The following is an 85,300-nucleotide window of genomic DNA, read 5'->3' on the forward strand; positions in this document are numbered from 1 at the left end:
CGGAGCAGATCGTCGCGACCTGTCGGACGGCCATCGGCGACAGTCTCCGGTCGGTCACCTACTTCACGCGCGACGACTTCGAGCAGGTCTACCTGCGGGAGGACCTCGAACGCGACGCGGACCTCTCGACGTTCATCGGCCACGAGTGGCGCGGCTTCAAGACGACCCAGACCGCCTACGAGGGGTCGGAACTTGGCGGCTACGACTACACGATCCGGGTCTTCGAAAACGGGTTCCTCATCCGCGTGACGAACGACAGCGAGGGGGTCTTCGCCACCACGGACGGCCTCACGGTCAAGGACTTCGAAGAGGTCGCAACGGCGCTCGATACGTTCCTCAGCGAGCGCGAACTCGACTAATCCGCGCTCGAGTCGTCACTATCGGTATCGTCGGCCTCGGGCGGGTCGTCCGCGTCCGCATCCGCATCGGGGTCGGCATCCGCGCCGTCGCTATCGTCGCCGCCGATCGGCAGGCCGGAACCGCGGTCGCCGTCCGTCCCGAGGAGGCGAGCGAAGCGACGGCGATCGGCGGCGTGTCTATCGAGACTCATGCCGACGACAGATGGGGGAGTCCCTTGTAGTAATAGGGGCCGTTTGCGCTCGAAACGCCGTGCTTCCCGCGTGAAACGATCCCCGCGCTGTCGTGCGGTTTCGTTCGAAACGGTCGCTGACGTGTCGACCGCACCGCATCGAACAACGTAACACCCTTTTCCGCCACGCCCGTTGGTTCCCCAATGACCGACCTGCCCGATCCCGTCGCCACTGCACTCGAGTCCCACGACGCGTTTACGGCCCGCAGGGACGCCTACGACCTCGAGACGACCGTCTTCGAGACGACCGTCACGGCCGACGACGCGGAGGGGAAACGCGACGGCCGGTTTTCGATCACCGTCGTCCTGCCGACGCTTGACGCCGCCGTGGCGGGCGAGGTCGTCGCCGACCCAGTCGAGGACGGCTGGTTCGAAACGCTCGAGCGACGGCTCGCGGACGTCTTTACCGTCGCCCACACGAGTACCCACGAGGAGCCGGCCGTCGAACGCGACGCCGACGAAGTTCGAGTCCGCCTCGAGTACACTGCCTGGGACGCCGCCGAGGGCGTCGACGACGCCAAGGCCCTCATCGAGTTCGTCGAAGGCACGTTCGCACAGGGGATCATTCCAGGCTACGACTATCGCGGTGAAGCGGCGACGCTGCTCGAGAACGCCCAGAACAGGGGCCAACAGGCCGCGGACGGCGACGGCAGCGGCGGAATGCCGATGTAAACCTAAATTTTGCCGAGGGCCGCCTACGGCGGCCCGCAGAGCAAAATTTAGTATAAAAGCCTCCTCGCTTCCGGTGGTCGCTCGTCGGCCCGAGCGCGCAGCGCTCGATGAACGGCGTCGCTCGGGTTCTCCGAACCGCTCACTCGCCGATATACTATTCGTGGAACGGTTCAGTGTAGTCTAGGGGCCGGGAGCGGGGCTCGAGCAGACGCGAGAGCCCCGCGACCCTACGGAAGAGCAAGCTCTTCCGAGCGGCGAGGGACCAAAGGTCCCTCAAGCAGTCGGCGCGAAGCGCCGACGACCTCGCGGAAGCAAAGCTTCCGCTCAGCGGGGGAGGGCAGGCCCTTCCCCATACTCACCGCGAGCGACCGCAGGGAGCGAGCGGGCCGACGACTGATGTGAGTGACTGAAAGGAACGAACGGAAGGAGGAGTGCTTTTCATCGAAGCTAAGCGGGAGCTTTGCTCCCGCGAGGTCCGAGAGAGCTCCGCTCTCTCGAACGACAGCGCAAAACTTCGTCTCTAGTCCATCGCGATGTACGTCTGCGTGTCCTCGACGCCCTCGATCGCCTGAACGTGGGTAGCGGCGATCTCCTTGACCTTCGCGGGCGTCTCGACGCTGGCTTTGGCGATGAGGTCGACGTCGCCGGCGACGATGTGGGCCGACTCCACGCCCGCGACCGATTCGATGCTGTCTCTGAGCCGATCCGCCTCGCCCGTGTTCGCCTTGATCATGACGAATGCTGTAACCATCAGTTGGCACCTCCGTCCGTATCGCCCTCGAGCAGTTCGGTCGCGGCCGAACTCGTGCCCGTGCCGGCGTTGGCGGTCGCCCGTTCGGCGGTCTCACCGACCAGCAGTTGACGGACCTCGCTCAACACGTCGAAGTCGGCGAGGACGACGAGTCGGTCGTCGTCCTCGAGCGAGAGGTCCTCGGTGGGGATCTCGAGGGGGCCGTCGCCCTTGCCGAACGCGAGGACGGTCGCGTCGGCGGGCAGGTGCAGTTCGCTGATCGTGTAGCCGTTGACGGGTGCGTCGGCGGTGAGCGTGAGTTCGACCACCTGCAGGTGGGGGGCAACGTCGGCGATGGCGCGGATCGTCCCGCCCAGCAGGGCGTTTTTCGCGCCGATCGCGCCGAGTCGTTCGGGGTAGATCACCTCGTCGACCTGGTCGGCGTACTTCCGGTAGATGCCCTCGCGGTAGGCCTCGTCGATCCGCATCACCGTCCGACAGCCGTGGTGGTTCCCGATCATGCAGGCGGTGAAGTTGACGTTCAGATCGCCGGTCAGCGCGCCGAGGGCGTCGGCGTCGGCGATTCCGGCCGCCTCGAGGACGTCCTCGCGGGAGCCGTCGCCGTCGACGACGGTGAACCCTTGCTCACGGGCGCGTCTGCGCGTCGGCTCGTCGCGCTCGACCATCGTCACCTCGTGGTCCTCGTCGCGCAGGACGCGCGCGGTGCGCAGCCCAACCCGTCCGGCCCCGATAATCACGAACCGCATGCAGGGGGATACGCCGGCCCCGGTCAATAAGCTTGCCCCGGATTACCATGGCATGCGTTCGGCCGGCGGGCTCGAGGGCACGATGTGCGGGCGGCGAGAAACGACGACTGGCCCACGAGACGAACGGCGCTCGAGCGACCCTACCCCATCGCGATGTACGTTTTCGTGTCGGTGACGCCGTCGAGGGCCTGCAGGTCCGAGGAGACGGTCTGGAGAACGTCGTAGACCTCCGGCGTATCGACCTCGGCGATGATGTCGTAGTTGCCCGCGACGATGTGGGCATCGGTGATCGACTCGAGATCGCCGATCTCCGCGAGCAGGCGCTCGGACTTCCCGGCGGCGGTCTTCACCATGATGAAGGCGTGGACCATCGGCGGTGTGGTACACTCTGCCACGACTAAAGCCTTTGCCCGAATCCCCAAAACGCGGTCGTGACCTACTCAGCGGTCGCTCGACCGCGCGGCCTCGAGCGCGTCGACGACGGTTTCGAGGACCGCAGCGGGCGACTGTGTTGCGTCGACCCGGACGAAGCGTTCGGGGTCGCGCTCGAGCAGGCGCTCGTAGTTCTCCCGGACCGTCTCGAGGTAGGCGGTGCGTTCGAACTTGTTGGTCGTCCCCGCCCGCTCGGCGGCGGTCTCGGGGTCGAGGTCCAGATAGATCGTCAGATCGGGCTCGATCGAGAACGGCCGGTGGAGATCGACGACGTACTCGAGCGGATCCGCAAAGTCGTAGGCCGGAGCGTCCGCGAGGGTCGCGCCCTGATAGGCAAAGCGGGAGTCCGAGTAGCGATCGGAGATCACGAGGTCGCCGGCCTCGAGGGCGGGGCGGATCACTCGCGAGAGGTGGGCCGCGTGGTCGGCGGTGTAGAGAAAGAGTTCCGCCAGGGGGTCGGCGTCGTCGTCCGCGATCGAGCGGTAGACGGCCTCGCCGTACCAGGAGTCGTCAGTGGGTTCACGCGTGACCGTCGCGTCCGGATAGCGCTCGCGTAAGGCCTCCCGGACCGTCGTCTTGCCGCTGCCGTCTAACCCCTCGAGCGTGACGAGCATGCCCGGACCTGGGCGTGACGGCTACTACAATCTGTCGAGACGGACGACCTCACTACGTAGCCGCCTAGCTATTTATCGTTGCGCCGGCACGTTCGTGTATGAAGATCCTCGTCGCCGGCGGCACCGGCTTCATCGGGACGAACCTGTGTGCGGAACTGGCCGAGCGCGGCCACGAGGTGACGGCGCTGTCGCGCTCGCCCGACGGCGGCGGCCTGCCCGACGGCGTCGAGGTCGCGATAGGCGACGTCAGCGCCTACGACTCGATCGTCGACACCGTCGCAGGCCACGACGCGGTCGTCAATCTCGTCGCGCTCTCGCCGCTGTTCAAGCCCCGCGGTGGGAAGAGCCACGAGACGGTCCACCTCGGCGGCACCGAGAACCTCGTGCGAGCCGCCGAGGCCGGTGACATCGACCGGTTCCTCCAGTTGAGCGCGCTCGGAGCGGACCCCGACGGCGCGACCGCTTACATCCGCACGAAAGGCAAGGCCGAAGCGGTCGTCCGGTCGTCCGCCCTCGAGTCGACGATCGTTCGCCCTTCCGTGGTCTTCGGGGACGGCGGCGAGTTCGTCGACTTCACGAAGGCGCTGACGACGCCGTACGTGACCGGGCTCCCCGGCGGCGGAAAGACGCGGTTCCAGCCGATCTGGGTCGGCGATCTCGTCCCGATGCTGGCCGACGCGCTCGAGGACGAGGCCCACACCGGCGAGACCTACGACCTCGCGGGGCCGGAGGTCCTGACCCTCGCGGACGTGACCGAGCTGGCCTACGCGGCTGAAGGCAAAGACATCACGATCGTCCCGATCCCGATGGGACTGGCCAAGGTCGGCCTCTCGGCGATCGGCCCGGTCCCGTTCCTGCCCTTCGGCCCGGATCAGGCACGCTCGCTGGCGTTCGACAACACCGTTACCGACAACGACGTGACCGCGTTCGATCGCGACCCGGCCGACCTGACGACGCTCGCCTCGTATCTCGGCCTCGCGGGACCCGGTCGCCCAGGGCGGCCGGCTGGAACTGCCTGATCGAGCGCCAGCCGGGCGGTCACCGTTCCGATCACCGGCGATACGAAACGTAATATAAAAAACACTATTGGAGAGGGTAAAAAGATATTTACTACTCGCGATATTGGCCGCTTCATTGTCTCTACGCGGCGCTCTCGAGCAATACTCTATTAATCGAGAAATTCAGATTAGCACAAGACTTATATCCTCTATCCCACTGTTACCAATCCAACGGAGCCCCCTGATAAACAATGAAGCTGGCGATGATCGGATTCGGACAGGCCGGTGGCAAAATCGTCGATCGGTTCCTCGATTACGACGATCGGACGGGAAGCGGAATCGTCCGGGCAGCGATCGCTGTCAACTCCGCGAAAGCGGACCTCATGGGCCTGGAGAATATTCCACAGGAGAATCGCGTACTCATCGGCCAGGCCCGCGTGAAGGGCCACGGCGTGGGTGCTGACAACGAACTCGGCGCGGAAGTCGCCGAGGAAGACATCGACGAGGTGCAAAACGCGATCGACGCGATCCCGACCCACGAGGTCGACGCCTTCCTCATCGTCGCCGGGATGGGCGGTGGCACCGGCTCGGGTGGCGCGCCGGTCCTCGCGAAACACCTCCAGCGGATCTACACGATCCCGGTCTACGGCCTCGGCGTCCTGCCGGGCACCGACGAGGGCGGAATCTACACGCTCAACGCGGCACGATCCTTCCAGACGTTCGTCCGCGAGGTCGACAACCTGCTCGTCTTCGACAACGACTCCTGGCGACAGACCGGCGAGTCCGTCGAGGGCGGCTACGACCAGATCAACGAGGAGATCGTCCGCCGCTTTGGCATCCTCTTTGGTGCCGGCGAGGTCGGCGACGGACAGGAGGTCGCCGAGAGCGTCGTCGACTCCTCGGAGATCATCAACACGCTTTCGGGCGGCGGCGTCTCGACCGTCGGCTTCGCGAGCGAGGAAGTCGAGATGAACACCGGCGGTGGCCTCCTCTCTCGCTTTACCGGCGAAGGCGGCAGCGAGGACGACTTAGACGCCGCAAACACGACCAACCGTATCACGAGCCTCGTCCGCAAGGCCGCGCTCGGCCGACTCACGCTCCCCTGTGAGATCGAGGGTACCGAGCGCGCGCTGCTCGTCCTCTCCGGTCCCTCCGAGTACCTCAATCGGAAAGGCATCGAACGCGGCCGCAAGTGGCTCGAGGAGGAAACGGGCAGCATGGAAGTCCGCGGTGGCGACTTCCCGCGAGAGGAGCCCGAGGTGGCCGCTGCCATCCTGCTTTCCGGCGTGACCAACGTCCCCCGGATCAAGCGACTGCAGCAGGTCGCCATCGAGGCACAGGACAACATCGACGACATCCAGCAGGAAAGCGAAGAGAACCTCGAGGAACTCGTCGAGGACGACGAGGACGAACTCGAGCCGCTGTTCTAGGCCGCCGTTCTTTCGACGATCGACGGGGCCAGCGGCCGCGCTCGCCGGGAGGGGGCAGTCGATCGCCAGCATTCTCGAGAGCCAGCAGTCACCGTCGGCCGCCCTCGATCTTCGCTCCGACGTACTTTTGGGGCCGCCCCGGCTACCGCAACTAGATTCACATGCGCGTCGTGGTTCCGTTCGCCGCCGAGACGCCGAAGACGCGGCTCGAGTCAGTTCTCTCGCCGGCCGAGCGCTCGCAGTTCGCCCGCGCCATGCTCGCGGACGTGCTTCGCGCGATCGTCCGCGCGGGCCACGAGCCCGCCGTCGTCTCGACCGCGCCGCTCGACCTCGGGGCCCTCGAGATGCCGGGCGAGGTCGCCGCGGCGACGTCGCTGACGGTCGACGACCGCCCGCTGACCGAGGCGGTCAACGCGCGGCTGCCGGCCGACGGCGGTGACGACCCCGTCGCCGTCGTCATGGCCGATCTCGCGCTCGCGACGCCCGACGCGCTCGCAGCCCTGCTGACTCCCTCGGCGGACGTCGCGATCGCGCCCGGCCGGGGCGGCGGCACCAACGCCCTCGTCGTCGATCACCCCGCGTTCCGCGTCGACTACCACGGGCTCTCCTATCTGGATCACCGCGGGATCGCCCGCGAAGTCGGCGCGAGCCTCGAGACGGTCGACTCCTTCCGGCTGGGGACCGACATCGACGAGCCCGCGGACCTCGTCGAGGTCCTCGTCCACGGCCGCGAGAGCGACCGCGCGCCGGCCGTCCTCCGCGAGTTCGGCTTCGAACTCGAGCGTCGCGACGGCCGGGTCGCCGCGGTCCGCGAGGGCGGGCCGACAGAGTGACGGCCCCGGCGGTTGCCGCGAAGTGAAGGCCTTATGTGCCGAGCCACGACAATCGGAGGTAATGGTTTCCGGGGCCAGCGAGTACGGCGTCGACATCGCGGTCGAGGAGGGGGCCGTCGACGACCTCCTCCAAGTCAGCCCGAGCGACGTCGACGCGCCGCCGGCGCTTACGTTCTCGCGGAACGTCTTCGTGCCGCTGACGACCGCCTGTCGCTACACCTGCACCTACTGTACGTACTTCGACCCGCCGGGTCAGGCCGAGCTGCTCTCGCTCGAGGAGGTCCGCGAGATCTGTCGGCGGGGGGCCGACGCCGGCTGTACTGAGGCACTGTTTACCTTCGGCGACGACCCCGACGACCGCTACACCGAGATCCACGCGCAACTCGAGGCGTGGGGCCACGACTCGATTCATACCTATCTGCGCGAGGCCTGTGAAGTGGCGCTCGAGGAAGGACTGCTCCCGCACGCGAATCCGGGTGACCAGACCCGCGAACAGATGGCAGTCGTCGCCGACGTCAACGCCAGCATGGGCGTGATGCTCGAGACGACCGCCGAGGTCGGGGCCCATGCCGGCCCGCGGCGCAAGGTGCCCGGCCAGCGCCTGCGCACCCTCGAGAACGCGGGCGAACTCGACGTGGCCTTCACGACCGGAATCCTGGTGGGGATCGGCGAAGACTGGCGGGACCGCGCCGAGAGCCTGCTGGCCATCCGGGAGCTCCACGAACGCTACGACCACATCCAGGAGGTGATCGTCCAGCCCGTCGTCGAGAACGAGCGCTGGTCCGGCGGCTCGCCCGATCTCGCGACGATGCGGCAGGTGACGGCGATGGCCCGCGCCGCCCTGCCCGAGGAGATTTCGGTGCAGGTCCCGCCAAATCTCGCCCCCGCCAAGGACCTGATCGACTGCGGCGTCGACGATCTGGGCGGCGTCTCGCCGGTCACCGACGACCACATCAACCCCGAGTACACGTGGCCCGCGCTCAGGGAACTCGAGGAAATCGCCGCGAGCGCGGGCGTGCCGCTTGGCGAGCGACTACCGGTCTACGAGCGGTTCCTGCCGGCCGAATTGCGGACCGACGGCTTCGACGGCGTCCTCGCCGACGGCGCGGACGGCGACCGGGAGTGGATCTCGGCAGCGATTCGGGCGGCGCTCGAGGCCGACGACGCGGCAGGTGGGCGGTACCGGTCGGTGCTTCGGGACGGAGAGACGGCCGCGTCACACTGAGATTGGCCAGCGGGACGCTACCAACGGTTGCAAGTGTGACTGGACGTGAATTATCCTGCCGCTCTTTCCCTTCTCTAGACGGTTAGCGACTGACTCTGATTATAATTCAGAGAGTGATCCCGAGAGGACCAGGTTATCTCAGAACGGAAAATAGACGCTCCATTACAACAGTACTACAGACGATACTGATCGTGAGGAACAGATAGGCAACAGGGACGCCGACCGCAAACCAGACGATGAAATCTCCGATCGAGGAAACGTTCCTGCTCGTTCCGTGAAATTCGACATAGTTCATTATTGCCGACAGAATCACTACCGATACCGCAATTACCGCCCGTCTAAAGCGAAGCATCTCGCTTGTCTCTATAGTGCCTCGGCTTCAATTATCAATCCTTTGATGATGGTCGGAATCGCGTACAATTCAGCGGTTCGTCAGGCGGGTCGCCGACAGTGTCGACGGCGACAACCGGGACTGAATCTTGAGCCCCGAGCTGGCTACTCCCGCTCGAGGCGGTCCGGCACGACGGAACAGCCACAGGGTGAGGCGGTCCCGTCGCGGGGTCCGCTGACGGTCACCACCCAGACGGGGCGGCCGCAATGGGGACAGTCGGGGAGCGACGACTCGAACGGGTCATTGTCAGGCATCGCGATCACCGGTTCTCGAGGACCGTAGCGGGGACTCGAGGGCCGTCGCTGATCGTCGGGGTTGATTCCACCGTCGTGCGGGACGTTTATATCCCGATAGTACGAAGCGAAGCATGGCTTCAAGCAGGTCGCTTGGAAGCCAGGTCTCGGGTGTGTCCGCACCCGGGGCGTTTCGATGCAGCCCCCTTGCTCCGTTCGGAGACCGGCTTCCAGTTGAATGTACCCTCATTATAACTTATAACTACTGGATGGTGTAGTGAGAACTAGTCGCTGTGACTCGAGCATCGGTAATTCACGGATTTGTGATCGAAAACAGGAGATTCGGCTACGGCGGTACTGACGGCGACGAGCGTCCTGCTATCGTGGCAACACGGAGTTGCCACGCCCTCCCCAGCCGATTCGCTCACTTCGTTCGCTCATCCCTCGCACGGCGTCGCGCCGCGGTTCACCGGCGGTTCACCGCGGCACAGCGCGCGCCACCGCGCGGTGGGTAGCAAGATCAGTTTTGGACTGGGAGGGAAGTTCGTCTCGCGGTCACTCGGAAAAGTAGTCCTCGTGGAGTTCCAGTCCCTCGTCCTCGAGGACCGGCCCGTCGACGCTGGTGTCGGCGTCCGCCCGCTCGAGGACCTCCGCGCAGGGAATCTCGATCACGCCATCGTCCCGGATCCCGGCAAGCGAGTCGACGGGAACGCTGTAGACGACCCGGTCCAGCCCCGCGTAGACGATCGCGCTCGCACACATCGGACACGGCTCGGTGCTGGTGTACATCGTACAGGCCGCCCGTTCGGCCGGCTCGAGTTCGCGCGCGGCCCACCGAGCGAGCTTGAACTCGGGGTGGGCCGACACGTCGTCGTCAGTTAGGGTGGTGTTCTCCGCGGTCCGGACGACTTCATCGTCGACGACGAGCAGGGAACCGAAGGGGGTGTTACCGTTCTCGACCGCCGATTCTGCGAGGTCGATCGCCCGCCGCACGTACGAGTCGTCAGTGGCCATAGCGGCCGTTCGGTCGCCGGTTCCGAAACGCTTCCCCTCGAGCTATGTACAGGAGAAGCCGCCGTCGACGACCAGTGCCTGCCCGGTGATCCAGTCGGCCTCGTCGCTGGCCAGAAACAGCATGGCGTTGGCGATGTCTTCCGGCTCGCCCAGCCGCTTGAGCGGGTAGTGTCGCGCCATTTCCTCTTTGGTCGCTTCCCACTCCTCCTCGGTGCGGTTCTGCCGGGGCATCGCCGTGTCGGTCACGCCCGGACAGACCGCGTTCGCGCGGACGCCGGCCGGTCCGACCTCCGCCGCGACGGTCCGCGTGAAGTTGACGACCGCCCCCTTCGACAGCGAGTAGGCACCCAGTTGCGGCGCGCCGATGACGCCCGCCAGCGACGCCGTGTTGACGATCGCGCCCGACCCCTGCTCCTTGAAGTGCGGGATCACGGCGTGGCAGCCGTTCCAGACGCCTTTGACGTTCACGTCCATGACCCGGTCGCGCTCGCCTTCGTCGATCTCCTCGACCGTCGCGCGCTCGTGGCTCACGCCCGCGTTGTTCAGCATGATGTCGAGGCCGAACTCCGAGACCGCCTCGTCGACGGCCGCGTGGACCGCGTCGGCGTCCCGGACGTCCAACTCGAGCGCGGTGCCTTCCCGCCCCGCGTCTTCGACGCGAGCGACCGTCTCCGCGGCGCTCTCGTGATCGATGTCGGCCGCGACGATCGTCGCGCCCTCCTCGGCGAACAGTTGCGCTGCTTCCCGCCCGAGGCCTGATCCCGCACCCGTGATAAACGCTGTCTTGCCTTCGAGTCGCATACCCACACGTTATCGGGATACCGTATAATGATTGTCACCGGTTCTGAAAATCGACCGTCGATCGGCTCGAGGTCCGGACAGCGTTATGCCCCGTCGCCGACAGCTATCCCGCATGCAGATCGATCTCACCCAGCCGATCGAAACGGGGATGCAGACCTACCCCGGCGACCCCCCGGTCGCCGTCCACCCCCACGCGACCCACGCGGACGACGGCGCTCGCGTCTCGAGCCTCAAGTGTGGCAGCCACACCGGAACCCACGTCGACGCGCCCGCCCACACCGAGCCCGACGGCCGAACGCTCGCTGCCTATCCGCTCGAGCGGTTCGTCTTCGACGCCGTCCGGGTCGACTGTCGCGACCTCGAGGCCCGCGAGCCGATCCCCGCGTCGCGAGTGCCTGACGGCGATACCGACCTCGCCGCGTTCTGGACCGGCTGGGACGCCCACTGGGGGACCGACCGCTACCTCGAGCATCCCTATCTCTCGCCGGCCGCGGCCGAAACCTGTGCCGAACGGGGACTGGACGTGGCCGTCGACACGCTCAACCCCGATCCGACGCCGACCGAGGGTGCTGGCGCGGATGAGCCCGACGGAGCCCCGGCCCACCACGCACTGCTCGGTGATGACCGGCTGATCCTCGAGAATCTGACCGGGCTCGAGGCGGTCGGCGAGCGGTTCGAACTCCGGGCGTATCCGCTCGCGCTCGCTGGCGATGGCGCGCCGGTGCGGGCCGTCGGCGTCCGCGGTGGGGACTAGGCCTCACGACCGCGAGTAATTACTGCGACCGCTAGTTCCGCTTGATCGTTATCGTGATAGCGTCGACGGTCGCACCGGTGTCCGATCGGACGACGACGAGTCTGTACGTCCGCTCGTCGCCGCGGTCCTGCGGCGGTGCCAGATCGTTCTTGTACGTCGGTTCGTGCCCCGTCAGCGAGGATATCTTGACGATTTCGTCCGTTCCGTTCGTCCGTTCGTACGTCTTGAGGGAGTAATTGGTCTCGTCGTCGAGACGATGGTCGAGTTCGTATCGCGCCCCGTCTAGCTCGTTGACGTCGTAGACGGAGACGTTCCGTATGACCGTCCCATTGGTCGGTTCGCCGACCGAGGTCGAGTAGTCCGCTTGGGTCAGACAGCCGCCGAGCGCTACCGTACTTACGATGAGAACGAGTCCCCAGTACCAGTCGCCCGTTCCCGTGAAACGAAGCCGTCATTATCGGGACAAAACACCGATGGCAGGAGTACGTTCAAGAGGTCTGTCACGAGACACGATCGTGAGTGGGACCGGGCCGCAGTTAAGTATTCATCTCACTGAAACAGGGACTGTAGTCACCGGGAGCGGTGGCAGTGTGCCGCCACCGTGGAACGACGGATGGAGACGGCCGGCACCGATCAGTCGTCGGCCGGCACCGCCCGCTCTTCGCGTTCCGCTCGAGTCAGCAGCGGCGTCCCGTCGGCCCTCGGCCCGAGTCGGGGACCAAAGGGCGGGTCGTCGGGGTCGATGACCCGGCGCTTCTCGTAGTCGGTCGAGCGCTCGACGGGCACGCGGCCGATCGAGGAGATCATCTCGACGTAGTCCTCGAACGAGCGGAACTCGCCGAAGCCGCCGCCGGCGCGTTTGGTGATCTCCTCCGAAAGGATCGTCCCCATGTAGTCGTCGGCCCCACACGAGAGCATCTTCAGCCCCTGCTCGTCGCCGTACTTGACCCACGAGGCCTGGATGTGATCGATGTTATCGAGAAACAGCCGCGAGACGGCGATCAGCAGTTCGTCCTCGTCGATGCTGGCCCCGCCAGAGACCACGTCGTGTTCGTACAGCGGCGTGTTCTGGTGGATAAAGGAAAGCGGGACGAACTCCGTGATGTTGCCCGTGCGGTCCTGTAGGTCCCGGATCCGTTTCAAGTGCAGTGCGCGGTGGGCTTCGTTCTCGACGTGGCCGTACATGATCGTCGCCGTCATCCCGAGGCCGACGTTCGCGGCGGCCTCCATGGCCTCGAGCCACCCCTCGGTACTGATCTTGCCGGGACAGATCACCTCGCGGACCTCCTCGACGAGGATCTCCGCTGCGGTCCCGGGGACGGTGTCGAGTCCCGCGTCCCGCAGTCGGCGGTAGACCTCCTCGTAGGACCAGTCGGTGCCCCGCCGGGCGTGGTAGGCCTCTTCGGGCGTCATCGAGTGGACGTGGACGCCGTCGACGCTCATCGCCGAGAGCTGGTCCGTGTAGGTACCGGGACTGGTGTCGTAGACCGCCGGCGGCTTGTAGTTGACTTCCTTCGGGTTCGGGTGGGCCTCGAGGATCTCCCGATGTTCCTCGTCGAGCGCGAACGCGGGGTGCAGTCCCGAGACGGACGTGACTTCGTAGATGCCCCGTTCGACGGCGTCGGCGACGATCTCGCGGGACTCGGCGGGCGTCTTCGTGAACCCCGCCGTCTCGATCTCCGTCTCGCTCTCGAAGGTGTGAGCTGCATCTTTGAAATTGCAGAACAGACAGCCCACGTTACAGGCCGTCGTGACGTTGTTGTTCAGGTTCGCGATGAAGGTGACCTCCTCACCGACCTGCTCGGCGCGCCGGCGATCGGCCGCCTCGAGGACGCGTTCCTTGCGCCGGCGATCGATGCCGTCGCTGTCGGTCCCAGTCGTGAGTAACTCGATGGCGTCGTCGACATCGAGTCGGTCGCCATCGCGCGCTTTCGCCAGTGCGTTCTCGAACGACTGGTCGGTCTCGGGAACGTGTTCGAACGCCAGGTCGGCCTCGGTCACCGGTCGCTCCATCGACGTAACGATGCTCGCACAGCGAGAAAAGGGTGATGGATCCGGACCCCGCCCCGTCAGAATCGGCCGCGTCGAGAGTTGCCGCTACCGATGACGCGAGGCAAGGCGGATCGCGGCCGCCACCGGCCGTCGAACCGAACCGGCGGTGGCGCTCGTCACTCCGCGTCTGGCTCCGGGCGTTCGGGCTCCCGACTACCGACCGAATATTGAAACCTTCTTACGCTCCGGCCACGGCAACTGGGATATGAGCGACGGGGGCGAACACGTCCTGAGGTGTCTCGCGTGACTGCACTCACAGCGCAACCGTTCGACCGGTCCAGGATCCACGTGGGGTGGATCCGATGACCAGCGTCAAGGAGTTCCGCATCGAGGAGGACGCGACCGACGACGATCTCGGCCGCGGCTCGTTCGTCTTTACCGACGACTACTCGGTGTTCGACTGGGGGAAGATGCCCGACCAGATCCCCCAGAAGGGCGCGAGCCTCTGTACCATGGGCGCGTTCAACTTCGAACTGCTCGAGTCCGAGGGCGTCCCCACCCATTACCGCGGCGTTGTCGAAAACGGCGATGTCGTCGCCCTCGCGGACGCGTCCCACCCGCCCTGGGAGATGGCCATCGATCTGACGCAGGTGCCCGACCTCCCCCACGAGGGCCGCGAGTACGACTACGACAGCTACCACGAGGCGGCCGGCGAGAACTACCTGATCCCGCTGGAGATCGTCTTCCGCAACCGGGTCCCGGTCGGCTCGAGCCTGCGCAGCCGAACCGACCCCGCGGACCACGGGCTCGCGTTCGACGAGTGGCCCGACGAGGCCGTCGACCTCGCGGAGCCGATCGTCGAGTTCTCCACGAAGTACGAGGAAGGCGACCGCTATCTCGAGCGGGCGGAGGCTGACGCCATCGCCGGCAAGGCGTCGATCGACGACCTCGAGTCGCTGGCCCGTGAGGTCAACCGGATCGTTACCGAGCAGGCCGACGCCGCCGGGTTGACCCACGAGGACGGCAAGATCGAGTGTCTCTACTATCAGGGCGAGATCCGGGTCGGCGACGTCGTCGGCACCTTCGACGAGAACCGCTTTAGCTACGAGGGGACCCAGCTCTCGAAGGAGGTCCTGCGCCAGTACCACAAGCGCACCCAGCCCGACTGGGTCCGGGCCGTCGACGACGCCAAGGCCGAGGCCAAAGCCGAGGACGTCGCCGACTGGAAATCGCTCTGCGAGGAAGCGCCCGAGCCCCTCGAGGAGTCGGTCCTCGAAACCGCGAGCGAACTGTATCGCAGCGGTGCGAACGCCTACACCGACCGCGAATTCTTCGACGCGCCGCCGCTCTCGAGCGCGATCGGCGCGGTCCGGCGGCTCTGACGGCGGCGAGTCCGGGCGGGAACGAACGCCGCTACCGGCTCGATCACGCGTCCATTGCTGTCATTTCTCACCCGGCACCGGACAAAGTAACCCTCATATGGCGGGAGTGGCGACGATCGAACGAACACGAATGAGTCTCATAGCCAGCACAGCGGGTATCGTCCTGTTCAGCTTCACGTCCGGTATCGCGATGGTCGCGACCGTCATGCTGAGCGTCTTCATGTTGGCCATCCTGTTTCTGACGTTCGCGCCGCTTCGCTCGAGCGATTGGGCGGGTCGGGAGGACGCGACCGCGGCGGCGAGTGCCGAACCGAGCGACGACTGAACACCTCGTCCGTCGCCCGTTCCGCTCGCGTCGTCTCCCTCGCCGCTCGAGCCATCGGTTCGTCTCGAGCGACGACTCCAGCGGATGCGGCTGCCTGGGGTTTCGCCTGCCTGTACTCACCGCCGAACGTGACGGAGTTCATGACAGTACGGAATCAGTACATTTTTGATGGATCGTGCGTATCTTCCCGGTGATTCGTTCTATGACCCGCCGGATCTCGGTTCGTCCGGTGTTCGACCCCCTCTCGCCCCCCGCCGCGTGACGGGCCCGATAGCCGCAGCACTCGGGTTCGTTTCGCTACCGCCGCGGTAGCCGCACTTTCTCTCGACCGAACACGCACATGCCGACATCCACCGAGCCACCGGTCACCGGCCGTGGCTCGCACGACCGCGTATCGATATTCGAATCACCGCCGACCCGATCGCTCGAACCGCCCGGAGCCGTGTCGCCGCTCCGCAGGGGTGGTCCGCGATGATCGCCGCCGGGCGCTTGCTGGGGCGAAACCGGGACTTTCGCCGCTTCGTCGCCGGTCAGTTCGCGACGAACGCCGGGGACAGTCTCTACACGGTCGCCGTACTCTGGCTCGCCTTCGAACTGACCGGGTCGACCCTCGTCACCGGCACATTGAACGCGATACTGCTGCTCCCGTGGCTGCTGCAGGTGTTCGCCGGCCCGCTCGTCGACCGGCTACCGCTCAGATCCGTCCTCGTCGGCTCACAGGTGGTCCAGGGCGTCGTCGTACTCGTCCTGCCGCTCGCAGCGGTGACCGGACGGCTCCGCGTCGGTCTCCTGTTCGTCGTCGCCCCAGTGCTGATGCTCGCGACGCTGGTGATGGGGCCGATGGAGACCGCGCTGCTCCCCCGGATCGTCGACGAGGACCGGCTCTCCGAGGCCAACTCCGCGCTGGCGACGGTGACGCTCGGGCTGGACATGGTGTTCGACGCGATCGGAGGCGGGGTCATCGCCGTCTTCGGCGCGACGACGCTGTTCCTCGCCGACTCGCTCACGTTCGCCGTCGCAGCGGTACTCTTCGCCGGAATCACGATCGGAACGCCCGCGAATTCGAACGAAAGCGGTGGGGCCGACGAGTCCGCACCGTCCGTCGGATCGATACTCCGGTCGTACGGTTCGGACCTCCGAGTGGGTATCGAAGTCCTCCGCGGGACCCTCTTCGTCGAACTGATTCTGCTGACTGCGGTGGCGAACTTCGCGACCGGGGTCGCGCTGGCGATTCTGCCGGCGTTCGGCGACGGACTGGGCGGTCCCGCGATCTACGGCCTGCTGCTGGGGGCCCTTGGCATCGGTCGGCTCGTCGGATCGATCCTCGGTCCGTACGTGGCCGGCGTCCCATACGGGACGGTACTGCTCTCGCACGGGCTCGGTGCGGGGTGTTGGGTCGCGGCGGTCGTCGCGCCGTCGCCGGCGCTTACGGTCGCACTGTTCGGCCTCGCGTGGGTGCCGATCGGCGCATCGGGCGTACTCACGGCGACGCTGAACCAGCGACTGTTTCCGGCCGACCTACTGGGCCGGATCTCGGCAACGAAGGGGACCGCTTCGGGGGCGACGCTCCCGCTTGGCTCGCTCGTCGGCGGGGTCGTCGCCGATACGCTGGGAACGACGACCACCATGGCGCTGGCCCCGGGCGGCTTCGGCTTCACGGCCGCCTACGTCCTCCTGCGGCCGCGGCTCCGCCGCCTCCCCGCGGCCGAGGCCGCGACTCCGGACGACTTCGATCTCCGGTTCGGGACGGAGCGGCCCGAACCGTAAGGGGCTCGCTTCGATCCCTACCGCGCGGAGTCGACCCTACAGCCCGTACTGGTCCCCACCAGACGGGCGACGGCGCGACGTCCTCGAAGCCGGCGCCCTCGAGCAACGGGCGGCGGTCGGTATATGTCGCCGGTCGTCCCAGTAGTCGGTATGGAGACCGAAGTCACGGTGTACGGCCCGCTCCGGAGCGCGACCGGCAACAAGACGGTGGTCCTCGAGTGGGCGGGCGGGACCGTCGCCGACGCGCTCGCGGCGCTCGTCGACGCCTATCCGCGCGCGGCGTCGCACCTCTACGACGGCGACGCGGTACGCGCGAGCGTCAGGGTCTCGCTCGAGGGCGATCGGGCCGGGCTCGACGAGTCAGTACCCGAGGGCGCGGCGCTGGCGGTAGTGCCGGCCGTGCAGGGCGGATCTCGTCACTGAGTGATGGACGGAGTCGAAAGAAACGGGAAGACGAACGAGTTCGCTGCTATCGTGGCTGCAGTGAGGACCACGCCCTCCCCAACCGATTTCTACTCACGGGCACGAAGTGCCCGTTCGTATGGTTCGCGGAACCGTCGGTTCCGCGCTAACGCTCGGTCACTCCGTTCGCTCGCTCATCCCTCGCGCGAGATCGTGCCACGGCTCACCAGTGGTTCGCCGTGTCCCAGCGCGCGCCACCGCAGGGGGAAAGCGGAGGGGGCTACGGCACGGGGCCGGCTACAGTCCGTACTGCTCGCGCACGAGGTGGTCCATCCCGCGGTCCTCGAGGATGTCCATCGGAGCTAGCATGTCCAGTTGGACGACGCCGGGGAGCCGGCCGATCTGGACGCCGCCGGTAAACGTACACCGCGAGCGGACCTCGCCCTCGCTCATCTCGAGCAACTTCCCGGCGCGATCGAAGGCGTTCTGCGTGGCGTCGTTGACCGTCGCGCCGGAGCCGACGACCTGGATCGGACCCATGTCCGTCTCGACGTCGACGTCGTGTTCCGCGCCGAGGTCGCGGCCCGCCTCGCGCTCCTCGTCGCTGTAGGGTTTGCTGATGAACGGCAGGTCCTCCTCCGGCGGGAGCAAGACGGGGCCGTCGATCTCGAGGTCGTCGATGACCTCGACGTCCATTCGGACGGTGCCGCTGACGTCGGTCGTGTGCAGGGAGAGTTCGCCGTCGCCCTGATTGGCGTGGAGGTCGCCAACGTAGACCCCGCCGCCGTCGACCTTGACGGGACAGATCAGCGTCGCGCCCTCGCGGACCTGCGGGATGTCCATGTGGCCGTCAGTGCGGGCCTCGAGGTCGGCCTCGCTGTCGACGCCGTAGTCGTGGTCGGCCCCGATGAGGAACTGGCCGAAGTCGCCAGCGTTGTGCGAGTCGGGCATCGTGACCGGTGGGGTCGTCCCGACGTTGCCGATGAACGGGCGCAGCCGACCCAGCGTTCCGGGCATCTCGCCGGGCTCGTACAGCAGGATCGGGTGCTGTCGGGAGTTGGCAGGGATGTCCATTACTTCCGCGGCGTCCTCGGCGAGTTCGTGGGCCGCGTCCTCGTCGAGGGTGATCCCGACGGTCCCGTCGTCGAAAGCGACGGTGTAGCCGTACTCGAAGCCGAACGAAGAGGCGTTCGCGCCGCACTCGGCGCACTTGATCGCGTCCTCGCCGGTCCCTTCGACGATCGAGTCGGGCCACTTCGTGCCACACTCCGGACAGCGGTGGTCGACGAACGGGTCGTCGCCGAAGGCGTCCTCGCGCTCGGCCATCGAGCCCGTACTCGTCGCCATGCTCGTGACCTCGATATCGCGGATGTGTAAGGCGATCGCGTCGCCGACCTCGGCCCCCGCGACGCGGATCGGCCGGGTCACCTCGTGGCCGCCGTGGAACTCCGGTGTTACCATCGGCCCCCAACAGCCCGGCGGGGTGTAGGTCTCGATCGTCCCGCCGTCCGCGACGGTCCCCGCCCACTCCTGATCGGGGCCGACGAGCCCGAGCGTGTACTGGTCGACGTGCAGCTCCCGGTGGATATCTTGTTGTGCCATACCAATCCATAGTTGGTCGCTGACGTCGATAAGGGTGCCGCTCACGGAACCGACGGTGAGCGCTCGTCCGCCCTCGGATGAACGGACGACGGGGCGAAACTATGTCGAGCGACGCCGATTCGACTCCCCGATCCGGTTTCGGTGGCGACCGGCGCTGGTTGCGGCTGTGTTCCCGACATCCACGACGACCACGCTCCGCTGTTCGAACGGGTCGCGATCGACCGGGAGAACGCCTGCCGGGGTCGGACGAACTCGTTCGGCTGGCCGTGGCCGAATCCGCCGCAATAGGTTCGTTCAAGTGGCTCTCGTGTCTTCTGTCAAGCGATGACTGACTCGACGGATGCGGATTCGCCCGAGTGTCGACAGTGTGGGAGCCCAGTGGGATCGTCTTCCGAACAGCGCGTCGTGACGACCGTCGAGGACGGCACCGCCGTCCACCGGCATTTCTGCAGCGACGACTGCCGCGATCAGTGGGAATCGTCGGACTCGGCCTGAGTATCGGGCTCGAGACGGGTCACTACGGTCCTCAAACGGAAGATAGCGGGAGAGACGAACGCCGCCGCGGCTATTGGTCCTTGGCGACCGCGCTGCCGATCCCGTCGACCGGCCGATCGGGCGTGAACTCGTCGATTTCGTCGGGGAGCCCGAGCTGGTATTTGGTGCCGTTTTCCCGGACCGAGGTCCGACCGCGGTGGACCGAAACGTCGCCGTTTAAGTGGAGCTGGACGGCCTCGAGCAAGGCGTCTGCCTCCAGTGGCTGGCCGCGGTGTTTCATGTCGTCTATATCGGCGTCGTCGGGGACGTCGAACGCGCGCTGGGTAATGATCGGCCCCTGATCGAGGTCGGTCGTGACGTAGTGGGCGGTGACGCCCGCGACGCGGACGCCTTCGTCCAGTGCCTGCCGGTAGGCCTCCGCGCCGGGGAAGGCCGGCAGCAGGGAGGGGTGGACGTTGATGATGCGGTCCTCGTAGCGAAAGACCACGTTCGGCGAGAGGATTCGCATGTACCGCGCGAGGACGATCAGGTCGACGTCGTACTCCGCGAGGAGTTCGAGCAGTTCGTCCTCGTTTTGCTGGCCGCCCTCGTCGCCGATGTCGTGGAACGGGACGTCGTAGTGTTCGGCCAGCGGCTGTAAGTCGTCGTGATTGCCGATGACGACCCCGATGTCGGCGCCGAGTTCGTCGTTGGCCCAGGCCTCGAACAGCGCCTCGAGGCAGTGGCTCTCCTTGGTGACGAGGACGGCGATCTGCTGGCTCTCGCGATCGGACGGGAACCGGACCTGGACGTCGAGTCCGAGGTCGTCCCCGAGGTCGTGGAGGTCTTCCCGGAGCGTCGACTCGGTACAGACCATCTCCGAGGTGTCGACGGCGAGATACATCCGGAAGACGCCGTCACGAACCGCCTGATCGAGGTCCTCGATGTTGATTCCGCGCTCGAACAGGAGGCTGGTTACGTTCGCGATCAGTCCCGTGTCGTCCTCTCCGATCACCGTGATCTCGGTTACGTCGGTCGTCAACGCTGCCACCTCCGCTCGAGCGATTCGCGATTCATCACGACGGATCCCAGTCCACGAGCGGCTAAAAGTCCTGCTTTCCGGCAGAGTGCGTGAGAATCGCCCGCATTCCGTTTCGGAGCGGTCCGTCGGGGCGAACCATGCCGTTCCGATGGCAGTGGCGTTCCTGCCGTGCCAGCAGCGAGACGGCTCCCTCGAGCGGATTCGCCGGACACGAGACGCTGTTTTCCCCACGGGTGACGGATCGGACCGCCGGACAGGTGTCGTTCCAGTCGGACGCCGATGCGGTGACCGTCCACGCCACCGGCGACTGGGGTGGCGGGACACGGGGCGATCCCCCGACTCGTATCGATATCCACGAACATGTATTACGGAGCCAAGGCGAAAGCGTTTTTGAGCACGGTTGCGGGGTATCAGGTGATGACCGCCTACACCGCGACGGTGACGGTTCGACTCAAACGTGGCGTCTTAGATCCGGAGGCCGAGACGACCGCACAGGCCTTGGAGCGGCTGGGCTTCGAACTCGAGGAGTTGCGCTCGGCCGACCGCTTCGAGGTCGACCTCGAGGCCGAAAGCGCCGAGGCTGCGCGCGAGCGCGCAGACGAGATGGCCGAACGGCTGCTGGCGAACCCGACCATCCACGACTACGACGTGGAGGTCGCCGAACGGTAGATGACGGTTTCTCTCACACCGATCGAAACCGTCGATCGCAACACCGCGGGGTGGCGACTGTGACGGTTTCGATCGTCCGCTTCGGCGGCTCGAACTGCGACCGCGACGCCGAGCGCGCCCTCGAGTACCTCGGCATCGACGCCGAGATCGTCTGGCACGAGGACGGACTTCCCGCGGACACGACGGGGATCGTCCTCCCCGGCGGGTTCTCCTACGGCGACTACCTGCGGGCCGGCGCGATGGCGGCCCGGTCGCCGATCATGGCCGAGGTCCGCGAGGCCGCCGCGGACGGCGTCCCCGTCCTCGGGGTCTGTAACGGCGCGCAGGTCGGCTGCGAAGCCGGACTTACGGAGGGTGCCTTTACCACCAACGAGAGCGCGCGCTTCCAGTGTGAACACGTCCATCTGCGTGTCGAGCGAGCGGACACCCCCTGGACCGCCGCCTACGAGGAAGGCGAGGTCATCGAGGTGCCGATCGCCCACGGCGAGGGCCGCTACGAGATCGCCGACGACCGACTGGCCGACCTCGAGGACGAAGGCCGGGTCCTCTTCCGATACTGCGACGCGGACGGCGAGACGAGCCCCGAGGCCAACCCCAACGGCTCGAAACACGCCGTCGCGGGCGTCCTCGGCGAACGCGACACCGTCGCGGTGTTGATGCCCCACCCCGAGCGCGCGACCCTCCCCGACATCGGCCCGACCGACGGGCAGGGTGTGTTGTGCGGGTTCGAACAGTAATTCGCAGCGTCACTGCCGCTCGGTCTATTTTACCCTCCTTCCGAAACGATAAGAACTACGACGCAGTTCGTGAACTGAGTGAAACAGTAATAGGGGGCTAGTTCGTTGAACACGACCGGACTATCGAGGCATGGATAGGATCATCGGTCCGGACACGCGAGCCGTCGTCATCGGTACCGACACCGGCGACGCCGAACGCGCCCTCGAGGAGCGCGGCGTCTCGGTCGCGTCGACTCGGTCGGTCGCCGAGTGTCTCGACCGACTCGGGACGGCCGACTGCATCGTGATCGCCGGCTCGGGTTCGGCCGTGAACCCGGTCGCGTGTTGTCGGCGACTCCGCGACCGGCGGGCCGACGTGCCGATCGTCGTCTTCCCCGATGGCGGCAGCGAACGGCTCGCAGGCGATGTCGTCGCGGCGGGGGCAGACGGCTACGTCCCCCGATCACAGGGAACGGAACCGCTCCTCGAGCGGCTTCGGAAACTGCTTGCGGACCGAGAGAACGGAAACCGTGACCCGTCGGACACCGAACACAAGCGTCCGTTCGAGGCCGTTCCGTCATCGACGGCCGATCCCTCGAGCCGACTCGAACTGCTCGTCGAACAGTCGCCGCTCGCGATCATCGAGTGGAACCTCGAGTTCGGGGTCCGAAACTGGAACCCGGCGGCGACGGAACTGTTCGGCTACACCGCCAACGAGGCGATGGGCCAGGTCGCGCCCGACTTCCTCGTTCCCGAGGGGGACCGCGAAGCGGTCCGGGAGTACTGGGAGCGACTCGTCGACGGCGACCCGGATGAGTTGCCCTCGCGACAGGTCAACCGCAACCGGTGCAAGGACGGGACGACGATAACCTGCGAGTGGTTCAATACGCCGATCGTCGAGGACGGCGAGATCGTCAGCGTCCTCTCGTTCGGGCAGGACATCACCGCGGACGTCAAGCGCGCGACCGCGCTCGAGGCGCTGCAGGAGACGACCCGTGAGCTGCTCCGGGCGGAATCGACCGACGAGATCGCCGACATCGTCATGGCGGCGACCGAGGACGTGATCGACCGGCCGCTGGGCTCGATCAGGTACTACGACGAGGAAACCGACCGCCTCGAACTCGCCGGCATCACGTCCGAACTCGACCGTCGTACCGGCGATATTTCGTCGGTCGGCGGCGAGTATACGAGCCTCTGGAACGCCTACACCGAGGGGGAATCGACCGTCGTCGAGGAGCCATCAACCGACCGGGTCCCCTACGATGTCACGATCGGCATGGGGAACGCGGTCCTCCAGCCGCTCGGCGATCACGGCATACTCTCGGTGGCGTCCCCCGCGACGAGCGAACTCGACGAGGCCGAACGCAACCTCCTCAACGTCCTCGCGACGACGGCCGAGGCGGCGCTCGATCGGGCCGCTCGGGAACGCGAACTCGAGCGAACGAAGACGGTCGTCGAGACGGTCGGCGACTGCGTCTATCAACTCGACCACGAGGGCCGGTTCGTGACCGTCAACGATACGATGGCGACGACGACGGGCTACGATCGCGACGACCTCCTCGGCGAACACGTCTCGACGATACTCACCGACGAAAGCGTCGCGCGCGGGCAACGCTACGTCGAGGAGTTGCTGGCCGACGACGACCGACGCGTCGCGACCTACGAGATCACGCTGACGAATACGGACGGGACGGAAACGCCCGCCGAGGTCAACATGGCGCTGTTGACGACCGACGGGGAACTCGAGGGAACGGTCGGCATCGCCCGCGACATCAGCGACCGCAAGCGCATGGAGCGACAGCTGGTTGATCGAAAGGCGAAGATTCAGGGGCTCCACGGCGTCGCCTCCCGGCTCGACGGCTGTGAGAGCCGCGCGGAGATCTACGACGTGGCCATCGAAGCCGCGGAGGATGTCCTTGACTTCGACGGCTGTGTCATCGACATGGTCAGCGGGGACGAACTCGTCACGGAAGCCGCGTCGTCGGCTCTCACGGCCGACCCCGAAGACAGGACCCCGATCGACGGCTGTCTCGCCGGCCGAACCTATCGCACCGGCCAGTTGTTCCGACTGGACGACGTGACGGGCGATCGAACGCCACGGATCGAGGGCTGCCGGTCGGTCCTGACGGCCCCGATCGGCGATCGGGCCGTGTTCCAGGCCGTCTCCCGGGAGCCGTCGGCGTTTTCCCCGACCGACGAGGAGTTGACGGAGCTGTTGCTCTCTCACGTCGCCGACGCGCTCGACCGGATCGCGTTCGAGGAGCGGCTACGAACCGAGCGCGACCGGTTCGCCGCCCTGTTCGAGAACGTCCCCGACGGCGTCGTCAGCGTCAGCAACCTCTCGGACGGGCCGATCGTCGAGGCAGTCAACCCGGCGTTCGAGCGACTCTTCGGCTACGAGGAGTCGACCCTCGTCGGCGAGTCGCTCGACGAGTTCGTCGTGCCGACCGACAGGACGGACGAGGCCGAGACGCTCAACCGACGCGGCAGCAGGGGCAAGGTCGGCGAGGCCGAGGTCAAACGACGGACCGTGAACGGCCTGCGCGATTTCCGGCTCCGGGTCGTCCCGATCGAGATGGACGGCTCGTCGGACCGCGCCTTCGGCCTGTACACCGACATCACCGAACGGAAACAGCGCCAGAAACGCCTCGAGATCCTCAACCGCGTGCTGCGACACGACCTGCGAAACGGGATGAACATCATCGAGGGCTGTGCCGAGATGCTCGCCGACGCCGTCGGCGAGGACGAGTACGTCGAAACCATTCGAAACCGGACGAACGAACTCGTCGGGCTCGCGGAGAAGACCCGCGCCGTCGAGCGCGTCCTCGACTGCGATCAGGCACCGACCGGCCCGCTCGACATCTCGGCGGCGATCGACCGCGCGATCGACCGCCTCGAGGACGCTGCGCCGGCGGTCGAGGTCACCCGAACGCTGCCGGACGGTGTCCAGGCGCGCGCCGACGAATACCTCGAGACGGCGATCTACCAGGTCCTCGAGAACGCCGTCGAACACAGCGATCGGGACCGGCCGGCCATCGACGTGACCCTTCGGGACTGCCCGGACGACGAACTGCTGACGCTCTCGATCGCCGACGACGGCCCCGGCATCCCCGACGAGGAGCGCGAACTGCTCGAGGGCGAACGGGAGATCACCCAACTGCGCCACGGCAGCGGACTCGGCCTCTGGCTCGTCAACTGGGTCGTCACCCAGACCGGCGGTCAGCTCTCCTTCGCCGACAACGACCCCCGCGGGACCGTCGTCACGCTCGAGGTCCCGCGCGCGGACGCGGAACCGATCCGCTCGGCGTCGGACGAGCCGGCTACCGGCGACTGAGACGGGTTGTTGTCACTGTATACCGGTGTCCCCGCAGGACCGTCGCAGGTACACCGGTGGTAACCGACAGTGAACCGTATGAGGCGGCGGCCGCGCTACCGACCCCACTCGTAGAACCACCAGCCAAGCCCCAGCAACAGCAGTCCTGCGCCGAACGCGGAGGTGGCAGGCTCGGGAAAGACGACGAGGAGAATACCAATGAGGATCAGGACGGTCGGCTCGAGTTCGTTGACGTATCGGGATGGGACGGGAAGCGCCATATCCGCCCGACCCGCGCCAGTGCCAAAACGGTTCGTCCTGCGACTGCCGCCGTTATCGGGTTAGCGGCTGGTTGAAGCTCCGCTCGCGCTCGATGACCGTCTCCCAGGTCAGTTCGCACTCACAGGAAACCTGCTCGAAGACCGATGGGTCCTGCCGCAGATCGAAGTCCTTGATCGCCTTCTGAACGCGGTCGTCACACTCCCCGCAGTTGTGCGGGCCGCGGTCGGAGCCGTGGCCGACCGGATCCGAGACGACGATCGCGTCGGCGTCCGCGGTCTCCTCGAGGACGTGGGCGACCGACCAGAGCCACGGCGGCCGGTAGCCGTCCTCGAAGTAGAGGTCGTCGACCATCGTGTAGCGCTGGACGTTACAGGGGTTCATCGAGACGGTATGGCAGCCGTCGACGTCGGCACAGCGCTCGACGGAGGAGATCATGTCCTCGGCGGCTTCGGACTCGGTGAGGAAAGGCGGCTTCATCAGCAGGTAGGCCTTGATGCCGGCCTCGACGTCGCCGTCCGCCTCAGCGTCAGCAGCGGCGGCCTCGGCGCAGGCGTCCTCGAAGTCCGCGAAGTCGAAGTACTTGTTCACGCAGTCGTGACGGACGCGGTCGGTCGCCGTCTCGAGGCCGATCGCGACGTCCGTATCGAGTCCGTGCTGGGTGAAGTCGCCGATCTTCTCGCGGTCGACGAAGTCGGGCAGCGACTCGACGACGATCCGGTCGCGGTCCGCGAAGGTGTCGGCGATCGCCCGGCGACTCTCCGCACCGACCTCGCGCTCGTCGAGGAACGAGCCGGAGGTGTAGATCTTGATGAGGTCGGCCGGCTCGTCAGCATTGTCCGCCTCGTGGGCCAGACAGACGTCGATCTGGTCCATCAGAGCGTCGTGGGAGACCGACCCACCGTCGACGCTTTCGGCGACGTAGCCACACATCGTACAGCCGCCGGCGCGGGCCCACCGGCAGCCGCCGGTGTTGAGGATAATCGTCAGGCTCGTCTTGACGCCGTCGGGCGTGTTGTCCTCATCGAGCCAGACGCGGGTCGGCTCGTGGGGGTCGTAGCTGGCCTCCTTTCGCGAGCGGATCTCCCGCATCGCCTGATTGTGGGCGTCCATGCCCTTGCCCTGCTCGTAGACCTCGGGGCTCGGTTTGCTCATTAGGAGACGCAAGCGGCCCGGAGCGTAAAGCGCCTTCGTCTATGCCGTTCCGAACGCCATCCCGTCGAGACATCGGTAGCCGGCGAAGGAGTTACGTTGTAAGGACTGTAAATATCACACGTAGCCGAACCCATGTCTAACGCAAGCAAGCGGATTCCGGTGACAGAAGAGCGATGGGAGGAACTGAACGAACTCAAGGGGGCCGGCGAAACGTACGACGATCTCCTCGCGGAGTTGATTCGGGAACACAAGCGGCGGGAACTTGCCGAACGGACGCGGGAGGTCCGGGATACCGATAGCGAGGCGTTGACGGCACTCGATGAGTTATAGGGTTCTGCTCGCGGACCAGCCACGCGAGTACGTCGCCGCTCTCGATGAAAAGAGTACGCGGATCGTCAGGGAAAACCTGCGGAAACTCGAGTCCGACCCGTATCCGCGACCCGATTCCGGGAGCGGTGATAAGGAGAAGCTTATCGTCGACGGCGAAGAACTCTATCGACTGCATATCGGCCGGACCCACACGGCGTTCTACGACGTCCTCGAGGACGAGCGAGAAGTTCGCGTCGTCGAGTTGCTGGATATCGATGACGCGCACAAACGCTATGGGTTCGACTGATCGAGAGAGGTCCCGTCGATCCGTCGCTCGAAAACCGTCACGACTTACGTCCGACGGGCCAACCCGAAGCCAATGCGCGAGTCCTTCGAGATCCGGGACACCGACGCCGGCGGCCGTATCGGGGAGCTAACGGTTCCCCGCGCCGGGACGACCGTCGAGACCCCGGCCCTGTTACCGGTCATCAACCCGAACTTAGACACGATCAGCCCCCGTCGGCTCGCCGACGAGTTCGGCGCCGAGATCCTCATCACGAACTCCTACATTATCCACGGCGACGACACGCTCCACGAGCGGGCCCTCGAGGAGGGGCTCCACGACTTGCTCGACTTTCCGGGCGCGATCATGACCGACTCCGGCTCGTTCCAGCTCTCGGAGTACGGCGAAATCGACGTCACCACCGAGGAGATCCTCGACTTCCAGCGCGAGATCGGCTCCGACATCGCCACGCCGGTCGACATCCCGACCCCGCCGGACGTCTCCCACGATCGGGCCGCGAGCGACCTCGAGACGACACAGGAACGCCTCGAGATCGCCGAGGACGTTGATACGGGCGAGATGCTCGTCAGCGCGCCGGTCCAAGGCTCGACCTACCCCGATCTTCGTGAGCAGGCCGGCCGCCACGCTGCGGGAACCGACCTCGACGTCTTTCCGGTCGGCGCGGTCGTCCCGCTGATGAACGACTACCGGTACGACGACATGATCGAGGTCGTCGCCGCCGCCAAGCGGGGACTGGGAGCCGACGCGCCGGTCCACCTCTTCGGGGCCGGCCATCCCATGATGTTCGCGCTGGCCGTCGCCGCGGGCTGTGACCTGTTCGACTCGGCGGCCTACGCGCTGTACGCCCGCGACGACCGCTACCTGACGGTCCGTGGCACCAGACATCTCGCGGATCTGGACTACCTCCCCTGTTCGTGTGCCGTCTGTACCGATCACTCGCCGGCCGAACTGCGCGCGCTGCCCGACGCCGAGCGCGAGTCCGAACTGGCCGCCCACAACCTCCACGTCACCTTCGCGGAAATCCGCCGGATCAAGCAGGCGATCCGGGCCGGAAACCTGCTCGAACTCGTCGAGCAACGCGCCCGCTCACATCCGGCGATGCTCGACGGCTACCGCACGCTGCTCGATCACGCCGCCCAACTCGAGCGATCCGATCCCGTCTCGAAGGGGTCGTTCTTCTACACCTCCCACGAGAGCGCCCGCCGGCCCGAAGTCGTCCGGCATCACCGACGGCTCGAGCGGCTCTCGGTGCCGGATTCGCTGTTGCTCACCGTCGACCGATCCGCGCCCGACGCGGGGTACGACGACGTCTGGCGGGTCCAACCGCCGTTCGGTCCCTTCCCGCGGGCGCTCTCGAAGACGTATCCGCTCACCGCCGAGACCCCCGAGCGGACCGATCGGGCCGCCCTCGAGGCCGCCGCCGACGGCGTCGCTCGCCTCGTCGAGACGAGCCCGGAGACCAGCGTCACGCTGGCCCATCGGGACTGGCCCGCCGACGTCCTCGAGCGACTCCCCGACGGGGTGGCCCTCGTCGATCTCGCTGACGAGGCGTGAGCCGGGGCGACTCGAGTAGGAAAACGAGGAATCGGCCGTCGCGGCCGGGTTCCGGCGGGAGCGAGGTTACGCGTTGGACTGGCGAACCGAGACCGACGGGGCGGCCGACGTACCGTCGATCGAGATCTCGACGTCGTCGGTACAGTCGACCGCGACCCGCTGCCCGTCGTAGTCGAACTCGAGGCGACCGTGCCGAGGGCCGCCGGTCCGCGTCGGCTCGAAGAGGGCGTCGATCGCGTCCGGATCGATCCACTCGTAGAGGGGTGGGAGATCGACCGGATCGACGTTCCGGTGGGTCGCGATCACGTTGACGACCGCGCTACTGACCGTCTCGTGGACTGCGTCGCCGCCGGTGCCGGTGGAGGAGTTTGTCACGACGTACTCAAGCGGCGTTGCGTATAAAACGATGACGGCGATTGTCTCGGGTAGAGCGCTATTTGTACGTCGAAATCAACCGTCTCACGTTCGCTGTGTCGCAATTCGGTTCCCACTCTGTTCGGAACGGCTGGCTGCCCTCGCGCGTCGCGGCGACCGGTCACTCGTCCGCACTGACGGAACGTTTCCGACCGACCGCAGCGGTGGGCTATCCGGATCGGAACACCGAAACCCTCGGCGCTTCCCGTTCCCGGTATGTTCGGACCAGCCGTACTCGGCGGCGGGCTGCTCGTTGCGTTCGTGATCGGAACGTGGCTGTTCAGACGGATTCGTGGCCGCGGGCGGTCGGCGGCCGCGCAGCGCTCCCGAAAGCGCCACGAGGAGGCACAGGACCGCGACCCACCGGTCGATATCGGCGACGTCGAGACCGTCGCCATTCGGGAGTTCACCGATCACCACTCCGGTGAGCGACGGGCCGTCGGCAAGGTGGAAGGGTTCGTCGTCTTCGTCGAGGACGTCCCCGCCGACTGCGAGCCGACCGACGCGATCCGCATCAAGATCCTCTCGTTCAACCGCGGCCACACCTCCGCGACGGCGACGTATCTCGAACGCGCCTGAGCGCCGCGTCGCTACCGGTCGAACGGCCAAAAAAAAGCGATCGTCTCAGTTCCGCTGGCGGAGCAGCAGTGCCGTCAGCAGTCCCGCGACCGACGCGAGCGCGATCCCCGGACCGAAGCCGGGGATGCTGTCGTCTTCGTCGTCGCCGTCGTCGGTCTCGTTACTCGTCTCGGCGCTTTCGGTGCTGAGATACTCGCTCATCGTGTCGGTGGGGACCGCGGGGAACTCCTTGTCCCACTCGCCGGCCTCGTGGACGGTCGTCTCGTCGCCGACGACCTCGAGGTGATCGATATCGGCCTTCGTGGCCGAGGCGGTGTCGACGTCGCCCATGTCCTCGACGTGGACGTACATCGATGCGGTGTCACCGGACGCCGTACTGGAGACGCCGCTGACGGCCATCGTCCCCGTGACGGTGTCGGTCAGTTCGCTCATGTCCTCGAACTTCGCACCGCCCTCGAGGCGCACCGTCCCGTCGCTCATGTCGGCGTCGACGCGAGCGACCTGCAGGTTGGCGTCGGACAGCGCCTGCATGAACTGGGTTGCCTCGGGCGACGTCGTGCCGGTCGGACCGGTCTGGGCCGACTGGGCCATGGCGTCGATCGCCTGCTGGGACAGCTCCTGGCCCTCGAGTTCGAACATGCCCTCGAGCGAGAGCTGGTCCCCGTCGGTGTCGGCCGACAGTTCGAATTTGACGTCGTTCATGGAGTCGATACCTCGGGACTCGAGTTCGTCGACGTAGTCGGCCCAGTTCGCGGTGTCACTGGAGGCCTGAACGTCGAACTGCAACTCCTCTCCGGTGGTCTGCTCGAGCGACGCGTCCCACTCCATGTTCGTCTCGAGGTTCGCGGCCTGCTGTGCCTCGATGGCCGTCCGGGCGTCCTCGATGTTCATCTGCTCGAGGTCTTCCTCCGAGGCGGCCGATTCGGCCGCATCGAGCATCGCCATCGTGAGTTCGTCGTAGTTCGAGAGCTTGACGTCCCACTCGGCGTTCATCGAGTCACCGCGGTTTTCGACCCGCACGTCGACGGTTTCGATCTCGAGGTCGGTGACGCCGGTCGCGACCGCCTGGGCCTCTTCCTGGCTCAGCCCGGCGGTGTCGTCGTTCATCAGCATGACCGGGAGCATCTGTTCGATCCCGCTGTCGATGCCGGTGTACTCGATCGTGAACTCGAGTTCGAGGCGGTTGGTTCTCTCGTCGAAGTTGTAGTTCTCGATCGTGACGTCGGCATCCCCGCCGAGCTGCATGGCGAAGCTGGCGTACTGCTCGGTGAGCGTCTGCTTGGCCTGCTCTCGCGTCTCCCAGTCGGACGCGGCGTAGCTGGAGACGGTCCGTTCATCGGTCACATCGAGAGTGTAGCCGTTCGAGGTCTCCTCGAGGAAGACGTCGAGGGTCTGGCCGTCGCTCGTCGCGCCCATCGCGCTCTCGGCCGTGACGGTCGCGGAGCCGCTCGTCTCGAAGCGGTCGGCGCTCATCGTGAGCTGGCCGTCGGACTCGACCGTCGTCGGGGTCGAGTCCTCGCCGGCGAACGCGCCGGTCGCACTCGCCTCGAACGCGTTGGTCTCGTCGGTGACCTCACCGGAGACGTCGAGGTCGAGGCGTTTCAGGTCCTCCGGCTGTTCCATGACGAACGAGCCGTTCCCGGTGAAGCCGTCCTGATCGAGGACCGCCGAGACGGAGCCGCTCTCGAACTCGTCGGTCTCCTCGTAGTCGCCCTCGACCAGCATGTAGGCCAGCCCTTCGCTGACGTCCATGCCGACCTGGAACTCGTCGAGGTCCTCCATGTCGTCCTCGTATGCGAGGACGGCGCTGCCGTTCTCGCCGAGATAGACCTCGTCGGCCGCGCCGAGTTCGGAGCCGGCTTGGGAGGCGGTCTGATACGATTCCACGGTCGGTTCCGCTGCAACAGCAGTCGTCGTCGACCCGCCGTAGACGACCGGCAGGCCGATGGTCGCGAGTCCGACTGCTGCGACTACGAGCAGGATCAGGAACGCCCTGAACCCGTCCGTAGAGCGGAGGTTCGATTTCGATTCCATACGAGTGACATCCGACCGAGTGATCATAAAGGTTGATTTTCACACGTTTCTATCAATCGACGACCGGGACGGCCCTCGCCGCGGCCGACGACGGGTCGAACCGACCGCTCGCTATCGACACCCTCTTTCGCTCGCCGCGGCCATATCGGGTATGACCGAATACTTCGAAGTTCACGAGCGCGATGGGGCCGCGCGCGTGGGCGAACTCCGCCTCTCCTCGCCCCGAACGACGCCAGCACTCGTCGACGACGTCCTCGAGGACGCGGGGTCGCTCTGGAGCGCGGACCGCGATCTCCCCGACGGCGACGAGTCCCGGCTTACCGTGTTGCCCCACCGGGCGTTCCCCGGCGGCACCCCCGAGGAGGTCCAGGCATCGTTCGCCGTCGACGCCCCAGACGTCGACTACCCCAGCGTCGCGGTCGTCTCGAGCGAGGACGTCGAGTCGCAGGGAACGGACGCCTACGCGCTGTCGGACGTCCAGTCGGTGATGGGCCACGGGGCGGCGCTGGTCGAAGCGGTCGTCGACGTCCGCGAGGCGATCCCGGCCGACACCGCCCTGCTGTTCTCCGGCGTCGCGACGCCCCGAAACGTCGCCTTGCTCGCCTACGCCGGCGTCGACCTGTTCGACGCGACCGCGGCCGTCGTGAAGGGCACCGAGGGCCGCTATCTGACGACCGACGAGGCCTACTTCCTCGAGGACCTCGAGGAACTCCCCTGCTCGTGTCCCGCCTGTCAGGGGCCGCGCGAGGAGTTCACTCGCGAGGACTGTGCCGACCACAACCGACACGCTCTCGAATCCGAACTGGCGATCGTCCGCCGGCGGATCCGCGACGGGCGGCTGCGGGACTACCTCGAGGGGCAGGCCCGCCACGACCAGTGGCTCACCGCGGCCATGCGCGAACTCGACGACCAGTGGGGCTACCTCGAGGAACGGACGCCGATCCTCCGGGACGCACGGATCGACGCCGCGACCGGCGACACCCTCCGCCGGGTCGAGATCCAGCGCTTTGCCGACCGGGTGACCACGCGCTATCGCAACCGGTTCGACAACCCGCTGGTGCTGGTGCCCTGTTCGGCCGCCAAGCCCTACAGCGAGTCACAGAGCCACCGCCAGTTCCACGACGCTATCCAGTGGCGCGGCCACCTGGTCTCGATGACCTCGCCGATCGGCGTCGTGCCCCAGGAACTCGAGACGACCTACCCGGCCCAGCACTACGACACCGTCGTGACCGGCCGCTGGACGGAAGACGAGAAGGAGTTCGTCAGCGAGGTGCTACAGCGGTACCTCGAGCGCAACGAGTACCCGAAGATCGTCGCCCACGTCCCCGACGAGGGCTACCGCGATATCGTCGAACGCGTCGAGGAACGGCTCGACCTCGATATTACCTATACGGTCGCCGACCACCCGACCGACGACGAGTCGCTCGCGAATCTCTCGGAGGCGCTGTCGGGCGAGTTGAAGTACTCCAAGCGCGAGCGCGAACACAACACCGTCCGCGCGCTCGCCGACTACCTGCTCGGCGACGGGGCCGGCGACGACCTCTTCGCGGACATCCAGACGACGAGCCGCTACCCCAAAATTCAGGTGCGCGACGACGAGGACACCCAGCTCGCGACGATGGTCCCCCAGTACGGCACCCTCTCCTTTACGCTCGCTGGCGCGCGCCACTGGCTCGAGAGCGCGGCACCAACCAAACGCGTCGAGATCGACGGCTTCGTCCCCCACGGGAGCGTCCTCGCGCCGGGAGTCGTCGACGCCGACGAGGACATCCGCGTCGGAGACGAGGTGATCGTCGAGGGTCCGCAGGCCTTCGCCGTCGGCCGTGCCGAGATGTTCGGCCGTGAGATGGCCGAGAGTACGCGCGGGATCGCCTGCGAGATCCGCCACGTCGAAGAGAAGTAATCACGTCGCGTCGGAATCACAGTCACGGCCCTCCGAACCGTCCACCCGGCAGGACGGGCACTGACGGCCGTTTACGAATCGGTTGACGGATCGACCACACGCCGGACACTCCCAGAGACTCGCGTCGAACGCCCCCATCACTGTGTCTCCCTGATTCCGACGACTCCCATAGGCGTTTCCCTCCCTCTCGCCCCGGGAAAACGACGGACGGTGACGCCGCTACCGGCCCGGACACTCCTTGAGTAGATGTTCGCGATAGACGGCCGCGGGCACCGATTCCCCACAGAGGTCACACTCGCGATCGTCACGGTCGTCGGTCACGCTTCGAGGTGGCACCCGAACGACAATGTCTGTTTCGCCGGACCGATTCCGACAGCGGCTCGAGCGGCCCCGAGACCCGTTCGGACCGGTCCGAAGCCGGGACAGACCGTCAAACCGTGAACTCGTTTTATCTCCAGACGCGACGTAGAAAAATGTGGTGAACGAGATGAACAGTATCACAGCACCCACTGGACACGGCGAGGGCATCGACCTCGAGAACGACTGGCGGCGGCTCGCGATCGCGGGCGGAATCGTCGGGCTACTCGGACTGCTTGCGATGGCGGTGCCGGTCGTGACCGGGATCTCGGTCACGCTCGCGCTGGGACTGCTCCTGATCGCGGGCGGGATCGTCCACGCGGGCCACGCGTTCGCGGTGCGGGGCTGGCGCGGCTCGGCCTGGCAGACTGCGCTGGCAGTCGTTTCGATCGTCGCCGGAGCGGCGGTACTCGCGGCTCCAGCCATCGCGCTCGTTACCCTGACGATCGCGCTCGTAGCGTACCTGGCCGTCGAGGGAATCACGGAACTCGTGGCGGCGATGCGGCTGCCTGCCTCCCGCGGCCGGACCTCGATCGCCGTCAGCGGCGTCGCCGCGCTCGTCCTCGCCGGCCTCCTCTGGGCCGGTTTCCCGGCGACTGCGGCGTGGGCGATCGGCCTGCTCGTCGGCGCGAACCTCCTCGTGACCGGGATCGCGATGGTGACCGTCGCGGCGGCCGCTCGTCGTCCGCTCGAGGAGGCGACGCCGTCCGCGACCGGACCGCGCGGGGCGTAATCCCGGTCGGACCCCGGGACGGCCCGGCTCCGGCGGTCGCCGCGAAAGTGGTTGCATACTTCCTCGCCCGACGACAGCCGCGATCAGTGTGGCACTCGTTTCAGTGGCGACGACGGCGACCGACGGAACGTCTGAGCCGCAACTACTTTATTGTTTTAGGCAAGCCTAAATAATATGGACGGCGATCCACGCGGGGATCGCGGGCCGACGCGGCAGTCCGTCGCGTCACCCGAGACCCGCCCCGACGCTGCTCGTGAGGCCCGCCAGCGACTCGGCCGTAATCGGTCCGCACGGCATGGATGACGGACGCATCCCAGTACCTGCTCGTGTGCTATCTGGGCGCACAGGAGACCGGGGAGCCGGTGTCGCCGGGCTACGTCGCGGACGAACTCGAGCGGTCGCCGTCGGTCACGACGGAGACGCTCCAGCGTCTCGAGCGGCGGGGCTATCTGCGCTACGAACCGTACGAGGGAGCGACGCTAACCGAACAGGGACGCGAGGCGGCCGCCGACCTCCACGAGCGCTACGTCGTCCTGTCGACGTTCTTCCGAGAAGTCCTCGACCTCGCGGAGCCCGACCGCGAGGCGATGACACTGGCGGGCAGCGTCAGTCCGCTCGTGACCGAACGCGTCGCCGAAACGCTGCTCGAGGCCGAAGACGTCGAAGCGATCGACGTGCCGGTCTGAGACGCCGATCGAGAAATAACAAGAGCCGGGTCGAGAGAGCGGTTCGAGCCGCGGCGGGGGATCGCCCCGCACGAGCGGCCGTCAGTTCGTCGCCGACTCGAGGACCAGCGTGTCGTCCTCGAGGTAGTGTTCGATATGGTGAGTGTGTTCCTCGATGGTCACGAGCTGTTCGCGGAGCATCTCGGCGGTCGCGTGATCGCCGAGGTTCTCGGCGAGTTCGATGTGCTGGCGCGTACTCTCGATGATGTCGCCCATCATCTCGAGGTCGTTGGCAAGCGACGTCCGAATGTCGTAGACGTCCTCGTCTTCGGGTTCGACGGTCGCCTTCTCAGCCAGCGTCGTCATGTTCGCGTGTGGAACGCCGCCAAGCGCCTGCAGTCGCTCGGCGATCTCGTCGGCGGCGTCCTCGACGTCCTCGTAGACCTCCTGCAGGAACACGTGAATGTCGAGGAACTCCGCGCCCTCGACGTTCCAGTGGTGCTTGTGGAGCTGGTGATAGAGGACGTACGCGTCCGCCAGATCGCGGTTGAGCGCCTCGACGATCTGCTCGGCCTTCTCGGGCTCGAGCCTGAGCGAATTCTCCTCGACGGTACCGGCTTCCTGTTGGACGGTCTGCTGCGTGTTCATCACAGTAGTCTATAGGGCACCCACACTCATATAATTTATCTTATATTTTTTCGTGTGGCCTAAAAATCGGGCGGCGGGCACACGGTGGTTCAGGGGCCGAGAACGGAACTGCTAGAGACCGGCTGGCACCGAGATAGCATTCGGTCGTGCTACTCGCCGAATACCGACTCGAAGAACTTCCGCTCGGACGTCCGCAGATGCTGGTTGAAGGTCGCAGGCGCGATACCGAGGCGTTCGGCGATCTCCTCGCCCGTACTGCCTCGCGGCCAGTCGAAGTAGCCCGCGAAGTAGGCCGTCTCGAGGGCCGCCCGCTGTTTGTCGGTCAGTTCGTCCTCGAGGACCGACGACGGGCCGGCGTCGCTGCGGTCGCTCCGCTCGGTCGTCCGCTGGGCGAGGTAGGTCGCGTCGGCGCGCTGGTCCTGAATGAGTTCGATCATCCGGCGCGTGTCCCGGCCCCGCGGCAGTTCGACGACGAACCGGAACTCGCCGTCGGCGATCGTTGCCGATGCGACGCGGCCGCCGTGGGTCGCGATCGTCTCGAACAGCGACACCGCCGCCGGAGCGACGAGTTCGAACTCGAGTTCGTCGCGCCTGACCGAGAGGAACCGAACGTTGCCGACCCCGTCGGTGTCGTCGATGCTGTCTTCGAACGCTTCCTGCGAGACGCCGCGTGCCGTGCCGTAGGCCAACAGCGCCTCGTCGCCGCCGACTAGCTGTTCGAACTCGATCGTACACGACTCCGCCGCCGAGAGTTCGACCAGTTCCTCCGCCATGTCCTCGACGCGGAACTCGAGTTCGACGACGGCGTCGCTGACGAGGGCGTCCTTGCGTTCGATCGCCGTGATCGCGTGGGCGATGACGTCGCCGGTCCGGGCGAGGACCTCGGTCTCGGCCCCCATGAACGCCCGCGGCGACGACGAGTAGACGTTCAACACGCCGTAGACGAGATCTTCGTGGACGATCGGGACCGCGGCCGACGACCGGTAACCGCGGGAGCGTGCGGCCTCCCGCCACGGTCCGAACCCCGGATCCGCCTGCGCGTCGTTCATGACCTGCACCTCGCCGGTCCGGACGGCCGTTCCGGCCGGCCCCCGTCCGGTCTCGTCGTCCTCGGTGACGGAGACGTCGATCTCGTCGAGGTAACCGTCCTCGACGCCGGCGGCTGCCTTCGGGACGATGCGGTCGCTGCCCGGGTTGACACCGCCGATCCACGCGAACCGGTAGGCGTCCTCCGCGGCGAGCCGGTCACAGACCTGCTGTTCGAGTTCCGTGCGCGTCTCGGTCGTGATCACCGCGTGACTGATGTCGTGGCCGATCCGGTTGAGGCGATTTAGCGCCTCGAGCTGCTCGCGTTGCTGGCGGCGCTTTCGTTCCTGATGGGCACGCTCGATCGCGTGGTGGATCGTCCGCACCAGCAGTTCGCTGGTCACCTCGTCCTTGACGAGGAAGTCCTGTGCGCCCCGCTGGATCGCCTTAACCCCGACCTGCTGGTCGCGAACCCCCGTCAGTACGACGATCGGCGTCTCGCCGGTCTCCTCGTGGACCGTCTCGAGGGTCGTGAGCCCCTCGCTGTCGGGGAGGTTCAGATCGAGCAGGACGATGTCGGTCGGTTCGGTTTCGGCGGTCGCGAGCCCGTCCTCGAGGCGGGTTTCGCGGACGATATCGGGTGCCCCACCGGCCGCATCGCCGGGGCTGACCCGCTGGGCCAGTTCCTCGGTATCCCGGAGCATCTCCTGGATCAGCCTGGCGTCGCCGGGGTTGTCCTCGATCAGGAGGACCCGAAGGGCGTCGGCCGCGTCGCCCGCCGCTCTGGTGTCGGTCTCGCTCATTGTGGATCGACCTCCGGTGGCAGCCGAACGACCGAGAACCAGAACTTCTCGAAGGCCCGAACGGTCTCGATGAACTCGTCCGGATCGACCGGCTTCGTGAGGTAGGCGTTCGCGTGGAGTTCGTAGGACCGGGCGATGTCCTCTTCCGCCCGAGAACTGGTCAGCACGATCACCGGGATCGATTGCAGTTTCGGATCGGCCTTGAGGTCCTCGAGGACGTCCTCGCCGTCCTTGCCGGGGAGGTTGAGATCCAGCAGGATCAGGTCCGGACGGGGGGCATCGGCGTACTCGCCGTGCTTGGAAAGGAACTCCAACGCCTCGGTCCCGTCGGAGACGACGTACAGGTCGTTCTCGATGCGACCCTGTTTGAACGCCTCCTTGGTCAGGCGAACGTCGCCGGGATTGTCCTCGACGAGCAGGATTCGGGCCGGCTCGGGCTGGGTGTGTGCTGTCTCAGTCATCGCTCAAGTCGTGGTTCGGTGTGGTGGGTAACGCGACGGAGACCGCTGCTCCCCCGCCCGTCTCCGAGTCGACGGTGATCGCGCCATCGTGGCGCTCGGCGATGTGCCGACAGAGCGCGAGTCCCCGCCGGTGCCGACGTGCTCCTCGCGGCCGTGGAGCCGATCGAACACCCGGAAGAGACGATCCGTCTCCCTCGGATCGATTCCGATCCCCGATCGCGGACTGAAACCTTCCATCTCGGACCATCGTACTCGGCGAATACGGATATACGTGGGGTTCGTTCGCCCGAATAGGTAATCGCGGAATCCGGCAGGTTCTGGAACAGCTGCCGAAGCTGGTCGGGGTCGCCATCGACACGAAGACGTGGGGCCGGTCTCGATCCCGGCGTCGGTCTCCTCAGTCCGCACCTCGAGGTCGGCCGACTCGAGCGCCCGCTGGCCGAGTGTCGCGACGGCCACCCGATACCGCAATCGAGCGGCGAGCGCGTCCGACGAGGGATCGACAGCAGCCATACTACCGTTCGAAAGATCCGCGAGAAGGGTAAACCTAGCGCCGGACCCTCTCGAGAGTGACTCTCCGTCCGTATTACCCATCATGGGAGTGACCGAACGGTCGGCGAGGATCGGCCGTCGCTTACGGTGGCGCTCGAGTGCCCCACCAGCCAGTTATAATAACAACTGAAACGAGTCACACACCGATCGCACAGCCGTCGTGCGATCGGGTGTGCATTGACTGTCAGTGGCTACTATCGGTTCCCGGTCGGAGTCGAACCGCGGTCCCGTCAGGATCGACGACCTCAAACCCGTCCCCACGATCAGTGATCGAAACGTCGGCCTCGAGGAGTCGCTCCCGGACTGCCTCGAGGGCCCCCTCACCGGGGACGAGCAGTTCGAACCACGCCAGTCCCCGCCCGCCGGCCGGCTCCGACCGGCGGTTCCACGTGTTCGTCCCGACGTGGTGGTGATAGCCCCCGGCGGCGAAAAACAGCGCGCCGGGCACGCCCGTCATCGTCACGTCGAAACCCAGCCGGTCGGCGTAGAACGACCGCGCCGCCTCGAGCGAGGACACCTCGAGATGGACGTGGCCGATCGTCGTTCCGTCGGGGACCAGTTGCGGCCCCGCGGGAGCCGGCCCGGCATCGCCGGCGGCCGCGAGGGCATCGAGGTCGAGCGGCGCGCCGTCGGCCCGGATGGTGCCGTCGTCGGCCCGCGGCCACGCCGCTCGGGACCGGTCGCGGTAGATCTCGACTCCGTTGCCCGCGGGATCCGTACAGTACAGCGCCTCGCTGATGCCGTGATCGGAGGCCCCCTCGAGCGTCCAGTCATCCCGGAGCCGCTCGAGGGCGGCGGCAAGCGCTGCCCGCGAGGGGACCCGGAAGGCGGTGTGATAGAGACCGGCCGCCCGCTCGTCGCGCGACGCGACGGTCGAGTCCTCGCGGACGACCAGCAGTGCCGTCCCCTCGGTTCCGAGGGTCGTCGTTCGATCGGCCCGCTCTAACACACGGAGGCCGACGGTGTCGCGGTAGAAGTCGACGGTCGCAGTGCGGTCGGCGACCACCAGTGCGGCCCGGCCGAGCCGGGTGCCGTCCGGAAGCGTCGGGGATGGATCCGAAGATGCAGTCATACGTGTCCTACGGGCTCGAGGCCCCTAAGTGGCTCTTTCGGCCAAATGCCGACGACGGACGTCGATCGGCTCGTTGACACCACCACCGCCCGGGACCGGACTCCGAATCTCCATTTCTGTATCGCCATATGTGATTTATACCTGGGAAGCAGGGGGGAGTACCGACCGAGCGTGATCGGACCGCGATCGCTCGAGCGAGCCGACCGGCGAACATACCGGACTCGTGCCGATAGCGACGCGTCCCAGCCCGGTCGCGGTCCGCGCGGGCTTCGATACTCAGGGACTGAGCGGACGGCCAGCCGGGGACGTCGTCGCCGCCCGCAAGTAGCGACGAGCCGAAACGGCCCCGGAAACGGCGTCCGCAGTCGACGGGGAAGGTTCGAACCGACGGCCGATCACCGTAGTCGACCACCCCGGGCACGACCCTGACGACGGCCGGCAACTCACCCGTTCGGCCGATCGCGGGCGACTCATCGACAGCGATCGGCGACGACCGGACTTCCCGTGGCCACCCGGCCCGCTCGAGTCCGATCGGAATCCAGTTCTCGTCCGACGGTCGGGAACCGTCGTCACCGGCCTCAAACCCCTGGGTCACGACCCGAAAACCGGCTGCTCCGAACGGGCCGACACCGACTCGAGCCACCCGGTGGTATCGTAGAACTCGATCGCCGACGGACGACGAATTCGACTGCGGCGTTGCAGCCGACCGTCGCGGCACGGGATCCCCAGTCGTGACTGACGCCGTGCCGTCGGCCGGTATAATCGTGTGAGCTGGAAACAAGGGCCGGGCGCTGGGGGAGGCGAACCGATCGTCGGCCCAGTTGCCGGTCGGAACGATCGGTCGAATCGAGTCGGGCATGTCGCTTGCTCCGGGGTCGGAACGGGAACGTCCGTTCGAACAGTATCTTATAAACCATATGCTGCTATAGCAATTCCAGTACTGGGCTGGACGGACATCGACTGCGTCGGAGCGGCCCTAATCGGAGATTGGCCGGACGGAACGGGGTGATCGACGGTCCGAAACGGAATCGAACTCGCGGTGTCGCCGCGAGCGGTCCCACGGGGCGGACGATACGGATCGCATACTAATGGCGGCGGTCGGCGCGGGCGTAGATATGATACCGGACCCGACGGGATCGTTCACGACCGACCTCCAGCGGCGCGTCTACGAGTACGTCGAGCGTAACGGAGCCGTCACTTGCGACGAGCTGGCCCGCACGATCACGGTCGACGACGGCCGGGCCACCTCCAAGCCCGCGCGGTCGGGGACCTACACCGAGTCGGTGCCGCCGACGCCGGACGAACTCCGGACGTGTCTCGAGGCACTGCAGGCGGAGGGACATCTGACCGAGACCGACGGCAAGCTTCGGGTCGCGCTCGCGGCGACGACGACGGACCTCGACTGCGAGGACGGGCGCGTCACCATCCGGCCGGCACGCGGGCGGGACCGGGCGGGGATCATCGAGACGATGCGGACGGTCGCCGCCGACGGGCCGTACGTCGTCGCCGACCACGTCGCGACCGACCTCGAGCGCGATCGGGCGCTCGTACGGGCCAACGAGGACCGGGCGCGGGTCGTCTTCACCGCGATCCTCGAGCCGGCGTCCGATGACGAGGGCGAATCGGAAGCGGATTCCGGCGGAAACGCGGACGCGTCGACGGACGGCGACGTCGTCGGCTGGCTCCACGTCGATGCACCCGAACGCCGGGCGCTCCGTCATACCGCCGAGGTGACCGTCGGCGTCGATCCCGACCACCGCCGGGAGGGGATCGGCACAGAACTGCTCGAATACGGCCTCGAGTGGGCGATCGACGCGGGCTACGAGAAGTGCTACCAGCACGTCCCCGCGACCAACGACGGGGCGATCGCCTTCCTCGAGGAGAACGGCTGGGAGCGGGAGGGAACCCACGAGGGGCAGTACTGTCTCGACGGCGAGTACGTCGACGAAGTCATGCTGGCGGTCTGGCCGTAGCACACCGGAGAGCGAGTCGATCCGTCGCATCGGCCTCGACGAATACGCTGTTTGGCGGTAGCACTATACATAGCCACAGTGGACTCGGACGCATGGAACCGAATCAGTTCGCCGAACTCGGCGTATTGGGAGTACTCGCGGAGGAGCCCGCCGACACGGAAACCGTCCGCGAGCGGCTCCGGCACAACTTCAGTCGATACTGGACAGCGGGGTACGGGGCGCTCGAGCCGACCATCGAGCGGCTCCGGGAGGCGGGTCACGTCACGGCGGTCACGTCGGTCACGGCGGCGGGCCGCCGGGAAACCGAGTACGCGATCACGGACGACGGTCGCGAGCGACTTCGGACGCTGTTGAACGAGCCGATTCCCGACGACGAGATTCCGATGGGCGGCTCGCGACTCGTTCTGACGATCGGCTTTCTCCATCACCTCCCGACCGACGAACGGCGCGACCGGCTCGCCGCGTTGATCGATCGGTTCGAACGGGCCCGTAGCCGATGGCACGACGTCAAAGCGACTCACGAAGAGACGCTGGCGGAGCCGACCGGGTACCGGCGTGATCTGCAGGACCTCGCGATCCGGCTCGTCGACACGTACTGTCAGTGGCTGACCGACCTACGGGACGAATTGGAGGCCGAGCCACAGCGTCGGTCGTGACCCCATCCCGTCGGTACTCGCGGAGCGCCGGACGCCGACACCACCGCGAGGACGGAGGACCATCTTCTTGCCAGTCGATCCCATATCACGCCGCATGGAGGAAATTTCCCTTGGCGTACCGGAGCCGATCCTCGAGCGACTGCCGGACGACGACGAGAGCGCGGCGGCGGACATGCACAAGGCCGTCGCGGGCTGGGAGGACCAACTCAACCGCGTCCGCGAGGAGGCCGCGGACGACCGCGAGGCCGCCGGACGGATACTCGAGGCCATCGAACGGTTCGAGGAGCGCTACGAGACCTACGACGCGTTCGTCCCCGAACTCCGAGCGTGGGGCCAGTCGCCGATCTACGCGATCGCGTGGCGGACGCTGTACGCCGACGTGATCGCCCAACTGTACGACCACGACGACCTCGCCGACCATCTCGACCGGGAACGAAACGCGCGACTGGTCGAGGACGGCATTCGGCTGCAAGACCTGTAGCGACAGCGATCCGTTTCGAACCGTCTTCCCCCAAGCGTTGAAACTTCAGGACGGCGTAGGAAACGGTATGGCATTCGCCGTCTCCCGCACCGGAACGACGCATCTCACCCTCCATGGGGGATCCGATACCACCGCCTGCAACGAGGCCGAGGCCGATCTCGGCGAGACCCTCGAGGCGCTCGTTGCGGAGGGCCGGCTGACCGATTGGGAGATCGCCGACGCCGAGGTGTACGAACACCCGACCGCGCCGTTCGATCCCTACACGATCGCGCTTGCGGTCGAGGTGACGGTGACCGTCGACGCCGACGATGCCGACGCGGCGGCCGAGGCAGGAATGGCCGCGATCGAGGCGGCGCTCGCCGGGACCGACGCCGAGCCCAACGACGACGCGTCGTCGCCGACGGTCGAGCCGATCTGAGGACGGCCGCCGCGTCCCGGTACCGCGTTACCGGACGGACTTATGTCGCTGGACGGCGAGTACGTGGTATGGACATCGATCTCCGATTCTTCGCCACGTTCCGGGAAGCCGTCGGCGAGAAGGAGCGAACGCGAACCGTGGCGGACGACGCCACCGTCGGCGACGTCCTCGCGAGCCTCGAGGCCGAGTACGAGGGCCTCGAGGGGCAGCTACTCGCCGATGGCGAGGTTCGGCCGCAACTGAGCGTGTTGAAAAACGGCCGCAACGTGGTCCACATGGAGGGCGTCGACACGACGCTCGAAGCGGGCGACGTGGTGTCGGTGTTCCCGCCGGTCGCCGGCGGGTAGGGTGAAAATCGGACGGTGATCCGGGGCGTTTCCCCGACGCTTTTGTTGGTCGATCGAAACGATCAGCGTATGCTCGATGAAGCCGCCGAACTCGTCCTCGAGCTGGGAGTCGACTGGCTCATCGATCGCGACGGGACGCGATCACGGCTCGAGCAGGCGTCACTGTTTCTCGGTCTCGTCGCCGCCGTAACCGCGGCCGCGCTGGCGGTCCTCGTCGGGCCGCTGTACGGGCTCGCTGTGGGCGTCGTCGCGCTGGTATTGCTCCTCTATGGTGCGTGACTGACAGCCGTGGGAACCGCCGACACCGCGCTCCGCGAGCGCTTCCGAGAACGCTTTAGGCCTCGTGATACTCGAGTCGAACGTGACGGAAACCGACAGCAGTGACGCGGATCGCGGTGCCGCCGGCGAGACGCCACCGGACTCGATCGGCGGGAGCCGACCCGCCGAGGTCGAGGCCGAGTCGGTCACGTTCGATCGCGAGGGGATCCGCGCCGGCTTCCTGACCTGTCTCCCGATCGCCGTCGGCGTCGGCGGCTACGGGATCGCCTTCGGGATGCTCGCGCGCCAGGCGGGCCTGAGCGTCGCCGAGGCGGCACTGATGAGTGCGACGGTACTCGCCGGCGCGGCCCAGATCGTCGCCGTCGAGCTTTGGACCGAGCCGATCCCCATTGCGACCGTCCTCCTCGCGACGCTGGCGATCAACCTCCGGTACTCGCTGATGGGCGCGGCGCTTCGCCCGTGGCTCGAGCGACTCACCCCGCTTCGGAGCTACGGCAGCCTCCTACTGATGGCCGACGAGAACTGGGCACTGACGATGCGCGAACTCAAAGACGGAGGCAGCCGGGGCGCGTTCCTGCTGGGGACCGGGATCGTGATGTGGCTCTTCTGGGTCGCGGCGACGGTCGTCGGCGCGGCCGCCGGCGGCGTGATCGGCGACCCGGCCCGGTACGGCCTCGACTTCGTCCTCGCGGCGGTCTTCGTCGCGCTCGCGCTCGAACTCTGGGAGGGGCGGGCGACGCTGGTGCCGTGGCTCGTCGCGCTCGCAACCGCCGTCGTCGCCGACGCCCTACTGTCCGGCCAGTGGTACATCCTCCTGGGCGGGTTCGCGGCCGCCGCCGTCGAGGTGGTCCGCTATGATGAGTGAGGGACCGCTCGCGCTCGATCCGCTCGTCGTCGGCGTCGTCCTCGCGATGGCGATCGTGACCGCCCTCACGAAAATCGGCGGCTTCTGGCTGCTCTCCCGACTCGAGGTGAGCGATCGAGTCGAGGCCGGCCTCTCGGTCCTGCCGGGCGCGATCGTGATCGCGATCCTCGGGCCGGAGCTGGCGGCGGGCGGGCCCGCGGAGTGGGGCGCAGCCGGCGTCGTGGTGGCGATCATGTGGCGCACCGAGAACATTCTGGTGTCGCTGTGTGGCGGAATCGGCGCCGTCATCGCGTTCCGCGCACTCCTGTAACCCGTTACCGCTGAACGCGAATTTATCCGTCCGGCCGTCGAATCGGACGTATGGTAACCAGTCTCGAACGGTCCTTTCGCGGCATCTCCGAGCGGCTCGTCGTCCGCTACCTGACGAATCTGGGCGGCGAGCAGGTCGCCGACGACACCGTCGAGGGCGAGGACTGGACGGCGACGTTCTCGTCGGAGCGGGTCGGCGTCGGCCCGTCGCTGCAACTGACCGAGGTGACGATCGTCTTCGAGGGCGACGAGGAGACCCTCGAGCCGCTGGTCGAGCAGTTCGCACAGAAGGCGATGCGCGCGGGCGGATAGATGGCGGGCGAACCGATCGAGGGGCAGGTCCTCCTGCTGACGGCCGCGAAGGCGAGCGTCCCGGCGACCCGACTGCCGGACCTCATCGAGCGGGCGCAGGCGAGGGTGGGCCCCGACCGCGAGCGATACCGCCGGGAGTTCGAGCGATGCTACGCCGACGACGATCTCGAGGCCTTCCTGGTCGGTTGGGGCCACTGGGAGGGGATCGGCGAGGAGATCGGACTAACCGATCGCGAACTGTCGGCCGTTCGTCGCGCACACGAGGAGCAACTCCTGCGGATCGGCCGACGAACCGACCGCGAGGCGGAGTTCGAGACGGCCCTCGAGATCCGCGAGCCGGTGGTCATCGCCACGCCGGAGGACGACGAGTAGCGGCGGTCAGCGGCCCCTCGAGGGCGTCGCGGTCGCGCCGCGGCCGCTCGCGGTCGATGGCAACTATAAAGATCGTGTTTCACCTTTGAAGAACCACCCAGACGATGGCTATCGACCAGGAAACCGAGATGACCGACGCGGAGATCGACGACTTCCTCAGTCGTCACGAGACGGGGGTGTTGTCGCTCGCGCGGACGGACGACCCGTACGCGATTCCGATCTCGTACGGCTACGACGACGACGCCCGGGAGTTCTACATGCGGATGGTATCGACGCCCGACAGCGAGAAGCGGCAGTTCCTCGAATCTACGCCCGCAGGGCGACTCGTCGTCTACGACGAAGCCGGTTCGACCTACCGGAGCGTCATCGCGACCGGCGAACTACAAAGCATCGAGCCCGCGGAGCTGACGCCGGACCAGATCGCCCAGTACGGCGACGCGAAGCGGCCGCTGTTCGAAATCTGGGCCGAAGGGAAGGACGCACTCGACATCGAACTCTACCGCCTCGTGCCCGCAACGCTGGCGGGACGGCGAACCGAAGTCGATCGAGAGGAGTAAGAGCGGGCGATCGGGCCAGTGCCGACTCGGAGCGAGTCTAGTTCGTCTGCTGTTCTGCGACGAAGTCCGCCGACGAGACCGACGCCCCACAGACCGGACAGCCGTGTGTGAGTGTGGCCTCGCGCATCGATTCGTTGACCTCGATCTCCTGCCCGCACTCGGGGCACGTGAACTCGTATCTACTCATGTCGGGGGAAACTCGCGTGAACCGTCGGTTGTCTACCGTATAGCTGTACGTCCAGTATATATAGGGTTGCGGTTCGGTGCCACCGGCCTGTAGGTCCCGTTACGTTCATAGGGTTCGAGTCAGCAGCCGCCGTCCACGTCCCGTTGTCCCGAACGACGACCGACGCGTCGTCGGTCACTCATGGTCGAGGATCGCATCGAGGAGTTTCGTCTGGGCCGCCGCGAGGTGTTCGGTAAACGTCGTACTGGTAATACCGAGTTCCGTGGCGACTTCGCCGGCGTTGGCCCGCTTTGGGTGTTCGAAGTAGCCCATCCGGTGAGCCGTCTCCAACACCTCGGTCTGGCGGTCGGTCAGCGTACTCCGGTCGACGAAGACGAGGTGTCGCTCGTCGTGGTCCTGCTGGGACTGGAGCAGTCGCTGGACGTCGAGCCCCGAATACCGCTCGCGCAGGTCGCCGATGACCGCCTGCAGGACGTGCATGTCCGGGGTGTGGAACGTGAGATACAACGCGCTGCCGTGTGCCCGGACGTCGACGACCGGACAGTCGTGGCCCTCGATACACTCGCAGGGACAGCCCTGGCCCAGCTCGCGCTCGAACCGGTAGACCTCGCTCGAGCCGTAGGAGAAGATCGACTCGATCTCGGCGTCGACGTCGAACTCCTCGGGGTAGTCGTCGGCCTCGAGCATGAACTCCTCGGTCACGCGCTCGGGCGCGGACGGGCTGGTGCTTTTGGAAACCGAGTGGACCCGTCCACTGGTCGCCGCGGCGGCCTGCGCGACGACGCAGTCCGGCGGGTCGTCGATCTTTATCTCAGCGCGAATCCCCGAAGCCATCGACCGGTACTCGGGGGGCCGGCATCCTAAACCCTGTGTCCGCAGTTCGACCCCGCCACCCGTATCCTACCCCATATAAAGGCCCCTGTATTTATTGGGACTCGTTTGGAGGGGGCTCGGTGGATACGATGAGGTGTAACAGATGTCCGCTACGAACTCCGACGCCCGGAAGCGAGGCTGGCACCGCGACGAGACAGTCGATACACAGGCCGTGTTGGCCGCCCTCGACGACGACGCCTGTCGGGCCATCCTCGAGGCGACGACCCAGGAGGCACTGACCGCGACGGAACTCTCCGACCGCTGTGACATCCCGATGTCGACCGCCTACCGGAAGGTCGAACTGCTGACCGACGCCGACCTGGTCGAAGAGCAGGTCCGGATCAACACCTCGGGCAAGCACGCGACCGAATACGCCACGAACTTCGACGACGTCCACGTCTCCGTCGGCGACGACGGGTTCGAGATCGAACTGACCAAACCGGAGGGCGACGCCGAGGCCGGGTCGAGCTACGGCTCGCCCGCGGTCGCCGATGACTGAACCGGGCGCGTTCGCCGTCTTCGGATCGATTGTAGTGGATCCCGCTCGAGTCGACACCGTTCGTCGATAGATTCCTTCTCGTCGCATCGCTGCCGTCGTCTACTGCTCGGATCGGACGACAGCGGTCGGTAGGGCGACCGACACCCTTCCGGACACGCCGTCTCGAGCGCGAAAACGATCCGACGGTCCCGCTCAGTCGTCGCTCGAGACCGCCGCACCGCCCTCGCCGCTGACGCCGGTGCCGGGGCCGAGGTCGATGCCGAGTTCGTCGAGTTTCTCGTCGGGGACGACCCCGTCGACCCAGCCGCGGTGGTCGTAGTACTCTTCTTTCATCTCCTCGAGTTCGCAGTACTCGCCCTCGCTTGCACCCTGCCCGCGGATGCCGTCCTCGAGGAAGCGCGCGGGTAGGGAGTCGTCGGAGCCGTCGAAGCCGTTGAGGTTGTTGTAGTAGCGCTCTAAGTTGTAGATGCGCTCGCCGGCTTCGAGCAGTTCCTCCTCGCCGACGTCGCGGCCGGTCATCCCGTTGTACTGCAGGACGTACTCCTCGATGCCCTCCGCGAAGGCGTTGAACTTGCAGATGTCGAAGGAGTCGCTGATGGCGTGGAGGTCCTGGAACTGGGCGGTGAGTTCGCCCTTGCCCTCGTACTCGTAGGGGTCGACCTTCTCGGGGATCCCGAGGATTTCGGCTGCGGGGGTGTACCCGCGCAGATGGCAGGCCCCGCGGTTCGAGGTGGCGTAGCCGATTCCCATGCCTTTCATGCAGCGGGGGTCGTAGGCCGCGATGGTCTGGCCTTTGACCGCCAGCGAGTTGTCGTGGGCGTCTTTCGCCTCGGCGACGCGGCGCGGTCCCTCCGCGAGCAGGTCGCCGAAGTCGTCCTCGCGGTGGGCGATGCGCTCGATCATGTCGATCATCGTCTCGGTGTCGCCCCACTCGAGTTCGCCGACGCCCTCGAGTTTGCCCTCCTCGGTCATCTCCATGGCCATCGCCATCATGTTGCCCGCGTCGATGGTGTCGATGCCCATGTCGTTACAGCGCTCGAGCATGAGCGCGATCTTGTCGCGGTCGGTGTGGCCGGAGTTCGGGCCGAGCGCGTAGGCCGACTCGTACTCGTAGGACTCGGTGCGGACGTTCATCTCCTCGCCCTTGTGCATCGTCGTCACCTCGACTTCCTTCTTGCAGGCGACGGGACAGGAGTGACACGTCGGCTCGTCGACGAGGATGTTCTCGCGGACGTTCTCACCGGAGACCCGTTCGGCGTCGATGTCGACGCCCTCGGCCTCGCGCATGCTCTTGGTCGAGGTGTATTTCCCGTTTTTGGTCGGGAGGCCGTCCATCTCCTCGCCGATGTTCATCAGGACGTTGGTGCCGTACATCGAGAGGCCGCCCTCGTTGGGCGCGGTGACCTCCGATTCCTGGATGGCCTGCATGGCCTGTTGGTGGCCCTCCTTGAACGTCTCCGGGTCGGCCGGCTTCGGCATCTTCGTCGAGGACTTGACGACGACGGCCTTGAGGTTCTTCGACCCCATGACACAGCCGGTGCCACCGCGGCCGGAGGCCCGGTCGTCCTCGTTCATAATGGAGGCGTACTTGACGCCGTTCTCGCCGCCGGGGCCGATCCCCATGATCGAGAGGTTCTTACCGTAGGACCCCTCGACTTCCTCCTCGATGGCATCGCGCGTGTCGTGGAAGCCCTCGCCCCAGAGGTGGGAGGCATCGCGCAGTTCGACTTCGCCGTCCTCGACGAAGGCGTAGACCGGTTCGTCGGCCTCACCTTCGAAACACAGGCCGTCGAAGCCGGACCACTTGAGCCGAGCGCCGGACCAGCCGCCGTGGTGGCTGTCGGTAACTGTACCGGTCAGCGGCGATTTGGTACAGATGGCGATCCGGCCGCTCATCGTTACCTGCGTGCCCGACAGCGGCCCGTTCATGAAGGCCAGCAGGTTGTCGGGTCCGAGTGGATCGACGTCCGGACCCTGGTCGAAGACGTACTTTACCCCAAGCCCCCGCGCACCGATATACTGCTTTGCATCTTCGTCGTCGATCGACTCGTATGCGACTTCCCCGTCCGAGAGATCGATGCGGGCGACCCTGTCTTGAAATCCGCCGAGTTCAGTCATGGTAACCGTTCCGTGTTAGCTACGACGCCCAGCACGTTAGTTGTTGACAGTCAAACGTAACCGGGTTCGGTTATCCCATCTCCGACACCGATCGCGAGCCGCCAACTCGCGAGTGGGGGCCGATTCGAAGGCGTGACTCTCTCGAGACGGAACGGGGACTCCGACACCGTAACCGATACCGGACGGTCGGCCTCGAACGGGGGTCAGTCGCCCGTCCCGTGGCCAGCGTCCGGGGCCGTCGGGAGCGAGGTCCCGGCGATCCGGGTCCGGCGAGCGCGGCGGAACACCGCGTCCGGACAGAGGCCGAACGCGAGGTTCCGTACTCGACAGCCGATCCTCGAGCGGATCGTCGCGATCGTGCCGAGGCGATGTGACTCGGAGCGAACCCGCTCGGCTCTCGGCATCCGCTCGGCGACGTACGCGTCGATGGCCGCGGACGGCTCCTCGCGGGCGGCAAGCGAGTGGGCCAGGGTGAGTGCGTCCTCGATCGCCTGTGCCGCCCCCTGCCCGGCGAACGGATACATACCGTGTGCCGCGTCGCCGGCGAGGACGACCGAGCCGTGAGACCACCGCTCGAGCGGCGGGACGTCTTCCAGGGCGGTGACGACGACGTCGTCCGGCTCGAGCGAGTCGACGACGGACGGCATCGGCTCGGGATAATCGGCGAGCCGGTTCCGAAGGGCCGACAGCTGGTCTCGAGTCGTCGCCGCGGACTCGGCCTGTCGTCCGGCCACAGTCGCGAACCAGTAGAACCGGTCGTCGCCGATCGGCGCGCCGCCCGCGTACGTGCCGTCACCCCACACCTCGAACCCCAGCGCACGGTGTGCCGGCGGCAGTTCGATCTCGGCGACCGCCCGGTAGACGACGCTGTCGAGCGTCCGCAATTCGACGTCGGGCACGACCGCGTCGCGGACGGTCGAGTGGATGCCGTCCGCGCCGACGACCACGTCCGGCCGAACGCGGGTGCCGTCGTCGAACCGAACGGTCGGCGTTTCCCCCGCGTCGACCGCTGTGCATGCCGTCCCGGTTTCGACCGTGCCGTCGAGTTCGTCGAGCAGGATCCGCTGTAGGTCGGCGCGGTAGATCGCGACCGCTCCGTACCCGAACGCGGACCGTTCGACGCCGTTCAGGTCGAACCGCGACAGGACCCGTCCACTCGGCGAGCGGATCCGGACGTCCTCGAGCGGCTTCCCGGCCGCTCGGACCCGATCGACGATGCCGAGTCGGTCGAAGACGAGAAGCGCGTTCGCCTGCAGGAGGATGCCGGCACCGACGGGCCGGTAATCGGATGCCGCCTCGTAGACGGTCGGTTCGATGCCGCGTTGCTCGAGTGCGATCGCCGTCGTCAGGCCACAGATACCGCCGCCGACGACGGCGACGTCGAGTGTCGCTTGCATCCGGGTCATATCCAGTCTTCGAGCGCCACAGCGAAGCGCGAACTGCAGCGTATGCATTGTCCTTTAAGTTCGAGCGACGGCGATGGGCGGGTATGCGCTATCTCACCGTTCTCGTCCGCCCGACGGAGAGCGGTGCGTTCCACCCGGTCGGGGAGGCGCTCTCGGCGGCCCCCTCGATCGGTCGGGAAGCCATCCATCAGGTCGAACGACTCGCCGACGGGACGGTGCTGTTGCTCGCGGAGGGGAGCGGCGATCGAGATCGGTACGCGGAGATCATGCGGGACTCGCCACACGTGGTCGATCACATGGTCTCCGGCGAGCGGACCGGGCGGTGGATGGCGGTGAGTCAGTTCGAGCCGACGGCTCCGATGCGCCGGCTCCTCGAACTCGAGCGCGACTCGGACATCGTCATCGAAATGCCGATCCGCATCACCGACGACGGCTCGCTCCGAGTCACCCATCTCGGAAGCGAGTCGGCCCTCCGGACCCTGTTCCGGGAGGTGATGTCGGAACTCCCGCTCACCTTCGAGGTCGTCAAGACGGGGACGTACGAACCCGACGAAAGAGCGTTCACGCGACTGCTAACGGCCCGCCAGCGGGAGGTCCTCGAGGCGGCAGTCGAGGTCGGCTACTACGCCGCACCGCGGCAGGCGACCCACGAGGACGTGGCGGCCGCCGTCGGGATCGCACCGGTGACCGCGGGCGAACATCTCCGCAAGATCGAGCAGCGAGTGTTCGAGGCGCTGGTCCGCTGATCGGGGCCGGGCCGCCCGCGAGACCGCGGCTATAACAGGAGCGCGACCACGGCGAGGATGATGAAAATCAGCACGAAGATCCGTGCGATCTCCATCGAGATGCCGGCGACCCCGCGGGCGCCGACGGCGGCGGCGACGATCGCGAGGACGAAGAAGATGATCGCCCAGTACAGGAACCCACCACCCGTCTGCAGCGGCACGTTCTGCAGCGGCATCGTGAACGAGAACATGCTCATCGCTCCCACGACTGCTCACATAAACCTCCGCGACCGTCCACGACCGTTCTGGGTCCTAAGCCGTGGCTACAGGTCACGAGCGAAGACAGTCCGGGCCGGGGGTTACGCGTCCCCGAAGAACGCGCGACAGAGCTTCGCCTCCGCCGTCCGCAGGTGTTCGTGGAACGTCGGCCGCGAAACACCCATCGACTGGGCGAGTTCCTCGCCGGTCGTCGGCCGGGGCCACTCGAAGTAGCCGCCGAGATAGGCCCGCTGTAGGGCCCCGAACTGGCGGTCGGTCAACGCCTCCTCGAGCCGGGCGGCGAACTCCTGGCGGGTCTCGCCCTCGCGTTCGCGTTGCTGGAACGAACGGACGTCGGTGCCGGCGTAGCGGTCCTCTATGGCCTCGACGATCGAGCGGACGTTCGCCGAGCGGGGGATCTCGAGGGTGACCCGTGCCCGGCCGTCCTCGGCCTCGATCGCCTGCGTTCGGGCGCCCCGTTCCGAGAGCCAGCCGACGAGGCCGGAGTCGCCGGTCAGTTCGACCAGACACTCGTCGTCGTGTTCGACGACGACCCGGCAATCGACCCCCTCGAGGTCCGCGACTGCCGCGGTGAGATCCTCGCCGGTTGCACCGGCGACGGTAAACAGCGACGCCGTCTCGTCGCCGGTGCGATGAACTGACCGGCGGTACTCCAGCCGACAGTCAGCCGCCGACGAGAGTGCTGCCGGCGCGAACGACCGGTCGGCCAGCTCGAGTTCGACGGCGACGACGGCGTCGGTCGCGAGGACCCGGCTCGTCTCGCGGGCATTGACACCGCTTGCGATCGATCGGGCCAGCGCGGAGAGGATGACCGTCTCCCGCTCGTCGACGTCCCGGTCTCGGTCGGCCCGAACCGTCAACACGCCGTACTCGATGCCGTTGTACGACAGCGGCAGGGCGACACAGGTGCGGCCGTCGACCGTACCGACCGCGGGATCGGTCGTCTCGAGGGTCTCGACGGCGGGATGGTCCGCCCCGGTCTCGAGCTGCTGGCGGTCCGCTCCGCTGCCCGCACTCGAGCGAACGTCGATCGTGCCGGTCGCGGGGTTCCGTTCCCCGATCCAGGCCCCGTCGTAGCCGTCTTCGGCGGCGATCCGCTCACAGACCTCGCTCTCGAGCTCCGATCGATCCGTCGAGCCGGCGACGACCGCGGTCACGTCCTGGATCAGCCCCTCGACGCGATCGAGGATGTACTCGAGTTCCTCGGTCCGTTCCTCGAGTGCGAGTTCGGCCTCCTTGCGCGCGGTGACGTCGTTCTGGAAGCCGACGTAGTTGGTCACCGCGCCGTCCTCGTCGCGGACGGGCGCGATGGTCACCTCGTTCCAGAACTCGGTCCCATCTTTCCGGTAGTTTTTGAGTTCGACGGTCACCGGGTAGTCCTCCGCGACGGCCGCCGCCATCTCCGCGATGGCCGCCTCGCTGGAGTCTTCTCCCTGGAGGAACCGGCAGTTCCGCCCGACCACCTCGTCGTACTCGTAGCCGGTCATCTCCTCGTAGGCCTCGTTGACGTACACCAGCGGGTTGTCCTCCATGTCGGGATCGGAGATGGTGATCCCGACCGGCGCCTCCTCGAGCGCGCGGTCCTTGACGAGTCGGTCCCGAGTGCCGGCCAGTGCCCCCTCGTCGCCGGCGCCGGTCGCCCCGCGGTCGAACGTGATCGTCGCGCCGTCGACCCCGCGGTGGATCCGCGCGCCCTGCCGATCGTCGTCGAAATCGACCCGGCGAACGGTGCCGACCGTCGTCTCGTCGATCGCCGTCGCGAGCCGGTCCCAGTAGCCCGGGAGAGCGGTCGCGGCGTCGCGGTCGGCCTCGCCGATCCCGAAGGCGTCGCGCGCGGCCTCGTTCGCGTACGTGATCGTCCCGTCAGCGACCGCCACGAGCGGATCGACGACGTGTTCGAGGGCACGTGCTGCGGCCGCGGGGTCGCCGACGTTACCACGCCGGTCCGCATCCACATCGTCCATACCTCCGTATACGGACGGATCCCTAAGAACCGTTGCGATCGGACGAACCATCCCAGCCGCGTCGCAGGCTAGATTGTTAAATACCACCACGGTGTAGTGTAACACATGTCAGCGTATCGATCACCGTTCGAGCGGCTCCGGGAGAAGTTCGACGAGGCCGAGCGTCGCTGTCCGGAGTGTGGCTACGTCGACACCGAGGGCGGCTGGCGCGTGACCACGTCCGGCGGCCGGGTCCGCTACCAGTTCGTCTGTCCCACCTGCGACGCCGTCGAAACCCGGGAACTCCGCCTCGAGTGATCGCTCACCGGGGCTCGGGCGACCGCAGCCGTTCGCGAGCGGCGACGCCGACCGTCGTGCGCCCAGTTTCGGACGGAAACCCGCCTTTTTCCGCAGGAGCCGTCGGTAACGAGGAACTGAGACCGACTGGATGGCGCAGAATCGTCGGTTTCAGTCGTCGCGGCGTCGATCCGGCGGGCACTGCCGATCGCTTGCAGTCGGTCGCAGCCGACGCAGTCGAACGGGGGTCGTATGACCGCGATCGATCGGCTCCGGGCTCGAAAGGGCTGTTTTCCCCGTTCTAATCCCGTAACAGTCGACCGGTTTTAGCCGAGGATCGCTCCTACGTCGGTCCGTATGGTTTCACGACCACGAACACTCGGTGTCGCGTTCGTCGCCGTGCTGGTCGCGCTCTCGGGGGGTCCCGCCCTCGCAGGGGCAACCGCACCGGCCGCGAACGACGACGACGGAGACATGAGCGACACGAGCGCAACGCTACAGAACGTCCAGGTCGGGACGCTGGAACTCGAGAACGTCACGGTTCGAAACGCCACGATCGAAGAACTCAGCGTCCAGCAGTTGGACGTCCAGAACAGCGAGGGGCTCCAAGACGCACTGAACGAGTCCGCGGACGACCAGTCCGCCGGAAACGACACCGCGGCCGGCAACGAGTCCGCGGGCGACGAGGTCACGATCTCGAACGTCGCGTTCGAGTCGCTCGCGCTCGAGAACGTCTCGATCGAGGATCTCGGCGGAACCGATGGCGCCAACGCGACCGACAACGAGAGCGCCGCCGGCGAGAACGACTCCGCGGCCGGCATCGGACAGGCGATCGACGAAGAAACCACGAACGTCACCGTCGGGAACATGACGATCGAGTCGATGACCACGGAGCAACTGACCGTCGAGGACCTGACTGTCGAGGACGACGGTGGCGGCATCCTCTCGGGGATCTCCGACTTCATCGGCGGCCTGTTCGGCGGTGACGGCGACGGCGAGGCCAACGAGAGCGAGAACGCCAGCACGCAGGATATCGAGGAACTGACCGTCGAGGAGTTCGACGTCGACGAGATCACGGTCACCTCGATGACCGTCGGCAGCCTCGAGACACAGGCCGACGGGAACGAGACGGCGGGCAACGAGACCGGCGGAAACGAAACGACGGCGAACGAGACTGGAGAGAACGAAACCACCGGCAACGAGACGGCTGGCAACGAAACGGAACCGACCGGTACCGACGACGAGATGGCGGGCGAGACGATCCCGTCGCTCGAGGCCGGATCAATGACGATCGACGACGTCGCCGCGAGCAGTGTCACCCTCGGTGAAACCGACGGATTACAGGCCGCCCTCGAGCAGCCACAGGGCGAGAACGGGACGGCCACAAACGAGAGCGGAAACGAGACAGCAGCCAACGAAACCGGGTGACGCGGAACGGCGTTTCCCCGGTCCCCGTAGCCGCTCCGCGGCCTTTCGTCGCTGCTCTCCGGCCGACTATGCTTCGTCCGAGTCCCGGTCCGGCCCGAACAGTCGGTAGTACGAGAGCGCGAGGACGGTCCGACCGTCGCGGACCTCGCCGTCGGCCACCGCATCGGTCAGCGCCTCGAGCGACCGGGTTCGGACGCGAATGCTCTCGTTGTGATCGAGGCGCTGTTCGGCGGTCGGCCGACAGCCCCGGGCGACGAAGAGGTGTAATACGGCGTCGGCGATCCCGTTTGCCGGTTCGACGGTCACCAGCGGCTCCAGCTCGTCGGCCTCGTGGCCGGTCTCCTCGGCGAGTTCGCGGCGCGCCGCCGCCTCGAGGTCGTCGTCCTCGGGTTCGGTGCCGCCGACGGGGAGCCCGTGGCTGACCCGGGAGACGGCCTGTCGCCACTCGTCGATACAGACGACGTCGCCGTCGGGGGTCAACGGCAGCACACAGACGCTGGCCGGCTCCGAGAGGTAATCGAAGTCGGTTTCGGTCCCGTCGGGGAGTCGAACGGACTCGTTAACGACGTCGAACCCCGGACAGGAGTAGGCTACGCGACGATCGCGGGTCTCCCACTCGAGCGAATCGGTTGGCACAACGGCGGCTACGGCCGTCCGGGTCAAAAACGCCGCGTCGTGTCCGCGGTCGCGCTCGGGGTGCAGGCAAGCGCCGTTTGCGGCCGGTACCGATCCTACGCGGTCCGTTCCGGTTCGGTCGGCCGACGTACCCGCTCTATAACAAAGCCACAGCGAGGTGAACGTCGTCACTCAGAGGGTGATCCATGGACCAGCTAACTGGCTTCCAACGTGACCTGTTGTACGTGATCGCAGGGAAAGATCGGCCGTCCGGACAGGCCATTCTCGACGATATCAACGACTACATCGAGCAGCCGGTGACACACGGTCGGCTGTATCCGAACCTCGATACGCTCGTCGAGAAAGACCTCGTGGAAAAGGGGCAACTCGATCGCCGGACGAACTACTACGCGCTGACGCCCAAGGGCCGACGCGCACTTCAACGCCGTCAGGAGTGGGTCGACCAGTACGTCGACGTGTGACTTCTGACGCCGTGGCCGTTTTGACCCAGCCCGGGAGCCACGCCTCTCGTCGGTAGACCGATCGGCGGCCGCTGGGCGGCGATCACCGTGCGTCGTCGAGATCGACGACCGTCTCGAGATCCGCCGCGAGCCAGGCGTTGAGCTTCGCCTCGGTCGACCCGTCGCGTGGCACGAGCGTACAGCGATCGCATTCCGACTCGTAGCGGACCACGACGGCCTCGAACAGGGCCGCATCGGCGGGTCCGGCTCGGTCGTCGGTCGCGTCCTCGTTGCCAGTTCCCCCGTCGGTCCCGTCAGTAGCGCCGTCCATGGTGATCTCGGCGAGCGTCGTCGCCACCGGTAGTAGGGGCTGGGCGGTAAAAACGACTACTAGTTGGAGTATAGAGGGGTCACGTGAACTCGGTACCGTTCGAAAACGGCCTCGAGCGCGTCGGCCGTTCGCCAGTCTTCGACACGGCGACACCCCGGCGGCGGGCTCACTTCGACTCGAACGCGACCGTCTCGAGGTCGGCCTCGAGATCCCGCACGTGGTCGTTGAACGCGGTGACGAACGCGGGGACGTCGTCGACCAGTCGGCGAACTTCGGGGGCCGGCGGCGGGCCGTACTGCGAGAGGAGGTAGATCCCGTCCTCGCCGCCGACGCGCAGATAGGAGACCGCGTCGCCGTCCCACTTCAGCTCCCAGCGGGTCCCGTCGATCGTCGTCGCGTAGGTGCCGTAGTCGCCGTCGTAGCGGTGGAGTTGGCCAGCCATCGCGGTACAGACCTCGCGGATCCGCTCGAGGGTTCGATCCCGCTGGGCGGCCAGCTCCGCGGTCGATTCGACCTCGGGGAACGTCTCCGGTACGTCCGCAAAGAGGTCCTCGAACGACCGGACGTACTCGTTGAAGGCCGCGACGAAGGCGTCGTAGTCGGTCATCGCCCGCTCGAGCGCGTCGGGCTCGGGCGGCTGCTTGCTCGAGACGGCGTAGATCTCCGACCCCGACTGGGGCTCGTATCGCAGGTACTGTACGTCGCCGGCCTCGTACTTGAGCGTCCAGCTGCCGGCGTCGGTGGTGAACGTCTTCTGTCCGTAGTCGCCGCCCTGTAAAACGGCCAACTCCCGTGCGATCCGGCCGGCGTGGGTCCGCACCCGGGTCGCCAGCTCGTCGCGCTGCTGGGCGATGTCGTCCGCCCCTTCGACGTCCGCCTCGAGTCCGTCGGTCATCACCCGATCGAGGGGCCGGGGGCCGGTAACGGTTTCGCCACGGGTTGCTGGCGGGAAGGTGTGACGCGGGCGGATGAGTTACTCGCTCTCGGTGGTCGTGTTCTCGCTCTCGTTATCGCCGCCCGTTTCGTTGGTCGCGTTTTCGGTTTCATTACCGGCGGTTTCATTGGGGCCGTCGTCCGTACTCGGTTCCTCGTCCTCCTCGATGTCCTGACCGTTGCCCGTCCCCTCTTCGGCCTCGGTCTCGCCGTCGCTCTCGTTGTCGCCGCCCGGCCCGCCACAGCCGGCCAGGAAGGCGCTCGAGGCCGCGACACCGGTCAGTCCCAGCACGCGTCGGCGAGTCGTCGACGGGTCGGTGGTCATACGCCACGAGTCGAGTGCGACCGGAATAAGCCGTCAGGCGGCACGCGCGTGGTCGTCGACGCACGCGGCCGCGGGAGGGGCCGATCGCCGTCGCCGGGTCCGCGACGCCTCGTTCCCGGTCGAGGTAGGCACCACGCCCAAGAACAGGGCCGGTGAACCGGGGTCCATGGTCTCGATCCCCGAGGAGTTCCACGACCTGTTCGAGAAGGAAACGTTCGCCCACGTCGCGACGCTGACCGACGAGGGGCTGCCCCACGTCACGCCGGTCTGGATCGACTACGACGCGGCTGACGACCGGCTGCTGATCAACACCGAACGGGGCCGCCAGAAGGAGCGCAACGTGCAGAACAACCCCGGCGTCGGCGTCAGCATGACCGACCCCGACGACCCCTATCGGTTCCTCTCGGTGATCGGCGAGGTCGAGGAAATCACGACCGACGGCGCTCGAGCCCACATCGACGAACTGGCCCGGCGCTATCAGGACGTCGACGAGTACCAGCCGACGATCGAAACCGAGCGCGTGATTTTGCGGATTCGGCCGGATCGGGTCCTGTGACCCGCCATGGGACGGACCGATCTCGAACGCCAGCGGCCGTCCCGCTGCGAGTCCCCGGTCGAAAATATGAGCAGCGGAACAGCTATGTTCCTCAGTTTTTAAATATCCCGTATGACGGTGCCGGGAGCGATCGCCGACCCACAGTGGCGCGCGCCGATTATCGCGGGGCTCGCATCGGTTCCGGTCACGCTCGTTCTCCAGTGGCGGTCCGCCGGCAGCTACGTCTTCGTGCCCGTGCTTTTCGCTGGTCTGGTCGTCGGCTATCTGTTCGCCGAGCGACCGCCCTCGAGCCGCCGTGCCGGGATGCAAGCAGGTCTGGTTGGCGGACTCGCCCTGCTTGGGGGCGGGGTTCGGTTCCTCACGGACATCCCCGAGTATTCGTTCCCGATCGGTCTCTCGGTCCTCGCGGGACTCTACACGGCCCTCGTCGTCGTCCTCTACATCGGCTACTTCGGGCTCGTCGGGGGCATCGGGGGACTCGTCGGCGGCTGGCTGGCGAACAGGATCGGCGGGTCCCGATCGGAGCCCGTCGCGAGGTGACGCGCCACTCGGTCGCAGTCGACGGCGGCTCGAGATCCCGGGGCCGCCTGCAGGGCCGGTGATTAATGCCGACGGTGTGGACGGCCGCCTATGGCAACCACCGCGGCCCTGCTGGTCGACTGTCTCGAGGCGGAGGGTGTCGAACGGGTCTTCGGCGTGCCGGGCGAGGAGATCGAGGATCTGCTGTTCGCGCTGCGGGCGTCGTCGGTCCGCTTTATCCCGACGCGCCACGAACAGGGCGCGGCGTTCATGGCTGACGTCCACGGCCGGCTGACCGGCGCGGCCGGCGTCTGTCTGTCGACGCTGGGCCCCGGCGCGACGAACCTGATGACCGGCGTCGCCGACGCCCAACTGGACAAGAGCCCCGTCGTCGCGATCACGGGTCAGGGCGGCCGCGAGCGGCTGCACAAGGAGAGCCACCAGGCGCTGGACGTCGTCGACGTCTTCGAGCCGATCGTCGAGTGGAACACCCAGATCGGGGAGCCCGAGATCGCCCCCGAGTCGGTACGCAAGGCGTTCAAACTCGCCGAGTACGAGAAGCCGGGCGCGACCCACCTCGAGTTTCCCGAAGACGTCGCGGCGGCCGAGATCGACGCGGAGCCGATCGATCGTCGCGATCCGGTCCGGCGGCCGGATCCGGACGACGAGTCGGCCGCGCGGGCCGCCCAATTGATCGCCGACGCCGAGCGGCCGCTCCTGCTGGCGGGCAACGGCGCGGTCCGGACCCGCGCGTCGGAGCAGGTCCGGGCGGTCGTCGACCGCGTCGGACTCCCGGTCGTCGAGACCTACATGGGAAAGGGGGCGATCTCGGACCGCGAGCCGGCATCGCTGATGACGCTCGATTCAGGCCCGGACGAGGAGGCCGCGCGGGCGATCGAGCGGGCCGACTGCGTCGTCGCCGTCGGCTACGACATCGCCGAACACGATCCACAGGGGTGGAATCCGGACCGCGAGAAGACCATTATCCACGTCGACTACGAGCCCGCGGAGGTCTACCGCCACTACAACCCCGACGTCGAGATCGTCGCCGACGTCGGCGCGGCGCTGTCGGCCATCGCCGACGACCTCTCCGCGGCGGCCTGTTCGCTGTGGTGTGACGACCTCCACGACCGGCTGCTCGAGGGCGTGACGGAGCCGCCGACCGACGGCGACCCGGTGACGGTGCGAAACGCCCTCCCGCTCCTACGCGAGGCGATGGCCGATTCCGACGTACTAGTCTCGGACGTGGGCAGTCACAAGATGGCCATCGCCCAGTCGTTCCCGACCTACGAGCCGAACACCTGCGTGATCTCGAACGGGCTGGCGAGCATGGGGATCGCCGTCCCGGGCGCGCTGGCGGCCGATCTGGCCGTCGATGCGAACGTCGTGGCGGGCACCGGCGACGGCGGGTTCCTGATGAACGCGGCCGAACTCGAGACCGCGACCAGACTGGACTGTGGCTTTACCACCGTCGTCTTCGACGACGAGGACTACGGGCTCATTTCGGAGAAACAGGAGGCCCATCGGGCCGACCACACCGGCACCGAGCTGACGACGCCGGACCTGGTGACCTTCGCCGAGAGCTTCGGGATCGAGGCCTACCGCCCCGACGGGTGGGACGAACTCGAGGCAGCGTTCGCCGGGGCCGTCCCGGCGAACGAACTGGCGGTGATCCAGGTCCGACTCGAGTGAGCGACGACGGGCCGCCGGCCGTCGACGGCAGGGGCGCGTCGGCTGGGGCGGACAGAAGCTACTTGGTCGATCAGGCGTATCCGACGGTATGTTCACTCGGCAGCCGAGCGGCCGCATCTCGAAGCGGGCGGTGACGGACGGTGACGGTACGTGACCGACGCAGACGGGACCAACGTGGATCGGCGAACGGTACTCGGCGCGCTCGCCGGCGTCGGCGGGGCCGCCCTCGCCGGCTGTTCGGCGTTCGAACGGGAAAGCGACGCCGAGACCGAGCAACTGGACGACGACGCGGCGCGGGAGTTGGCCGAGCGGTTCGCCCCGACGTTGTACTTCGACAGCCGGGAGCCGTGGTTCCCGACGGACCCTCGGCCCTACGAAAGCGAGCGCGACGGCGACACCGTCGTCGACGGCTTCGACGCGCTCGAGGGGTACCACGCCCAAGCGAGCGACGGGGAGCCGCCGAACCCGGCCGTCTTCTACCACGCCGTCGCGTACGAGGACTCGCCGCTGGCGGCCGTCCAGTTCTGGTCGTACTCGGCGTTCGACCAGTTCACGACCAACTTCCACTGGCACGACTGGGAGGTACTCCACGTCTTCGTCGACACCGAGACCGACGAGCCCCAACTGTACGTCGCCAGCTCCCACTCCAGAAAGGTCCCCAACAACGAGTTCCTGGATCCCGACCCCGACGCCGTCCCACGGGTCCTCTCGGAACTGGGCTCGCACTCGAGTACGCTCTCGGTCAACGACGTGCCGGATCGCTTCCAGCGGGTCGCCGTCGAGGACCTGCTGGCGGACATCACGAACACGGCAATCGAAGGGATCGAGGACCTCGCCGAGATCCCGCTGGCGTACGGGCTGCCCCGCGACGAGGGCTCGCGACTCCCCTACGTCGTTCCGGAGTACGAGGGCGCGCCGCTGTACGACCACGAGGACCTGCCGTCCGTCACCCGCGACTCGTTGATCGACGCGGCGGTGACGGTCCGCTCGTTCGACGCGCTGACATCGCCGCCGACCGATCTCCCGGCCCGCGAAACGGGGCTGGTCTTCGACCACCGCGAGCGCGCCGGCGACGCCGACGTCGCGTACGACCTCGTCCCGACCGCCGACCTCGAGCATATCACCGAGTTTTCGGGGCCGCAACTGAGCTTCGAGTTCGCCGTCCCCGACGCCGTCGAGGACGCCGTCGCCGGCCACATCACGGCGACCGGTACCCCGTGGAGCCAGCCCCGCTACGAGAACCCGGCGACTGACATCTCCGCGCCGAACCACCGAGAAGCGCTGGCCGACCGCTACGACGCCATCGGTGACCCTGCACCGATAAACACCGTCGTCAGCGAGATCACGGCGGCGGTGACGGCCGACGACGCGCCGACCGACGAGGGGCTGACGACGACCGCGACGGGGGTCGAATCGGTCGTCCTGCTCGAGAGCGACCCCGAAGCCGTACCGACCTTCGACGGCGTCGCCGTCGTGCAGGACGTGCCGGCCGGCGACCACCGACTGACCGTCAACGGGGCCGGGACGGCACCCCACAGCGAGCGCGTTACCGTAGCCGACGACGGCGCGACGACGGCGGCCGGCGTCGACGGCGAGATCCCGCTGGTCGCCCGCGAGCGTGCGACGAAACTCGAGGTCGGCGGCGAGGAAAGCGACGGGGAGCTATCGCGGGTGGCCCTCGAGGATGACTTCGCCGGACGACTCTACGAGTCGGCGGTCGATGGCAGCGACGCGGTCTACGTCCACGACGGCGGGGCCTACACGACCGAGGTCCGGGACGCCGACGACGAGATCGGTGCCTATCGGGTCAACCCCGATCCCGGCACCGAGGAACCGGTCCGAATCGACCGCCCCGAGACCGGCACGGCATCGTTGGCGTCGTTCGTCGCGGAAATCGCCGCGGAGACGCAGGCTGCGGTCGCCGCGGTCGAACCCGAGGGCGATACGGACGACGACGATGACAACGGTTCGTCGAACCCCGTCACCGGTCTCGAGCGCGCCCTCGCGGCCGTCGCCGACTCCGCCAGCCGGGCCGCCGAACGAGCGCGCGCTGGCGATCGCGGAAACGCGGACGAGCAACTCGAGACCGTCCGGGACCGGCTCGAGCGGGTCGGAGAGCGTCTCGCCGCAGCGGAGGAAGACATGCCGGCGTCGCTCTCGCGGGCGACCGAGAAGCGTCTCGAACAGGCCGATCGGCGCGCCGAACAGGCCCGGGCGTCCGAGACGCTGTGAGGGCGGTCGTCGCCGACAGCGTCCAGTGCGGATGTCGTTGTGCGTAGCGATCGCGATGATCGCGACGCAATCGACCCGCTAGCCGGGGTCGAGCGGGTACTCGACCGCGAAGGTTTTCCGTTTGGGTGTCGTTAACAATAAACAGAGATGGGATCGGGTCCGTGACGAAATCCGACGACGAGCGGGAGAAAGCCGCTGGTATTTGCCGGCGCTGCGGGGAACTGTTTACGGTGTGGGAATCCTGCGACGGGACCGTCCGGCCAGTGAGTCCCCACAATGCCTGTTCGTGTACGGACCCGTCGCTGCGGGTCATCGACGGGGGCGAGGTCTTCGAGGACGAGGACGCGGACTCGGACGAAAACGGAACGGCACATCCCGGAGTGTGACCGCCTCGAGCGAAGTACACCAGTCGGCGGGTATGATCCTATCGCTGGCGGTGTTCACGACAGACATCGATCGCAACCGGGAAGAGGTGACTCGACGGTTTTCGGTTCTCGTCGGGTATGATTCGAGAGTCACGTCAAGCGAGGTTATTACGGGATCCGTAAGACGAACACGGGGAACCCGACTCCCGTTCGTGGTTCGGTGTCGACAGTTCAACGAAAGCGCGATTATAACTAGTTCTATACTGCCGGGAAGGGCACCAATGGTGATGATCAGTTCCGAAATAATATGTCCTGTCGGGGGAAGGCTGTGAGACGCTCTTTACCCAACCTTTACCTTATTAGTAGATATATAGGAATAATATAAAAATACAATAATTTAATTAGTTCAGGATAGGATGGATGGTTGATAAAAACCACCGTTTCGGACGCCGAACAGTTCTGAAATCGTTAGGCGCTTCAGTCGGCGGGATAACGCTCGGCGTTGGCGCTAGCGGAGTCGGTAGTGCAGCGCCGACTAGCACGCCATACGATCCAAACTGGGTTGAGTCCGATGTCGGGAAAGAACACGAGTCGTGGGACCGAGACGAGCCCAAGCCCGACATGTACATGAGTACCTATCAGGGTGTGGCAGAAGTCGGCGTAAGTGTCCATCGCGTCCTTTCGTTAGTGGGTGTCGAACACCTCGATGATCCGTTCCGCTTAAACACGAGTCACTCCTACCTTTATGCGTTTAATTTCGCATCATTCGGGGCGGGTATTTGGAAGCAATACCAAAATCTGTACCAAGGCGAAGGCGGAACGATCACCGATCCAAAGACAATCCCCTCACTATTCGAGGCTGATCATACAATGGAACTGGAGGTACAGAATACGAACCAAACGGACATGCTCAACGAGGACAATGCGAAATTCGCGGCACTTGACGGCCTACTAACCCAACATGTCGATGATGTCGGCACGGGTTCCGAGTGGCTGTCTGCCACGAGTACTGAAGATATCGATTATGATCAGATAGACGCAGTAAATGACAAATTTGCGCAGGGGGCAGGACTCGCTCTCGGGATCGGTAGTACGATCGCTAGCGGCGGGGTTGCAACCCTGCTGGGTGGGGCCGGAGTCACGCTTTCGGCCGCAAATATGATCGACGAGATGAGTGATGAGGACCTCGGAATTGACACTGCTGATAACGGCCAGCACTGGCAGATGGATTTCAACGGGAGTGGTAGCATTCCTGCATACCTAGCAGGCGTTTATTTCACACTAGAAGTCCCACCAGGTGAAGGATTCACTTTAGAGGTGAACGACGATTATAGTATCGACGAACCGCTGTATTCACAGCAGTCTAAGTATTCGGAGGCCGACGAGATGTTGTCGAGTCATGATAGCGACACGTTCCTCGTTGATATCAAGCCCAATTGGACGGAGAACGAGGATTACATCAGCGAGCCAGAGGTCCTCTAACGTCAGAATAGTCCAATTGTGAGCCATACGATGGACTGATCGCATAAACGCATACATTTCACCTTCCTTTTCTATATCCTTACCTGTACAGTAGAATTGATAGCCCCCGGTAGCCCACTACGAGCGGCGGAACGTTACCGACACGAATTCGAACTGGGCAAGACGGTCGCGTTCACCTCGTTCGCACGCTGCGACTTGCTGGCTCGAATTCGCTTGGCGAAACGACTTCCCCGCACTCGGAGCGCTTCGCTGTCGCTCAGCGTTCGTAGAGTGTGGGAACGGTAGTGGGCCGGCGCGAATTCGAATCATGCGAGACTCGCGGTACTCGTCTCGCTTGCTCTCGTTCGCTTCGTCGCCGGCCTGCGGCCGGCTTCCAGCGGGACCGCCGGTCCCGCACCGCTCACGAGAACGCGGTTACGGCCACCCGACGGTCGTCACTGGACGAACGAAAGTGGGGAAAAGTGGGCCGGCGCGAATTCGAATCGCGGTTACGGCCACCCGAAGGCCGAAGGATACCAAGCTACCCCACCGGCCCGCAATCGAAACGTACCCGGCCGGGCGTTTAACGCTTGCGAAAGCCGCCGTCCGACCGCCCGAGGGGAGTCGGTCCCCGCGAGCCTCAGCACCGCTCGTAGCCGTCGGTGTCCAGATAGTGGTGCGCGACGGTGATCGCCTGATCGGCGTGCAGGAGTTCCGGCCCCAGCCGAAGCCGCTGCTCCGCGTAGTTCTCGAGCAGCGCCGCTTCGTCGGCGGTGAAATCCCGATGGTCCGACAGCACGAAGATCCCGTCGGCGAGCGTCGTGGGGTCGACGTCGACGACGGCGTCGCCCTCCTCGTGGAGTTGGATCACCGGGCCGTCGTCGGCGATTTCCTCGAGGGTCCCCTCGAACCCGCGCCGGTACAGCTCGACTCCGGGACTGGGCTCGGCCGGGAGGGCACCGATGGCGTCCTCGCGATGCTCGAGGGCGTTGCGGACCAGCGCGGCGGTACTGCGTTCGTCAGGATTGAGCCGCTGTAGCTCGCGTCCGTCGAAGGTAATGGTGAGTTCGTCCTGTGCGACCAGGTGAACGCGGACGGCCTCCCGGATGCCGTGGGAGGTAACGAACGCGGCGGTGATCGATCGACAGAGCGCGTCGAGGCGACCGGCCCCGCCCGCGAGGTCGTCCAGCGAGAAGTCGGGCTCGGTTGGGATGTCGTGACCGAGCAACACGAACTGGCGCATACCGGTGCAACGAGGACGAACGGAATAGCTGCCACGGTTCCGGATCGGCGGTTCGGCCCGACAACTGTGAAACGATCGATAACATATATCACGGTGATTCTCTAGATTGGGAATATGTCACGCTCGGACGACGAGTTACCGATCACGGACGGCGGTGCGTCGGTTCGAATGCAGTACGAAGAGCCGACGGCGATCGTCGACACCGTCGTACGGGGCGTCGAAGCCGTCGATGAACCGCCGGCTCCCGACCGGCCACTCTACGACTGGATCGAACCGGAGGCGATGGTCGACCTGTTCGCCCACGCCGCGGCGAAAGGCGGCGACGTGCGCCTCGAGTTCGCGGTCGGGGACTGTAGGGTCGTCGTCACGAGCGCGGGGACGGTCGCGGTCCGCAACGATCCGGTCGGCATCTGCCCGACGGAGTGAGCCGTCCTAAACGAGCCTACGCGGTCACCCACCGCTCGAGGGGGGCGGTCACGAGCCCCAGTCCCGGCATGCCGTCGCGATACCAGACGACGGCCCCGACGGCGAACAGGCCGAACTGGACCCACTCGAAGGCCCCGAGTTCGTAGTAGCTGAGGATGGCATCGAGGATGCCGGCGACCGGCTCCTCCGGCGGCGGCTCGAGGACCGGCCACAGGAGATAGGTCGCGCCGGAAAAGTCACCGCCAAACACCGCCGGCGGAACGTCGGCCAGCAGGTGCGAGCCATAGCCCACGAGAAAGCCGACGCCGAGCGGGCGACGCCGCAGCCGCGTCGCGACGGCCAGCACCGCCACCACGAGGGCGGCGAGGGCGAAAACCGAGTGTGAGAGGGTCCGCCCGCCGGGCAAGATTCCGACGTTCCACGCGAGGGGCTTGTCGATCAGGTCCGGCGTCTGTGAGCCGACGGCGAGGGCGATTGCCGGCAGGGCACGCGGCGGGCGGCCGAACCGGCGGTGAACGACGGCAGTGTACAGCAGATAGGCGACGGCGAGGTGTCCCCAAGGCCACATCCAGAGAGGCTACTCCGGAAACCGGCATAGGCGCTTCGACTCGCCGCCGTCGGGCTGCATAGGCATGGCCAACCGGTTTCCCCGTCTCGAGTATGGAGTGCGTATATGGCGAAATCAGAGTCGTCGCAGTCCGGCGGTAGTCGGCGGTTGCTCGCGATCCTCGAGGGGCGGCCCTGCCCGGACTGCGCCGACGGCGAACTCGAGCGGGACAGCTACAAGGACAAGCGAGCGGTCGTCTGCGACAGCTGTGGCACGCCGCGGGCGCAGGTCTGGACCGGCTAGCGCTCGAGGGACCGAGCGAGACCCGCTCACCGCGACCGCGAGCCGGAGTAGTCGTGGCCGATGACGAGCGCGAGTGCGTGAACCGCGATGAGCCCGAGAAACATCGTGAGCCGGCCGAACGAGTCGATCCCCGCGACGATGACGGGGACGTAGACGATCGGAAGCAGGGCCCCGAGCCAGAAGCCCGCCGCGGTAACGGAGCGGTGCAGCGGCATCGGTACGATCAGCGCATCGCCTCGAGGTCGACGAATCCCTCTCCGTGGGCGGTGATCCAGGTCGTCGTCAACACGCTCCCGCTGGCGTGGCGCGGGAAGATGGCACACTCGTTGGGTGCATCATCGTTTTCGATGGTGACGTGTTCGAGTTCGACTGGCGGTTCCTCGCTGTCAGTGCGGTGGACATCGGCGTCGGTCATGCGGGATCAGGCGACGGGTACGCGCGCCGAGAGTTCCTATCCGGTCCCCTACTATTGTTATCGAGTGGGTAACGCCTCGAACGCGGACGATAGCGTTCGGTTCAGTCGGTTGGAGACCGTTCACTGCCACGACACTGACGGTAACGAGAGCTGACGTGTACGGCGCTGCTATGGCACGGGTTCCGGACAGTCATCGCCGTATCAACGCAATAACTGATCGTTTCCGCCGGTCGCGTGCCCTCGGAGCCGCGGTTTCCCGACGGTCGATCCTACGCGGAGGGCGGGTCCGGTCTGGCGTCGAGCGTGAGTTGCGTCGTCTCGGTTCGCCCGTTCCGGCGGAACCGCACGTCGAGGGCCTCGCCGGGACTGGTCTCGAGCGCGAGATACGTCGAGAGGGCGTGGCGGTCGGGGATCGGCGTCCCGTCGAACGCGCGGATGACGTCGCCGCCGACGGGGATGGCCTCGCCGCGGCGCTCGACGGTTCCCGTAGCCGGCTCGAGAACGCCGTCGGCCGCCGAGCCGTCGACGACGTCGGTGACGAGGACGCCGCTGGCCTCGTCGAGGTCGTTCTCCTCGGCGACGAGCCGGTCGACGGATCTGAGCCCGATCCCCATGTACGAGTGGTCGTAGGAGCCGTCGGCGAGCAGCGACGGGACCACGCGCTCGGTGAGCGCGGCCGAGATGGCGAAGCCGATGTTGTCGCCGCCGCCGGAGTTGACGACGCCGACGACCTCGCCGTCGAGGTTCACGAGCGGCCCGCCGCTGTTGCCGGGGTTGACCGCGGCGTCGGTCTGGACGACGTTCGGGAAGGAGAACTGTCGTTGTGGGACGTCTAGGGTCCGATCGACGCCGCTGACGATCCCCGCGGACATCGATCCCTCGAGGCCGTAGGGGTTGCCGACCGCGGCCACCTGCTGGCCGACGACCGGTCGGTCGTCGGTCAGCGACAGCGGCGTCGCCGAGTCGGGAACGTAATCGACCTCGAGGACGGCCAGATCGCTGTGGTAGTCGCTGCCGACGAGCGTGGTGCCGGCCCAGTCGCCGGTGACGTACTGGAGGTCCGCGGCCTCGGCACCGGCGACGACGTGGTGGTTGGTGACGACGTGGTCCTCGTCGTAGAGAAAGCCCGAACCCTGGCCTCGCCCCCGTTCGCCCGTCGACGGGTTCTCGACGCCGAAGGCACGCACCTGTGTCACCGATTCGACAATCTCGTTGTAGAGGTCGGTAAACGCCGAGCCGTCGGCGAGGTTCCCGCGGTTGTCGAACGAGGAGTCGCCCTCGATCGAACTGTCGGCTCGGGGTTCGGCACAGCCGGCGACCGCAGCGACCCCAGCACTTGCGGCCGCGAGAAAGGAACGGCGATCCAGTCGGAACTCGTTCATGTCGTGACCTTGGACCCGATCCATTTGAACGTCGGGGCTAGCGATCGGCGCGTTCGAGGGTCGCCGGCCGCCGAACCGGACGGCCCCATCGTCGACACCACGGTCGGCCTCGCGAAGGGAAAACGTGTTACCCGCGGCTCCCCGAGTCCCGAGACATGATCACGGAAGACGCCCGTGCGCTGCTGTCGACGGGTGCCGTCTGCGACTCGTGTCTCGGACGGCCCTTCGCCGATCGCAGTTTCGGGCTGACCAACGCCGAACGCGGCCGGGCGCTACGGACGACCGTCGCGCTGGCCGACGACGAGGACTTCGAGACGACCGCACCCGCGGACTGCTGGGTCTGTGAGGGGTACTGCGGCACGTTCGACGCCGTCGCCGAGACCATCGTCGACGCCCTCGAGGGAACCGCGTTCGCCACCTATCAGGTCGGGACCCGCGTCCCGCCGCTGGTCGAGGAGAACGAACGCCTGCTCCGGGAGGACGCCGGTCTCGAGCCCGACGTCGGCGAATCGATGAAACGCGAGATGAACCGCGAAGTCGGCCGGCGCGTCGGCGCGACGACCGAGACCGAGGTCGACTTCGACCGACCGGACGTCCTCGCGGTCGTCGACCTCGCAGGGTTCGACCCGCTCGAGGCCCTCGAGTCGGGGATCGTCACGAGCCACGCGGTCGACGTCCAGATCAACCCCGCGTTCGTCTACGGCCGCTACCGTAAGCTCGAGCGGGACATCCCCCAGACCGAGTGGCCCTGCCGGGAGTGTGGCGGCAGCGGCGTTCAGTTGGGCGACGACGGCGAGGAGCCCTGTGACTACTGCGGCGGCTCCGGCTATATGTACGACACCAGTGTCGAACAGGTCGTCCGACCCCACGTCGTCGACGCCATGGACGGCGACGAGGGCACCTTCCACGGCGCGGGCCGGGAAGACGTCGACGCGCGCATGCTCGAGGAGGGCCGGCCGTTCGTCCTCGAGGTGAAACGACCCGCGGTGCGCGATCCCGACCCGGCCGAACTCGAGGCCGAGATCAACGAGGCCGCCGACGGCGCGGTCGCGGTCGACGGCCTGCGGCTGGCGACCTACGAAATGGTCGAGCGCGTCAAGGAACACGACGCGAGCAAGCACTACCGTGCCGACGTCGAGTTCGCCGAGTCGGTCGACGAGGACGCCTTCGAGACCGCCCTCGCGGAACTCGAGGGAACGACCGTCGAGCAGTACACGCCGGAGCGAGTCGACCACCGCCGGGCGGGGCTGACCCGCGAGCGGACCGTCTACGCCATCGACGGCGACCTGCGATCGCCCACCGAGGCCGAGGTACGACTCCACGGCGAGGGCGGCCTCTACGTCAAGGAACTGATCAGCAGCGACGGCGGCCGGACCGAGCCCAGCCTCGCGGGCCTGCTCGAGACCGACGCCGAGGTGACGGCGCTGGACGTGACCGGTGTCGAAGGAGAGAACGAGCCGTTCGAGCGCGAGGCGTACTTCCTGGACGAGCCGCGCGACGGCTCCGAAACGGCAGCCGGCGACGCCTGAGCCGCCGTCGGCCGCTCGGTCGAAACGGGCGGCTCACGCCCTGGCTACGGGTCCGGAGATCCGTCGACGGACGCCTCCTCCAGTTGTCGCTTGAGGAGCCGAAAGTCCGCCGCGCGTCGCTTGCCCACCAGAGCGGTCAGTTCCTCGTACGCGATCTCGTCGTCGTAGTAGGCAGCGGCGACCTCCCCTTCGAGCGGTCCCTCACGGGCGTTCTCGAGGTAGTCCCGAAGCGCGGCGACGAGCAGTTCGGACCGGCTCGTCCCGAGCGCGGTCGCGAGAACGTCGGCTCGCTCGAGGAGCCGATCGGGCGCGTCGACCTCGAGTCCCTCGCTGTCGGATTGCACGACGCGCCGGTTTCGAGGCCACGGACAAATATCGTGCGACACGCGACGCGGTGAATCGGGGACAGACAACGCAACCGTTTAGCGCCCGGCGACGGATCCACGTCGTATGCCATTCGGCGTCGACGAGGCCGGCAAGGGCCCCGCGCTGGGATCGATGTTCGCCGCGGCCGTCCACTGCGATGCGCCCGACGATCTCCCCGACGGCATCAGGGATTCGAAGCGGCTCTCGCCCGAGCGCCGCGAGGAGCTGGCGGCGACACTGCGTGGCGACGACCGGATCGCGATCGGCGTCGCCGAGATCACGCCGGCGCGGATCGACGACCCCGAGACCGACATGAACTCGCTGGCGGTCGCGGCCCACGCGACGGCCATCGAGGGCGCGCTCGCGGACCGCGCTCGCGTCGCGAGCGCGGACGAGCAGTTCTCGGGGCTCTGTGACGCCTGTGACACCGACGCCGACCGGTTCGCCCGGCGGGTCGCCGACGCCTGCTCGCTCGAGGCCCTCACCGTCGATGCACGCCACGGTGCCGACGACGAATCGCCGCTGGTCGGCGCGGCCAGCATCGTCGCCAAAGTCGAACGGGATTCCCACGTCGCTGCACTGGCCGACGAGTACGGCCCGATCGGCAGCGGCTACCCGGGCGATTCGACGACCCGCGAGTTCCTCGCGGACTACGTCGACGAACACGGCAACCTCCCGCCGTTCGCGCGGGCGTCGTGGTCGACCTGCGAGGACGCGCTGGCCGCGGCCGAACAGACCGGGCTCGAGCAGTTCTGACCGGCCTGCCGTTCCGATCGGCATCTATATCGTGACCACAGTCGTCCTGTCACCGTGAGTGAAATGCGCGTTCGAACGCTCGGCTACGCCGCGGCGGCAGGTCTCGCAACGTTTCTCGTCGTCTTCGTCGCTGTGTCGGAACTCCTGCTCCCGTACCTCGAGTTCTCGGTACTCGTCGGACTGCCGGCCGGAATCGGGGCCGGCGTCCTGATCGCAGCCGTCGTTCTCGTCCAGTTCGGTCGAAACGCGGACGGCACGCCCCAACCGCTCGCGCTGGGCCTCGGGACGTTCGGCGTCACCTTCCTCACCGTCTTGGTCGTCGCGCTCGTCTTGCTCCGGGCGGGCGTGATCGGTTCGATCGTGAGCGCGACCGGCATCGGTATCGTTGGGGGACTCGTCGTCGGGATTCGGGCTCGACGCGAGAAACCGCCGACTGGATAGCGCGATACGCGACGAGTATGGAACGGGTTCGTCTCGGTGACAGCCGACTCGAGCGACGCCACGAGAGGATCAAACTCCCCGCGATCAACTGCGCCAGACCGCGTAGACGTAGCAGCCGACGCCGAGAAAGACCAGCAGCGAGGAGAGCGTATCGGCGGCGCTCGAGTGCGTGAGGAGGGCCACGACATTCAACAGGCCGCCGGCGACGAGGCTGCCCGCGCCCAGGGTCAGCACCGGTTCCGACCGCGACCGCTGCCCGTATAGCATTGCTCCCACCGCGATCGCGATGATTCCGAAGCCGAATTCCGTGAGCGTCACCGCTCGCGGGTCGTTCGTGGCCGTCGCGTAGGCGAAGACGGCGAAGTAGCTCAGAATCATGGCGGTGACCGCTCGAGAGCGAGCCGGTGAGCCGGCAGTCAGATCCATAGCCGGTCGACGGACTCCCGGCCCTTAGCCTTCGAGGGTTTCGGCCCACTCGAGGCCCAGCCCCTCGTGGACGACGAACTCGAGGGCGTTGATGAAGTAGTGGGCGACGATGACGACCAGCAGGCTGCCGGTGACGATATAGACGGCCGCGAGGCCGAACCCGAGCAGGCCGGTGACGACGACGCCGACCGAGCCCTGCATCCCGTGCCCGAGGGCGAAGGCGATCGAGGACCCGACCGCGAGGAGCCACGGCGAGACGCCGTAGCCGGCCGCCGGGACGCCGATCAGCGCCGCCCGGAAAAGCAGTTCCTCGAAGCCGGCGATGATCGGCAACACGCCGACCAGCAGGACGAGCCAGCCCGTCGCCGAATCCGGCGAGAGCAGTTCCCGCAACGCCTCGTCGTGATCGAACCCGAACCGGGTCGCCCCCGCCGCGGCGAGTTCGTTCCCGACGTAGAATCCGAACCCGGCGATCGTCCCCAGAAGCAGGCCGGACTCGAGGTACGAGAGGGAGAACTCGACGCCCAAGGCCGACGCCGGGATCGCCGTGTAGATCGCCGCGCCGAGCAAGAGGACCGCGAACAGCCCCTGGGAGAACGCGACGTTGGCGAGGACCATCCCCGTCGAGAGCGAGTCCGGATCGACCCCGCGATCCGCCGGGTGGTCCGCATCGAGAGCGGACGCAGCCGGGTCGCTCGAGTCGGTGTTCGTGTCCCCATCGGGCTCGGTACCGGCATCGGTGGCGCTCGGCGGCGTCGCCGATCGCTCTACCGGGCGCTCACCGTCGCTCGAGGCGTGGGTCGCCGACCCGTGAGCGTCGGGCGGCCGCGACCCGTCGTCGTCCGATGACGGCTCGCGGAAGGCGTCGGTAGACGGCGGCGACTCGCCGGCCGATGCGTCGCTTCTCGCTGTCGCCGGTCCGTCAGTGACGTCGTCGGCTCCGTCGGTAAACGCCGACTGCGTGAGGTGGGATAAAACGAGCAGCAACGTCAGGACGACGCCCGTGAGACCGAGGAACGTCGCCCACTGAGGCATCTACTGCGGGCTCGGGTTCGACCCGCCGGCGGAGCCGACGGTGCCCTGATCGAACGCGGTACCGGTAATCGACTTGAGTCGATCGACCAGCGAGTCCTTCTTGGGTTCGCCCATCAGGGCGACGTCGAGAACTTCGCTGATGTTCGAGCAGGGAATGATCTCGATCATGTCCTCGTACTCGTCTTCGATCATCACGTCCTGTTCGTTCGCCTGGGGAATGATGACCTTGGTACAGCCGGCCTTGGCGGCGGCCTCGATCTTGTGGGTGACCCCACCGACCGGCAACACGTCGCCACGGACCGACAGCGAGCCGGTCATCGCGACCGACTGATCGACCGGAATGTTCTCGAGGGCGCTGATGACGGCGGTCGCCACGGTGATCGAGGCGGAGTCGCCGTCGACACCCTGTTGGCCGGCCTGAACGAACTGGATGTGGATGTCCTTCTCGGAGAGGTCGACGTCGGAGAACTTCTTGATGATCGCGGAGACGTTCTGGACCGACTCCTCGGCCATCTCCTGCAGCTTCCCGGTGGCGATGACCTGTCCGCCGCCCTGTGCGGGGGCGATCTCGGCCATGACCGGGAGCATGATGCCCGAGTCTTCGCCCATGACCGCGAGGCCGTTGACACGGCCCTCGACGCCGCCTTCGTTGACCTGCAGTTCGTAGTCCTTGCGGCGCTCGATGTAATCGTCGGCGAGCTGTTGCTCGATCGACCGGGAGCGCTGCTTGGCCTGCAAGACGTCCTCGCGGGTGGTTCGGTCCCGATCCTCGGCGCGGGCGATGTCGCCGGCGACGCGGACCAGGCCACCGAGGCTCCGGAAGTGCAGCGTGAGGTGGTTCTTGCGACCCGAGCGACGCTTGGCCTCGAGGATGAGTTCCTCGACGGCATCGTCGGTGAAGTGAGGGAGACGCCCGTCGCGTTCGACCTCCTGAGCGATGAAGCGGGCGTACTTGCGCCGCATTTCGGGGGTGTCCTCGATGGTGTCGTCCATGTAGACCTCGTACCCGTACCCCTTGATCCGGTTGCGCAGCGCGGGGTGCATGTTCTCCATGGCGTCGAGGTTGCCCGCCGCGACCATGATGAAGTCACAGGGGACGGGTTCGGTCTGGACCATCGCGCCCGAGGAGCGCTCGGACTGGCCCGTGATGGCGAACTCGCCCTCCTGGATCGCCGTCATCAGCTTCTGCTGGGTGCGGATGTCGAGCGTGTTGATCTCGTCGACGAACAGCACGCCCTTGTTGGACTTGTGGATCGCGCCGGGCTCGACGCGGTCGTGGCTCGGCGTCTCCATCCCGCCGGACTGGAAGGGGTCGTGGCGGACGTCGCCCAGCAAGGCGCCGGCGTGGGCACCCGTCGCGTCCTCGAACGGCGCCACGCGCTGATCGCCGTTGTTGACGATCATGTTGGGGACCATCGCGTCCGAGCCCCGAGAGGTGTAGCGGAAGATCAGCCAGATGATCCCGGCTGCGAGGATACCAAGCAGGATCGGACCCGTGAGGATCGCGTACCCGATGACGATCGCGATGATGATCCACATCAGGATCGACCGCATCTGATTGCGCTTGCGGGCTTCCTCCTTGTGGGCGTCGATGATCTGCTCGCCTTTCCCAGCAGGAACGGTTCGGACTTTCGGCTCGTTACCGTCGTCCGGGTTGTGGTAGACTAAGACGTCTTGAAGATCTTCCTTCGGGAGCAGTTGGCTCATCGCCTTGGCCAGCATCGACTTGCCGGTCCCCGGGGAACCGATCATCATGACGTGGCGGCGCTGCTTGGCCGCCTTGATGATGATATCGCGTGCTTCGTCCTGGCCGATGACCTGATCGACGAGCCGATCCGGGACCTCGATGTCCTCGGTCGAATCGATCTTCAGTCCACCGAGAAGGTCGTCCTCGGCGATCTCCTCGTCGACCTCGACGCCGGGATCGACCTCGACCGTACTGCCGAGGTCCTCGACCGTCTCGAGGTCGTCGTCCTCGTCGGACGACGGGTCGAACCCGTCGATCGGCTCATCGAGGTCGTCGCCTCGGTCGCCCTCGTCCTCGAGCGGCGGCCGGTCTCCCTGACGCTCGGGGGGCTGCTCGCGCCCGTCCTCGTCGGGAGCAGCGTCCGAAGCGTCTTCGGGAGGATCGTCAACGTTCGTATCGTTACTCATAGAACTCTGTTCGGTATCTGTTTCGAAGGGATTGCGACTGATATACTTTCTCCATGCGGAGGATGGTGTCAGTTGCTGATACCGGCGGGAACAGCGCCCGACGTGGCTAATCAGGGAGCGACCGTCCCTGTTTTAATTCGGTACATATTCAACGAATGTATCGCTCGGTGATCGGTCAGCGTGACCGGCACGGGACGAGCGGGGGGCGACGGGGCGCTGTCGGTCAGTGTCCCGCGTTCGAGACGACTCGCCACGCTTAAGCGCCGTGCCCGAGCAGTTCCCGGCATGACTCGGGGGTTCTACATCGGTCGGTTCCAGCCGTTTCACAACGGCCATCTGAACATGGTCAAGCAGATCGCCGAAGACGTCGACGAACTCGTCCTCGGGATCGGGAGCGCCGACGACTCACACACCGTACGCAACCCGTTTACCGCGGGCGAACGCATCATGATGATCACGAAGTCGCTGGTCGAGTACGATCTGGTCACCTACGCCGTCCCGATCGAGGACTTAGAACGGAACTCGGTGTGGGTGAGCCACGTCCAGAGCATGAGCCCCGACTTCGACGTCGCCTACTCGAACAATCCGCTGGTCATCCAACTCTTCCGGGAAGCCGGCATCGAGATCCGCCAGTCCCCGATGTTCAACCGCGACGTCTTGGAGGGGTCGGAGGTCCGCGAACGGATGATCACCGACGGCGACTGGCAGTCGCTCGTGCCCGACGCCGTCGTCGAGGTCGTCGAGGAGATGGACGGTATCGAACGGATTCAGATGGTCAGCGATTCGGACTCGAACGGGGACTGATTTGGCCTCGAGGGTCGTAACCGAGCCCATGATCACGCTCGCGTCCGACTTCGGCTCGCCCTATCCCGCGGCGATGAAGGGCGTGCTGTTGCAACGTACCGATGCCCGGCTGGTCGACGTCGCACACGATTTCCCCCGACAGGACGTCCGTACGGCCGCCTTCTGGCTCCGAGAAGTACTGCCCTATTTTCCGCCGGCGACCCACCTGGTCGTCGTCGACCCCGGCGTCGGAACCGACCGCGATGCGATCGTTCTCCGTGCGGGCGATCACACGTTCGTCGGCCCCGACAACGGCGTCTTGGTCCCCGCGGCGACCCGACTCGCCGGATCCGAGAACCCCGAGTGCTACACCGTCGACGAGGCGGCGCTCGAGCCGGTCGAACCGACTGTACCCGTCGAGTCGATCGACGATGAGAGCCCACAGCGACCGCCGGGCGGCCGGAGCAACACGTTCCACGGTCGGGACGTCTTCGCGCCCGCGGCTGCCGCCGTCCACGAGACCGATCCGGCGGCGCTGGACTCGCTCGAGTGGCTCGAACTGACGGCGATCGACGTCGAACTGACGTTGCCGACGCCGACGCTCGAAGACGGCCGAGCGGTCGGCGAGGTACTGGTGGTCGACGGCTTCGGGAACGCGATTACGAACGTCCCGGGCTCCTATCTCGCGGACCGAGCGCGGATCGTCGCGAACGGCGACTCGGTCCCGATCGGCGACACCTTCGCCGCGGTGCCGGCGGGTGAGCGACTCGCGACCGTCGGGAGCCACGGCTACGTCGAACTCGACGTCAACCGCGGCCGCGGCGACGACGCGTTCGGCCTCGCACCCGGCGATCGGGTGGTCCTCGAGCCCGAAGGCGGCGAGAAAGCGGAGTAGTCAGTCATCGGCCGGCCGCGGCCGCTGTCGCGACGGATCGATCACGACCTCACCGTCGGCATACACCGTCACGGCACACTCCGAGAACGTAAACGACACCGAACCGTCGCCGATCCGGGGCTCGTCGCCCCGCCAGTGGACGAACAGGGCGTTGAGTGCGTCCGGATCGATACACTCCGAAAGCGCCTCGAGATCGTCGGGTTCGACGCCGAGGACCGACGAGACGGTCATGAGCAGGGCCGTACTCACCGGTTCATAGGCGCGGTCGTCACACCACGTGTGGTAGGTCCCGCGGTCCTCGTCGTAGTAGACCGTCCGACCGTCAGTGTTACCGATCGGCGTCAGGGTGTCTCGCGGAGCGGTTCCGGACATACTAGACCTAGATGGTGTTTGTTAACACTTAACAGTAATGGCCATAATCGACCGGGACCGGCAGCAAGCGACACGAAAAAACGCGAACGCGGGAACAGCGACGTTACTCGGCGGCGATGACGTCGTCGATACGGGCGATCATCGTCGCGGCCTCGGTCGCGCTCTCGACGGCCTCGCGCTTGACGTCGGCGGGGTCGACGACGCCGTACTCGAAGGGATCGTCGATCGTGACCTCGTCACCGTCAGTGATCAGGCCCGCACGGCCCTCGGACTCGTGGGCCGCACGGAGGTCCACGAGCGCGTCGATGGGGTCGCGGCCGGTGTTGGCCGCGAGCGTCCGCGGGACGATGTCGACCGCGTCGGCGAATGCCGTCACGGCGAGCTGCTTGCGGCCCTCGATGCCGGCGGCTTCCTGGCGGATCTTGTCCGCGATCGCGATCTCGGTCGCGCCCGCGCCGGGGACGACCTCGCCCGACTCGAGCGCCGTTGCGACGACGTCCAAGGCGTCGCCGATGGCGCGCTCGAGTTCGTCGACGACGTGTTCGGTGCCGCCGCGAACGAAGACGGTGACCGTCTCGGCGGCCGCGCCGCCCTCGACGAACGCCAGGTCGTCGTCGCCGAAGTTCTCGGTGCGGATCCGGTCGGCGGAGCCGAGGTCCTCGTCCTCGAGGTCGTCGAGGTCGCCGACGCGGCGCGCGCCGGTCGCGGAGGCGACCTGTCGCGCGTCGCTGTCGCCCAGCCCTTCGAAGACGAGAACGTCCTCGTTTGCCAGCGCGTTCGCGACGCGGTCGTGGACGTCCTCGGTCGTGAAGACGACGTCGGCCCCGCTATCGGCGACGGCCTCGGCGTAGCCCTCGAGTTCGCCCTCTTCGGCGTCGATGGCGGCGTTGAGCTGGTCGATCGAGTCGATGGCGTACTCGGCGTCGACGTCGCCGGTCCGGACGTCGAGTTCGACGTCCAGAATAGCGATCGACGCGTCTTCGACCGCGCTCGGCATGCCGTCGTGGGCGGGCTCCTCGTCGACGACGATCCCGGGGACGAGTTCGGTCGCGTTCGAGGAGGCACCGATCTGGGTGTGAACGGTGACGTTGTCGCGGGCGACGCCCTCGTCGGTGTCGACGTGGCGGATCGCCTCGACGACAGTCTCGGCCAGGGACGCGGCGGTGAGTCCGCCGGTGCCCTTGCCGGTCATGCACGACTCGGCGACCTGTCGGAGGATTTCGTCGTCGACGTCGGCCTCGTTGACCTGCTCGTCGATCGCCTCGAGGGCGATCTCGGCGGCCTCGTGGTAGCCCTCGACGATCGTCGTCGCGTGGACGTCCTGCTCGATCAGGTCCTCGGCCTCGCCCAGCAGGTTGCCGGCCAGTACCGCGGCGGTGGTCGTCCCGTCACCGACTTCTTCCTCCTGGGTGTCGGAGACTTCGACGATCATCTGGGCCGCGGGGTGTTCGATGTCCATCTCGTTCAGGATGGTCGCGCCGTCGTTGGTGATGACGACGTCCCCGCCGGAGTCGACGAGCATCTTGTCCATACCGCGGGGTCCGAGTGTGGTGCGTACCGACTCGGCCACGGCCTTGCCGGCCATGATGTTGGACGACTGGGCGTCCCGACCCTGCGTTCGCTGACTATCCTCGCTCATAATGAACATGGGCTGCCCACCCATGCGTCGCTGTTGTGCCATCGTTGATCCTCACTACCTATGTCGTTAGCACTTCTATATAAGCGTTTCCCTCCTACCACCGCTCCGTCTTGCGATTGCCCGTGTGAACCGTCGACACGACGGGTCGGCGACGAGCCGGTAGGGAAATATGGGTCCGCTCGGAATGGCCGGACGAATGCTGGAGCTGGAACACGGGTTCCGCGTCGTCGACGTCGCGACGCGGCTGCCGCCGGCGGACGGGACGGGGGTGCCCAGCGTACCGACGATCACCGCGGATCGACTCGAGCGGGAAATGCATCAGGCGGGGATCACGGGATCGGTCGTCTTCCCGCCCGCGCTTCCCGAGACGAGCTATCTCGCGCCGAACAACGGCGTCGCCAGACGCAGCGTCGACCGCCCGTTCGTCGCCTTCGCCCGGATCAACGGGACCGAGACGCCGGGGCGGACGACCACCGACCGACTGCGCAACGCCGTCAGCGGCCGCGAGGACCACCACACCTCGCCGAGCGACGTCGAGAAGTTCGCCTACGACGACCGCTTTCACGGGTTCGTCCTCGACCCCGCCGTCGATGACTACCCCGACGAGGACGTGCTGGCGGCCCTCGAGGACGTCGGCCTCCCCGTGATCGTCCGCGGCGGCGTCGATGCGCCTCCCGAGACCCTCGCCGAAACGATACTCGATCGGTCGTTCCCCGTCGTCGTCGGCCGGTTCGGCGGCCACCCGCTGAATCGGGAGCTGATGGACGAGATGATCGACCTCCTCGACGAGTACGACGACTGCTACCTCGAGACGAGTTTCGTCCGCTACCGCGAGCAGCTCGAGCGCGCCGTCCTCGAGCATCCCGACCGCGTCTTCTTCGGCAGCGGCGCGCCGGCCTGTCACCCCAACGTCGCGGTCATGGAGATCCTCACGCTGGACGTCTCCGAGGACATGCTTCGCCGTGCGTTTTCGAAAAACGCCTGTCGCGTGATCGACGCGCTCGCACCCGAGGCGGACGCCTGGAACTGAAACCGAGCGACGGCCGCGGTCCTGCCCGTTCGCGTCGGGGGTCGCGCGGTTCTCGTCGACCGCTCGGACTCCGCCCGCCGTCCGCCGACGAACGGATTTCACCGACCTGCCACTCGACGACCGGACAGCGGCGGGTGAGCCGGCCCGCGAGAGGGCTCGCGCTTCGGGAACGAAACGCATCGGGTTTCGACACGAGTGGTCCCCGATCCGCCTGAATTATTTACCAAATATCTCTATTCCTACGTTTCAGGTGCAAGATATTGGCCGCAATCATATACCAGGTATCACGAATTGCGTATTGATCGATAAATTCATCATCGTTCATGAGCGGGAACCGACTACATGCTCGAAGGATTTCCACTGGTACTGTTGCTCGCCGCGGCGGTGGCCTTTATCATCGTCGCCACGGCGAAGTTGGATCTGCACGCGTTCCTCGCACTGCTGATCGCCGCCTACCTGACCGGTCTCGCTGCGGGGCTCGATCCCGCGGCGGTCGCCTCGCTCGTGACCGACGGCTTTGGCGGCATCCTCGGCTACATCGGGATCGTCATCGTCGCCGGGACGATCATCGGCACCTGCCTCGAGCGCTCGGGTGCCGCCATCGTCATCGCGGAGACGGTACTGGACTACGTCGGAGAGGAGTACACCACGCAGGTGATGGCGATCACGGGAAGCATCGTCTCGATTCCGGTGTTCTGTGACTCCGGGTTCGTCATTCTCTCGGGTCTGAACCGGTCGCTCGCCGAGCGATCGGGACTCTCGCTGTCGACGCTCGGCGTCGCGCTCGCGGGCGGGCTCTACGTCACGCACGTCTTCGTGCCGCCGACGCCGGGGCCGATCGCCGCGGCCGGGATCATCGGCGCGGACATCGGTCTCGTCATGCTCGCCGGACTCATCGTCAGTGCCCCCATCGTCTTCGTCGCCGCGACGTGGGCCGACAGGGTCGCCTCGAACTACCACATCGACCCCAACCCCGAGATGACGATCGAGGAGATCAAAGCCGAGTACGGGTCGATGCCCTCGCGTGCGGCATCGTTCGCCCCGCTGCTCGTGCCGATCGCACTGATCGCCGTCGGCTCGATCGCCGCCTACCCCGAAGCGGAGAACCCGGAACTGATCACTGGAACGCTCCAGCGCTGGCTGCTGTTCCTCGGCGATCCGGCCGTCGCGCTGATCATCGGCGCGTTCATCTCCTTCGCGATCGTGCCCGACTTCACCAGCGACGTGACCGACGAGTGGGTCTCCGACGGGATCAAAAACGCCGCCGTCATCCTCGCGGTGACCGGCGCCGGCGGCGCGTTCGGCGAGGTCCTCTCGGCGCTGCCCCTCGAGAACTTCATCACCGACACGCTGGGCGGGCTCGGTATCGGCCTGCTCGCCGCGTTCGTCGTCGCCGCGGCGATGAAATCCGCGCTCGGTTCCTCGACGGTCGCGATCCTGACGACGGCGGGGCTCGTCGCACCACTGCTTGGCTCGCTGGGCCTGGACACCGAGATCGGCAAGGTCTTCACCGTTCTCGCGATCGGGGCCGGCAGCATGACTGTCAGCCACGCCAACGACTCCTACTTCTGGATCATCACGGAGTTCACCGACATGGAGACGTCGACGGCCTACCAGGCCTGGACGCTCGCGACGCTGGTACTCGGCCTCTCGAGTATCGTCTGGATCGTCGTCCTCCGAAACGTCGCGGGACTGGCCTTCTAGCGGACGACCAGCACCCGCAGATCGTTCAGATTCGTGCCCGTCGGCCCCGTGCAAACGAGGCTATTTCTGGACTCGAGATACGGATAGACGTCGTTGTCGGCCAGCGCCGCCCGCGCCGCATCGGGGTCCTCGACGGTCGCTTCGTCCACCAGCGCGCCGGCCGCGTCGGTCGCGCCGTCGATGCCGTCGGTGTCGACCGCGGCGACCGCGACGTCCGTTTCCCGCTCCGCGAGCGACAGCGCCGCACTCGTCGCGAACTCCTGGTTCGGCCCGCCCGACCCGTCGCCCCGGACCGTCACCGTCGTCTCGCCGCCGGAGAGGATCACGGCCGGCGGCTCGATCGGCGTCCCGGTGGCCCGTATCTCCTCCGCGATCCCGACGTGGGTCGTCGCCGCCTCGCGGGCCTCGCCGCGGACGCGCGAGGAGAGGACGAGCGGGTCGTACCCCCGTTCGATCGCCGCGTCGCGGGCGGCCTCGAGGACGGTCATCCCGTCCGCGACGACGCGGTTCGAGACGCGCTCGAACGCCGGGTCGTCCGGCCCGGGCGTCTCGGCGACCTCGCCGGTCGCGCCGCGCTCTAAGCGCTCGCGGACGGCGTCGGGCGCGTCGATCCCGTAGCGCTCGAGAACGGCGAGCGCGTCGTCGAACGTCGACGCGTCGGGGGCGACCGGGCCGCTGGCGATCACGCTCAGATCGTTCCCGACCACGTCGCTGAGGATCACGCCGGCGACCGTCGCGGGGGCGGCCCGGCGGGCCAGTCGGCCGCCTTTCAGCGCCGAGAGGTGCTTGCGGACCGCGTTGATCTCGCCGATGTCGGCCCCGCTCTCGAGTAAGGCATCAGTCGTCGACTGCAGATCGGACAGCGACACGTCGCCGGCGGGCGCGGCCATGAGCGCGCTCCCGCCGCCGGTGATCGCCGCCAGCACGAGCGTGTCCTCGCTCGCCGCGTCGGCCGCCTCGAGCAGGGCCCGCGTTCCCGCGACCCCGCACTCGCTCGGCGTCGGATGGTCGCCCTCGCGGACCGTTACGCGGTCCGTCTCGACGGGGTCGTCCGTGACGACCGCGCCCCCGTCGAGCCGGTCGCCCAAGACGTCCTCGAGCGCCGCGGCGACGTGGGCTGCGGCGTTGCCGCCCCCGAGGACGCGGACCTCGTCGTACGCACTGAGGTCGTAGGTCGCGTCGGCGACGCGGAGGGTCTCGCCCGCGAGCGAGACGGCCTCGCGGACGACAGTGCGTGGATGGCCCGCCTCGATGCCGGCCTCGACGCAGGCGAGCGCGGCCTCGCGGGCCTCGCTCGAGGCGAGTCGGTCGCGGTCCTCGATCACGTCTGTCCACCCCGGGCGGCGCGCGGTCGCGGACCGGCGTCGGCGCTCGCGGTTCGATCGGCGGCTCCCGTCGCTGTCATGTGTGAGCAGTCAGTCGCGACGGGCTAAAACTCGCGGATTCGATGCGCTTCGTGTCAGGCCGCTCGCGGGAATCGGGCGGGCGGACGTGTCGGCCGGTTGTCTTTATACGGCGGGCCGCGGACTAGTCGACCATGAGCCCCACCCTGTCCCTTCGACCGCTGCTCGAGGACGAGAGTTGGCGGGCCGGACTCGTCGGTGGCGTGGCCGCCCTCCCGTTCACGACCGCCGCCTACGTCCGGACGGGAAGCGAACTCGCGCTCGGTCCGGTGTTCGTCGCCGGCCTCATCGCCGGCTATCTCGTCGCCGACCCGTCGGCGCGCGCTCGAGCCGCGAACAGAGCGGGCGTCATCGGCGTGCTGCCGGGGCTGTGGATGGTCGCCGACGTCCTGGTCTTCATCGCGACCGAAGTGGAACCGTCGGTGCTGGCGCGCGCAGCCGCCGTCGGCTTTCTAACGCTGTTTACCGCGTTGCTGTTCGGAATAGCCGTCGTACTCGCCGCCATCGGCGCGCGGGTCGGCGGCTGGCTGCGCGCGAAGACCCACTGGCTGCGCCCGGCCGGAATCACGATGTGAGAAGTGCTGGTCGCGCTCGCGCTCAGTCGTGTTTGAACGACCGCTGG

General features: G+C 66.8%; 95 protein-coding genes and 1 tRNA gene (1 of these 96 only partly in view). 53 read left to right on the top strand and 43 right to left on the bottom strand.

Annotation, left to right across the window (positions count from 1 at the left end; all coding sequences use genetic code 11):
- On the top strand, window positions 1–359 hold the 3' portion of the coding sequence (locus ACERIM_RS03675) for a hypothetical protein (RefSeq protein ID WP_006181313.1). 31 nt of this gene lie to the left of the window's left edge; 359 of the gene's 390 nt are visible here — the last part of the coding sequence; its start codon lies off the left edge, out of view; it ends in the stop codon at window positions 357–359.
- On the opposite strand, the gene ACERIM_RS03680 is transcribed toward ACERIM_RS03675, so the two are convergent.
- Window positions 356–550 carry a hypothetical protein gene (locus ACERIM_RS03680; RefSeq protein ID WP_006650225.1) on the bottom strand — a complete coding sequence of 65 codons (195 nt, stop codon included), beginning with the start codon at window positions 548–550 and terminating at the stop codon, window positions 356–358. The genes ACERIM_RS03675 and ACERIM_RS03680 overlap by 4 nt on opposite strands.
- A gap of 183 nt (window positions 551–733) precedes the next feature.
- On the opposite strand from ACERIM_RS03680, the gene ACERIM_RS03685 reads away from it, so the two are divergent.
- Entirely contained in the window at window positions 734–1,261 is a 528-nt protein-coding gene (locus ACERIM_RS03685) for a DUF5813 family protein (RefSeq protein ID WP_373631293.1), read from the top strand.
- A 520-nt stretch (window positions 1,262–1,781) separates the two neighbouring features.
- Here the strand turns inward: ACERIM_RS03685 and ACERIM_RS03690 are convergent.
- The 4 genes from ACERIM_RS03690 to tmk form a co-directional block, all read right to left on the bottom strand.
- Window positions 1,782–2,012: an Lrp/AsnC family transcriptional regulator gene (locus ACERIM_RS03690; RefSeq protein WP_006650223.1), complete on the bottom strand. Its 231-nt coding sequence runs from the start codon at window positions 2,010–2,012 to the stop codon at window positions 1,782–1,784.
- On the bottom strand, window positions 2,012–2,758 hold the full coding sequence (locus tag ACERIM_RS03695) for a TrkA family potassium uptake protein (RefSeq protein WP_373631295.1): 747 nt from the start codon (window positions 2,756–2,758) through the stop codon (window positions 2,012–2,014). The genes ACERIM_RS03690 and ACERIM_RS03695 overlap by 1 nt, the downstream gene beginning before the upstream one ends.
- A gap of 140 nt (window positions 2,759–2,898) precedes the next feature.
- Window positions 2,899–3,129 (bottom strand): Lrp/AsnC family transcriptional regulator, encoded by a 231-nt coding sequence (locus ACERIM_RS03700; RefSeq protein WP_006181318.1) that lies wholly within the window; start codon window positions 3,127–3,129, stop codon window positions 2,899–2,901.
- Window positions 3,130–3,198: 69 nt separating this feature from the next.
- Entirely contained in the window at window positions 3,199–3,804 is a 606-nt protein-coding gene (gene tmk, locus ACERIM_RS03705; protein WP_006650221.1) for a dTMP kinase, read from the bottom strand.
- A 98-nt stretch (window positions 3,805–3,902) separates the two neighbouring features.
- On the opposite strand from tmk, the gene ACERIM_RS03710 reads away from it, so the two are divergent.
- From ACERIM_RS03710 to cofG, 4 genes are all read left to right on the top strand, one after another.
- Window positions 3,903–4,823, top strand: coding sequence for a complex I NDUFA9 subunit family protein (locus ACERIM_RS03710; RefSeq protein ID WP_373631297.1), 921 nt, complete (start codon window positions 3,903–3,905; stop codon window positions 4,821–4,823).
- A gap of 230 nt (window positions 4,824–5,053) precedes the next feature.
- On the top strand, window positions 5,054–6,232 hold the full coding sequence (locus tag ACERIM_RS03715) for a tubulin/FtsZ family protein (RefSeq protein ID WP_006181321.1): 1,179 nt from the start codon (window positions 5,054–5,056) through the stop codon (window positions 6,230–6,232).
- Window positions 6,233–6,393: 161 nt separating this feature from the next.
- Window positions 6,394–7,065 (top strand): 2-phospho-L-lactate guanylyltransferase, encoded by a 672-nt coding sequence (gene cofC / locus ACERIM_RS03720; protein WP_373631299.1) that lies wholly within the window; start codon window positions 6,394–6,396, stop codon window positions 7,063–7,065.
- A gap of 61 nt (window positions 7,066–7,126) precedes the next feature.
- Entirely contained in the window at window positions 7,127–8,290 is a 1,164-nt protein-coding gene (gene cofG / locus ACERIM_RS03725) for a 7,8-didemethyl-8-hydroxy-5-deazariboflavin synthase subunit CofG (RefSeq protein ID WP_373631300.1), read from the top strand.
- Between the two features lie 495 nt (window positions 8,291–8,785).
- Here cofG and ACERIM_RS03730 read toward each other — a convergent pair whose 3' ends face one another.
- The 3 genes from ACERIM_RS03730 to ACERIM_RS03740 form a co-directional block, all read right to left on the bottom strand.
- Complete coding sequence (locus tag ACERIM_RS03730) at window positions 8,786–8,935, bottom strand: hypothetical protein (protein WP_162834885.1); 150 nt, start codon at window positions 8,933–8,935, stop codon at window positions 8,786–8,788.
- A 534-nt stretch (window positions 8,936–9,469) separates the two neighbouring features.
- Window positions 9,470–9,928, bottom strand: coding sequence for a nucleoside deaminase (locus tag ACERIM_RS03735; protein WP_373631301.1), 459 nt, complete (start codon window positions 9,926–9,928; stop codon window positions 9,470–9,472).
- Between the two features lie 42 nt (window positions 9,929–9,970).
- Window positions 9,971–10,729, bottom strand: a complete 759-nt coding sequence (locus ACERIM_RS03740) for an SDR family NAD(P)-dependent oxidoreductase (RefSeq protein ID WP_373631303.1) — start codon at window positions 10,727–10,729, stop codon at window positions 9,971–9,973.
- A 112-nt stretch (window positions 10,730–10,841) separates the two neighbouring features.
- Here ACERIM_RS03740 and ACERIM_RS03745 point away from each other — a divergent pair, with 112 nt between their 5' ends.
- On the top strand, window positions 10,842–11,483 hold the full coding sequence (locus ACERIM_RS03745; RefSeq protein ID WP_373631304.1) for a cyclase family protein: 642 nt from the start codon (window positions 10,842–10,844) through the stop codon (window positions 11,481–11,483).
- A 633-nt stretch (window positions 11,484–12,116) separates the two neighbouring features.
- Here the strand turns inward: ACERIM_RS03745 and cofH are convergent.
- Window positions 12,117–13,496, bottom strand: coding sequence for a 7,8-didemethyl-8-hydroxy-5-deazariboflavin synthase subunit CofH (gene cofH / locus ACERIM_RS03750; RefSeq protein ID WP_373631306.1), 1,380 nt, complete (start codon window positions 13,494–13,496; stop codon window positions 12,117–12,119).
- Between the two features lie 341 nt (window positions 13,497–13,837).
- Between cofH and ACERIM_RS03755 the strand changes: the two genes are divergently transcribed.
- The 4 genes from ACERIM_RS03755 to ACERIM_RS03770 all read left to right on the top strand — a co-directional run bounded on the left by ACERIM_RS03755 (window position 13,838) and on the right by ACERIM_RS03770 (window position 17,372).
- A complete protein-coding gene (locus tag ACERIM_RS03755; protein ID WP_373631308.1) occupies window positions 13,838–14,857 on the top strand; it encodes a phosphoribosylaminoimidazolesuccinocarboxamide synthase in 1,020 nt (339 codons plus the stop codon).
- Window positions 14,858–14,987: 130 nt separating this feature from the next.
- Window positions 14,988–15,182: a hypothetical protein gene (locus ACERIM_RS03760; RefSeq protein ID WP_049905860.1), complete on the top strand. Its 195-nt coding sequence runs from the start codon at window positions 14,988–14,990 to the stop codon at window positions 15,180–15,182.
- A 471-nt stretch (window positions 15,183–15,653) separates the two neighbouring features.
- Complete coding sequence (locus ACERIM_RS03765; protein ID WP_373631310.1) at window positions 15,654–16,949, top strand: MFS transporter; 1,296 nt, start codon at window positions 15,654–15,656, stop codon at window positions 16,947–16,949.
- Window positions 16,950–17,099: 150 nt separating this feature from the next.
- Entirely contained in the window at window positions 17,100–17,372 is a 273-nt protein-coding gene (locus ACERIM_RS03770) for a MoaD/ThiS family protein (protein WP_006650209.1), read from the top strand.
- Between the two features lie 276 nt (window positions 17,373–17,648).
- Here the strand turns inward: ACERIM_RS03770 and ACERIM_RS03775 are convergent, their stop codons facing one another.
- Entirely contained in the window at window positions 17,649–18,953 is a 1,305-nt protein-coding gene (locus tag ACERIM_RS03775) for an acetamidase/formamidase family protein (protein WP_373631312.1), read from the bottom strand.
- Window positions 18,954–19,518: 565 nt separating this feature from the next.
- Window positions 19,519–20,478 carry a formyltetrahydrofolate deformylase gene (locus ACERIM_RS03780; RefSeq protein WP_006650207.1) on the bottom strand — a complete coding sequence of 320 codons (960 nt, stop codon included), beginning with the start codon at window positions 20,476–20,478 and terminating at the stop codon, window positions 19,519–19,521.
- Window positions 20,479–20,886: 408 nt separating this feature from the next.
- Here ACERIM_RS03780 and purS point away from each other — a divergent pair, with 408 nt between their 5' ends.
- From purS to ACERIM_RS03795, 3 genes are all read left to right on the top strand, one after another.
- A complete protein-coding gene (gene purS, locus ACERIM_RS03785) occupies window positions 20,887–21,138 on the top strand; it encodes a phosphoribosylformylglycinamidine synthase subunit PurS (RefSeq protein WP_006181337.1) in 252 nt (83 codons plus the stop codon).
- Window positions 21,139–21,197: 59 nt separating this feature from the next.
- Window positions 21,198–21,875: a phosphoribosylformylglycinamidine synthase I gene (purQ, locus tag ACERIM_RS03790; RefSeq protein ID WP_006181338.1), complete on the top strand. Its 678-nt coding sequence runs from the start codon at window positions 21,198–21,200 to the stop codon at window positions 21,873–21,875.
- A gap of 130 nt (window positions 21,876–22,005) precedes the next feature.
- Window positions 22,006–25,188 (top strand): PAS domain S-box protein, encoded by a 3,183-nt coding sequence (locus ACERIM_RS03795; RefSeq protein ID WP_373631315.1) that lies wholly within the window; start codon window positions 22,006–22,008, stop codon window positions 25,186–25,188.
- 95 nt (window positions 25,189–25,283) lie between these two features.
- Here the strand turns inward: ACERIM_RS03795 and ACERIM_RS03800 are convergent, their stop codons facing one another.
- Window positions 25,284–25,448 (bottom strand): hypothetical protein, encoded by a 165-nt coding sequence (locus ACERIM_RS03800; RefSeq protein ID WP_006181340.1) that lies wholly within the window; start codon window positions 25,446–25,448, stop codon window positions 25,284–25,286.
- 52 nt (window positions 25,449–25,500) lie between these two features.
- Entirely contained in the window at window positions 25,501–26,601 is a 1,101-nt protein-coding gene (locus tag ACERIM_RS03805) for an archaeosine biosynthesis radical SAM protein RaSEA (RefSeq protein ID WP_373631317.1), read from the bottom strand.
- A 132-nt stretch (window positions 26,602–26,733) separates the two neighbouring features.
- Here ACERIM_RS03805 and ACERIM_RS03810 point away from each other — a divergent pair, with 132 nt between their 5' ends.
- From ACERIM_RS03810 to tgtA, 3 genes are all read left to right on the top strand, one after another.
- Window positions 26,734–26,931: a hypothetical protein gene (locus tag ACERIM_RS03810; protein WP_049964891.1), complete on the top strand. Its 198-nt coding sequence runs from the start codon at window positions 26,734–26,736 to the stop codon at window positions 26,929–26,931.
- Window positions 26,921–27,217: a type II toxin-antitoxin system RelE/ParE family toxin gene (locus ACERIM_RS03815; protein ID WP_373631319.1), complete on the top strand. Its 297-nt coding sequence runs from the start codon at window positions 26,921–26,923 to the stop codon at window positions 27,215–27,217. Before ACERIM_RS03810 ends, ACERIM_RS03815 begins: the two co-directional genes overlap by 11 nt.
- A gap of 72 nt (window positions 27,218–27,289) precedes the next feature.
- The gene (gene tgtA, locus ACERIM_RS03820; protein ID WP_373631321.1) at window positions 27,290–28,768 is read left to right on the top strand and encodes a tRNA guanosine(15) transglycosylase TgtA; all 1,479 of its coding nucleotides are present in this window, start codon (window positions 27,290–27,292) and stop codon (window positions 28,766–28,768) included.
- A 66-nt stretch (window positions 28,769–28,834) separates the two neighbouring features.
- Here the strand turns inward: tgtA and ACERIM_RS03825 are convergent, their stop codons facing one another.
- The gene (locus tag ACERIM_RS03825) at window positions 28,835–29,143 is read right to left on the bottom strand and encodes a HalOD1 output domain-containing protein (RefSeq protein ID WP_373631322.1); all 309 of its coding nucleotides are present in this window, start codon (window positions 29,141–29,143) and stop codon (window positions 28,835–28,837) included.
- 255 nt (window positions 29,144–29,398) lie between these two features.
- On the opposite strand from ACERIM_RS03825, the gene ACERIM_RS03830 reads away from it, so the two are divergent.
- On the top strand, window positions 29,399–29,761 hold the full coding sequence (locus ACERIM_RS03830) for a TRAM domain-containing protein (protein ID WP_006181344.1): 363 nt from the start codon (window positions 29,399–29,401) through the stop codon (window positions 29,759–29,761).
- Between the two features lie 45 nt (window positions 29,762–29,806).
- Here the strand turns inward: ACERIM_RS03830 and ACERIM_RS03835 are convergent, their stop codons facing one another.
- Entirely contained in the window at window positions 29,807–31,795 is a 1,989-nt protein-coding gene (locus ACERIM_RS03835; RefSeq protein WP_373631323.1) for a hypothetical protein, read from the bottom strand.
- Between the two features lie 151 nt (window positions 31,796–31,946).
- Between ACERIM_RS03835 and arcS the strand changes: the two genes are divergently transcribed.
- From arcS to ACERIM_RS03850, 3 genes are all read left to right on the top strand, one after another.
- Window positions 31,947–33,698, top strand: coding sequence for an archaeosine synthase subunit alpha (gene arcS, locus ACERIM_RS03840; protein WP_373631324.1), 1,752 nt, complete (start codon window positions 31,947–31,949; stop codon window positions 33,696–33,698).
- 487 nt (window positions 33,699–34,185) lie between these two features.
- Entirely contained in the window at window positions 34,186–34,788 is a 603-nt protein-coding gene (locus tag ACERIM_RS03845) for an HdeD family acid-resistance protein (protein WP_373631325.1), read from the top strand.
- Window positions 34,789–35,087: 299 nt separating this feature from the next.
- Window positions 35,088–35,474: a metal-dependent transcriptional regulator gene (locus ACERIM_RS03850; protein WP_006650197.1), complete on the top strand. Its 387-nt coding sequence runs from the start codon at window positions 35,088–35,090 to the stop codon at window positions 35,472–35,474.
- An 81-nt stretch (window positions 35,475–35,555) separates the two neighbouring features.
- On the opposite strand, the gene dpsA is transcribed toward ACERIM_RS03850, so the two are convergent.
- From dpsA to ACERIM_RS03875, 5 genes are all read right to left on the bottom strand, one after another.
- Window positions 35,556–36,101, bottom strand: a complete 546-nt coding sequence (gene dpsA, locus ACERIM_RS03855; protein ID WP_049964897.1) for a DNA starvation/stationary phase protection protein DpsA — start codon at window positions 36,099–36,101, stop codon at window positions 35,556–35,558.
- A 149-nt stretch (window positions 36,102–36,250) separates the two neighbouring features.
- Entirely contained in the window at window positions 36,251–37,930 is a 1,680-nt protein-coding gene (locus tag ACERIM_RS03860) for a bacterio-opsin activator domain-containing protein (protein ID WP_373631327.1), read from the bottom strand.
- On the bottom strand, window positions 37,927–38,391 hold the full coding sequence (locus ACERIM_RS03865; RefSeq protein ID WP_373631328.1) for a response regulator: 465 nt from the start codon (window positions 38,389–38,391) through the stop codon (window positions 37,927–37,929). The genes ACERIM_RS03860 and ACERIM_RS03865 overlap by 4 nt, the downstream gene beginning before the upstream one ends.
- Complete coding sequence (locus tag ACERIM_RS03870) at window positions 38,384–38,743, bottom strand: ATP-binding protein (protein ID WP_373631329.1); 360 nt, start codon at window positions 38,741–38,743, stop codon at window positions 38,384–38,386. Before ACERIM_RS03870 ends, ACERIM_RS03865 begins: the two co-directional genes overlap by 8 nt.
- Before the next feature lie 384 nt (window positions 38,744–39,127).
- Complete coding sequence (locus ACERIM_RS03875) at window positions 39,128–40,015, bottom strand: VOC family protein (RefSeq protein WP_373631331.1); 888 nt, start codon at window positions 40,013–40,015, stop codon at window positions 39,128–39,130.
- Window positions 40,016–41,130: 1,115 nt separating this feature from the next.
- Here ACERIM_RS03875 and ACERIM_RS03880 point away from each other — a divergent pair.
- The 11 genes from ACERIM_RS03880 to ACERIM_RS03930 all read left to right on the top strand — a co-directional run bounded on the left by ACERIM_RS03880 (window position 41,131) and on the right by ACERIM_RS03930 (window position 46,584).
- Complete coding sequence (locus ACERIM_RS03880) at window positions 41,131–41,988, top strand: N-acetyltransferase family protein (protein WP_373631333.1); 858 nt, start codon at window positions 41,131–41,133, stop codon at window positions 41,986–41,988.
- Window positions 41,989–42,080: 92 nt separating this feature from the next.
- Window positions 42,081–42,644 (top strand): PadR family transcriptional regulator, encoded by a 564-nt coding sequence (locus ACERIM_RS03885; protein WP_373631334.1) that lies wholly within the window; start codon window positions 42,081–42,083, stop codon window positions 42,642–42,644.
- A gap of 94 nt (window positions 42,645–42,738) precedes the next feature.
- Window positions 42,739–43,125 carry a hypothetical protein gene (locus ACERIM_RS03890; protein WP_006650190.1) on the top strand — a complete coding sequence of 129 codons (387 nt, stop codon included), beginning with the start codon at window positions 42,739–42,741 and terminating at the stop codon, window positions 43,123–43,125.
- Between the two features lie 67 nt (window positions 43,126–43,192).
- Window positions 43,193–43,543, top strand: coding sequence for a hypothetical protein (locus ACERIM_RS03895; protein WP_373631335.1), 351 nt, complete (start codon window positions 43,193–43,195; stop codon window positions 43,541–43,543).
- Window positions 43,544–43,611: 68 nt separating this feature from the next.
- Window positions 43,612–43,890 carry a ubiquitin-like small modifier protein 1 gene (locus ACERIM_RS03900; protein ID WP_006181359.1) on the top strand — a complete coding sequence of 93 codons (279 nt, stop codon included), beginning with the start codon at window positions 43,612–43,614 and terminating at the stop codon, window positions 43,888–43,890.
- A 69-nt stretch (window positions 43,891–43,959) separates the two neighbouring features.
- Window positions 43,960–44,169 (top strand): hypothetical protein, encoded by a 210-nt coding sequence (locus tag ACERIM_RS03905; RefSeq protein ID WP_006650188.1) that lies wholly within the window; start codon window positions 43,960–43,962, stop codon window positions 44,167–44,169.
- A gap of 82 nt (window positions 44,170–44,251) precedes the next feature.
- Window positions 44,252–45,034 (top strand): AzlC family ABC transporter permease, encoded by a 783-nt coding sequence (locus ACERIM_RS03910; RefSeq protein ID WP_049964955.1) that lies wholly within the window; start codon window positions 44,252–44,254, stop codon window positions 45,032–45,034.
- Window positions 45,024–45,344, top strand: coding sequence for an AzlD family protein (locus ACERIM_RS03915; protein ID WP_006181362.1), 321 nt, complete (start codon window positions 45,024–45,026; stop codon window positions 45,342–45,344). The genes ACERIM_RS03910 and ACERIM_RS03915 overlap by 11 nt, the downstream gene beginning before the upstream one ends.
- 50 nt (window positions 45,345–45,394) lie before the next feature.
- Window positions 45,395–45,655, top strand: coding sequence for a hypothetical protein (locus ACERIM_RS03920; protein ID WP_006650185.1), 261 nt, complete (start codon window positions 45,395–45,397; stop codon window positions 45,653–45,655).
- Window positions 45,656–46,027, top strand: coding sequence for a hypothetical protein (locus ACERIM_RS03925; RefSeq protein WP_373631338.1), 372 nt, complete (start codon window positions 45,656–45,658; stop codon window positions 46,025–46,027).
- A 104-nt stretch (window positions 46,028–46,131) separates the two neighbouring features.
- On the top strand, window positions 46,132–46,584 hold the full coding sequence (locus ACERIM_RS03930) for a pyridoxamine 5'-phosphate oxidase family protein (protein ID WP_006181365.1): 453 nt from the start codon (window positions 46,132–46,134) through the stop codon (window positions 46,582–46,584).
- 37 nt (window positions 46,585–46,621) lie between these two features.
- Here the strand turns inward: ACERIM_RS03930 and ACERIM_RS03935 are convergent, their stop codons facing one another.
- A complete protein-coding gene (locus ACERIM_RS03935) occupies window positions 46,622–46,771 on the bottom strand; it encodes an FmdB family zinc ribbon protein (RefSeq protein ID WP_006181366.1) in 150 nt (49 codons plus the stop codon).
- Window positions 46,772–46,945: 174 nt separating this feature from the next.
- Window positions 46,946–47,605, bottom strand: a complete 660-nt coding sequence (locus ACERIM_RS03940; RefSeq protein WP_006650183.1) for a helix-turn-helix domain-containing protein — start codon at window positions 47,603–47,605, stop codon at window positions 46,946–46,948.
- Window positions 47,606–47,747: 142 nt separating this feature from the next.
- Between ACERIM_RS03940 and ACERIM_RS03945 the strand changes: the two genes are divergently transcribed.
- Window positions 47,748–48,143 carry a helix-turn-helix domain-containing protein gene (locus ACERIM_RS03945; protein ID WP_006650182.1) on the top strand — a complete coding sequence of 132 codons (396 nt, stop codon included), beginning with the start codon at window positions 47,748–47,750 and terminating at the stop codon, window positions 48,141–48,143.
- A 192-nt stretch (window positions 48,144–48,335) separates the two neighbouring features.
- On the opposite strand, the gene ACERIM_RS03950 is transcribed toward ACERIM_RS03945, so the two are convergent.
- Window positions 48,336–50,261, bottom strand: a complete 1,926-nt coding sequence (locus ACERIM_RS03950) for an aldehyde ferredoxin oxidoreductase family protein (RefSeq protein WP_373631339.1) — start codon at window positions 50,259–50,261, stop codon at window positions 48,336–48,338.
- A gap of 203 nt (window positions 50,262–50,464) precedes the next feature.
- Window positions 50,465–51,667 (bottom strand): FAD-dependent monooxygenase, encoded by a 1,203-nt coding sequence (locus tag ACERIM_RS03955; protein ID WP_373631341.1) that lies wholly within the window; start codon window positions 51,665–51,667, stop codon window positions 50,465–50,467.
- 83 nt (window positions 51,668–51,750) lie between these two features.
- Here ACERIM_RS03955 and ACERIM_RS03960 point away from each other — a divergent pair, with 83 nt between their 5' ends.
- On the top strand, window positions 51,751–52,413 hold the full coding sequence (locus tag ACERIM_RS03960; protein WP_006650179.1) for a helix-turn-helix domain-containing protein: 663 nt from the start codon (window positions 51,751–51,753) through the stop codon (window positions 52,411–52,413).
- Window positions 52,414–52,442: 29 nt separating this feature from the next.
- On the opposite strand, the gene ACERIM_RS03965 is transcribed toward ACERIM_RS03960, so the two are convergent.
- Both ACERIM_RS03965 and ACERIM_RS03970 read right to left on the bottom strand, forming a co-directional pair.
- Window positions 52,443–52,643, bottom strand: a complete 201-nt coding sequence (locus ACERIM_RS03965; RefSeq protein WP_006650178.1) for a DUF1328 family protein — start codon at window positions 52,641–52,643, stop codon at window positions 52,443–52,445.
- Between the two features lie 108 nt (window positions 52,644–52,751).
- The gene (locus ACERIM_RS03970; protein WP_373631343.1) at window positions 52,752–54,635 is read right to left on the bottom strand and encodes a bacterio-opsin activator domain-containing protein; all 1,884 of its coding nucleotides are present in this window, start codon (window positions 54,633–54,635) and stop codon (window positions 52,752–52,754) included.
- 105 nt (window positions 54,636–54,740) lie between these two features.
- On the opposite strand from ACERIM_RS03970, the gene ACERIM_RS03975 reads away from it, so the two are divergent.
- Both ACERIM_RS03975 and ACERIM_RS03980 read left to right on the top strand, forming a co-directional pair.
- Entirely contained in the window at window positions 54,741–54,932 is a 192-nt protein-coding gene (locus ACERIM_RS03975; protein ID WP_006650176.1) for an HVO_0649 family zinc finger protein, read from the top strand.
- 336 nt (window positions 54,933–55,268) lie between these two features.
- A complete protein-coding gene (locus tag ACERIM_RS03980; RefSeq protein ID WP_373631344.1) occupies window positions 55,269–56,339 on the top strand; it encodes a hypothetical protein in 1,071 nt (356 codons plus the stop codon).
- 66 nt (window positions 56,340–56,405) lie between these two features.
- On the opposite strand, the gene ACERIM_RS03985 is transcribed toward ACERIM_RS03980, so the two are convergent.
- Entirely contained in the window at window positions 56,406–56,975 is a 570-nt protein-coding gene (locus tag ACERIM_RS03985) for an NUDIX hydrolase (protein WP_373631345.1), read from the bottom strand.
- Between the two features lie 185 nt (window positions 56,976–57,160).
- Here ACERIM_RS03985 and ACERIM_RS03990 point away from each other — a divergent pair, with 185 nt between their 5' ends.
- Entirely contained in the window at window positions 57,161–57,436 is a 276-nt protein-coding gene (locus ACERIM_RS03990) for a PadR family transcriptional regulator (RefSeq protein WP_006181375.1), read from the top strand.
- Window positions 57,437–57,518: 82 nt separating this feature from the next.
- Here ACERIM_RS03990 and ACERIM_RS03995 read toward each other — a convergent pair whose 3' ends face one another.
- The 3 genes from ACERIM_RS03995 to ACERIM_RS04005 form a co-directional block, all read right to left on the bottom strand.
- On the bottom strand, window positions 57,519–57,773 hold the full coding sequence (locus ACERIM_RS03995; RefSeq protein WP_006650172.1) for a hypothetical protein: 255 nt from the start codon (window positions 57,771–57,773) through the stop codon (window positions 57,519–57,521).
- A 139-nt stretch (window positions 57,774–57,912) separates the two neighbouring features.
- Window positions 57,913–58,641 carry a hypothetical protein gene (locus tag ACERIM_RS04000; protein ID WP_373631347.1) on the bottom strand — a complete coding sequence of 243 codons (729 nt, stop codon included), beginning with the start codon at window positions 58,639–58,641 and terminating at the stop codon, window positions 57,913–57,915.
- A gap of 78 nt (window positions 58,642–58,719) precedes the next feature.
- Window positions 58,720–59,004 (bottom strand): hypothetical protein, encoded by a 285-nt coding sequence (locus tag ACERIM_RS04005; RefSeq protein ID WP_373631349.1) that lies wholly within the window; start codon window positions 59,002–59,004, stop codon window positions 58,720–58,722.
- 166 nt (window positions 59,005–59,170) lie between these two features.
- Between ACERIM_RS04005 and ACERIM_RS04010 the strand changes: the two genes are divergently transcribed.
- From ACERIM_RS04010 to ACERIM_RS04035, 6 genes are all read left to right on the top strand, one after another.
- Window positions 59,171–59,560, top strand: a complete 390-nt coding sequence (locus ACERIM_RS04010; RefSeq protein ID WP_373631350.1) for a PPOX class F420-dependent oxidoreductase — start codon at window positions 59,171–59,173, stop codon at window positions 59,558–59,560.
- Between the two features lie 111 nt (window positions 59,561–59,671).
- The gene (locus tag ACERIM_RS04015; protein WP_373631352.1) at window positions 59,672–60,100 is read left to right on the top strand and encodes a DUF5518 domain-containing protein; all 429 of its coding nucleotides are present in this window, start codon (window positions 59,672–59,674) and stop codon (window positions 60,098–60,100) included.
- Between the two features lie 90 nt (window positions 60,101–60,190).
- Complete coding sequence (locus tag ACERIM_RS04020; protein ID WP_373631354.1) at window positions 60,191–61,771, top strand: acetolactate synthase large subunit; 1,581 nt, start codon at window positions 60,191–60,193, stop codon at window positions 61,769–61,771.
- Between the two features lie 150 nt (window positions 61,772–61,921).
- Entirely contained in the window at window positions 61,922–64,003 is a 2,082-nt protein-coding gene (locus ACERIM_RS04025; protein ID WP_373631355.1) for a hypothetical protein, read from the top strand.
- A 161-nt stretch (window positions 64,004–64,164) separates the two neighbouring features.
- Window positions 64,165–64,389 carry a hypothetical protein gene (locus ACERIM_RS04030; RefSeq protein ID WP_006650166.1) on the top strand — a complete coding sequence of 75 codons (225 nt, stop codon included), beginning with the start codon at window positions 64,165–64,167 and terminating at the stop codon, window positions 64,387–64,389.
- A gap of 399 nt (window positions 64,390–64,788) precedes the next feature.
- Entirely contained in the window at window positions 64,789–65,850 is a 1,062-nt protein-coding gene (locus ACERIM_RS04035; protein WP_373631357.1) for a hypothetical protein, read from the top strand.
- 462 nt (window positions 65,851–66,312) lie between these two features.
- On the opposite strand, the gene ACERIM_RS04040 is transcribed toward ACERIM_RS04035, so the two are convergent.
- Window positions 66,313–66,385, bottom strand: a tRNA-Pro gene (locus tag ACERIM_RS04040).
- 84 nt (window positions 66,386–66,469) lie between these two features.
- Window positions 66,470–67,072, bottom strand: a complete 603-nt coding sequence (gene trmY, locus ACERIM_RS04045; protein WP_373631359.1) for a tRNA (pseudouridine(54)-N(1))-methyltransferase TrmY — start codon at window positions 67,070–67,072, stop codon at window positions 66,470–66,472.
- A 114-nt stretch (window positions 67,073–67,186) separates the two neighbouring features.
- On the opposite strand from trmY, the gene ACERIM_RS04050 reads away from it, so the two are divergent.
- Window positions 67,187–67,498 carry a HalOD1 output domain-containing protein gene (locus tag ACERIM_RS04050; RefSeq protein ID WP_006650164.1) on the top strand — a complete coding sequence of 104 codons (312 nt, stop codon included), beginning with the start codon at window positions 67,187–67,189 and terminating at the stop codon, window positions 67,496–67,498.
- Window positions 67,499–67,514: 16 nt separating this feature from the next.
- Here ACERIM_RS04050 and ACERIM_RS04055 read toward each other — a convergent pair whose 3' ends face one another.
- Entirely contained in the window at window positions 67,515–68,066 is a 552-nt protein-coding gene (locus ACERIM_RS04055; protein WP_006650163.1) for a metal-dependent hydrolase, read from the bottom strand.
- A 105-nt stretch (window positions 68,067–68,171) separates the two neighbouring features.
- Between ACERIM_RS04055 and ACERIM_RS04060 the strand changes: the two genes are divergently transcribed.
- The gene (locus tag ACERIM_RS04060) at window positions 68,172–68,348 is read left to right on the top strand and encodes an HVO_A0556 family zinc finger protein (protein ID WP_006181385.1); all 177 of its coding nucleotides are present in this window, start codon (window positions 68,172–68,174) and stop codon (window positions 68,346–68,348) included.
- A 26-nt stretch (window positions 68,349–68,374) separates the two neighbouring features.
- Here ACERIM_RS04060 and ACERIM_RS04065 read toward each other — a convergent pair whose 3' ends face one another.
- From ACERIM_RS04065 to ACERIM_RS04075, 3 genes are all read right to left on the bottom strand, one after another.
- A complete protein-coding gene (locus ACERIM_RS04065) occupies window positions 68,375–68,563 on the bottom strand; it encodes a hypothetical protein (RefSeq protein WP_006181386.1) in 189 nt (62 codons plus the stop codon).
- A gap of 8 nt (window positions 68,564–68,571) precedes the next feature.
- Window positions 68,572–68,763 carry a hypothetical protein gene (locus ACERIM_RS04070; protein ID WP_006181387.1) on the bottom strand — a complete coding sequence of 64 codons (192 nt, stop codon included), beginning with the start codon at window positions 68,761–68,763 and terminating at the stop codon, window positions 68,572–68,574.
- A 269-nt stretch (window positions 68,764–69,032) separates the two neighbouring features.
- On the bottom strand, window positions 69,033–70,145 hold the full coding sequence (locus ACERIM_RS04075; RefSeq protein ID WP_373631362.1) for a S1C family serine protease: 1,113 nt from the start codon (window positions 70,143–70,145) through the stop codon (window positions 69,033–69,035).
- A 155-nt stretch (window positions 70,146–70,300) separates the two neighbouring features.
- Between ACERIM_RS04075 and ACERIM_RS04080 the strand changes: the two genes are divergently transcribed.
- Complete coding sequence (locus ACERIM_RS04080) at window positions 70,301–71,674, top strand: tRNA pseudouridine(54/55) synthase Pus10 (protein ID WP_373631364.1); 1,374 nt, start codon at window positions 70,301–70,303, stop codon at window positions 71,672–71,674.
- A 44-nt stretch (window positions 71,675–71,718) separates the two neighbouring features.
- Here ACERIM_RS04080 and ACERIM_RS04085 read toward each other — a convergent pair whose 3' ends face one another.
- Entirely contained in the window at window positions 71,719–72,018 is a 300-nt protein-coding gene (locus ACERIM_RS04085; RefSeq protein WP_373631365.1) for a ribbon-helix-helix protein, CopG family, read from the bottom strand.
- Between the two features lie 106 nt (window positions 72,019–72,124).
- Here ACERIM_RS04085 and rnhB point away from each other — a divergent pair, with 106 nt between their 5' ends.
- Both rnhB and ACERIM_RS04095 read left to right on the top strand, forming a co-directional pair.
- A complete protein-coding gene (gene rnhB / locus ACERIM_RS04090; RefSeq protein ID WP_373631367.1) occupies window positions 72,125–72,796 on the top strand; it encodes a ribonuclease HII in 672 nt (223 codons plus the stop codon).
- A gap of 63 nt (window positions 72,797–72,859) precedes the next feature.
- On the top strand, window positions 72,860–73,237 hold the full coding sequence (locus tag ACERIM_RS04095) for a hypothetical protein (protein WP_006650158.1): 378 nt from the start codon (window positions 72,860–72,862) through the stop codon (window positions 73,235–73,237).
- A gap of 84 nt (window positions 73,238–73,321) precedes the next feature.
- Here ACERIM_RS04095 and ACERIM_RS04100 read toward each other — a convergent pair whose 3' ends face one another.
- The 3 genes from ACERIM_RS04100 to lonB are packed head-to-tail and all read right to left on the bottom strand — an operon-like array spanning window position 73,322 to window position 76,852.
- The gene (locus ACERIM_RS04100) at window positions 73,322–73,663 is read right to left on the bottom strand and encodes a hypothetical protein (RefSeq protein WP_373631370.1); all 342 of its coding nucleotides are present in this window, start codon (window positions 73,661–73,663) and stop codon (window positions 73,322–73,324) included.
- 24 nt (window positions 73,664–73,687) lie between these two features.
- Complete coding sequence (locus ACERIM_RS04105; protein ID WP_373631372.1) at window positions 73,688–74,698, bottom strand: type II CAAX prenyl endopeptidase Rce1 family protein; 1,011 nt, start codon at window positions 74,696–74,698, stop codon at window positions 73,688–73,690.
- On the bottom strand, window positions 74,699–76,852 hold the full coding sequence (gene lonB, locus ACERIM_RS04110) for an ATP-dependent protease LonB (RefSeq protein WP_049964930.1): 2,154 nt from the start codon (window positions 76,850–76,852) through the stop codon (window positions 74,699–74,701).
- A gap of 285 nt (window positions 76,853–77,137) precedes the next feature.
- Between lonB and ACERIM_RS04115 the strand changes: the two genes are divergently transcribed.
- Window positions 77,138–77,656: a nicotinamide-nucleotide adenylyltransferase gene (locus ACERIM_RS04115; protein WP_006650155.1), complete on the top strand. Its 519-nt coding sequence runs from the start codon at window positions 77,138–77,140 to the stop codon at window positions 77,654–77,656.
- A 28-nt stretch (window positions 77,657–77,684) separates the two neighbouring features.
- Window positions 77,685–78,530, top strand: coding sequence for an S-adenosyl-l-methionine hydroxide adenosyltransferase family protein (locus tag ACERIM_RS04120; protein WP_373631374.1), 846 nt, complete (start codon window positions 77,685–77,687; stop codon window positions 78,528–78,530).
- Here the strand turns inward: ACERIM_RS04120 and ACERIM_RS04125 are convergent, their stop codons facing one another.
- The gene (locus tag ACERIM_RS04125) at window positions 78,531–78,902 is read right to left on the bottom strand and encodes a HalOD1 output domain-containing protein (RefSeq protein WP_373631375.1); all 372 of its coding nucleotides are present in this window, start codon (window positions 78,900–78,902) and stop codon (window positions 78,531–78,533) included.
- A gap of 103 nt (window positions 78,903–79,005) precedes the next feature.
- Window positions 79,006–80,550 carry a thermosome subunit alpha gene (thsA, locus tag ACERIM_RS04130; protein WP_373631404.1) on the bottom strand — a complete coding sequence of 515 codons (1,545 nt, stop codon included), beginning with the start codon at window positions 80,548–80,550 and terminating at the stop codon, window positions 79,006–79,008.
- Window positions 80,551–80,737: 187 nt separating this feature from the next.
- Between thsA and ACERIM_RS04135 the strand changes: the two genes are divergently transcribed.
- Window positions 80,738–81,571 (top strand): amidohydrolase family protein, encoded by an 834-nt coding sequence (locus ACERIM_RS04135; protein ID WP_049905825.1) that lies wholly within the window; start codon window positions 80,738–80,740, stop codon window positions 81,569–81,571.
- Window positions 81,572–81,913: 342 nt separating this feature from the next.
- Window positions 81,914–83,275, top strand: coding sequence for a GntP family permease (locus ACERIM_RS04140; protein ID WP_373631377.1), 1,362 nt, complete (start codon window positions 81,914–81,916; stop codon window positions 83,273–83,275).
- Here the strand turns inward: ACERIM_RS04140 and ACERIM_RS04145 are convergent.
- Complete coding sequence (locus ACERIM_RS04145; protein WP_373631378.1) at window positions 83,272–84,600, bottom strand: glycerate kinase; 1,329 nt, start codon at window positions 84,598–84,600, stop codon at window positions 83,272–83,274. The genes ACERIM_RS04140 and ACERIM_RS04145 overlap by 4 nt on opposite strands.
- A 212-nt stretch (window positions 84,601–84,812) precedes the next feature.
- Between ACERIM_RS04145 and ACERIM_RS04150 the strand changes: the two genes are divergently transcribed.
- Complete coding sequence (locus tag ACERIM_RS04150) at window positions 84,813–85,253, top strand: DUF5518 domain-containing protein (protein ID WP_373631380.1); 441 nt, start codon at window positions 84,813–84,815, stop codon at window positions 85,251–85,253.
- Window positions 85,254–85,300 lie beyond the last annotated feature (47 nt).

Source organism: Natrinema sp. H-ect1, assembly GCF_041821105.1.
GTDB classification, from domain to species: Archaea; Halobacteriota; Halobacteria; order Halobacteriales; family Natrialbaceae; genus Natrinema; species Natrinema thermotolerans.

What these genes read in the sequence shown, in the direction of transcription:
- ACERIM_RS03690 (WP_006650223.1), bottom strand. Translation starts at nt 2,012, where the DNA reads ATGGTTACAGCATTCGTCATGATCAAGGCGAACACGGGCGAGGCGGAT.
- ACERIM_RS04055 (WP_006650163.1), bottom strand. Translation starts at nt 68,066, where the DNA reads ATGTGGCCTTGGGGACACCTCGCCGTCGCCTATCTGCTGTACACTGCC.
- ACERIM_RS03715 (WP_006181321.1), top strand. Translation starts at nt 5,054, where the DNA reads ATGAAGCTGGCGATGATCGGATTCGGACAGGCCGGTGGCAAAATCGTC.
- purS (WP_006181337.1), top strand. Translation starts at nt 20,887, where the DNA reads ATGACCGCCTACACCGCGACGGTGACGGTTCGACTCAAACGTGGCGTC.
- ACERIM_RS03730 (WP_162834885.1), bottom strand. Translation starts at nt 8,935, where the DNA reads ATGCCTGACAATGACCCGTTCGAGTCGTCGCTCCCCGACTGTCCCCAT.
- ACERIM_RS04125 (WP_373631375.1), bottom strand. Translation starts at nt 78,902, where the DNA reads ATGTCCGGAACCGCTCCGCGAGACACCCTGACGCCGATCGGTAACACT.
- ACERIM_RS03740 (WP_373631303.1), bottom strand. Translation starts at nt 10,729, where the DNA reads ATGCGACTCGAAGGCAAGACAGCGTTTATCACGGGTGCGGGATCAGGC.
- ACERIM_RS03970 (WP_373631343.1), bottom strand. Translation starts at nt 54,635, where the DNA reads ATGGACGATGTGGATGCGGACCGGCGTGGTAACGTCGGCGACCCCGCG.
- ACERIM_RS03960 (WP_006650179.1), top strand. Translation starts at nt 51,751, where the DNA reads ATGCGCTATCTCACCGTTCTCGTCCGCCCGACGGAGAGCGGTGCGTTC.
- ACERIM_RS04100 (WP_373631370.1), bottom strand. Translation starts at nt 73,663, where the DNA reads ATGGATCTGACTGCCGGCTCACCGGCTCGCTCTCGAGCGGTCACCGCC.
- ACERIM_RS03805 (WP_373631317.1), bottom strand. Translation starts at nt 26,601, where the DNA reads ATGAGCAAACCGAGCCCCGAGGTCTACGAGCAGGGCAAGGGCATGGAC.
- ACERIM_RS04105 (WP_373631372.1), bottom strand. Translation starts at nt 74,698, where the DNA reads ATGCCTCAGTGGGCGACGTTCCTCGGTCTCACGGGCGTCGTCCTGACG.
- ACERIM_RS03735 (WP_373631301.1), bottom strand. Translation starts at nt 9,928, where the DNA reads ATGGCCACTGACGACTCGTACGTGCGGCGGGCGATCGACCTCGCAGAA.
- ACERIM_RS04065 (WP_006181386.1), bottom strand. Translation starts at nt 68,563, where the DNA reads ATGCCGCTGCACCGCTCCGTTACCGCGGCGGGCTTCTGGCTCGGGGCC.
- ACERIM_RS03925 (WP_373631338.1), top strand. Translation starts at nt 45,656, where the DNA reads ATGGCGGGCGAACCGATCGAGGGGCAGGTCCTCCTGCTGACGGCCGCG.
- ACERIM_RS03930 (WP_006181365.1), top strand. Translation starts at nt 46,132, where the DNA reads ATGGCTATCGACCAGGAAACCGAGATGACCGACGCGGAGATCGACGAC.
- ACERIM_RS04060 (WP_006181385.1), top strand. Translation starts at nt 68,172, where the DNA reads ATGGCGAAATCAGAGTCGTCGCAGTCCGGCGGTAGTCGGCGGTTGCTC.
- ACERIM_RS03875 (WP_373631331.1), bottom strand. Translation starts at nt 40,015, where the DNA reads ATGACTGCATCTTCGGATCCATCCCCGACGCTTCCGGACGGCACCCGG.
- ACERIM_RS04015 (WP_373631352.1), top strand. Translation starts at nt 59,672, where the DNA reads ATGACGGTGCCGGGAGCGATCGCCGACCCACAGTGGCGCGCGCCGATT.
- ACERIM_RS03745 (WP_373631304.1), top strand. Translation starts at nt 10,842, where the DNA reads ATGCAGATCGATCTCACCCAGCCGATCGAAACGGGGATGCAGACCTAC.
- ACERIM_RS04140 (WP_373631377.1), top strand. Translation starts at nt 81,914, where the DNA reads ATGCTCGAAGGATTTCCACTGGTACTGTTGCTCGCCGCGGCGGTGGCC.
- ACERIM_RS03935 (WP_006181366.1), bottom strand. Translation starts at nt 46,771, where the DNA reads ATGAGTAGATACGAGTTCACGTGCCCCGAGTGCGGGCAGGAGATCGAG.
- ACERIM_RS04080 (WP_373631364.1), top strand. Translation starts at nt 70,301, where the DNA reads ATGATCACGGAAGACGCCCGTGCGCTGCTGTCGACGGGTGCCGTCTGC.
- ACERIM_RS04135 (WP_049905825.1), top strand. Translation starts at nt 80,738, where the DNA reads ATGCTGGAGCTGGAACACGGGTTCCGCGTCGTCGACGTCGCGACGCGG.
- ACERIM_RS03905 (WP_006650188.1), top strand. Translation starts at nt 43,960, where the DNA reads ATGCTCGATGAAGCCGCCGAACTCGTCCTCGAGCTGGGAGTCGACTGG.
- cofG (WP_373631300.1), top strand. Translation starts at nt 7,127, where the DNA reads ATGGTTTCCGGGGCCAGCGAGTACGGCGTCGACATCGCGGTCGAGGAG.
- ACERIM_RS03775 (WP_373631312.1), bottom strand. Translation starts at nt 18,953, where the DNA reads ATGGCACAACAAGATATCCACCGGGAGCTGCACGTCGACCAGTACACG.
- ACERIM_RS03845 (WP_373631325.1), top strand. Translation starts at nt 34,186, where the DNA reads ATGAACAGTATCACAGCACCCACTGGACACGGCGAGGGCATCGACCTC.
- ACERIM_RS04070 (WP_006181387.1), bottom strand. Translation starts at nt 68,763, where the DNA reads ATGACCGACGCCGATGTCCACCGCACTGACAGCGAGGAACCGCCAGTC.
- ACERIM_RS03990 (WP_006181375.1), top strand. Translation starts at nt 57,161, where the DNA reads ATGGACCAGCTAACTGGCTTCCAACGTGACCTGTTGTACGTGATCGCA.
- ACERIM_RS03680 (WP_006650225.1), bottom strand. Translation starts at nt 550, where the DNA reads ATGAGTCTCGATAGACACGCCGCCGATCGCCGTCGCTTCGCTCGCCTC.
- ACERIM_RS04005 (WP_373631349.1), bottom strand. Translation starts at nt 59,004, where the DNA reads ATGACCACCGACCCGTCGACGACTCGCCGACGCGTGCTGGGACTGACC.
- ACERIM_RS03895 (WP_373631335.1), top strand. Translation starts at nt 43,193, where the DNA reads ATGGCATTCGCCGTCTCCCGCACCGGAACGACGCATCTCACCCTCCAT.
- ACERIM_RS04150 (WP_373631380.1), top strand. Translation starts at nt 84,813, where the DNA reads ATGAGCCCCACCCTGTCCCTTCGACCGCTGCTCGAGGACGAGAGTTGG.
- ACERIM_RS04075 (WP_373631362.1), bottom strand. Translation starts at nt 70,145, where the DNA reads ATGAACGAGTTCCGACTGGATCGCCGTTCCTTTCTCGCGGCCGCAAGT.
- arcS (WP_373631324.1), top strand. Translation starts at nt 31,947, where the DNA reads ATGACCGAATACTTCGAAGTTCACGAGCGCGATGGGGCCGCGCGCGTG.
- ACERIM_RS03835 (WP_373631323.1), bottom strand. Translation starts at nt 31,795, where the DNA reads ATGGAATCGAAATCGAACCTCCGCTCTACGGACGGGTTCAGGGCGTTC.
- ACERIM_RS03915 (WP_006181362.1), top strand. Translation starts at nt 45,024, where the DNA reads ATGATGAGTGAGGGACCGCTCGCGCTCGATCCGCTCGTCGTCGGCGTC.
- ACERIM_RS04035 (WP_373631357.1), top strand. Translation starts at nt 64,789, where the DNA reads ATGGTTGATAAAAACCACCGTTTCGGACGCCGAACAGTTCTGAAATCG.
- ACERIM_RS03865 (WP_373631328.1), bottom strand. Translation starts at nt 38,391, where the DNA reads ATGACTGAGACAGCACACACCCAGCCCGAGCCGGCCCGAATCCTGCTC.
- cofH (WP_373631306.1), bottom strand. Translation starts at nt 13,496, where the DNA reads ATGGAGCGACCGGTGACCGAGGCCGACCTGGCGTTCGAACACGTTCCC.
- ACERIM_RS03885 (WP_373631334.1), top strand. Translation starts at nt 42,081, where the DNA reads ATGGAACCGAATCAGTTCGCCGAACTCGGCGTATTGGGAGTACTCGCG.
- trmY (WP_373631359.1), bottom strand. Translation starts at nt 67,072, where the DNA reads ATGCGCCAGTTCGTGTTGCTCGGTCACGACATCCCAACCGAGCCCGAC.
- ACERIM_RS03965 (WP_006650178.1), bottom strand. Translation starts at nt 52,643, where the DNA reads ATGTTCTCGTTCACGATGCCGCTGCAGAACGTGCCGCTGCAGACGGGT.
- tgtA (WP_373631321.1), top strand. Translation starts at nt 27,290, where the DNA reads ATGCGCGAGTCCTTCGAGATCCGGGACACCGACGCCGGCGGCCGTATC.
- ACERIM_RS03940 (WP_006650183.1), bottom strand. Translation starts at nt 47,605, where the DNA reads ATGGCTTCGGGGATTCGCGCTGAGATAAAGATCGACGACCCGCCGGAC.
- ACERIM_RS03795 (WP_373631315.1), top strand. Translation starts at nt 22,006, where the DNA reads ATGGATAGGATCATCGGTCCGGACACGCGAGCCGTCGTCATCGGTACC.
- dpsA (WP_049964897.1), bottom strand. Translation starts at nt 36,101, where the DNA reads ATGAACACGCAGCAGACCGTCCAACAGGAAGCCGGTACCGTCGAGGAG.
- ACERIM_RS04050 (WP_006650164.1), top strand. Translation starts at nt 67,187, where the DNA reads ATGTCACGCTCGGACGACGAGTTACCGATCACGGACGGCGGTGCGTCG.
- cofC (WP_373631299.1), top strand. Translation starts at nt 6,394, where the DNA reads ATGCGCGTCGTGGTTCCGTTCGCCGCCGAGACGCCGAAGACGCGGCTC.
- ACERIM_RS03710 (WP_373631297.1), top strand. Translation starts at nt 3,903, where the DNA reads ATGAAGATCCTCGTCGCCGGCGGCACCGGCTTCATCGGGACGAACCTG.
- rnhB (WP_373631367.1), top strand. Translation starts at nt 72,125, where the DNA reads ATGCCATTCGGCGTCGACGAGGCCGGCAAGGGCCCCGCGCTGGGATCG.
- ACERIM_RS04115 (WP_006650155.1), top strand. Translation starts at nt 77,138, where the DNA reads ATGACTCGGGGGTTCTACATCGGTCGGTTCCAGCCGTTTCACAACGGC.
- ACERIM_RS04120 (WP_373631374.1), top strand. Translation starts at nt 77,685, where the DNA reads ATGATCACGCTCGCGTCCGACTTCGGCTCGCCCTATCCCGCGGCGATG.
- ACERIM_RS03980 (WP_373631344.1), top strand. Translation starts at nt 55,269, where the DNA reads ATGGTTTCACGACCACGAACACTCGGTGTCGCGTTCGTCGCCGTGCTG.
- ACERIM_RS03755 (WP_373631308.1), top strand. Translation starts at nt 13,838, where the DNA reads ATGACCAGCGTCAAGGAGTTCCGCATCGAGGAGGACGCGACCGACGAC.
- ACERIM_RS03700 (WP_006181318.1), bottom strand. Translation starts at nt 3,129, where the DNA reads ATGGTCCACGCCTTCATCATGGTGAAGACCGCCGCCGGGAAGTCCGAG.
- ACERIM_RS03815 (WP_373631319.1), top strand. Translation starts at nt 26,921, where the DNA reads ATGAGTTATAGGGTTCTGCTCGCGGACCAGCCACGCGAGTACGTCGCC.
- ACERIM_RS04020 (WP_373631354.1), top strand. Translation starts at nt 60,191, where the DNA reads ATGGCAACCACCGCGGCCCTGCTGGTCGACTGTCTCGAGGCGGAGGGT.
- ACERIM_RS04010 (WP_373631350.1), top strand. Translation starts at nt 59,171, where the DNA reads ATGGTCTCGATCCCCGAGGAGTTCCACGACCTGTTCGAGAAGGAAACG.
- thsA (WP_373631404.1), bottom strand. Translation starts at nt 80,550, where the DNA reads ATGTTCATTATGAGCGAGGATAGTCAGCGAACGCAGGGTCGGGACGCC.
- ACERIM_RS03890 (WP_006650190.1), top strand. Translation starts at nt 42,739, where the DNA reads ATGGAGGAAATTTCCCTTGGCGTACCGGAGCCGATCCTCGAGCGACTG.
- ACERIM_RS03950 (WP_373631339.1), bottom strand. Translation starts at nt 50,261, where the DNA reads ATGACTGAACTCGGCGGATTTCAAGACAGGGTCGCCCGCATCGATCTC.
- ACERIM_RS03850 (WP_006650197.1), top strand. Translation starts at nt 35,088, where the DNA reads ATGACGGACGCATCCCAGTACCTGCTCGTGTGCTATCTGGGCGCACAG.
- ACERIM_RS03685 (WP_373631293.1), top strand. Translation starts at nt 734, where the DNA reads ATGACCGACCTGCCCGATCCCGTCGCCACTGCACTCGAGTCCCACGAC.
- ACERIM_RS03760 (WP_049905860.1), top strand. Translation starts at nt 14,988, where the DNA reads ATGAGTCTCATAGCCAGCACAGCGGGTATCGTCCTGTTCAGCTTCACG.
- ACERIM_RS03880 (WP_373631333.1), top strand. Translation starts at nt 41,131, where the DNA reads ATGATACCGGACCCGACGGGATCGTTCACGACCGACCTCCAGCGGCGC.
- ACERIM_RS03695 (WP_373631295.1), bottom strand. Translation starts at nt 2,758, where the DNA reads ATGCGGTTCGTGATTATCGGGGCCGGACGGGTTGGGCTGCGCACCGCG.
- ACERIM_RS03955 (WP_373631341.1), bottom strand. Translation starts at nt 51,667, where the DNA reads ATGACCCGGATGCAAGCGACACTCGACGTCGCCGTCGTCGGCGGCGGT.
- ACERIM_RS03945 (WP_006650182.1), top strand. Translation starts at nt 47,748, where the DNA reads ATGTCCGCTACGAACTCCGACGCCCGGAAGCGAGGCTGGCACCGCGAC.
- ACERIM_RS03975 (WP_006650176.1), top strand. Translation starts at nt 54,741, where the DNA reads ATGTCAGCGTATCGATCACCGTTCGAGCGGCTCCGGGAGAAGTTCGAC.
- lonB (WP_049964930.1), bottom strand. Translation starts at nt 76,852, where the DNA reads ATGAGTAACGATACGAACGTTGACGATCCTCCCGAAGACGCTTCGGAC.
- ACERIM_RS03900 (WP_006181359.1), top strand. Translation starts at nt 43,612, where the DNA reads ATGGACATCGATCTCCGATTCTTCGCCACGTTCCGGGAAGCCGTCGGC.
- ACERIM_RS03920 (WP_006650185.1), top strand. Translation starts at nt 45,395, where the DNA reads ATGGTAACCAGTCTCGAACGGTCCTTTCGCGGCATCTCCGAGCGGCTC.
- tmk (WP_006650221.1), bottom strand. Translation starts at nt 3,804, where the DNA reads ATGCTCGTCACGCTCGAGGGGTTAGACGGCAGCGGCAAGACGACGGTC.
- ACERIM_RS03810 (WP_049964891.1), top strand. Translation starts at nt 26,734, where the DNA reads ATGTCTAACGCAAGCAAGCGGATTCCGGTGACAGAAGAGCGATGGGAG.
- ACERIM_RS03765 (WP_373631310.1), top strand. Translation starts at nt 15,654, where the DNA reads ATGATCGCCGCCGGGCGCTTGCTGGGGCGAAACCGGGACTTTCGCCGC.
- ACERIM_RS03870 (WP_373631329.1), bottom strand. Translation starts at nt 38,743, where the DNA reads ATGGCGACCCCGACCAGCTTCGGCAGCTGTTCCAGAACCTGCCGGATT.
- ACERIM_RS03770 (WP_006650209.1), top strand. Translation starts at nt 17,100, where the DNA reads ATGGAGACCGAAGTCACGGTGTACGGCCCGCTCCGGAGCGCGACCGGC.
- ACERIM_RS03830 (WP_006181344.1), top strand. Translation starts at nt 29,399, where the DNA reads ATGTTCGGACCAGCCGTACTCGGCGGCGGGCTGCTCGTTGCGTTCGTG.
- ACERIM_RS04000 (WP_373631347.1), bottom strand. Translation starts at nt 58,641, where the DNA reads ATGACCGACGGACTCGAGGCGGACGTCGAAGGGGCGGACGACATCGCC.
- ACERIM_RS03800 (WP_006181340.1), bottom strand. Translation starts at nt 25,448, where the DNA reads ATGGCGCTTCCCGTCCCATCCCGATACGTCAACGAACTCGAGCCGACC.
- ACERIM_RS03860 (WP_373631327.1), bottom strand. Translation starts at nt 37,930, where the DNA reads ATGAGCGAGACCGACACCAGAGCGGCGGGCGACGCGGCCGACGCCCTT.
- ACERIM_RS04095 (WP_006650158.1), top strand. Translation starts at nt 72,860, where the DNA reads ATGCGCGTTCGAACGCTCGGCTACGCCGCGGCGGCAGGTCTCGCAACG.